The 115,343-nt window shown below is 68.3% G+C and carries 91 protein-coding genes, 1 tRNA gene and 1 riboswitch (2 of these 93 running past the window's edge); of the genes, 23 read left to right on the forward strand and 69 right to left on the reverse strand.

What is annotated here, in order from left to right:
• The 4 genes from PI990_RS22115 to PI990_RS22130 form a co-directional block, all read right to left on the reverse strand.
• Nucleotides 1-1,014, reverse strand: partial view of a DUF2167 domain-containing protein gene (locus PI990_RS22115; protein ID WP_021222716.1) — the 5' portion only. The gene continues 45 nt to the left of window position 1, outside the view; 1,014 of the gene's 1,059 nt are visible here — the first part of the coding sequence; its start codon is at nt 1,012-1,014; the stop codon falls past the left edge of the window.
• A gap of 136 nt (nt 1,015-1,150) precedes the next feature.
• Nucleotides 1,151-1,699, reverse strand: coding sequence for a glutathione peroxidase (locus PI990_RS22120; protein ID WP_021222715.1), 549 nt, complete (start codon nt 1,697-1,699; stop codon nt 1,151-1,153).
• Between the two features lie 177 nt (nt 1,700-1,876).
• On the reverse strand, nt 1,877-3,076 hold the full coding sequence (locus PI990_RS22125) for an MFS transporter (protein ID WP_271658479.1): 1,200 nt from the start codon (nt 3,074-3,076) through the stop codon (nt 1,877-1,879).
• A 43-nt stretch (nt 3,077-3,119) separates the two neighbouring features.
• Complete coding sequence (locus PI990_RS22130) at nt 3,120-3,533, reverse strand: MarR family winged helix-turn-helix transcriptional regulator (protein ID WP_271658480.1); 414 nt, start codon at nt 3,531-3,533, stop codon at nt 3,120-3,122.
• A gap of 162 nt (nt 3,534-3,695) precedes the next feature.
• Between PI990_RS22130 and PI990_RS22135 the strand changes: the two genes are divergently transcribed.
• Nucleotides 3,696-5,516 carry an acyl-CoA dehydrogenase C-terminal domain-containing protein gene (locus PI990_RS22135; RefSeq protein WP_271658481.1) on the forward strand — a complete coding sequence of 607 codons (1,821 nt, stop codon included), beginning with the start codon at nt 3,696-3,698 and terminating at the stop codon, nt 5,514-5,516.
• Nucleotides 5,517-5,700: 184 nt separating this feature from the next.
• Nucleotides 5,701-7,245 (forward strand): sphingomyelin phosphodiesterase, encoded by a 1,545-nt coding sequence (gene sph, locus PI990_RS22140; protein WP_271658482.1) that lies wholly within the window; start codon nt 5,701-5,703, stop codon nt 7,243-7,245.
• Nucleotides 7,246-7,279: 34 nt separating this feature from the next.
• Here the strand turns inward: sph and PI990_RS22145 are convergent, their stop codons facing one another.
• From PI990_RS22145 to btuB, 11 genes are read right to left on the reverse strand one after another with little or no spacing between them, the layout of a single operon-like run.
• Entirely contained in the window at nt 7,280-8,011 is a 732-nt protein-coding gene (locus PI990_RS22145; protein ID WP_271658483.1) for an adenosylcobinamide-GDP ribazoletransferase, read from the reverse strand.
• Nucleotides 8,008-8,556, reverse strand: coding sequence for an alpha-ribazole phosphatase family protein (gene cobC / locus PI990_RS22150; RefSeq protein WP_271658484.1), 549 nt, complete (start codon nt 8,554-8,556; stop codon nt 8,008-8,010). Before cobC ends, PI990_RS22145 begins: the two co-directional genes overlap by 4 nt.
• Nucleotides 8,553-9,611, reverse strand: coding sequence for a nicotinate-nucleotide--dimethylbenzimidazole phosphoribosyltransferase (cobT, locus tag PI990_RS22155; protein ID WP_043246193.1), 1,059 nt, complete (start codon nt 9,609-9,611; stop codon nt 8,553-8,555). Before cobT ends, cobC begins: the two co-directional genes overlap by 4 nt.
• Entirely contained in the window at nt 9,608-10,129 is a 522-nt protein-coding gene (gene cobU / locus PI990_RS22160) for a bifunctional adenosylcobinamide kinase/adenosylcobinamide-phosphate guanylyltransferase (protein ID WP_271658485.1), read from the reverse strand. Before cobU ends, cobT begins: the two co-directional genes overlap by 4 nt.
• Nucleotides 10,122-11,588 carry a cobyric acid synthase gene (locus PI990_RS22165; RefSeq protein WP_271658486.1) on the reverse strand — a complete coding sequence of 489 codons (1,467 nt, stop codon included), beginning with the start codon at nt 11,586-11,588 and terminating at the stop codon, nt 10,122-10,124. The genes cobU and PI990_RS22165 overlap by 8 nt, the downstream gene beginning before the upstream one ends.
• Nucleotides 11,585-12,577 carry a threonine-phosphate decarboxylase CobD gene (cobD, locus tag PI990_RS22170; RefSeq protein WP_271658487.1) on the reverse strand — a complete coding sequence of 331 codons (993 nt, stop codon included), beginning with the start codon at nt 12,575-12,577 and terminating at the stop codon, nt 11,585-11,587. The genes PI990_RS22165 and cobD overlap by 4 nt, the downstream gene beginning before the upstream one ends.
• Complete coding sequence (gene cbiB, locus PI990_RS22175) at nt 12,570-13,478, reverse strand: adenosylcobinamide-phosphate synthase CbiB (RefSeq protein ID WP_271658488.1); 909 nt, start codon at nt 13,476-13,478, stop codon at nt 12,570-12,572. Before cbiB ends, cobD begins: the two co-directional genes overlap by 8 nt.
• Entirely contained in the window at nt 13,475-14,125 is a 651-nt protein-coding gene (gene bluB, locus PI990_RS22180; protein WP_021222702.1) for a 5,6-dimethylbenzimidazole synthase, read from the reverse strand. Before bluB ends, cbiB begins: the two co-directional genes overlap by 4 nt.
• Entirely contained in the window at nt 14,122-15,420 is a 1,299-nt protein-coding gene (locus PI990_RS22185) for a cobyrinate a,c-diamide synthase (RefSeq protein WP_271661339.1), read from the reverse strand. Before PI990_RS22185 ends, bluB begins: the two co-directional genes overlap by 4 nt.
• Nucleotides 15,417-16,028 carry a cob(I)yrinic acid a,c-diamide adenosyltransferase gene (gene cobO, locus PI990_RS22190; RefSeq protein WP_021222700.1) on the reverse strand — a complete coding sequence of 204 codons (612 nt, stop codon included), beginning with the start codon at nt 16,026-16,028 and terminating at the stop codon, nt 15,417-15,419. Before cobO ends, PI990_RS22185 begins: the two co-directional genes overlap by 4 nt.
• 11 nt (nt 16,029-16,039) lie before the next feature.
• The gene (btuB, locus tag PI990_RS22195; RefSeq protein ID WP_442969290.1) at nt 16,040-17,908 is read right to left on the reverse strand and encodes a TonB-dependent vitamin B12 receptor; all 1,869 of its coding nucleotides are present in this window, start codon (nt 17,906-17,908) and stop codon (nt 16,040-16,042) included.
• Between the two features lie 56 nt (nt 17,909-17,964).
• Nucleotides 17,965-18,175: riboswitch (cobalamin riboswitch) on the reverse strand.
• Nucleotides 18,176-18,288: 113 nt separating this feature from the next.
• On the opposite strand from btuB, the gene PI990_RS22200 reads away from it, so the two are divergent.
• On the forward strand, nt 18,289-18,624 hold the full coding sequence (locus PI990_RS22200) for a four-helix bundle copper-binding protein (protein ID WP_043244950.1): 336 nt from the start codon (nt 18,289-18,291) through the stop codon (nt 18,622-18,624).
• Nucleotide 18,625: 1 nt separating this feature from the next.
• Here PI990_RS22200 and PI990_RS22205 read toward each other — a convergent pair whose 3' ends face one another.
• From PI990_RS22205 to ttcA, 13 genes are all read right to left on the reverse strand, one after another.
• Nucleotides 18,626-18,814, reverse strand: coding sequence for a hypothetical protein (locus PI990_RS22205; protein WP_271658489.1), 189 nt, complete (start codon nt 18,812-18,814; stop codon nt 18,626-18,628).
• A 51-nt stretch (nt 18,815-18,865) separates the two neighbouring features.
• Complete coding sequence (locus PI990_RS22210; protein WP_271658490.1) at nt 18,866-19,309, reverse strand: DNA-binding protein; 444 nt, start codon at nt 19,307-19,309, stop codon at nt 18,866-18,868.
• Nucleotides 19,257-19,874 (reverse strand): MarR family transcriptional regulator, encoded by a 618-nt coding sequence (locus PI990_RS22215; protein WP_271658491.1) that lies wholly within the window; start codon nt 19,872-19,874, stop codon nt 19,257-19,259. The genes PI990_RS22210 and PI990_RS22215 overlap by 53 nt, the downstream gene beginning before the upstream one ends.
• 181 nt (nt 19,875-20,055) lie before the next feature.
• The gene (locus PI990_RS22220) at nt 20,056-20,475 is read right to left on the reverse strand and encodes a PaaI family thioesterase (RefSeq protein ID WP_271658492.1); all 420 of its coding nucleotides are present in this window, start codon (nt 20,473-20,475) and stop codon (nt 20,056-20,058) included.
• A 116-nt stretch (nt 20,476-20,591) separates the two neighbouring features.
• Nucleotides 20,592-20,942, reverse strand: a complete 351-nt coding sequence (locus PI990_RS22225; protein WP_271658493.1) for a type II toxin-antitoxin system VapC family toxin — start codon at nt 20,940-20,942, stop codon at nt 20,592-20,594.
• On the reverse strand, nt 20,942-21,178 hold the full coding sequence (locus tag PI990_RS22230) for an AbrB/MazE/SpoVT family DNA-binding domain-containing protein (protein ID WP_271658494.1): 237 nt from the start codon (nt 21,176-21,178) through the stop codon (nt 20,942-20,944). The genes PI990_RS22225 and PI990_RS22230 overlap by 1 nt, the downstream gene beginning before the upstream one ends.
• A gap of 69 nt (nt 21,179-21,247) precedes the next feature.
• Nucleotides 21,248-21,568: a hypothetical protein gene (locus tag PI990_RS22235; protein ID WP_184487955.1), complete on the reverse strand. Its 321-nt coding sequence runs from the start codon at nt 21,566-21,568 to the stop codon at nt 21,248-21,250.
• Nucleotides 21,569-21,572: 4 nt separating this feature from the next.
• The gene (locus tag PI990_RS22240; protein ID WP_271658495.1) at nt 21,573-22,235 is read right to left on the reverse strand and encodes a class I SAM-dependent methyltransferase; all 663 of its coding nucleotides are present in this window, start codon (nt 22,233-22,235) and stop codon (nt 21,573-21,575) included.
• Nucleotides 22,236-22,243: 8 nt separating this feature from the next.
• Nucleotides 22,244-22,771 (reverse strand): C40 family peptidase, encoded by a 528-nt coding sequence (locus PI990_RS22245; protein WP_271658496.1) that lies wholly within the window; start codon nt 22,769-22,771, stop codon nt 22,244-22,246.
• Between the two features lie 174 nt (nt 22,772-22,945).
• Nucleotides 22,946-23,557, reverse strand: a complete 612-nt coding sequence (locus PI990_RS22250; protein WP_271658497.1) for a C40 family peptidase — start codon at nt 23,555-23,557, stop codon at nt 22,946-22,948.
• Nucleotides 23,558-23,623: 66 nt separating this feature from the next.
• The gene (locus tag PI990_RS22255) at nt 23,624-24,397 is read right to left on the reverse strand and encodes an NAD-dependent deacylase (RefSeq protein WP_271658498.1); all 774 of its coding nucleotides are present in this window, start codon (nt 24,395-24,397) and stop codon (nt 23,624-23,626) included.
• A 26-nt stretch (nt 24,398-24,423) separates the two neighbouring features.
• Nucleotides 24,424-25,095: a DNA-3-methyladenine glycosylase I gene (locus PI990_RS22260; RefSeq protein ID WP_021222690.1), complete on the reverse strand. Its 672-nt coding sequence runs from the start codon at nt 25,093-25,095 to the stop codon at nt 24,424-24,426.
• A 107-nt stretch (nt 25,096-25,202) separates the two neighbouring features.
• Nucleotides 25,203-26,027 (reverse strand): tRNA 2-thiocytidine(32) synthetase TtcA, encoded by an 825-nt coding sequence (ttcA, locus tag PI990_RS22265; RefSeq protein WP_021222637.1) that lies wholly within the window; start codon nt 26,025-26,027, stop codon nt 25,203-25,205.
• Between the two features lie 100 nt (nt 26,028-26,127).
• On the opposite strand from ttcA, the gene PI990_RS22270 reads away from it, so the two are divergent.
• From PI990_RS22270 to PI990_RS22285, 4 genes are all read left to right on the forward strand, one after another.
• Nucleotides 26,128-26,724: a DNA-J related domain-containing protein gene (locus PI990_RS22270; RefSeq protein ID WP_021222636.1), complete on the forward strand. Its 597-nt coding sequence runs from the start codon at nt 26,128-26,130 to the stop codon at nt 26,722-26,724.
• A 165-nt stretch (nt 26,725-26,889) separates the two neighbouring features.
• Nucleotides 26,890-27,489 (forward strand): Yip1 family protein, encoded by a 600-nt coding sequence (locus tag PI990_RS22275; protein ID WP_021222635.1) that lies wholly within the window; start codon nt 26,890-26,892, stop codon nt 27,487-27,489.
• A 29-nt stretch (nt 27,490-27,518) separates the two neighbouring features.
• Nucleotides 27,519-27,653, forward strand: a complete 135-nt coding sequence (locus PI990_RS22280) for a hypothetical protein (RefSeq protein WP_271658499.1) — start codon at nt 27,519-27,521, stop codon at nt 27,651-27,653.
• Nucleotides 27,654-27,740: 87 nt separating this feature from the next.
• Complete coding sequence (locus PI990_RS22285) at nt 27,741-28,235, forward strand: SprT family zinc-dependent metalloprotease (RefSeq protein ID WP_021222634.1); 495 nt, start codon at nt 27,741-27,743, stop codon at nt 28,233-28,235.
• A gap of 186 nt (nt 28,236-28,421) precedes the next feature.
• Here PI990_RS22285 and PI990_RS22290 read toward each other — a convergent pair whose 3' ends face one another.
• The 5 genes from PI990_RS22290 to PI990_RS22310 form a co-directional block, all read right to left on the reverse strand.
• Nucleotides 28,422-29,603: a CaiB/BaiF CoA transferase family protein gene (locus tag PI990_RS22290; RefSeq protein ID WP_271658500.1), complete on the reverse strand. Its 1,182-nt coding sequence runs from the start codon at nt 29,601-29,603 to the stop codon at nt 28,422-28,424.
• A gap of 22 nt (nt 29,604-29,625) precedes the next feature.
• On the reverse strand, nt 29,626-31,263 hold the full coding sequence (locus PI990_RS22295; RefSeq protein ID WP_271658501.1) for an AMP-binding protein: 1,638 nt from the start codon (nt 31,261-31,263) through the stop codon (nt 29,626-29,628).
• Nucleotides 31,264-31,362: 99 nt separating this feature from the next.
• Nucleotides 31,363-32,193: an amidohydrolase family protein gene (locus PI990_RS22300; protein WP_271658502.1), complete on the reverse strand. Its 831-nt coding sequence runs from the start codon at nt 32,191-32,193 to the stop codon at nt 31,363-31,365.
• 67 nt (nt 32,194-32,260) lie between these two features.
• Nucleotides 32,261-33,400: an acyl-CoA dehydrogenase family protein gene (locus PI990_RS22305; RefSeq protein ID WP_271658503.1), complete on the reverse strand. Its 1,140-nt coding sequence runs from the start codon at nt 33,398-33,400 to the stop codon at nt 32,261-32,263.
• 232 nt (nt 33,401-33,632) lie between these two features.
• The gene (locus PI990_RS22310) at nt 33,633-34,925 is read right to left on the reverse strand and encodes a dicarboxylate/amino acid:cation symporter (protein ID WP_021222629.1); all 1,293 of its coding nucleotides are present in this window, start codon (nt 34,923-34,925) and stop codon (nt 33,633-33,635) included.
• Between the two features lie 322 nt (nt 34,926-35,247).
• Between PI990_RS22310 and PI990_RS22315 the strand changes: the two genes are divergently transcribed.
• On the forward strand, nt 35,248-36,246 hold the full coding sequence (locus tag PI990_RS22315) for an AraC family transcriptional regulator (protein ID WP_021222628.1): 999 nt from the start codon (nt 35,248-35,250) through the stop codon (nt 36,244-36,246).
• Between the two features lie 76 nt (nt 36,247-36,322).
• On the opposite strand, the gene PI990_RS22320 is transcribed toward PI990_RS22315, so the two are convergent.
• A complete protein-coding gene (locus tag PI990_RS22320) occupies nt 36,323-36,643 on the reverse strand; it encodes a putative quinol monooxygenase (RefSeq protein ID WP_271658504.1) in 321 nt (106 codons plus the stop codon).
• Between the two features lie 161 nt (nt 36,644-36,804).
• Between PI990_RS22320 and PI990_RS22325 the strand changes: the two genes are divergently transcribed.
• Nucleotides 36,805-37,395 (forward strand): NAD(P)H-dependent oxidoreductase, encoded by a 591-nt coding sequence (locus PI990_RS22325; RefSeq protein ID WP_184487944.1) that lies wholly within the window; start codon nt 36,805-36,807, stop codon nt 37,393-37,395.
• 108 nt (nt 37,396-37,503) lie between these two features.
• On the opposite strand, the gene modC is transcribed toward PI990_RS22325, so the two are convergent.
• From modC to modA, 3 genes are read right to left on the reverse strand one after another with little or no spacing between them, the layout of a single operon-like run.
• Entirely contained in the window at nt 37,504-38,592 is a 1,089-nt protein-coding gene (modC, locus tag PI990_RS22330) for a molybdenum ABC transporter ATP-binding protein (RefSeq protein ID WP_271658505.1), read from the reverse strand.
• A gap of 19 nt (nt 38,593-38,611) precedes the next feature.
• Nucleotides 38,612-39,292, reverse strand: coding sequence for a molybdate ABC transporter permease subunit (gene modB / locus PI990_RS22335; protein WP_021222624.1), 681 nt, complete (start codon nt 39,290-39,292; stop codon nt 38,612-38,614).
• Nucleotides 39,293-39,313: 21 nt separating this feature from the next.
• Complete coding sequence (gene modA, locus PI990_RS22340) at nt 39,314-40,057, reverse strand: molybdate ABC transporter substrate-binding protein (protein ID WP_271661341.1); 744 nt, start codon at nt 40,055-40,057, stop codon at nt 39,314-39,316.
• 478 nt (nt 40,058-40,535) lie between these two features.
• On the opposite strand from modA, the gene PI990_RS22345 reads away from it, so the two are divergent.
• Nucleotides 40,536-41,330, forward strand: a complete 795-nt coding sequence (locus PI990_RS22345) for a substrate-binding periplasmic protein (RefSeq protein ID WP_271658506.1) — start codon at nt 40,536-40,538, stop codon at nt 41,328-41,330.
• A gap of 12 nt (nt 41,331-41,342) precedes the next feature.
• Here PI990_RS22345 and PI990_RS22350 read toward each other — a convergent pair whose 3' ends face one another.
• The 8 genes from PI990_RS22350 to pqqA all read right to left on the reverse strand — a co-directional run bounded on the left by PI990_RS22350 (nt 41,343) and on the right by pqqA (nt 49,412).
• A complete protein-coding gene (locus tag PI990_RS22350) occupies nt 41,343-43,022 on the reverse strand; it encodes a hybrid sensor histidine kinase/response regulator (protein WP_271658507.1) in 1,680 nt (559 codons plus the stop codon).
• Nucleotides 43,006-44,169 carry an alcohol dehydrogenase-like regulatory protein ErcA gene (gene ercA / locus PI990_RS22355; protein WP_271658508.1) on the reverse strand — a complete coding sequence of 388 codons (1,164 nt, stop codon included), beginning with the start codon at nt 44,167-44,169 and terminating at the stop codon, nt 43,006-43,008. Before ercA ends, PI990_RS22350 begins: the two co-directional genes overlap by 17 nt.
• Before the next feature lie 140 nt (nt 44,170-44,309).
• Nucleotides 44,310-46,166 carry a S9 family peptidase gene (locus PI990_RS22360; RefSeq protein ID WP_271658509.1) on the reverse strand — a complete coding sequence of 619 codons (1,857 nt, stop codon included), beginning with the start codon at nt 46,164-46,166 and terminating at the stop codon, nt 44,310-44,312.
• 24 nt (nt 46,167-46,190) lie between these two features.
• The gene (pqqE, locus tag PI990_RS22365) at nt 46,191-47,354 is read right to left on the reverse strand and encodes a pyrroloquinoline quinone biosynthesis protein PqqE (RefSeq protein ID WP_271658510.1); all 1,164 of its coding nucleotides are present in this window, start codon (nt 47,352-47,354) and stop codon (nt 46,191-46,193) included.
• Nucleotides 47,326-47,604 carry a pyrroloquinoline quinone biosynthesis peptide chaperone PqqD gene (gene pqqD / locus PI990_RS22370; protein WP_043241947.1) on the reverse strand — a complete coding sequence of 93 codons (279 nt, stop codon included), beginning with the start codon at nt 47,602-47,604 and terminating at the stop codon, nt 47,326-47,328. Before pqqD ends, pqqE begins: the two co-directional genes overlap by 29 nt.
• Complete coding sequence (pqqC, locus tag PI990_RS22375) at nt 47,601-48,353, reverse strand: pyrroloquinoline-quinone synthase PqqC (RefSeq protein WP_043241948.1); 753 nt, start codon at nt 48,351-48,353, stop codon at nt 47,601-47,603. Before pqqC ends, pqqD begins: the two co-directional genes overlap by 4 nt.
• Nucleotides 48,354-48,381: 28 nt before the next feature.
• Nucleotides 48,382-49,296 (reverse strand): pyrroloquinoline quinone biosynthesis protein PqqB, encoded by a 915-nt coding sequence (gene pqqB, locus PI990_RS22380; protein WP_271658511.1) that lies wholly within the window; start codon nt 49,294-49,296, stop codon nt 48,382-48,384.
• Nucleotides 49,297-49,340: 44 nt separating this feature from the next.
• Nucleotides 49,341-49,412 (reverse strand): pyrroloquinoline quinone precursor peptide PqqA, encoded by a 72-nt coding sequence (pqqA, locus tag PI990_RS22385; protein ID WP_003243383.1) that lies wholly within the window; start codon nt 49,410-49,412, stop codon nt 49,341-49,343.
• Nucleotides 49,413-49,820: 408 nt separating this feature from the next.
• Here pqqA and PI990_RS22390 point away from each other — a divergent pair, with 408 nt between their 5' ends.
• Nucleotides 49,821-51,773 carry a sigma-54-dependent Fis family transcriptional regulator gene (locus tag PI990_RS22390; protein WP_271658512.1) on the forward strand — a complete coding sequence of 651 codons (1,953 nt, stop codon included), beginning with the start codon at nt 49,821-49,823 and terminating at the stop codon, nt 51,771-51,773.
• Between the two features lie 63 nt (nt 51,774-51,836).
• Here the strand turns inward: PI990_RS22390 and aldA are convergent, their stop codons facing one another.
• From aldA to pedF, 14 genes are all read right to left on the reverse strand, one after another.
• Nucleotides 51,837-53,273: an aldehyde dehydrogenase gene (gene aldA, locus PI990_RS22395; RefSeq protein ID WP_271658513.1), complete on the reverse strand. Its 1,437-nt coding sequence runs from the start codon at nt 53,271-53,273 to the stop codon at nt 51,837-51,839.
• A 59-nt stretch (nt 53,274-53,332) separates the two neighbouring features.
• On the reverse strand, nt 53,333-55,501 hold the full coding sequence (locus tag PI990_RS22400; RefSeq protein WP_271658514.1) for a PQQ-dependent dehydrogenase, methanol/ethanol family: 2,169 nt from the start codon (nt 55,499-55,501) through the stop codon (nt 53,333-53,335).
• A 615-nt stretch (nt 55,502-56,116) separates the two neighbouring features.
• Nucleotides 56,117-57,637 carry an acetaldehyde dehydrogenase ExaC gene (exaC, locus tag PI990_RS22405; RefSeq protein ID WP_271658515.1) on the reverse strand — a complete coding sequence of 507 codons (1,521 nt, stop codon included), beginning with the start codon at nt 57,635-57,637 and terminating at the stop codon, nt 56,117-56,119.
• Between the two features lie 256 nt (nt 57,638-57,893).
• Nucleotides 57,894-59,450 (reverse strand): methyl-accepting chemotaxis protein, encoded by a 1,557-nt coding sequence (locus PI990_RS22410; RefSeq protein ID WP_271658516.1) that lies wholly within the window; start codon nt 59,448-59,450, stop codon nt 57,894-57,896.
• 268 nt (nt 59,451-59,718) lie between these two features.
• A complete protein-coding gene (locus PI990_RS22415; RefSeq protein ID WP_111264069.1) occupies nt 59,719-60,462 on the reverse strand; it encodes a SapC family protein in 744 nt (247 codons plus the stop codon).
• Nucleotides 60,463-60,491: 29 nt separating this feature from the next.
• The gene (locus tag PI990_RS22420) at nt 60,492-62,129 is read right to left on the reverse strand and encodes a ShlB/FhaC/HecB family hemolysin secretion/activation protein (protein ID WP_271658517.1); all 1,638 of its coding nucleotides are present in this window, start codon (nt 62,127-62,129) and stop codon (nt 60,492-60,494) included.
• Nucleotides 62,130-62,131: 2 nt separating this feature from the next.
• Nucleotides 62,132-81,334, reverse strand: a complete 19,203-nt coding sequence (locus tag PI990_RS22425) for a leukotoxin LktA family filamentous adhesin (protein ID WP_271658518.1) — start codon at nt 81,332-81,334, stop codon at nt 62,132-62,134.
• Between the two features lie 113 nt (nt 81,335-81,447).
• Nucleotides 81,448-82,176 (reverse strand): response regulator transcription factor, encoded by a 729-nt coding sequence (locus PI990_RS22430; RefSeq protein WP_271658519.1) that lies wholly within the window; start codon nt 82,174-82,176, stop codon nt 81,448-81,450.
• Between the two features lie 64 nt (nt 82,177-82,240).
• The gene (locus tag PI990_RS22435) at nt 82,241-84,952 is read right to left on the reverse strand and encodes an ATP-binding protein (RefSeq protein ID WP_271658520.1); all 2,712 of its coding nucleotides are present in this window, start codon (nt 84,950-84,952) and stop codon (nt 82,241-82,243) included.
• A gap of 143 nt (nt 84,953-85,095) precedes the next feature.
• Entirely contained in the window at nt 85,096-86,874 is a 1,779-nt protein-coding gene (locus PI990_RS22440; protein WP_271658521.1) for a methanol/ethanol family PQQ-dependent dehydrogenase, read from the reverse strand.
• 954 nt (nt 86,875-87,828) lie between these two features.
• Nucleotides 87,829-88,755 carry a quinoprotein relay system zinc metallohydrolase 1 gene (locus PI990_RS22445; protein ID WP_271658522.1) on the reverse strand — a complete coding sequence of 309 codons (927 nt, stop codon included), beginning with the start codon at nt 88,753-88,755 and terminating at the stop codon, nt 87,829-87,831.
• Nucleotides 88,756-88,757: 2 nt separating this feature from the next.
• Nucleotides 88,758-89,513: a quinoprotein dehydrogenase-associated SoxYZ-like carrier gene (locus PI990_RS22450; RefSeq protein ID WP_271658523.1), complete on the reverse strand. Its 756-nt coding sequence runs from the start codon at nt 89,511-89,513 to the stop codon at nt 88,758-88,760.
• Between the two features lie 31 nt (nt 89,514-89,544).
• Nucleotides 89,545-90,423 carry a substrate-binding periplasmic protein gene (locus PI990_RS22455; RefSeq protein WP_271658524.1) on the reverse strand — a complete coding sequence of 293 codons (879 nt, stop codon included), beginning with the start codon at nt 90,421-90,423 and terminating at the stop codon, nt 89,545-89,547.
• 5 nt (nt 90,424-90,428) lie between these two features.
• Complete coding sequence (gene pedF / locus PI990_RS22460; RefSeq protein ID WP_271658525.1) at nt 90,429-90,866, reverse strand: cytochrome c-550 PedF; 438 nt, start codon at nt 90,864-90,866, stop codon at nt 90,429-90,431.
• A 309-nt stretch (nt 90,867-91,175) separates the two neighbouring features.
• Between pedF and exaA the strand changes: the two genes are divergently transcribed.
• From exaA to PI990_RS22475, 3 genes are all read left to right on the forward strand, one after another.
• Nucleotides 91,176-93,047 carry a quinoprotein ethanol dehydrogenase gene (gene exaA / locus PI990_RS22465; RefSeq protein WP_271658526.1) on the forward strand — a complete coding sequence of 624 codons (1,872 nt, stop codon included), beginning with the start codon at nt 91,176-91,178 and terminating at the stop codon, nt 93,045-93,047.
• A gap of 57 nt (nt 93,048-93,104) precedes the next feature.
• Nucleotides 93,105-93,785 carry a pentapeptide repeat-containing protein gene (locus PI990_RS22470; protein WP_271658527.1) on the forward strand — a complete coding sequence of 227 codons (681 nt, stop codon included), beginning with the start codon at nt 93,105-93,107 and terminating at the stop codon, nt 93,783-93,785.
• Between the two features lie 136 nt (nt 93,786-93,921).
• A complete protein-coding gene (locus tag PI990_RS22475; protein ID WP_271658528.1) occupies nt 93,922-95,238 on the forward strand; it encodes a methyl-accepting chemotaxis protein in 1,317 nt (438 codons plus the stop codon).
• A gap of 267 nt (nt 95,239-95,505) precedes the next feature.
• Here PI990_RS22475 and PI990_RS22480 read toward each other — a convergent pair whose 3' ends face one another.
• From PI990_RS22480 to PI990_RS22490, 3 genes are read right to left on the reverse strand one after another with little or no spacing between them, the layout of a single operon-like run.
• Nucleotides 95,506-96,141, reverse strand: a complete 636-nt coding sequence (locus PI990_RS22480; RefSeq protein WP_043241974.1) for a response regulator — start codon at nt 96,139-96,141, stop codon at nt 95,506-95,508.
• A 19-nt stretch (nt 96,142-96,160) separates the two neighbouring features.
• A complete protein-coding gene (locus tag PI990_RS22485) occupies nt 96,161-97,411 on the reverse strand; it encodes a HAMP domain-containing sensor histidine kinase (RefSeq protein WP_271658529.1) in 1,251 nt (416 codons plus the stop codon).
• Entirely contained in the window at nt 97,408-97,530 is a 123-nt protein-coding gene (locus PI990_RS22490) for a hypothetical protein (protein ID WP_021218535.1), read from the reverse strand. Before PI990_RS22490 ends, PI990_RS22485 begins: the two co-directional genes overlap by 4 nt.
• 156 nt (nt 97,531-97,686) lie before the next feature.
• Here PI990_RS22490 and PI990_RS22495 point away from each other — a divergent pair, with 156 nt between their 5' ends.
• The 6 genes from PI990_RS22495 (at nt 97,687) to agmR (ending at nt 102,783) form a co-directional block, all read left to right on the forward strand.
• Nucleotides 97,687-98,901, forward strand: a complete 1,215-nt coding sequence (locus tag PI990_RS22495; RefSeq protein WP_271658530.1) for an ABC transporter substrate-binding protein — start codon at nt 97,687-97,689, stop codon at nt 98,899-98,901.
• A gap of 23 nt (nt 98,902-98,924) precedes the next feature.
• A complete protein-coding gene (locus PI990_RS22500; RefSeq protein WP_271658531.1) occupies nt 98,925-99,893 on the forward strand; it encodes a YVTN family beta-propeller repeat protein in 969 nt (322 codons plus the stop codon).
• On the forward strand, nt 99,890-100,621 hold the full coding sequence (locus PI990_RS22505) for an ABC transporter ATP-binding protein (RefSeq protein ID WP_271658532.1): 732 nt from the start codon (nt 99,890-99,892) through the stop codon (nt 100,619-100,621). Before PI990_RS22500 ends, PI990_RS22505 begins: the two co-directional genes overlap by 4 nt.
• Nucleotides 100,618-101,415, forward strand: a complete 798-nt coding sequence (locus PI990_RS22510) for an ABC transporter permease (protein ID WP_021218531.1) — start codon at nt 100,618-100,620, stop codon at nt 101,413-101,415. Before PI990_RS22505 ends, PI990_RS22510 begins: the two co-directional genes overlap by 4 nt.
• A gap of 107 nt (nt 101,416-101,522) precedes the next feature.
• On the forward strand, nt 101,523-102,068 hold the full coding sequence (locus PI990_RS22515; protein ID WP_442969291.1) for a PQQ-dependent catabolism-associated CXXCW motif protein: 546 nt from the start codon (nt 101,523-101,525) through the stop codon (nt 102,066-102,068).
• Nucleotides 102,069-102,117: 49 nt separating this feature from the next.
• Nucleotides 102,118-102,783, forward strand: coding sequence for a response regulator AgmR (gene agmR / locus PI990_RS22520; RefSeq protein WP_031287401.1), 666 nt, complete (start codon nt 102,118-102,120; stop codon nt 102,781-102,783).
• Between the two features lie 111 nt (nt 102,784-102,894).
• Here the strand turns inward: agmR and nahK are convergent, their stop codons facing one another.
• The 4 genes from nahK to pqqF all read right to left on the reverse strand — a co-directional run bounded on the left by nahK (nt 102,895) and on the right by pqqF (nt 111,044).
• Entirely contained in the window at nt 102,895-105,531 is a 2,637-nt protein-coding gene (gene nahK, locus PI990_RS22525) for a hybrid sensor histidine kinase/response regulator NahK/ErcS' (protein ID WP_271658534.1), read from the reverse strand.
• Nucleotides 105,461-106,624 (reverse strand): nitric oxide-sensing protein NosP, encoded by a 1,164-nt coding sequence (nosP, locus tag PI990_RS22530; protein WP_271658535.1) that lies wholly within the window; start codon nt 106,622-106,624, stop codon nt 105,461-105,463. Before nosP ends, nahK begins: the two co-directional genes overlap by 71 nt.
• Nucleotides 106,625-107,109: 485 nt before the next feature.
• Nucleotides 107,110-108,291, reverse strand: a complete 1,182-nt coding sequence (locus tag PI990_RS22535; protein WP_021218526.1) for a porin — start codon at nt 108,289-108,291, stop codon at nt 107,110-107,112.
• A gap of 278 nt (nt 108,292-108,569) precedes the next feature.
• Nucleotides 108,570-111,044, reverse strand: a complete 2,475-nt coding sequence (pqqF, locus tag PI990_RS22540; protein ID WP_271658536.1) for a pyrroloquinoline quinone biosynthesis protein PqqF — start codon at nt 111,042-111,044, stop codon at nt 108,570-108,572.
• A 367-nt stretch (nt 111,045-111,411) separates the two neighbouring features.
• Here pqqF and PI990_RS22545 point away from each other — a divergent pair, with 367 nt between their 5' ends.
• Nucleotides 111,412-111,921: a DUF2165 family protein gene (locus PI990_RS22545; RefSeq protein ID WP_271658537.1), complete on the forward strand. Its 510-nt coding sequence runs from the start codon at nt 111,412-111,414 to the stop codon at nt 111,919-111,921.
• Between the two features lie 103 nt (nt 111,922-112,024).
• On the forward strand, nt 112,025-112,330 hold the full coding sequence (locus PI990_RS22550) for a putative quinol monooxygenase (RefSeq protein WP_271658538.1): 306 nt from the start codon (nt 112,025-112,027) through the stop codon (nt 112,328-112,330).
• A gap of 56 nt (nt 112,331-112,386) precedes the next feature.
• Here PI990_RS22550 and PI990_RS22555 read toward each other — a convergent pair.
• Nucleotides 112,387-112,463, reverse strand: a tRNA-Arg gene (locus PI990_RS22555).
• Between the two features lie 101 nt (nt 112,464-112,564).
• Here PI990_RS22555 and PI990_RS22560 point away from each other — a divergent pair.
• Nucleotides 112,565-113,059, forward strand: coding sequence for a GNAT family N-acetyltransferase (locus PI990_RS22560; protein ID WP_442969350.1), 495 nt, complete (start codon nt 112,565-112,567; stop codon nt 113,057-113,059).
• A gap of 51 nt (nt 113,060-113,110) precedes the next feature.
• Here PI990_RS22560 and PI990_RS22565 read toward each other — a convergent pair whose 3' ends face one another.
• Together PI990_RS22565 and PI990_RS22570 are read right to left on the reverse strand one after the other, a co-directional pair.
• Nucleotides 113,111-114,166, reverse strand: coding sequence for a Glu/Leu/Phe/Val family dehydrogenase (locus PI990_RS22565; RefSeq protein WP_271658540.1), 1,056 nt, complete (start codon nt 114,164-114,166; stop codon nt 113,111-113,113).
• Nucleotides 114,167-114,239: 73 nt separating this feature from the next.
• Nucleotides 114,240-115,343, reverse strand: partial view of an indolepyruvate ferredoxin oxidoreductase family protein gene (locus PI990_RS22570; RefSeq protein WP_021218511.1) — the 3' portion only. 2,364 nt of this gene lie beyond the right edge of the window; 1,104 of the gene's 3,468 nt are visible here — the last part of the coding sequence; the start codon falls outside the window, past its right edge; the stop codon is at nt 114,240-114,242.

Consider the following 115,343-nt stretch of genomic DNA (forward strand, 5'->3'; position numbering starts at 1 on the left):
CGTCGCCGCCGGCTCGCTCACCACCACGGGCTGCGGCTCGGGGGTCGGTTGCGGCTGGGCCTCGGCTGGTGCTTCCTTCTTCTTGCCGCGGATGCGGTTGATGATCCAGGCGCCGATGGCCAGGGGCACGAAGAAGAACTTCTTCAGGAACACCAGCAGGATGGCGAACAGGCCGGCCTTGGCGGCGACCTTGCCGGCGATCAGGGCGCCCAGGCCATAGGCCGCGACCTTGTCCAGCTCGGGGTTGAAGTCGGCGTAGCGGTTGCCCGGGTTGAACTCGGTCATGGCCAGCACCGCCGGCAGGTTCTGCTCGATGGTCGGCAGCTGGTCCATGTTGGCGATGAAGTTCAGCACCAGCACGCCCTTACGGCCCAGCACGCGGATGTTGTAGTTCAGGGTGTGGGTCTCGGCATCACCGAACTTCAGCTCCTTGGCCCAGTGCAGCTTGCGGCCTTCGGCGTCGTAGCGCGGCTGGGCGGCCCAGCCGATCAGTTGCACCGGCTCGTAGCCGTTCTCGGCACGCCACTTGTTGTCGGCCTTGGCCTCTTCCTTCATGTCCTTGAGCATGTCGCCGTAGTCGATGTCAGCGGCATCTTCGTCGGAGACGTAGCCGTTCTCTTCGTACTCAACCGTCACCGCCCAGGACTCGTCGGCCAGTGGCGAGATGCCCTTGGGCAGGATCATGCCCAGCGGCAGGACTTCATCCGGCGGGTTGCCCCAGGCGTCGGTCAGCACGCGCTCGGCGTCTTCACCGGCGAGGAAGACGAACTGCTCGGGGACGTCGAGGGTGGCGAGGTTGTCGCCAATCACCACCTTGCCCTGCTGGAAGTTCAGGCTGGCGAGGAACTCTTCCTCGGACATCGTCTGGCCATCTTCCTCGATGGTGGCCTCGCCCTCCTCTTCCGCCTGGGTGGCGGCAACGGGTTCTTCGGCGGGGGCTTCGGGTTTGGCGGCGAATGCGGAAGGAATGGCGGCGGCGATGAGGCCGGCCAGGATCAGTTCCTTGATCGACATGGGTAACTCCATGGATGGGCAAAAAGACAGGCGCGGGACGTTACCACGGGCCGGGCCGGGAAAACGGAACCAGCCGAAATATTCGGAAATATTTATCCCGCGCTACGGAACTTTTTGCAAAACATTGGCAATGCGATCAGGGGGTACTGGCCAAAGCCTGCTCCACTGCCTTCACCAGATCCTCGTCATCGGGCTTGGTGAGGCTGGAGAAGTGCGCGATCACCTTGCCCTGGCGATCCACCACGTACTTGTAGAAGTTCCAGCGCGGGCTCTGCCCGGACTGGGCGATGAGGTCGCGGTAGAGCGGCGTCGCCTCGTCCCCGGTGACGTGCTGCGGCTGGGTCATGGCGAAGGTCACCCCGTAGTTCACGTAGCAGACCTTGGCGGTCTCGGCGTTGTCGTCGGCCTCCTGCTTGAAGTCGTCGGAGGGCACGCCCAGCACTTCCAGCCCCTGGTCCTTGTAGCGCTGGTAGAGCGCCTCCAGGCCCTTGAACTGCGGGGTGAAGCCGCAGTGGCTGGCGGTGTTGACCACCACCAGCGGCTTGCCGGCGAAGCGCTGGCAGAGGTCGATGGTTTCCTTGGAACGCAGCTGCTGCATCGAGTGCTGCAGCAACGGCACGCACTCGGTGGCCAGGGCGGGCCCGGCGACAGAGGCCAGCAGAGGGAGAAGGAAGAGACGTTTCATCGGGCGCTCCACGCGGCAGGGGCAATGCTCGAAGGCTACCCCCGCCCTGCGGAAGCGGCAATCAGCACAGGCTCATGTTCAGTTGCAGCAACGCCAGGCCGCCGCGCTGCCAGCCCCACCAGGCCAGCGCCAGCAGCAGGGTCGCCCCCACGCCGAGCGCCAGCCCCAGGCGCAGGCTCATGCCAGTGCCTGCAGGCGCGCCACAGGCCGCTCGCGCACCGGCCAGTTCAGTGCCGCCGCCATCAGGCTGAGGAGGATGGAAATCTGCCAGACCATGTCGTAGCTGCCCGTGTGGTCATAGAGGTAGCCGCCCAGCCAGCCGCCGAGGAAGGCGCCGAGCTGGTGGAAGAGGAAGACGATACCACCGAGCATCGACAGGTTGCGCACACCGAACAGGGTGGCGACGGTGCCGTTGGTCAAAGGCACGGTGGAGAGCCACAGCAGCCCCATGGCGATGCCGAAAGCGTAGGCGCTCCAGATGCTCAGGGGCGAGTATACGAAGGCGACGATCACCACCGCGCGCAGCAGGTAGAGCACCGTGAGCAGGCGCGGCTTGGACAGGCGCCCGCCGAGCCAGCCGGCTATATAGGTGCCGAACACGTTGAACAGCCCCACCAGCGCCAGCACCGTGGTACCCACCTGGGCCGGCAGGTGCTGGTCCACCAGGTAGGCCGGCAGGTGCACGCCGATGAACACCACCTGGAAGCCGCAGACGAAGAAGCCCAGCGCCAGCAGCCAGAAGCCGGAATGGCCGCACGCCTCGCGCAGTGCCTCGCCCAGGGTCTGCTCATGGGCGGCCACCGGCAGCGGCTGGTCCTTGAGCATTCCCGCCAGGGGCACGATCAGCGCCACCAGCAGCCCCAGTGCCAGCAATGCAGACGACCAGCCCAGCCAGCCGATCAACCCGAGGGTGCCGGGCAGCATGGCGAACTGGCCGAAGGAGCCGGCGGCGGCGGCGATGCCCATGGCCATGCTGCGCTTCTCCGGCGGCACTGCGCGGCCGACCACGCCGAGGATCACCGAGAACGAAGTGCCCGACAGGCCGATGCCGATCAGCAGCCCCGCGCTCAGCGAGAGCCCCATGGGCGAGTGGGAATACCCCATCAGCACCAGGCCGACGGCGTAGAGCACCCCGCCGATCACCACCGTCTTCATCGCCCCGAAGCGGTCGGCGATGGCCCCGGTCACCGGCTGCGCCAGGCCCCAGATCAGGTTCTGCAGGGCGATGGCGAAAGCGAACACCTCGCGCCCCCAGCCGAACTCGGCACTCATGGGCGCCAGGAACAGGCCGAAGCCGTGGCGGATCCCCAGGGACAGGGCCAGGATCAGCGACGCCCCCAGAAGGATCCAGCCACTCGTGCGCCATACGGAAGTCATAGAAGGTCCTCTACGGGTATATACCCGCGTTATCGCGAAAAAATCAGTCCAGGGTTTCCAGTTCGCCCAGCAGCGACATCAGCGCATCGCGCCGCTCGTCACCCATGCGCTCGACCATCCGCTCCTGCACGCTTTCCCAGGCCTGCAGCGCCTGTTCGACACAGGCCTTGCCGCTGGCGGTCAGGGCCACCAGGCGGTTGCGCTGGTCCTCGCCCTCGCCCATCCGCACCAGGCCCCGGCCCTCCAGCACCCGCAGGTTGCGGCCCAAGGTGCTGCGGTCCAGCCCCAGGGCCTCGGCCAGGTCGGTGATGCTCGGCTGGTCAAGGCGCTGCAGGTTCTTCAGTAGCGAGTACTGGGCGACGTTGATCCCGACATGCTCCAGGGCGTCGTCGTAGATGCGGGTCAGGTTGCGGCTGGCGCGGCGCAGCCGCGTGCACAGGCATTGGGTCGTCATCATGGATGCGTGTATATACCCGCATCCAATCATCGTCAATGGAAATCAGCCGGGTGGCCGGCATTGTCCGAACTGCCAGAGGCCTCCGTTACGGCTGCCAAGGCCGCGCCGGCACGGGCGCCGTATAAATCGGCACGTCTGCCACCTGCGTTCCGAGGTTCACCGATGCCCAGCTACAAGGCGCCCCTGCGCGACACCCGTTTCCTGCTCAACGAGGTCTTCGACTTCCCCGCCCACTATCGTGCCCTGGCCAATGGCGGCGAAGCCACGCCGGACATGGTCGACGCCATCCTCGGCGAGTGCGCGAAGCTTTGCGAAGAGGTCATCGCCCCGCTCTACCACAGCGGCGACGAGGAAGGCTGCCACCTGGAGAACGGCGAGGTGCGCACGCCCAAGGGCTACAAGGAAGCCTACGACGCCTATGTCGCCGGCGGCTGGCAGGGGCTCTCGCACCCGGTCGAGTACGGCGGCCAGGGCCTGCCCATGAGCCTGGGCGCCCTCAAGCAGGAGATGCTCGGCACCGCCAACTGGCCCTTCTCCATGTACCCGGGCCTGTCCCTGGGTGCCATGAACACCCTGATGCAGCACGGCACCGAGGAGCAGAAACGCACCTACCTGACGCCCCTCACCGAAGGCCGCTGGGCCGGCACCATGTGCCTCACCGAGCCACAGTGCGGCACCGACCTGGGCCAGGTGAAGACCCGTGCCGACGCCAACGCCGACGGCAGCTACGCCCTCACCGGCACGAAGATATTCATCTCCTCCGGCGACCACGACCTTACCGAGAACATCATCCACATCGTCCTCGCCCGCCTGCCCGACGCGCCCAAGGGCACCCGTGGCATCTCCCTGTTCATCGTGCCCAAGTTCCTCCCGGGCGATGACGGCGGCCTCGGCCCGCGCAACGGCGTGAGCTGCGGCGCGCTGGAGAAGAAGATGGGGATCAAGGCCTCGGCCACCTGCGTGATGAACTTCGACAGCGCCACCGGCTACCTCATCGGCCCGCCGAACAAGGGCCTCGAATGCATGTTCACCTTCATGAACAGCGCACGCATCGGCACCGCCATCCAGGGCGTGGCCACCGCCGAACTGGCCTACCAGGGCGCCCTCGCCTACGCCCGTGAGCGCCGCTCCATGCGCGCCCTCTCCGGCACCAAGGAGCCGGGCGAGGTGGCCGACGTGCTGATGCACCACGGCGACGTGCGCCGCATGCTGCTGACCCAGAAGGCCGTGGCCGAGGGCGGCCGCGCGCTGGTCTACCTGGCCACCCAGTACGCCGACCGCATGATCGAAGGCATCCTGCAGAATGACACCGCCAAGTACGAGCACTGGGACGACAAGCTCGGCTTCCTCACCCCCATCCTCAAGGGCTGCCTCACCGAGCTGGGTCTGGAAAGCGCCAACCTCGGCATGCAGGTGTTCGGCGGCCATGGCTACATCCGCGAGCACGGTATGGAGCAGATCGTCCGCGACGCGCGCATCGCCACCCTCTACGAGGGCACCACCGGCATCCAGGCCCTCGACCTGCTCGGCCGCAAGGTGCTGTTGATGACCCAGGGCAAGGCGGTGCGCGACTTCAGCGGCCAGGTGGCGCGCTTCGCCCTCGACCTGCTGAAGACCGAGCCGGCCATGCGCGGCCGCGCCCTGACCCTACTCAAGCTCGCCGGGCAGTGGAACGTCCTGACCCTGCGCATCGCCCTGCGCGCGCGCAAGGACCGCGACCTGGTGGGCACCGCCAGCCATGACTTCCTCATGTACTCCGGCTACGCCGCCCTCGCCTACGCCTGGGCCCTGCAGGAAGCCGCCGCGCGCCGCCTGCTCCGTGATGGCGGCACCGAGTCGGAGGACTTCTACCGCGCCAAGCTGGCCACCAGCGCTTTCTACTTCGACCGCCTGCTGCCCCGCGCCAAAGGCCACGCCAGCGCGATGCTCAAGCCGACGAAATCGGTGATGGGCCTGCCGGGGGAGCACTTCATCTTCGACTGAGCCCCATCCCGGGTCTCCCCTGGGAGGCCCGGGATTGGCACGGCCTGGGCTAAAGCAGGCCCGTGGAAATGTCGCCGTCATACACCTGATGTTTCCTACAGCCGAACCCATGGATGAGGGCGCAACCGCTCTGCCCACCGGTGGTAGCGTCGCGCCGCCCTGAGCCCCCAACACGGACACGCCGATGACCACCACCCGAATCGCCTGGGCGATGCTCGCCCTGCTCGCCACCCCGGCCCTTGCCACACCCGAACCCCGGCCCGACGCCTACAACCTGCTGACCCACAACGCCTTCTTCCTCACGCCCCTGCCATTCAAGTTCAGCTGGAACAACCAGGAGCGCGCGCGCCTGATGACCCGCGCCGCGTACCTGGAGGATCGCGACCTGGTGATCTTCAACGAACTGTTCGACAACGCCGCCTCCGACATCCTGCTGAACGGCCTGAAGGACCGCTACCCGCACCAGACCCCGGTATTGGGCCGCTCCACCAGCGGCTGGGACGAGAGCACCGGCAACCCCGCCGCCAAGCTCGAGGACGGCGGCGTCGCCATCGTCAGCCGCTGGCCCATCGTGCGCCGGGTCCAGTACCTCTACCGCGACGCCTGTGGCGCCGACGGGCTGGCCAACAAGGGCTTCGTCTACGTCAAGGTGCTGCGCGGCGAGCGCCCCTTCCACGTCATCGCCACCCACACCCAGGCCGCCGACGCCGCCTGCCCCGATGGCGGGCAAGCGGTGCGGGAAAGCCAGTTCCGGGAAATGCGCGCCTTCATCGACCGGCAGAACATACCGGCGAACGAAGTGCTGTTCGTCGGTGGCGACCTCAACGTCGTGCGCGGCAGCGCCGAGTACCCGCGCATGCTGGCCCAGCTGGACCTACGCGCGCCTGATAGCTACGCCGGCGCCCCCGCCACCTGGGACACCCGGCGCAACGGTGTGACCGGCTACCAGTACCCCTACAAGGACAACGGCCCCGGCAAGGCGCCGACCAACCCGCCGGAATACCTCGACTACATCCTGGTTTCCAACCGCCACGGCCAGGTGTCCTACTGGCACAACCAGGCGCTGGACATGCCCTCCCCGCGCTGGAGCGCCAGCGACGGCGTCAACACCTGGCACTACCAGGACTACTCCGACCACTACCCGGTCGCTGCCTTCACCTACGCCGACCCGCAGCGCACGCCGCAGCAGGCCTTCAAGCCCACCGACAACCGCTACGCCCGCGTGGTGCTGCGCAGTGTCGACAACGGCAACGCCCTGCGCACCGGGGAGAAGGCCACCAACTGGGTCACCGTCACCGGCAACGGCCGCGACGACGCCAGCACCTTCAGCCTCAATGACTGGGACCACTTCGCCAGCTTCTGCGTGCGCAATGGCGACTATGTGACCCTGGAATCCCGCGCCTACCCGGGCTACTTCCTCACTTGGTACGAACACGGCGCCGGCAAGTATGGCTACTACCCGGCAGCCGGGAAGCCCTCGCGGCACCTGCGCGTGCAGATCGACAACGACCAGGGGCAATGCCTGAAGGACGGCGACCAGGTGGCGTTCATCGACTACAGCGGCCAGCGCCCGCTGCCCGGCCGCGACTACTACCTGAAGATCTGGCCCGACGGCGCCTGGAAGGACCACCTGTTCCTCTGGGGCGAGAGTTACGACGCCAGCCGCTTCCGCGTGGAGGTGGCGCCGACCGCGGTCTACGAGAACTGGTACGACAGGCTGCGTTTCTGAGCCCTGACAGCGCCGGGGCCTTGCGCCCCGGCGTTCACCCCAGCAGCGCCAGCGCCACCAGCACGGCCACCTCGGCCAGCTCCACCAGCGCCCCGGCCGTGTCGCCGGTGGTGCCGCCCAGCCGCCGCAGCAAGCCGCGTCGCCACCAGGCGAATACGGCCAGGGCGGCCGCCAGGGACACCAGCGCCACCCAGCCGAATACCAACCCGAGCAGCACATGGACGCCCAGTACCCAGGGCAGCTCCCGGCGAGGCAGGTGCTCGGCCAGGGCCTGCCCCAGCCCGCCCGGACGAACGTAAGGCGTGGTCATGAACAACAGCGGCAGCAGCCCCCGCGCCAGCCAGGGCGCCAGCAACAGCGCGGCGATGGGGCCCTGCTCCAGCAGGGCGACCAGGGCAGAAAACTTCAGCAGCAGGACCAGCCCCAATACGACCACGGCGATGGGGCCGCTGCGCGGATCCTTCATGATGGTCAGGGTGCGCTCGCGGTCGCCGTAGCCGCCCACCCAGGCGTCCGCCGTATCGGCTAGCCCGTCCAGGTGCAGGCCACCGCTCAAGGCCACCCAGGCGGCGAGCAGCAGCGCGGCCTTGAGCAGCACCGAGGTGTCACCCAGCAGCCATTCCAGCGCCAGCAGCGCCAGGCCGAGCAGCCCCCCCACCAGCGGGTAGAACAGCAGCGAGCGCCCCACCTGCACCGGCTCGGGCATGCCCGGCAGGCGCACCGGCAGGCGGGTGAGGAATTGCAGGGCGATCAGCAGCGGGATCATGGCAAAACGATCCGGTGCAGCGTGGCGTGGGGCACCTCCACCTGCATCAACTGGGCTCGGGGCAGGCCCCTCGCACGGGCCAGCAACAGGCGGATCACCCCGCCGTGGCTGACCACCAGCAGGCGCTGACCGGCGAAGCCTTCCTGCAGCCGAGCAGCCGCAGCGTGGACGCGGGCCTCGAAGTCCAGCAGCGTTTCGCCCCCGGGCGGGGTGAAGCTGTAGGGGTCGTTCCAGAACAGGCCCAGCCCGGCTTCGTCGGTGGCCATCAACTGGGCGGCAGTGCGGCCCTCCCAGGCGCCGAAATGCAGTTCGCGCAGGTCGGCATCGAAGCGCAGCGGCAGGTCCAGGCGCCCGGCCAGCTCCTCGGCGAAGCGCGCGCAGCGTTGCAGTGGCGAGGCGACGATGGCGTCCCAGGGGCCGGCCCCCTCCACCGCGCCGCGCATCTGCGCCCAGCCGGTTTCGGTCAGGGCGTCGTCCAGGCTGCCACGGAAGCCGGCACCCAGCTCGGTCTCGCCATGGCGCAGCAGGTCGATTACCAGGCTCATGCCGGACGGTCCGAGACAGCGGCTTCGGCGAAGGTGGCCATGCCGTTGTGCAGGTCGCAGGCCAGGCGCAGCAGCGGCAAGGCGATGGCGGCGCCGCTGCCCTCGCCCAGGCGCAGGCCGAGGTCGAGCAGGGTTTGCGCCTGCAGCTCCGCCAGCACCGCCTGGTGGCCCGGCTCGGCGGAACGGTGGGAGAACAGCAGCCAGTCGCGGCAGGCCGGGTTCATGCGCACCGCGCACAGGGCGGCCACGCTGCAGATGAAGCCATCCACCAGCACCGGGATGCCCCGCTGGGCGCAGCCGAGGTACGCGCCGGCCAGGGCGGCGACCTCGAAGCCGCCGAGGCGGCGCAGGCTTTCCAGCGGGCCATGGCAATGGGGGCTGTGCAGGGCCAAGGCGCGCTCGATCACCTCGGCCTTGTGCTGCACGCCCTTGTCGTCCAGCCCGGTGCCGGGGCCGACCAGTTGCGCCGCCGGGGTGCCCAGCAGCGCGCAGGCCAGGGCGCTGGCGGCGGTGGTGTTGCCGATGCCCATCTCGCCGCCGAGGTAGATGTCCGCGCCCGACTCCACCGCGCGCACGGCGCTGGCGCGGCCGGCCTCCAGGGCGGCCAGGCACTGGGCATCGCTCATCGCCGGCTCGCGGGCGAAGTTGGCGGTGCCGGCGCCCAGGCCCAGGTGCAGCACGCCGGGCAGTTTTTCCAGGGGCACGGCGGTGCCCAGGTCGACCAGTTCCAGGGTGGCGCCGAGGCTGTGGGCCAGCACGCTGATGGCCGCGCCGCCGCGCACGAAGTTGCGCAGCATCTCGCCGGTCACCGCCTGCGGGTAGGCGGAAACGCCCTCCGCCACCACGCCGTGGTCGCCGGCGAACACGGCGAACCAGGGGCGCGCCACCTCGGGGCGATCGCTGCCCTGCATGGCGGCCAGGGTGATAGCCAGGCCTTCCAGCTGGCCCAGGGCGCCTCGCGGCTTGGTCAACTGGTCCTGGCGGGCCTGGGCCCGGGTGCGGGCGACATGGTCCTGGGGCTGGCACTCGGCCAACCACCACGCGAGGGTGTTCATAGGGGCTCTCCCTTTAACAGCATGGGCAGGCCGGCGACGGTGAAGGTCACGCGGGTGCAGCACTCGGCCAGGGCCTGGTGCAGCCAACCGGCTTCATCGACGTAGCGGCGGGTCAGTTCGCCCAGGGGCACCACCCCGAGGCCGGTTTCATTACTCACCAACAGCACCCGCCCCGGTAGCTCGCCGATGCAGGCCAGCAGGGCATCGCGCTCGGCGACGAGGCGCGCCTCGTCCTCCAGCATCAGCAGGTTGGTCAGCCACAGGGTCAGGCAATCCACCAGCAGGCAGGTGCCGGGGGCGGCATGCTCGCGCAGCACCCGGGCCAGTTCGACGGGCTCTTCCACCAGGCCCCAGTGGTCGGGGCGGCGGGCGCGGTGGCTGGCCACGCGCTGGCTCATTTCGCCGTCCAGGGGCTGGCTGGTGGCGATGTAGGTGACGGCCAGGCCGGATTCAGTGGCGAGGCGTTCGGCCAGACGGCTCTTGCCCGAGCGGGCGCCGCCGAGGATGAGTTCAGCCATGGACGGGCTCCAGGCCGCAGAGGCGGCGCAGCAGGTCGGTATCCAGGTGGCGCTCGACCTGGTCGGCCAGGCGCTCGATGTCGCGCTCGCGCAGCGCCGGGTAGTCCACCGCCTGCACCTCGGCGAGGCCGGCCCAGCGCAGCAGCGCATCGCGGGCCTCGGCGCCTTCGAACAGGCCGTGCAGGTAGGTGCCGAGCACCTGGCCGTCGACGCTCATGGCACCGTCGGCGCGGCCATCGTCCAGCCACACCGCCGGTTGCTCCAGGGCAGCGCCGCGGCTGACCCCGGCGTGGATCTCGTAACCGGTCACTGGCGCGTTCTCCAGGCCCAGGTAGCCGCGCACGTTGCGCAGCTGCTTCTCCGGCTCCAGCACCGTGTCGAAGGCCAGCAGGCCGAGGCCGGCGCTGCTGCCGGCGGGCCCTTCCAGGCCATGGGGGTCGTCGATGCGCTCGCCGAGCATCTGCAGGCCGCCGCAGATGCCCAGCAGCTTGCCGCCGTAGCGCAGGTGGCGGGCGATGGCCAGATCCCAGCCCTGCTGGCGGAGGAAGGCCAGGTCGGCGCGCACGCTCTTGGAGCCGGGCAGCACGATCAGGTCCGCCGGCGGCAGCGCCTGGCCGGGGCCGACCAGGGTCAGCTGCACCTGGGGGTGCAGGCGCAGCGGGTCGAAATCGGTGTGGTTGCTGATGCGTGGCAGCACCGGCACCACCACCTTCAGCGCCTCGCGGGGCTTGGCGTCCTGGCGCCGGTCGATGGCGTCCTCCGCCTCCAGGTGGAAGTCGGTGAGGTACGGCAGCACGCCGAGCACCGGCTTGCCGGTGCGTTGTTCCAGCCAGTCGAGGCCCGGCTGCAGCAAGGCGATGTCGCCGCGGAAACGGTTGATCACGAAGCCTTTCACCCGCGCCTGCTCGCTTTCCGAAAGCAGCGCCAGGGTGCCCACCAGGTGGGCGAAGACGCCGCCCCGGTCGATGTCGGCGATGAGGATCACCGGGCAGTCCACCGCCTCGGCGAAGCCCATGTTGGCGATGTCGTTGGCGCGCAGGTTGATCTCCGCCGGCGAGCCCGCCCCTTCCACCATCACCACCTGGTAACCGGCTTCGAGGCGCTGGTGGGAGGCCAGCACCGCCTGCATCGCCACCTTCTTGTAGTCGTGGTAGGCGACCGCGTTCATCGAGGTGACGGCGCGGCCGTGGATGATCACCTGGGCGCCGGTGTCGGTATTGGGCTTGAGCAGCACCGGGTTCATGTCGGTGTGCGGCGCCAGGCCACAGGCCTGGGCCTGCACCGCCTGGGCGCGGCCGATCTCGCCGCCGTCGGCGGTCACCGCGCTGTTCAGCGCCATGTTCTGCGGTTTGAACGGCACCACCGCCACGCCCTGGCGCTTGAGCCAGCGGCACAGCGCGGTCACCAGGGTGCTCTTGCCGGCGTCGGAGGTGGTGCCCTGCACCATCAGCGTGGTCATGCGAGCTCCCGGGCGAAGCCGCTCAGGGCCTGGTCCAGGCGCCGCCAGCCGGCTTCGTCCGGTGGCAGGCCGAAGCGCAGGCTCGACGGCGTGAGGAACAGGCGAGTGAGGATGCCGTGGGCGGCGAGGTAGTCGTGCATCACCCCGGCGTGGGGCATGGCCACCCACTGGAACAGGGCGCAGCCACCGGTGGGCTGCAGGCCGTTGTCGGTGAGCAGGCGCGCCAGGCGCTGGCCGTCCACCAGCAGGCGTTCACGCTGCCGGGCCTGGCCGTCAACATCCTGCAGCAGGGTCTTGGCGATGAAACGGGCAGGGCCGCTCACGGCCCAGGGGCCGAGCAGCTCCTCCATTTCGTCGAGCAGCTCCTGGGCGGCACAGACGAACCCCAGGCGCAGCCCGGCGAGGCCGAAGAACTTGCCGAAGGAGCGCAGCACGATGAGCCCCGGCAGGTGGCTGATGCGCGCCAGGCTCTGGTCCGGGGTGCAATCCATGAAGGCTTCGTCCACCACCAGCCAGCCGCCGCGCTCGGCCAGGCGCGCATGCCAGTCCAGCAGCAGCTCCGGCGAGTAGCGCTGGCCGGTGGGGTTGTTGGGGTTGACCACCACCAGCACGTCCAGGCGGTCGATGGCGCGACGGGCACCGGCCTCGCTGATCTCTTCCAGGCGATGGCCGACCCGGCGCCAGGCGGCGGCATGCTCGGCGTAACAGGGCGAGAGGATGCCCACCTGGGAGGTACGGCGAATGCGCGGCAGTGCCTGGATGGCGGCCTGGGAGCCGGCCACCGGCAACAGGGTCGGGGCCTTGTAATAGCGGCGGGCGGCCTCTTCCAGGCCGTCGTCCTGCTCGGGCAGGCGGGCCCAGGCGGCGCCGGGCACCTCCGGCAGGGTCCAGTCGTAGGGCGCCAGGCCGGTGGAGAGGTCGAGCCAATCGGCCTCGGGGATGCGATAACGCTGCGCGGCGGCGCGCAGCCTGCCTCCATGCTCAAGCAAAGAGCCACCCTCCGATGATCAGCACGCCCACCCAGAGCATCACGCCCTGGCGCACCAGGTCCATGCCGCGGCCGATGTCTTCGGCCCGCGCGGGCTCGCCCAGCCCCAGGTGCGGGCGCTCGTGCAGCTCGCCGTGGTAGACGGCCGGGCCACCCAGTTGCACGCCCAGCGCACCGGCGCCGGCGGCCATCACCGGCCCCGCGTTGGGGCTGTCCCAGAGCGGTGCCTGCTTGCGCCAGCAGTGCAGCGCCACGGCCGTCTTGCCGAGCAGCGCGTAGGTCAGCGCCACCAGGCGCGCGGGAATGTAGTTGAGGACATCGTCGATGCGCGCGGCGGCCCAGCCGAAGCGTTCGAAGCGCGCATTGCGGTAGCCCCACATGGCGTCGAGGGTGTTGCTCAGGCGGTACAGCACCACGCCCGGCGCACCGGCCACGGCGAACCAGAACAGCGCGGCGAACACCGCGTCGCTGCCGTTCTCCAGTACCGACTCGGTGGCAGCACGGGCCACGGCGCCTTCGTCCAGCTCGCGGGTTTCGCGGCTGACCATGTAGCCGACGCGCTGGCGTGCCTGCTCCAGGTCGCCGGCCTCCAGGGCGCGGGCCACCGGCTCGGCGTGCTCGTTGAGGCTGCGCAGGCCGATGGCAGCGTAGAGGGCGATGACGCCCACCAGGGTGCCGATCCAGGGCAGCTCGGCCAGCCACCAGGCGGCCAGGGTCAGCGGCAGCACGGCGATCACCCAGGCGCTGACGCCATGGCTGCGCCAGCCACGGCCACCGGGGTTGAAGCGTTGCTCGAGGCGCTTGGCCCAGTTGCCGAAGGCCACCAGCGGGTGCCAGCGCCGTGGCTCGCCAAAGACGGCATCCAGCACCACGGCGGCCAATGTCAGCATGCCCAGGCTCATTCCTTGTTTCCCCACTGGTTCTCGAACAGTAATTCGGACAACGGGCGCGGCTGCGCCCAGCCCTCCAGCGCCAGCATCGGCGCCGGGTAGAAGGCCTCCACCGGGCCCAGGCAGAGCACCGCCAGGGGCTTGCTGCCGGGCGGCATGCCGAGCAGCTCGGCCAGGGCCTGCGGGTCGAACAGCGAGACCCAGCCCAGGCCCAGCCCTTCGGCACGGGCGGCGAGCCAGAGATTCTGAATCGCGCAGGCCAGGGACGCCATATCCATTTCCGGCAGGGTGCGTCGGCCGAAGACATGGGCCTCGCGCCCGTCCATCAGCGCGGCCACCAGCAGCTCGGCGCAGTCGCGGATGCCTTCGACCTTGAGCCGCATGAATTCGTCGGAGCGCTCGCCCAGCGCCTCGGCGGTGCGCACCCGCTCCGCCTCCACCAGGCCGTGGATGTCCTCACGCAGCGCCGGCTCGGTGACGCGGATGAAGCGCCAGGGCTGCATCAGGCCGACGCTGGGCGCCTGGTGCGCCGCCTCCAGCAGCCGTGCGAGCAGCTCGGGCGCCACCTCGCCGCCGCTGAAGTGGCGCATGTCGCGACGCTCGGCGATGGCGCGGTATACGGCGGCGCGTTCCTCGGGGCTGAAGGCGTTGTCGGTCATGGGCGCAGGAGCTCCGCCGCCGCAGCGGGATTGGAAGGCAGGTAGAAGTGGATATAGGACGCGGTGATGCGGCCGATGCGGAACACCGCCTCGGCCACCGGCTTGTCGTTCGGGCAGGTGCCGCGCGCCAGGGGCTGCAGCGACGAGTCGAGGCGCGAATGGTGGTAGGTGTGGCCACGCAAGGCACCGCCGGGCAGCTCGACTTCCTGCAAGGCCAGGGCCACCAGGCGCTTCTGCATCACCGCGCTACCGGGCAGCAGGCCCACCAGTTCGGCGCGCGCGCCTTCGGCGTCGGTCAGTGCATCCAGCAGGTAGAGCATGCCGCCGCACTCGGCGAGCATCGGCTTGCCAGCGTCGCAGTGGGCACGGATCGCCGCCGCCATGGCGCGGTTCTCCGCCAGCGGCGCCAGGTGCAGCTCGGGGTAGCCACCGGGCAGGTAGAGGCTGTCCACCTCGGGCAGCGCGGCGTCGGTCAGCGGCGAGAAGAACTGCAGCTCGGCACCCAGGGCGCGCAGCAGGTCGAGGTTGGCCTGGTAGGTGAAGGCGAAGGAGGTGTCGCGGGCGACGCCGATGCGCACGCCTTCGAGCAGCGGTTGCAGCTCATGGGCCGGCGGCGCCTCGAAGGCCACCGCCGGCGGCAGTTCCACCGAGGCGCTGGCGGCCAGGGCATCGGCGGCGGCGTCCAGACGTGCGTCCAGGTCGGCCAGCTCCTCGGCCTGCACCAGCCCCAAGTGGCGGCTGGGCAGCTCGACCTCGGCGCTGCGCGGCAGGGAGCCGTACCAGCGGATCCAGTCCGGCAGGCTGTCGCGGATCAGGTCGCTGTGACGCTGGCTGCCGACGCGGTTGCCGAGCACGCCGGAGAACGGCAGGCCCGGCTGGTAGGTGGCCAGGCCCACGGCCAGGGCGCCGAAGGTCTGGGCCATGGCGGCGCCATTGATCACCGCCATCACCGGCACGCCGAAGCAGCGCGCCAGGTCGGCAGCCGAAGGGGAGCCGTCGAACAGGCCCATCACCCCTTCGATAAGGATCAGGTCCGCTTCGGCAGCGGCCTCCCAGAGCAGGCGGCGGCTTTCCGCCTCGCCGATCATCCACAGGTCCAGCTGGTACACCGGTGCGCCGGAGGCACGGGCGAGGATCATCGGGTCGAGGAAGTCCGGCCCGCACTTGAACACCCGCACGCGCTTGCCCTGGCGGGTGTGCAGGCGCGCCAGGGCGGCGGTGACGGTGGTCTTGCCCTGGCCGGACGCCGGGGCGGCGATCAGCAGGGCCGGGCAATGGCGCGTGGAGGTGCTCAGAATTCCACCCCTTTCTGCGCCTTCACCCCGGACTTGAAGGCGTGCTTGACCAGGCTCATCTCGGTGACGGTGTCGGCGGCGTCGATCAGACCCTGGGGCGCGCCACGGCCGGTGGCGACCACGTGCTGCAGCTCGGGGCGCGATTCGATATCGCGGAGCACGGTCTCCAGGTCGAGGTAGCCGTGCTTGAGGGCGATGTTCAGCTCATCCAGTACCACCAGGCCCACCTGCGGGTCATTGAGCAGCTGCGCCGCGACGGCCCAGGCCTGCTGCGCCTTGTCGATGTCGCGCTGGCGGTCCTGGGTGTCCCAGGTGTAGCCCTCGCCCATCACGTGGTAGGCGACCTCGTCCGGGAAGCGGCGGAAGAAGGCTTCCTCGCCGGTGGACATGCCGCCCTTGATGAACTGCACCACGCCCACCTTCACCCCATGCCCGAGGGCGCGGGCGACCATGCCGAAGGCCGAGCTGCTCTTGCCCTTGCCATTGCCGGTGTGCACCAGCAACAGGCCGTACTCGTCCTGGGCTTGGGCGATCTTCTCGTCGATCAGGGCTTTCTTGCGCTGCATGCGCGCCTTGTGGCGGGCATCGCGTTCGATGGATTCGGTCATGGGGGCTCCTGTCAGAGGGCTTGGTAGCGGACGCTGAAGAACACTGCCTGCCCGGGCTGGTTGTAGTCCAGCGCGGTTTCGTAGTCGCCATCCAGCAGGTTGGTGACCTTGGCCTGCAAGCGCCACTCCTCGTTCAGCCAGTACTCGCCGCGCAGGTCGAGGGTGGCATAGCCGGCCACCTTGTTGCGGTTGGCCAGGTCGTTGTAGCTGCGGCCTTCGGCGTGCAGCGTGGCGCCCAGGCCGAAGCGGCCGATGCGCCGGTCCAGGTCGAGGTTGAAGCTCTGTTGCGGACGGCGCGGCAGCTCGTTGCCGGCGTTGCTGCCGTGGTCGCGGTTCTCGGCGTCGAGGAAGGTGGCGTTGGCGTTCCAGTCCCAACCCAGCCACTGGCTGCCGAGCACCAGCTCGAGGCCGTCGATACGGGCCTTGCCGATGTTGTTGGGGCCGCCGTACGGGCCGAGGGTGGAGTCGTAGGCGATCAGGTCGTCGACATGGGTGCGGTAGGCGTTAAGCGACCAGTGGCCCCAGTCGTGCTGCCCGGTGAGCGCGGCCTCGAAGCTCTCGGAGGTTTCCGCGTCCAGGCCCGGGTTGCCATAGCCGGGGTAGTAAAGCTCGTTGAAGCTGGGCGCCTTGAAGGCGGTGCCGTAGCTGAGGCTGAAGCGCAATTCATCGGTGAACGCATAGCCCCAGGCGGCGCTGCCGGTGTCGTGGGTGCCGAACTGCTCGTTGTCGTCACGGCGCAGCGACAGCTGCCAGTCCTGCTGGCCAGCTTGCCCCAGGTACTGGGCGAACCACCCCTGGTTGCGGCGCGAGTCCTGCTCGAAGGCCGTGGAGCTGCTGACCTGGTCACGCTGCCAGTCGTAGCCGAGGGTCAGCACGTGGCCTTCGGAGAGGGTCAGGTCGTTGAGCCAGGAGGCGCTGTCGCGCGTGGAGTCGAAGCGGGCATCGAACAGGCCATCGGTGTGGCTGGTGGACTTGTCCTCGCTGCGACCAGCCCGGAGGGTGATGTTCCAGATGTCCTGGGGGCTGAAGCGGGCGCGGCCGCCGATCACCTCCTGGCGGTTGTCGGCGTTGGCGCCGTGGCCGCCGAGGGGATGCAGGTAGCCACTGCTGTCGATGTCGTCGTAGTCGTTGTGGGCCTTGGCGCGCATCAGCGTGCCATCCAGCGCCAGGCCGCCGAGCTGCACACCGGCATTCAGGGTACCGGACAGGTTGCGGTAGCCGTCGGCGTCGGGCTCGTAGTAGTTGCTGCCCTGGCGGCGGGAGTTGATGCCGTCGGTGTCCTGGCTGCTGACGCCGAGGTTGTACCAGGCCTGCTCATCGCCACCGGCCACCCCGGCGCTGCCCTGGTAGCTGTCATGGGTGCCGTAGCCGGCGGAGAACCAGGGCTTCGCCGCGCCCTCGCCGTGCCCCTTGCGGGTGAAGATCTGGATCACCCCGCCTATGGCTTCGGAACCGTAGAGGCTGGAGCGCGGGCCACGGACCACTTCGATGCGCTCGATCAGTTCCACCGGCAGGTCCTGGAAGGCCGTGAGCCCGGCGCTGACGGAGCCGACCTTGACGCCGTCGATCAGCACCAGCACGTGGTCGGACTCGCTGCCGCGCATGAACAGCGTGGTGTTCTTGCCGGGGCCGCCGTTGTTGCTGAGGGTCACGCCCGGCACCTTGCGCAGCAGCTCGGGCACGGAGCTCGCCTGGCTACGCTCGATGGCCTCGCGGTCGATCACGGTGGTGGCGGCCAGGCTGGCGCGCACGGGCTGCTCGCTGCGGGTGGCGGTGACCACCTGCTCGTCGAGTTCGAGGGGGGCGGCGGCCAGCGGGGAAATGCACGAAATGCCGAGAACAGCCAGCAGCGCCGGCCTCGGGGAAGCGTATCGGTTCAAGATCGGTCTCCGTCGCGCCACCCGCGCGACCTTCTGGGGTGATGCATGGGCGATCCCATGCGCAGTCACACCAGGCCGGTCTCCGGGCTTGCGAGTGGAACCGTCGGTTCCCTTCCGCGCCTTCCCATGCCTGGGCACAGTGGCTGTTGCGGAGTCTGATTCGCCTACCGTTGCGGGGGCAGCGCCGGATTCTTCGGGAGAATGGACCGGCTTCCCTGTTTCACCCCGGCGGCATGGCCACGGGGCACCTGATGCAAGGCGCGCAGCTTAGTGGCCGGGGTGGCCAGGGTCAATCGACGGGCGGCGGGCGGGAAATAGGTCGAACCGACGGGGGCGGAGCCACGTCCACTCAACAGGACCCACTCCATGAGGAGACCTCCATGATCCGCGACCGCTATGCCTCCTGCATCCAGGCCTGCAACGCCTGCGCCATCGCCTGTGAACACTGCGCCGCCTCCTGCCTGCGCGAGGAAGACGCCGGGCACATGGCGCTGTGCATCCGCACCGACCGCGACTGCGCCGACCTGTGCCGCCTGGCCGCCCTGCTGATGGCCCGCGACAGCCCGCTGGCCGACGAGATCTGCCGCCTCTGCGCCATCGCCTGCCAGGCCTGCGCCGAGGCATGCGCCAAGCATGACCACGACCACTGCCAGGAATGTGCGCAGGCCTGCCAGCGCTGCGTGGTGGAATGCGAGGCGATGGCGAAGGCGGCTTGAGTCAAGCCACCCGCGCGCCCGCCTTGACCCGCTCCAGCACCGCCACCCGTTCGTCGACCTGCTCGGTACTGAACAGCCCGTCCGGCCCCGCCGGAGTCAGGTCGGTGAAGGGGGACTCGTAGAGCCTTCGGTAATGACGCTCGGCGATGGCCGGGGCGATGCTTGCCTCACCCAGCGAAAGTGCCAGCACGGCTCACATCACCAATGAGTCAAAGCCTGATGCAAAAGCACCACGTGTGCCTTAATCGACCAGCTCGGGATGGTGTTCGCGTAGCCAGCCAAGGGTGTGCTCGAGCAGGCTACGGGCCTCTTCCAGGCAGGTGGCCAGCATCGCCTCGGAGACCGGCTCACCGTCGTAGTCACTGAGATTGCGCTTGCGCCGCAAGGTATCGAGCACCACCAAGCGCTCGGGCTCGATGCCCATGCTCTTGGGCAGCGCCTGCAGAGCGGTCTGGTGATGGCCCGGCTGGCTGGTGGAGGTGCGGTAACCGTTGGCCAGCAACCCCACCATGGCGCATTGCAGCAGGCACTTGTAGGCGGCATCGAAGCGATTGTCCGCACTCAGGGCCTGCAACTGCGCATCGGCCAGGTTGCGGCTAGCGGCAGCGACCAGCCGAGCAACGGCAGCCTTGTCAGGGGTTACTTGCTGCAGACGCTGCAAGGCGAGCAAATTTTCCAAAGTCATCTTCTACTCCCTGTATGAACAGCCGCGGTCGACTCACCAGCTCGCGGATGAAGGGCTCGCCTTCGGCCAGCTTGCGCTGGAACTCCTCCCCCCCGTACAGCACCGGATTCACCTCACGACCCAGTTGCGCCTGGCAAGGGTTCAACGCCCGTACCAGGTCGACGAAGCCCGCCGAGCCTATCACCATCACATCCACATCACTGTGGGCCTGCTCCTCGCCTCGGGCCACGGAGCCGAACACGAAGGCGTACTCGATGGAGGCAGACAGAGGCGCCAAGGCTGCCCGCAGTACATCGACAACACCCGAAGTCTTGCGGAACAGCCCGGCCAGTTCCTCGAACACCGGGCACTGCCGATTGGCCTGGTAAAGCACCTGGTTGCCTTGCTGTGAACGCAACAAAAGGCCTGCCTCTGCCAAACGTGCCAGCTCCCGGTGCAGGGAGCCGGGGTGGGTATCGGTGATGCGCGCCAGCTCGCGCACATGCAGGGCCTGCTCGGGGTGTAGCAGCAACCAGCTCAGCACGCGCTGGCGTTGCAGGCCGAAAAGCGTATCCAGAAGGTTCATCTTGTAGCCGTTTTAGCTTCATTCGTAGCCGATTTGGCTACATTAAACCTCAGCGTGCCGCTCAACAAGATGACGAATGCAGATGTCAGATACCTGCAACATGAGCGTGCCAGCTCCAGTAGCCCGGACTTCAGTCCGGGGAATAGCCCAGCTCCCGGGCTGAAGCCCGGGCTACGGGGTGTCATGCCCGGCTCACCAGCGCGGTGGCGGTTGCGGTGGCCACCACCTTGCCGGCCTGCTCCAGCTCGGCGGAGAGGAAGCACACCTGACCGCCGCGCCGCTCCACACGCCCCCGACCGAGCAGCGTGCCGACCCGGGCGGGCCGGTGGAAGCTGACGTTGAGGTTCAGCGTAGGGGCGAACTCCCCCTCTCCCAGGGTCGAGGCCAGTGCCGGGCCCATGGTGTCGTCCAGCATGGCAGCGAGAAAACCGCCCTGTACGTTGCCCACCGGGTTGGTGAAGGCCTCGCCGGCCTCGAACGAGACCTCGATGGTTCCGGCTTCGCCATCCACCTTTAGAATACGAATGCCCAGGGTCGCGGCGGCCTTGGGGGGCGGTAGCTGGCCGTTCTGCACCTGCCAGAAAAACGCCTTCTCGTTCATTGCCTACTCCTTGTGGCTGCCGGAGCAGCATCGACGACCGGGCCGTAGCCCAGGATAAAAGGGGAATGGGAAGCGCGGCAGGGATTGCGCGGTAGACCCGTGAAGCGCAGTCCACCCTACGCCAGTGCGCCGGGACTGCCGATAGCCCGGACTTCAGTCCGGGGACTCGAACAGTCCGCCAACACGCCCTCCTTCACGCCTCCCACCCGGCGATAGCGGGCAAAAGCCTTTCCCGCGAGGAAGAGCGCCGGGCGTGGGATTTCCAGCATCCGCAGCTGCAATTGCTCGATCGTCTCGTCGAGGGCTTCGAAGCGATCGAAGGTGAGGACCAACTCGGCGTAGACCACCGCGTTGATCGCCAGTGCGTGCACCCGGGACTGAGCGCGCAACTGGTGGATCGACCAGTCGGCCCAGCGGGGATCATCGGCCAGGACGTCGATCAGCACATGGGTATCGACCAGCACCATCAGTCGTCGCCGCGCAGCAGGGCCATCAGCTCGTCGGTGCGCCACTGGCGCCCGGCCTTGCCGCGAGCGGCCTCGAAACGGTCCGCCGCCTGGGGCTCGGGGTCGACACGGTTGAGCACCACCTCGCCCTGCTGGTTGACGCTGAATTCCACGGACATGCCCGGGTGCAGACCGAGCGCATCGCGGATCGGCTTGGGGATCGTGACCTGGCCTTTGCGGGTGGCTGTGGTCGGCATGGCGGCATCCTCGGTATTACCAGAGGGATGACGGTAATACCTGGGCACGGGCGGGGCAACCGTGTGCCTTCAATGCCTCGGCTCGAACCCCGCCGGCTTGCCCGCCAGCCAGTCGACGAAGGTGCGCAGGCGTTCGTCGGCCATCAGCGCGTCGCGGCTGTTATAGGTCAGCGCCAGCTCCTTTTCGCTGAACAGGCGGTGGATCTGGTTGTGGCAGGGGCGGCAGACCCAGAGGGTGGCGGTAATGCGCTCGCTGCGGGCGAAGCGCTTCTGCACGTAGGTCTTGCCGTGCAGGGCCTTGGGGATCAGGTGATGGCGGGTCAAAGGCGCGGCGCGCTTGCAGAGTTCGCAGGCGTCCGGCTGGGGCGGCAGACGGATGGGCTCGGCCACGGACTCAGCGCTTGCGGCAGAGGGTCAGCCCGTCGCCGATGGGCAGCAGCGAGAGATCGACGCGGGCATCGGTCTTGAGCGCGCGGTTCAGGGCCTTGATGGCGCGGGTGTCGGCGCTGTCGGGGCTGGCTTCCAGCACGCGGCCGCTCCACAGCACGTTATCGAACAGCACCAGGCCACCGCTGCGCACCAGGGCCAGGGCGTGTTCCAGGTAGGCGGGGTAGTTGGCCTTGTCGGCGTCGATGAAGATCAGGTCGAAGCTGCCGGCCTGCCCTTCCCGCTCCAGGCGCCCGAGGGTTTCCAGGGCCGGGGCCAGTTGCAGGTCGATGCGGGCTTCGACGCCGGCTTCCTGCCAGTAGCGCCGGGCGACGGCGTTGTAGTCGCCGGGCAGGTCGCAGCAGAGGATACGGCCATCCGCCGGCATGGCCTCGGCCATCACCAAGGCGCTGTAGCCGGTGAAGGTGCCGATCTCGAGGATGCGTCGCGCGCCGGTGAGGCGCACCAGCATGGCCATGAACTGACCCTGCTCGGGGGCGATCTGCCAGCGCGCCGTGGGCAGTCGCGCGGTCTCTTCGCGCAGGCGCGCCAGCAACGGCGTCTCGCGCAGGGAAACGTCGAGCAGGTAGCGGTAGAGGTCGTCGTCGAGGTTGAGCGTCCGGGTGGTCATGCAGCCTCTCAGGGCGTGCTTGCCAGGTGCGAGTCGAGCAGCACGCGCTTGGCGTTCAGGTAGCTTTTCTGCCAGTAGCTGTTGGACAGGCTGTCGAGGCGCACCGTTCCGCCGCTGGAAGGCGCATGGACGAAGCGCCCCTCACCGACGTAGATGCCGGCGTGGCTGACCTGGCCGCCGCCATTGGTGGCGAAGAACACCAAGTCGCCGCTCTGCAGGGCGTTCATGCCGATGGTCGGCACGCGCATGGCGATGAGCTCGCGGGTGGAGCGCGGCAGGCTGATGCCGGCGGCGTCGCGGTACACGTAGCCGATCAGGCCGCTGCAATCGAAGCCGCTGTCCGGCGTGTTGCCGCCGTAGCGGTAGGGCGTCCCCACCAGACCAAGGGCGCGGAACAGCACGTCATCGGCCGCCGGCGAGGACGGCGCCTGGACCACGGGCGGGGTGTAGGTCGGAGCGGGAGCCGGCGCATGGCTGGAGCAGGCACCGAGCAGGGCGAGCAGCGCGATGAGGGTGAGACGGTGCAATGCGGGCATGGCAAGTCAGTCCTGACTTGAGGTTTGCACGCTAATGTGCTGATACCGCTCGAATAATGCAAGCAAAAAGCCATCGCCGCTGCGCTTGGGCGGCAACCCGTACCTATATAAAGGGAGGCGGAAACGACTCGGCCCGGAACAGAGTCCGGGCCGATGGGTGCATCTGGATCGCTATCAGCGGTGCATCGAACCCTGCGCCGAGGCGTTCATCGACGGGGAGACCTGCGCCAGGACGCGCTTGGCTTCCATGTAGCTGGCGTTCCAGTAGCGATCATCCAGGCTGTCGACCCGCACACCGCCGCTGCGGTGGCTGGAGGAATGGATGAACTGGTCGTCGCCGATGTAAATGCCGGCGTGGCTGACGCGACCACGGCCACGGTTGTTGAAGAAGACGATATCGCCCGGCTTCAGCTCGTTGCGCGCAATGACCGGCGCATCGAGGTTGATCATTTCACGGGTGGAGCGCGGCAGCTGGATGCCCGCTTCTTCCTTGAACAGGTAGCCGACGAAACCGCTGCAATCGAAGCCGGTCTTCAGCGAGCGACCACCGAAGCGGTAGGGAGTCCCCACCAGCTCGAAGCCACGCTCGAGAACGTTGTCAGCGAGGGACGGCAGCTGGTAGGGCTCGTCGTCCATCATGTCCGCCATGTCCTGGACGCTCGGCTCTTCGATGACGGCCTGAGGTTCCGGAGTGACGGCTACTTGCGGCTTTGGCGAGACACCGGCGCAAGCGGTAAGAAACAGTGCAAACGCAATGGGCACGAGGGGTGCGAAGCGACTGAGCATGGGCACGACCGTGTCGAAAATTATAAGAAGGCGCGAATATGCCCTCTATCGATCTAATTTGCAAATTTAATCGATCGAAATGTGACCCAGTAGTTCCTGCAAAACATCTAAGGCTTTTCCCTTCAGATGTACGTCGACTGAGCGTGCGAGGTCGGTGCTGGCGGGGTTGATTTCCGCCGTGAAGCCGCCTTGCTGGCGGGTGCGCATCACCGGTTCGATGATGTAGGGGAAGCTCGCCGTGGTGCCTACAGCCAGCACCGCATCGAAGCCCTTGCGCAGTTGCGTGTAGAGGGTGTCGATGGCCTTTTCGGGGAGCATTTCCTCGAACAGGACGACGGGAGGCCGGAGGATACCACCGCACACAGTGCATTTGGGAGGCAAAGGCCGTTCCAGGTGCTGCGACAGTTGGTCACTCTCGGCACCGCACGACTGGCAGAACAGCGGCGACAGCTCGCCGTGGATCTCGATCAGCCGCTCCGGCGGCGACCCCGCCTGGCGGTGATAGCCGTCGATGTTCTGCGTCAGCACCCAGCATTCCGGCTTGAGCCGCTGCAATTGCGCGATGGCTTCGTGCCCGGCATTGGGGCGCGCGGCCAGGCAGGCGCTGCCGAGTTGGGCGAGGTATTTCCAGCACAGCGCCGGGTCGCGCCGCAGCATGGGCCCGGAGATGGCCTCCTCGATCGGAATGCCCTCCTCCGTCATGCCGTTATAGAGGCCGCCAAGCCCCCGGTAGGTGGGCAGGCCGGAATCCGCAGAAAGCCCGGCACCGGTGATGACCAGGATGCGCTCGGCGCGCTTGAGCTCCGCAGCGACGCGGGCGATAGCCGACGAATGATCCATGCAAGCCTCCTGCTCGATGAAACGGGTCAGTGATTGACGGTGTAGGCCAGCATCGCCGACAGGTGGCACAGCGGCCGGCCGCTTTCCTCGTGCCAACGGTTGAAGGCGGCCTGCACCAGCGCCAGGTCGCGCAGGCTGGTGGGCACCTTGTCGATGATGTCCTGGGCCTTGAGCGCCGCGACCATGTCATTGGACGGGACGAAGGTGTCCTTGCCGACCATGCGCAGGAAACGCGGCGCCGAAAGTCCGCCCATCTGGCTGCCGTGCTTGGCCAGGTACTTCCACAGCCCGACGATGTCGGACGTCGGCCAATCGGCGATCAGCGCACCGAAGCTGCCCTTCTCGCGACGCACGTCGAGGATGAACTGGGCGTTGCGCGGCACGCTCTTGAGCTTGCCCAGGTGGCGAATCAGCCGCGCGTCCTGCATCAGCCGCTCCAGGTGCTCGGCGCCCATCAGCACCACCTTCTCCGGGTCGAAACCGAAGAACACTTCCTCGAAGGCCGGCCACTTGGCGTCCACCAGGCTGTGCTTGAGCCCGGCACGGAACACCCGCAGGGCCAGCAGCGACAGGTAGCGGTCATCGCTCAGCTCGCGCAGCTCGGCATCGCTGCGCGGCTGCGGCAGGCGCGCTTCCAGGGCCTCGGCCGAACCGAAGCGGTTGAGGCAGTACTCGTGAAGCCAGCGGTAATCACGCATAAAAAGGGCCTTGGCTAGAAAGCTTGAAGCTTGAAGCTTGAAGCTTGAAGCTTGAAGCTTGAAGCTTGAAACCTTCCGGCTTCAGGCTCTCGGCTTCCAGCTCCACTTCAGATATTGACGACGTCCAGGGTACGCGGCGCGGCGCTTTCGTCGATGCGCAGGTTGGTGAAGTCGAACAGGTTGCGGTCGGCCAGTTGCGAGGGCACCACGTTCTGCAGGGCGCGGAACATGATCTCGGTGCGGCCCGGCGACTTGCGCTCCCAGTCCTGGAGCATCTCCTTGACCACCTGGCGCTGCAGGTTCTCCTGGGAGCCACAGAGGTTGCACGGGATGATCGGGAATTCCTTGAGCTGCGAGTAGGCCTCGATATCGGCCTCGTTGCAGTACGCCAGCGGGCGGATCACCACGTTGCGGCCGTCGTCGGCACGCAGCTTCGGCGGCATGGCCTTGAGGGTGCCGCCGTAGAACATGTTGAGGAAGAAGGTTTCCAGGATGTCGTCGCGGTGGTGACCGAGGGCCATCTTGGTCGCGCCGATCTCGTCGGCGAAGGTGTAGAGCGTGCCCCGGCGCAGGCGCGAGCACAGCGAGCAGGTGGTCTTGCCTTCCGGGATCTTCTCCTTGACCACCGAATAGGTGTCCTTCTCGACGATGTGGTACTCGACGCCGATGGAGTCCAGGTAGGCCGGCAGCACGTGCTCAGGGAAGCCGGGCTGCTTCTGGTCCATGTTCACGGCGACGATCTCGAACTTGATCGGCGCGACCTTCTGCAGGTACAGCAGGACGTCGAGCATGGTGTAGCTGTCCTTGCCGCCGGACAGGCAGACCATGACCTTGTCGCCCTCCTCGATCATGTTGAAGTCGGCGATGGCTTCGCCAGCGAGGCGACGGATGCGTTTCTGCAGTTTGTTCTGGTTGACCGAAAGGGTGCCCATGGTGCTCTGGAATCCGGGGAGGGGTGCGAAAAGCTGGCTATTTTACGCACAAAGCGCGCGCCGCCCCAGCCCTCTGTTTCGCTGTGCTAGCCTGCGCCCGATGAACGACGAACTAGACCCCTCCCTCGACCTCGCCGACCAGCTCCTGGTGCTGCTCCGCCAGCAACCGGACGGCATCGGCGAATTCGACCTGATCCAGCGCCTGAAGGCCGGCCACTCCACCCACATCCCCAACCTGGGCCTCGGTGATCGCCTGGTGCTGTTCCGCACCCACTTCCTGCTGTTCAACGCCCTCTATCTATTACGCGACCGGCTCTGGGCCGAAGGAACCGCCTTTCTCGCCATCAGCCCGCTGAGCATCCAGCTGCTGCCTTACGCAGCGGGAAGTGATGCCCTCACCGAACACGACCCGCTGCGCACCTACTACCTGGACACCCGTCACCTGCGCGACACCACCGAGCGGGATGTCGAGAAACTGCTCTCGAGCTTCTGGACGCGCATGCAGGGCGGGGACGAGAAGCTCGCCGCCCTCGAGCTGTTCGAACTGGTGAACAGCGAGGAAGCGCTCAACCTCGGGGTGATCAAGCATCGCTACCGCCAACTGGTGAGCCAGCATCACCCCGATCGCGGCGGCAGCACCGAGCGCATCCAGTCGATCAACAAGGCGATGGAAATACTTCAGCGCTATTACAGCTGAGCACTAAGTCTGATTTGCTCTAAAGCCACGGCAGACGCGGACTCCAGCCTGTACCTATACTGCGACACAAGGTCGCATGCGTCGGCCGGGCACCGGGCGGCGCTGGCTATGCGTCCCAGGCGCTTCGCTGGGGGGCGACCTCATAATAATGAGGAGGTGTTCAGAATGATCCACCACGTTTGGGGGCTCTTCACCCATCCCGATCAGGAATGGCAGGAAATCCGTGGCGAAGAAGAAAGCATCAGCCACATGTACCTCACCCATATCCTGGTACTCGCAGCCATACCCGTTGTCTCTGCCTATATAGGAACCACCCAGGTCGGCTGGGCCATCGGCAAGGGCGATCCGGTCATGCTCACGCAGTCCAGCGCGATGCAGATGACCATCCTCTCCTACCTCGCCATGCTCGCCGGTGTCGCCGTCATGGGCGCCTTCATCCACTGGATGGCGCGCACCTACGACGCCTCGCCAAGCTTCACCGAATGCGTCGTGTTCGCCGCGTACTGCGCCACGCCGCTATTCATCGGCGGGCTCGCGGCGCTCTACCCGCACCTGTGGCTGGGCATGATGATCGGCACCGCCGCCATCTGCTACACGGTCTACCTGCTCTACGTGGGCATACCGACCTTCATGAACATTCCATCCGACGAGGGCTTCCTGTTCTCCAGCTCGGTGCTGGCCGTGGGCCTGGTGGTGCTGGTGGCGATGATCGCCGCCTCCGTCATCTTCTGGGGCATGGGCGTAGGCCCGGTCTACATCCGCTGACCCCTTCACCCGTAGCACGAAGGCCGCCCATGGGCGGCCTCTTCGTTTGCCGCCCGCTCGACCAAAACTCGGCAATCTGGCGCGTGGCCTTGCGGGGCATGGTCAACGTGCGGGCCTCGGTGATCCTGCACGGGCACCTCTACCTGATGCCGGAATGCGTCTAGAACGGCGCACCACGACCGCTCGGCAGGAGAACGATTCGGCCGGTGGCGGCTTTGCGGCATAATTGCGGGCTCTGGAGAGCCCCCTTTATGCCCGAGCTGCTACACGCCCGCGTCGAAGCCTGCTACCAGCAGGCGGAAGCTTTTTTCCAACGCCGGTTCACCCGCCCCGAAGTGAGCTTCAAGCTGCGGGGCCAGAAGGCCGGTGTCGCTCACCTGGATGAGAACAAGCTGCGCTTCAACCCCCAGCTGTATCGCGAGAACCAGGACGATTTCCTCAAGCAGACCGTTGCCCACGAAGTGGCGCACCTGGTCGCCCACCAACTGTTCGGCCACCGCATCCAGCCCCATGGCGAGGAATGGCAGCTGATCATGCGGGGCGTCTACGAGCTACCGCCCAACCGCTGCCACAGCTACGACGTCAAACGGCGTAAGGTCACCCGCTACCTGTACCGCTGCGCCTGCCCGGACGGCGACTACCCCTTCTCCTCCCAGCGCCACGCCCTGGTGGCGCGCGGGCGTCGCTACTACTGCCGGCGCTGCAAGGTGACCCTGGTGTTCAGTGGGGAACAGCGGCAAGAGTAAGGGCGGAACCTCGGGCAGGAGCCCGTAGGGCGGGTGCAACCCGCCGATGCACAGGTCCGCTGAAGCTTGAAGCTTGAAGCTTGAAGCAACGAGTGTGGGAGCGAATTTATTCGCGAAGCTGGGGCCCGATTGGTGGGCTGAAGCGCACCCTACGCCTGTCTCTATCCACATCCGCCGAACACACGCCTATCCCGTCACCTTGCCGGCTTTCAGCGAGCTGATCTGCTCGGCGGTGTAGCCCAGCTCGGCCAGCACTTCGGCGGTGTGGGCGCCTACGGCTGCGCCGACATGGCGCGGTGCGGGCAGGCCGCTGGAGAACTTGATCGGGCAGGCGATCTGCCGTTGCGCCGGCAGCCCGTCGCGGGGCACCTCGGTGACCAGGCCGCGCGCCTCGATCTGCGGGTGCCGCACCGCTTCGGAGAGCGGCAGCATCGGCTCGACGCAGGCATCCAGGGCGGCGAACACCTCGCTCCATTCGGCGAAGTCGCGCTTCTCGAACTCGATCTCGATGGCGCGCTTGAGCTCGCGCTGGTCCTCCGGTTTGGGCGATAGCCCGCGCGCGGCCAGGTCCGGTCGGCCGATGGCGGCGCAGAACGGCTGCATGAACTGCGGTTCCAGGCTGCCCACCGAGAACCAGCGGCCGTCACGGGTGCGGTAGTAGTCGTAGAAGCTGCCGCCGTTCAGCGCCTGGTTCTCCATGTCCGGCTCCACGCCAGCACCGAGATAGCCCGCACCGGCCATGCCGTGCAGGCTGAAGGCGCAGTCGGTCATGCTCACGTCCACGTGCTGCCCCTCCCCCGTCACCTGGCGCTGGATCACCGCCGCCAGCAGGCCCATCACCCCGTGCAGCGAGCCGCCGGCGATATCCGCCAGTTGCACGCCCAGGGGCAGCGGGCCGCTTTCCTGGCGCCCGGTGTAGCTGGCGATGCCGGCCACGGCCAGGTAGTTGATGTCGTGGCCGGCGCGGTCACGGAAGGGGCCGCTCTGGCCATAGCCGGTGATGGAGACGTAGATCAGCCTGGGGTTGATCGCCTTCAGCGCCTCGTAGCCCACGCCCAGCTTGTCCATCACCCCGGGGCGGAACTGCTCCAGCACGATGTCGTACTCGGCCACCAGCTGGCGCACCACCTCCACCGCCTCGGGGCGCTTGAGGTCGAGGGCGATGCTGCGCTTGTTGCGGTTCAGGTAGGCGTGGCTGGTGGAGGTGCCACCATCATGGGGCGGCAACACGCGCACCAGGTCCATGCGGCTGGGGGATTCGACGCGCAGCACCTCAGCGCCCATGTCGGCCAGCAGCAGCGAGGCGAAGGGCCCCGGCAGCAGGGTAGAGAAATCGAGGATCTTCAGCGAAGCGAGCGGGCCTGTCATGGCGACTCCATAGCGGTTCGGTTCATTCCCAATGCAGCGGCTGGTGCCTGTCCAGGCACGCGGCCACTGCGGCGAAGCGTTGTTCCAGCACGTTGCGGCGGATCTTCATGGTCGGCGTCATGCAGCCGTTATCCACCGTCCAGGGCTCGCGCACCAGCACGAAATGGCTGATGCGCTCATGGGCCAGGAGGCGCTCGTTGAGGGCCTGCATGCTGGCCGCCAGCTCGGCCTCGATCTGCCCGCGCGCCTGCGCCCGGGCCGCCGGGCTGAGTTCGATCAGCGCCAGTGGCTGGTCCAGGCCGCTGCCCATCAGGCACACCTGCTCCACCCAGAGGTTCTTGGCGATCTCGCCCTCGATGGGTGCCGGCGCCACATACTTGCCCTTGCTGGTCTTGAAGATGTCCTTCACCCGCCCGGTGATGCGCAGGTAGCCATCGGCGTCGATCTCGCCCTTGTCGCCGGTGTGCAACCAGCCCACCTGCAGCGTATCGGCGGTCTTCTCCGGCTCCAGGTAGTAGCCGGCCATCAGCGCGCGGCTGCGGTAGAGGATCTCGCCGTTCTCGGCGATGCGCACCTCGTTGTCCGGCATCACCCGGCCGACGCTGCCGAAGCGCACCTGGCCCGGGCGGTTGAAGTTGCCGTAGGCGAAGTTCTCGGTCATGCCATAGCCCTCGCAAATGGTCAGGCCGATGCGCCGGTACCACTCCAGCAGCGCCACCGGGATCGGCGCTGCGCCGCTGACCAGCACCCGCGCACGGTCCAGCCCCAGCCCCTGGCGTACCTTGCGTGCCACCAGCGCGCCCAGCAGCGGGATGCGCAGCAGGCGATCCAGCTTGGCCTGGGGCAGCTTCTCCAGCACGCCCTGCTGGAAGCGCGTCCACAACCGCGGCACGGAGAAGAACACCGTCGGCCGCACCCGCTTGAGGTCGGCGGCGAAGGTCTCCAGGGATTCGACGAAGGCGATGGCCCCCCCGCAATACAGGCTGTTGGTCTCCACCAGGAAGCGCTCCGCCGCGTGGGACAGCGGTAGGTAGGAGAAGAACTGCTCGCGCTCGTTGAGCCCCATCTCCGCCACCGAGCGGCTGGAGGCGAAAGCGAAGGCCTCGGCCCGCTGCATCACGCCCTTGGGTTGGCCCGTGGTGCCGGAGGTGTAGAGGATGCTGAGAAGGTCATCGGGCCGCTGCACATGCCCATCGCGCAGCGGCTCATGGGCAGCGAGCAGCGCGTGCCACTGGTGCGGCGCGCTCAGGGTCGGGTAGGGCATGGCGACGCGGATGACCTCGGCGGGGATGCCGGCCGCGAACCTCTCCGCCTCGTCCAGCTTGCCGAGGATGATCACCTTGCACGCCGAGTGGCGCAGCACGTAGTCGATGCTCTCGGCGGATTGCAGCGGGTAGAGCGGCACGCTGACCAGCCCGGCGAGCATCATCGCCAGGTCGCTGATGATCCACTCGGCGCAGTTCTTCGCCAGGATCGCCACCCGGTCGCCCGGCGCGCAGCCCAGCGCCTGCAGCGCACTGGCCAGGCGCCGCGCCTGGTCGTCGGCCTGGCGCCAGGTCAGGTCATGCCACTGGCGCTCCACCGGCTGGCTGAGCCAGACGCGGTCCGGCGTGGTGCCCACCCAATGGGCGAGCCGCTGCAACGGCAGTTGATCGGTCATTGCTGAACCCTCCTTGTTGTTCTTGTAATGGTCGGAGCCTGTCACGTTATTCGCCGCCTATCCGCCCTCCTCCCGGGCACGGCGGCTCGCCGGATGGCCTCACAGCCGGAACACCTGGCGGGCGTTGCCCTGGAGGAACTTCGCCTCGATCTCCGCCGGCAGCGCCAGCTCCTTCACCTGGGTCATGCAGCGCTCCAGGGACAGCTGCGGGAAGTTGCTGCCGAACAGCACCTTGTCCTGGCCGTAGCTGCGCATGAACTGCAGCAGCGCCTGGGGGTAGTAGCGCGGCAGGTAGGCGGAGGTGTCGATGTAGATGTTGTCGTGCTTCCAGGCCAGGCCGATCATCTCCTCGGTCCAGGGATGGCCGATGTGCCCGGCGACAATGCGCAGCTCGGGGAAATCCAGCGCCACCTCGTCCAGGTAAGGCACCGGGCGCCCGGTCTCCGACGGCATCAGCGGGCCGGTGTGGCCCACCTGGGTGCAGAAGGGAATGTCCAGCTCGATGCATTTCACGTAGAGCGGGTAATAAAGCCGGTGGTTAGGCGGCAGCTTCCATAGCCAGGGCACGACACGCAGTGCCTTGCAGCCCAGCTCCAGCACCGCCCGCTCCAGCTCGCGCACCGCCGCCAGGGGTTTGCTCAGGTCCACCGTGGCGACCCCGACGAAACGGTCGGGGAAGGCGCGGGTGTACTCGGCCACCAGGTCGTTGTCGAACACCCAGCGCTCCGGCCGGCACCAGGCGGCGAGCATGAGTTTGTCCACGCCCGCGCGGTCCATCTCCGCCACCGTCTGCTCGGGTGTCAACGGCTGGTCGAGCAAGTGCGCGGAACCGGATTTCTCGAACAGCCGGACCACCTCCGGCAACAGCTCGCGGGCGCGGCCGTTGGCGGGTTGGGCCCAGGCGTCGATGGCGCCCAGCGGTGCATTCATGGCGATGGCCTCCTGGCGTCTACACAGTGGCTGAACTCTAGCCCGGCCCGGGGCGCCGGGCTGGGGTTCAGAGCTTCATGCCGCGGCTGATGATCTCCTTCATGATCTCCGAGGTGCCGGCGAAGATGCGCTGGATGCGCGCGTTCGCGTACATCTTGCAGATCGGGTACTCCCACATGTAGCCCCAGCCGCCGTGCAGCTGCACGCCCTCGTCCACCACCTTGCATAGCAGCTCGGTGGTGAACAGCTTGGCCTCGGCGGCCACCTCGGGGGTCAGCTTGCGCTGGTTATGGTCCATCACGCAGCGGTCGGTGAAGACCTGGGCGACGTCTATCTGGGTGCGCATCTCGGCCAGCTTGAAGCGGGTGTTCTGGAAGTGCGAAACGGGCCGGTCGAAGGCCTTGCGCTCCTTCACGTAGTCGATGGTGGTCTGCAGCGCCGCCTCGGCACCGGCCACCGCGCCGCAGGCGTTGGTCAGGCGTTCCTGGGCGAGCATGTTCATCAGGTAGAAGAAGCCGCCCTTGGCATCGCCCAGCAGGTTCTCCTTGGGCACCTTGACGTTGTTGAAGAACAGCTCGGCGGTGTCCTGGCTCTTCATGCCCAACTTCTTCAGGTTGCGCCCGCGCTCGAAGCCGATCATGTCGCGCTCCACCAGGAACAGGCCCATGGCGTGCTTGTTGGCCGGGTCGGTCTTGGCCGCGACTATCACCAGGTCGGCCAGCAGGCCGTTGGAGATGAACACCTTGGAACCGTTCAGCTCGTAGTGGTCGCCCTTGTCCACCGCGGTGGTGCGCATGCCGGCCAGGTCGGAACCGGCCGCGGGCTCGGTCATGGCCACCGCGAGGATGATCTCGCCGCTGATGATCCCCGGCAGGAAGCGCGCCTTCTGCTCGGCGTTGCCGTACTCGGCGATGTAGGGGCCGCACAGCGCCGAGTGCAGCGGGATCATGAAGCCCGGTTCGTTGATGTGGGCCAGCTCCTCGCACATGATCTGCTCGTAGCGGAAGTCCTTCAGCCCGGCGCCGCCGTACTCCTCGTCCGCCCAGGGCAGCAGGAAGCCCATCTCGCCAGCCTTGCGCCACACCGCACGATCCACCACGCCCGCCTCTTCCCAGGCTTCCTGGTGCGGCACCACTTCCTTCTGCAGGAAGGCACGGAACGAGTCGCGGAACATGTTGTGTTCGGTTTCGAAATGGATGCGCTGCATGCGAAGGGTCTCCCTGGAAAAAATCGTTCCGCAGGGTAGGCGGCGCCCGCCCAAGCGCTCAATGACACAAGCGCTCAGGGTCGATTGACCCATGTGCTCATAGGCTCCCGCGCACGCCAGGCAAGGGGATCGGCGCGCTACGTCCCACTTTCCTGCGCCCATAAAAAAGCCCGTCACGAGACGGGCCTGGAAAATCTCCTCCCCGTGGGGAGGGAGGAGAGAATTACGCGGTTCAGACGCGCTGGGCTTCTGCCTGCGGCGCGGCATTGCCATTGCCGGCCAGTTCGCGGTCCAGCGTGTCGGTGTCCAGCTGCTTGCACCACTTGGCGACGACGAGGGTCGCCACGCCGTTGCCCACCAGGTTGGTCAGGGCGCGGGCTTCGGACATGAAGCGGTCGATGCCGAGGATCAGCGCCAGGCCCGCAACCGGCAGGTGGCCAACGGCGGAGATGGTGGCGGCGAGGACGATGAAGCCGCTACCGGTGACGCCGGCGGCGCCCTTGGAAGCGATCAGCAGCACCAGCAGCAGGGTGATCTGGTGGGTGATATCCATCGGCGTGTCGGTGGCCTGGGCGATGAACACCGCGGCCATGGTCAGGTAAATGGAGGTGCCGTCGAGGTTGAAGGAGTAACCGGTGGGGATCACCAGGCCGACGACCGACTTGTTGGCACCGAGTTTTTCCATCTTGGCGATCATGCGCGGCAGGGCCGACTCGGAGGACGAGGTGCCCAGCACGATCAGCAGTTCTTCGCGGATGTACTTGATGAACTTGAGGATGCTGAAGCCGTGGGCGCGGGCGATGCTGCCCAGGACCACCAGCACGAACAGCAGGCAGGTGATGTAGAAGCACAGCATCAGCTGGCCGAGCTGCACCAGCGAACCCACGCCGTACTGGCCGATGGTGAAGGCCATGGCACCGAAGGCACCGATGGGCGCGACCTTCATGATCACGTTGATGATGTTGAACATCACCTGGGAGATGCGCTCGATGAACTCGAACACCGGGCGGCCGTAGTCGCCCATGCGGTGCAGCGCATAACCGAACAGCACGGAGAAGAACAGCACCTGAAGAATGTCGCCGTTGGCGAAGGCGCCGACCACGGTCCCGGGGATGACGTTCATCAGGAAGTCGATGGTGGACTGCTTCTCACCGGCAGCGGCGTAGGCCGCGATGCCCTTGATATCCAGGGTGGTCGGGTCGACATGCATGCCGGCGCCGGGCTGGAATACGTTCACCACGATCAGGCCGATCACCAGGGCCAGGGTGGAAACGATCTCGAAATACAGCAGCGCGTAGCCGCCGGTCTTGCCGACGGCCTTCATGCTTTGCATGCCGGCGATGCCGGTCACCACGGTGCAGAAGATGATCGGCGCGATGGCCATTTTGATCAGCTTGACGAAGCTGTCGCCCAGGGGCTTCAGGGCAACGCCGGTCTGCGGGAAGAAATGGCCGATCAGGATGCCGATGGCGATGGCCACCAGAACCTGGAAATAAAGGCTTTTGTAGAGGGGTTGACGGGTCATGGCAGATCCTCTCGGGTGGTGCGGGGCCTGATTCCGTACAGGGGCGCACCACCGGTCTCAATCACCTCCCTTGCTGGGAGACTTTGTTGTTCTGCGATCCAAACCAATGGATGGCGCAGCTCCTATCGCAAGGGCTGTGCCAACCCGTCTTGCCGGCGCAATGCCTAGTGCGCCGTGGCCTACAGAAAATGGCCGGGCGCTGTAGGACAATCCCTCGGGCGGATTCCCGCCAGCGAAGCAGGGGGATTCCCGCCACATCCGCCCCTTGTCGCCTGCTTCTGCCACGACCTACCATCGGTCACCCCGAGCCAGGAAGCCGCCCATGCGCGAGCGCACCATCGCCAGCCACTTCGTCCGAGCCGCCTTGCGCGGCCCCGCACGCCAGGGCGTGGATTGCACCGCCATCCTGCGCAACGCCGGCATCCAGGCCGCGCTGCTGGACGAGCCACGAGCACGCATCGCCCCCGAGCAGTTCAGCCGCTTGATGCAGTTGTTGTGGGAGGCGCTGGACGACGAGTACATGGGCTTCGGTCGTCAGCGCAGCAAGCGCGGCACCTTCGCCATGATGTGCCACGCCATCATCCACTGCCGCAGCCTGGAGAAAGCCCTGGGGCGAGGCGCGATGTTCTACGGCCTGTTCCCCGAGGCGCCGCGCATCCTGCTGGAGCGCGAGGGCGAATCGGTGCGCCTGACGGTGGACGACGCCACGCTCTGGGACCCGGACCACTTCCTGGTGGAAAGCCTGCTGGTGATCTGGCACCGCCTCGGCAGCTGGCTGATCGGCCAGCGCATCCGCCTGGAGGAAGCCACCTTCGCCTACGCCGAGCCCGAGCACGTGGGCGAATACGAGCTGCTGTTCCCCACCACCCGCCGCTTCGACGCGCCCTGCACCAGCCTACTGTTCCAGGCGCGCTACCTGGCCATGCCGCTGCTGCAGGACGAGCGCACCCTCAAGCACTTCCTCGAACACTCGCCGGCCGACCTGCTGGCCCGCCCCGACGGCGGCGACAGCCTGAACAGCCAGATCCGCCGCCTGCTGGGCCGCGACTGCCGCGACTGGCCGGACCTGGAAAAGGTCGCCCAGCACCTGCACATCAGCCCGCAGACCCTGCGCCGCCACCTGCGCGAAGAAGGCACCAGCTTCCAGGAACTGAAGGACCACCTGCGCCGCGACCTGGCCATCTACCACCTGGGCCGCGACGAACTGGCCATCCAGGACATCGCCGAACAGCTCGGCTTCTCCGAGCCCTCGGCCTTCCACCGCGCGTTCAAGAAATGGACCGGCCTCACCCCCGGCGCCTACCGCGCCCAGGAAGCCTGAGCGGCAAGACGTAGCCCCGGTCGTAGCCTGGGCTTCAGCCCAGGGGATACCCGGAACACCCGATGAGCGACACGGCTCACCCCGTCTTCACCATCGCCGCCGCGCTGAGCATCTCGATCTCGCGGATCTCGAAATCCCGCACCAGGAATTCCATGCGCCGCTCGTGGAAGGCCTGCATGTGCGGCAGGGCCGAATGGCGCTCCAGGTCCGCCCGCGAGCGCCACACCTCGAAGAAGATGAACAGCGTCGGGTCCCGGGCGTCGCGCAGCATGTGGTATTCGATGCAGCCCGCCTCCGCGCGGCTCGGCTCGACATAGGCGCGGAACAGCGCCTCGAACGCGTCGGCGCGCTCCGGGCGCAGCTGGGCATGGAGGATGAAGGCACAGGTATCGCTCATGGCATGGGGCTCCGCTGACTGAAAGGCGCCGCAGCCTATCGCAACAGTTCAACACTCATTCGTGCTTTTCACGCAAAGACGATTTGTCTGGAAGGCGGTTTTTCCGGGCCGGTTCACTGGGTAGTCTGCCGGCCATCGAGAACCTCACGAGGCCACCAGCCATGAAAAAGATCCTCCTGCTCAACGGCGGCAAGCAGTTCGCCCACTCCGACGGCCGCTACAACCGCACCCTGCACGAAGCCGCCCTGGCCTTCCTCGACCGCTCGGGCTTCGACGTGAAGGAGACCTTCATCGACGGCGGCTACGACACCGCCGAAGAAGTGCAGAAATTCCTCTGGGCCGACGTCATCGTCTGGCAGATGCCCGGCTGGTGGATGGGCGCGCCCTGGACCGTGAAGAAGTACATCGACGACGTCTTCACCGCCGGCCACGGCAGCCTCTACGCCAACGATGGCCGCACCCGTTCCGACGCCTCGCAGAAGTACGGCAGCGGCGGCCTGCTGCACGGCAAGCAATACATGATCTCCGCCACCTGGAACGCCCCGCAGCAAGCCTTCGACGACCCCAGCGACTTCTTCGAGGCCAAGGGCGTGGACGCGGTCTACTTCCCCTTCCACAAGGCCAACCAGTTCCTCGGCATGACCGGCCTGCCCACCTTCCTCGCCGTCGACGTGATGAAGCGCCCGGATATCGCAGGCGACATCGCCCGCTACGAAGCCCACCTGGCCAAGGTATTCGGCGCCAGCGCCTGATGCCCTAGGTCGAAACGCAACTTGTAGGATGGGTAGAGCGAAGCGAAACCCATCATCCGCGAGGTTCCGCCGGGCTCTCGGAACACCGCCCTCCCCCTGCGAAGCACCTCAGGCCAGCAGCGCCACCGACTTGATCTGCGCCCACAGCTGCTGGCCCGGGTGCAGGCCGAGCTGGTCGCGGGAATAGCGGGTGATGCGGGCCAGCATCGCCGTGCCGTCCACATCCAGGCGCACCAGCACATGGGCGGCGTTGTCCGCAGGAATCTCCTCGCGCACCGTCGCCGGCAGCAGGTTGAGGATGCTGCTGTCCGCCTGGCGCTGCAGGCTCAGGCTCACATCCCGGGCGCGCACCTTGAAGCGCACGCGCCGGCCGTGCTCCGCCGGGGCGTGGGCCACGCGCATGCTCAGGCCGCTGTCCGGCAGGCCGAGGCTGAGCAGGTCGTACTCCGGGTCATGGCCGATCACCCGCCCTTCCACCACCACGCCAGCGTCATCATCCAACGCGGTGGGCAGGTCCAGCCGTGCCAGGGTTTCGCCCAGGGGCCCGCTGGCCAGCACCCGGCCCTCATCCATCAGCACCAGGTGGTCGGCCAGCCGCGCCACCTCGTCCGGCGAGTGGCTGACATAGAGCACCGGGATATCCAGTTCGTCATGCAGGCGCTCCAGGTACGGCAGGATCTCCGCCTTGCGCTTGCCATCCAGCGCTGCCAGGGGCTCGTCCATCAGCAGCAGGCGGGGGCTGGTCAGCAGCGCCCGGGCCATGCCCACGCGCTGGCGTTCGCCACCGGACAGGCGCGCCGGCATGCGTTCCAGCAAATGGCCGATGCCCAGCAACTCCACGGCCTGCTCCAGCTTCACCCGCCGCTCGGCGACGGGGATGCGCTTCTCGCCGTAGGCCAGGTTGCGCCGCACCGACAGGTGCTCGAACAGGCTCGCCTCCTGGAACACGTAGCCCAGGGCGCGCTTGTGGGTGGGCACGAAAAGCCCGCGCTCGCTGTCCTGCCAGGTCTCGCCGTTGATCTCCAGGCGCCCGCGGGCGTTGCGTTCGAGCCCGGCGATGCAGCGCAGCAGGCTGGTCTTGCCGGAACCGGAATGGCCGAACAGCGCGGTGACGCCACGCCCGGGCAGGGCGAGGTCCACGTCCAGCTCGAAGCCGGGCCAGGCCAGGTAGAGGCGCGCACGTATGTCGTGACTCATGCCGCGAGGGTCCTTGGGGTCAGGTCCAGCCCGGCCGCATGCGCCGGCTGGAATACAGGGCCAGCAGTATGAGGAAGGAGAACACCACCATGCCACCGGCCAGCCAGTGGGCCTGGGCGTACTCCATGGCCTCGACGTGATCGAAGATCTGCACCGACACCACCCGGGTCTTCTCCGGGATGTTGCCACCGATCATCAGCACCACGCCGAACTCCCCCACCGTATGGGCGAAGCCGAGGATGGAGGCGGTAACGAAGCCCGGTCGGGCCAGTGGCAGCACCACGGTGACGAAGCTGTCCCAGGGGCTGGCGCGCAGGGTGGCCGCCACTTCCAGCGGGCGCGGGCCCATGGCCTCGAAGGCGTTCTGCAGGGGCTGCACCACGAAGGGCAGCGAATAGAAGACCGACCCCACCACCAGCCCGGCGAAGGTGAAGGGCAAGGTACCCAGGCCGATGGACTGGGTGAACTGGCCGATGAAACCGTGGGGGCCCATGCTCACCAGCAGGTAGAAGCCAATCACCGTGGGCGGCAGCACCAGCGGCAATGCCACCACCGCCCCCACGGGACCTTTCAGCCAGGAGTCGGTGCGTGCCAGCCACCAGGCAATGGGCGTTCCCACCAGCAGCAACAGGGCCGTGGTCAGGGTCGCCAGCTCCAGGGTCAGCCAGATCGCCGCCCAGTCGTCACCACTCAGTGGCATCGCACCGCTCCCTCATTCAACTCAAAGCGCGTAGCCGTAGGACTTGATCACCGCTGCGGCCTTGTCGCCCTTCAGGTAGTCGACCAGCGCCTTGGCGGCGGCGTTGTCCTTGCCCTTGGCGAGGATCACCGCGTCCTGCTTGATCGGGTCATGCAGCTCGGCCGGCACTATCCAGGCAGAGCCGCCGGTCACCTTGCCATCCTTGTAGATCTGCGACAACGCGACGAAGCCCAGCTCGGCGTTGCCGCTGGAGATGAACTGCTGCGCCTGGGTGATGTTCTGGCCTTCCACCAGCTTGCCCTTGACCTGGGCGGTCAGGCCCAGCTTCTCCAGCACCTGGGTAGCGGCCAGGCCGTAGGGCGCGGCTTTCGGGTTGGCGATGGACAGGTACTTGTATTCGTTCTTCTTCAGCACCTCGCCCTTGGCGTCGACGTAACCGTCCTTGGCCGACCACAGGGCCAGGGTGCCGACGGCGTAGGTGAAGCGGGTGCCGGCAACGGTGTCGCCTTCCTTCTCCAGCTTGGCCGGGGTGCTGTCGTCGGCAGCGAGGAAGACTTCGAATGGCGCGCCGTTCTTGATCTGCGCATAGAACTGGCCGGTGGCACCGGTGGCGATCACCAGCTTGTGGCCGGTGTCTTTCTCGAAGTCCTTGGCGATGGCCTGGATCGGTGCGGTGAAGTTGGCGGCGACCGCGACCTGGACGTCCTGGGCCATAGCCAGGTTGGCGGTGGTGCAGGCAGCAAGCGCGATGAACAGACGGGACATGTGACCCATGGAGCACTCCTTTGTTTTTGTGTGAGGTTGAGCAGCGCGTGAAGCGGGAGCCGACTCTACCCCTTCGCTATGTATAAAACTATACAGCGAATAAAATTTTCTTCGCGCCCGTCACAGGCCTGCAACACGGGCCGGCGACACTGGCTGCGGCTGAGGGACCAGCCCCCATCTGACGCCGCACGCGGCTCACATGGCCATGACGGAAAAGTCCGGCGCCGCCCCGCCCTCCCCGCGCCGCTATCGCCTCCGCCTCCCCTGCCGCGGAAACCTCATGGCCGCCCCTTGCGGCCATTTTTGTACCCGCCCCGCCCCCGTTCATCCGCCTCCCCCGTCCCGATCCTGACCGGGTTCTCAAGTTCACCCGAGGAGCAGAGACGGCGCTTTGCCATCATGCTAGAAATGCGCCCGCCAGCGGACGGCCACGGTGGCCTGACTACACTTCCCTGGCGCCTGCCCGGAAAGAGCCACCATGTCACCGATCAAGCCCATCACCTTAATCCTCGCCTGCTTCCTCGCCCTTCAGGCCCAGGCAGCCGAACCCGCGAAGCTGGTGTTCTGCTACGAGGACCAGGACTCCTGGCCCTGGGTGATGCTCGACGACAAAGGCCTCAACCAGGCGCTGTTCGACCGCGTGCAGAGCGCCCTGAAACTGACCATCGAACGCCAGCCGATGCCCTGGAAGCGCTGCCTCGACGGCCTCGCCCGGGGCCAGTACGACGGCGCCTTCGCCTCCTCCTTCAAGGCCGAGCGCCAGGTCATGGGCCACTACCCGTACCGCGCTGATGGTTCGCTGGATACCGACAAGCGCCTGCACAGCGCCTCCTACTCGCTGTACCGCCTGCGCGGCAGCCAGGCCGACTGGGACGGCAACACCTTCACGGGCATCCAGGGCCGGGTCGCGTCCCTCAGCGGCTTCTCCATCATCGACTTCCTCAAGGCCCACGGCCTGGACGTGGAAGAAACCAGCCGCGACCCACTGGCCCTGCTGCGCATGCTCCACGGCCACCGCTTCGAAGCCGCCGCCATGCAGACCCTGCGCGCCGATCAGCTCCTGGCCAGCCACCCGGACCTCGGCGAAGGCATCGAGAAACGCCCCGTGCCGCTGGAGCAGAAGGACTACTACCTGATGCTGTCCAACCGCTTGATGGACATGAACCCCACCCTCGCCCACGCCATCTGGGACGAGGTCGCCCGCCAGCGCGAATCGGCCGACTACCAGGCCCAGCTCAAGCAGGTCCTGGCCGCCACCCCGCACGGCAACTGACCCCACTCGGGGTCAGAGCAGCAACTGGCTCAACACCGCCCGCAGCTTGCCCGGCTTCACCGGCTTGTTCAGCAGCGGCGCGCCAAGGGCCTGCAGGTTGCGCCGGCACTCGTCACTGCGGTCGGCGGTGATCATCACCGCCGGAATGGCCCGGCCGAACTGCCCGCGCAGTGCCTGCACCACCTCGCAGCCGGTCACGCCGTGGTCCAGGTGGTAGTCGGCGAGGATCGCCTCCGGCGCGACGCCACCCAGGTTGCCCAGGGCGCTCTCCAGGTCGGGCGCGGTCACCACCTCACAACCCCACTGGCCTAGCAGCGCGGCCATGCTGTGGAGGATGCTCGCCTCGTTATCCAGCACCAGCAGGCGCCGGCCCGGCAGCGGGTCGCCGGTCTGCGGGCGCACGGGGGCATCCTCGCGGCGCGCCGGCAGCACCTCCGCCAACGGCACCTCGATGGAAAACACCGACCCCCGCCCCGGCTGCGAACGCACGCCGATGGGACAGCCGAGGATGCCGGCGATACGATCGACGATGGCCAGCCCCAGGCCCACGCCCTTGCGCTCGGCGGCGCGGCCACGGTCCAGCTGGTTGAACTCGAGGAAGATCGCCTGCAACTGGTCCGCCGGAATGCCCCGGCCGCTGTCCCACACCTCCAGCCGCACCTGGTCGCCCCGGCGGCGGCAGCCCAGCAGCACGCGGCCGCGCTCGGTGTAGCGGCAGGCATTGCTGAGGAAGTTGCGCAGGATGCGCGTCAGCAGGCGGATATCGGTGCTCACCGCCAGCCCCTTGGGAATGTGCACGCGCAGCTGCAACCCGGCGGACTGGGCAACGCTCTGGAACTCCGAGGCCAGCGGCGCCAGCAACTCGTCCAGGCGATAGGCGTCGATGTCCGGGCGGATCGCGCTCTGGTCCAGCTTGGAGATTTCCAGCAGGTCGGTGAGCAGGTCCTCGGCGCCTTCCAGGGCTAGGTGGGTGCGCTCCACCAGCAGTTGCTCGGCGCCGGGCAGGCTGCGCTCGCGCAGGGTCGAAACCAGCAGCCGCGCGGCGTTCAGCGGCTGCAGCAGGTCATGGCTGGCGGCGGCCAGGTACTTGTCCTTGCTCTGGTTGGCAGCCTCGGCGGCGTCCCGCGCCTCGCGCAGCTGGCCGTTGAGGGTCTGCAGCTCCAGGGTGCGCGCCGCCACCCGCTGCTCCAGTTCGTCGTTGAGGGTCTGCAGGCGCTGCTGGGCGAGGATGCGCTCGGTGATGTCGGCGACGAAGCCTTCGAACAGCCCCTCCTCGTCCGGCTTCAGCAGCAGGTTCATCAGCACGTCCACATGGCTGCCATCCTGGCGACGCAGGCGCGTCTCGTAGCCGATCAACCCCTGTTGGCGCTGCAGCTCGGCACGGATGTGCACCAGCTCCGCCTCACCGCCAACGAACAGGTGGCTGGCCAGGTCGGTCAGCGACCACAGCAGTTGCTCCGGCGAGTCGTAGCCGAGCATCCGCGCCAGCGCCGGGTTGGCCGCGCGCAGGCCCTCCTGCAGGCTGGCCTGGAAGATGCCGTGCACCGCGTGCTCGAACAGCCACTTGTAGCGGTTGCGCTCGGTCTCCAGCTCTTCCAGGCGGCTCAGCAGCTCGGGGTAATGGCTCTTGCGCGCCGAATGGCTACCCAGCCCGAGCAGCGCCTGGCGCTGCTCCTCAGAGGGCCTCGGCATACACCACCTCGACATCCCGCTGACTCGACTCGCGCGGGTTGGTGAGGATGCAGGGGTCCTCCATCGCATGGCGCGACAGGAAGGGGATATCGGAGGTGGAAACGCCGTGCAGCTTCAGCGTCTCGTGGAAGCCCACCGACTGCTTGAAGGCGATCAGGTGCTCCACCAGGCGCTGGCGGATCTGGTTGTGGTTGAGCCCGCGCGGGTCGATGCCCAGTGTCTCGGCCACCATGCGGAAGCGCTCCGGCGCGGCGCTGTAGTTGAAGGCCACCACATGCTCCACCAGCGCCGCGTTGCACATGCCATGGGGCAGGTCGAGGAAGCCGCCGAGGCTGTGGGACATGGCGTGCACCGCCCCGAGAATGGCGTTGGAGAAGGCCAGCCCCGCCTGCATGCTGCCGAGCATGATCTTCTCGCGCAGGGCGATGTCGTCGGGCGTCGCGATCATCTGCACCAGGTTGCCGTTGATCAGGCGCATGGCCTCCAGCGCGTGGGTGTCGGTGAGCGGCCCGCTGCCGGTGGACACGAACGCCTCGATGGCGTGCACCAGCGCATCGATGCCGGTACAGGCGGAGAGGAAGGGGTCCATGCTCAGCGTGGTTTCCGGGTCGATCAGCGACACGTCCGGCACCACCGCCTTGCTGACGATGGAGAACTTCATCCGCTCGGCCTGGTTGGAGATGATCACGAACTGCGACACGTCCGCCGAGGTGCCGGCGGTGGTGGGGATGAGGATCAGCGGCGGGCTCGGCACGCGGATGGTGTCCACCCCCTCGAACTCGAGGATGCAGCGGTTGTGGGCGACCATGATGCCGATGCCCTTGGCGCAATCCATCGGGCTGCCGCCGCCCACCGCAACTATCACGTTGCAGCCCTCGCTGCGGTAGAAATCCGCCCCCAGGCGCACCTCTTCAACACGCGGGTTGGGCGAGACCTGGGTGAACAGGCAGTAGTCGATGCCCTGGGCCTGCAGGCTGGCCTCCACATCGGCGACCCAGCCGGCGGCGAGCACACCGGGGTCGGACACCACCAGCACCTTGCGCGCACCGAAGGTGCTCGCGTAGTTGCCGACGTTATGCCGGCAGCCGGCGCCGAAGATGATTTCGGGGGACACGAATTTACGCAGTTGGCTGATGTCGTGGCGCATGATCCGCCTGATCGTTCTTGTTATGGGATGGGAAGCAGACTACTGGAATCAGGGACGTTTTCAATCCGACCAATGGGTGCCAGCCGATTGCGAGTCGCCCGCTTCAGTGCTTGTGAGCATCCCACCCCATCGCCATGCGATCAGAGCAACCTCCGGTAGAACCCGTACTCCGTCTCCAGCGCATGGGCGAGGTTGGCGGCCTGGCGGAAGCCGTGGCCTTCGTCGGGATAGAGGTGCACCTCCACCTCGCGGCCCAACTGGCGCAGGGCGTCGACCATGGCGTGGGTCTGCGCGGGGACGACCACGGCGTCGCGGCCACCCTGGAAGAAGATCAGCGGCGCCTCGATGTCCGCCAGGCGCTGCAACGGGGTGCGCTGGCGGTAGCGGTCGGCGTCGAGGTCGGGGTCGCCGATCAGCCAGTCGAGGTAGTCGGCCTCGAACTTGTGGGTGACCCGGCGCAGCGCCAGCGGGTCGCTGACGCCGTAGAGGCTGGCGCCGCCGCGGAAGTTGCGGCCCTCGGCCAGGGCCAGCAAGGCGCTGTAGCCACCGGCGCTGCCGCCACGGATGAAGGCCCGCGCGCCGTCGATGCGCCCGGCGGCGGCCAGGTGGGCGACCGCCGCGCAGGCGTCCTCCACCTCGATGCGCCCCCACTCCCCGCGCAGGCGCTGGCGGTAGGCGCGGCCGTAGCCGCTGCTGCCCCGGTAATTGAGGTCGAGCACGGCGAATCCGCGCTGGGTCCAGAACGGGATGCGCGGGTCGAACTGCGGGTAGCAGGCCGAGGTCGGCCCGCCATGCATGAACACCAGCAATGGCGGGCGCTCGTCGGCCGGGCCGCGCACCTCGGCATGGCGTGGCGGGTAGAAGAAGCCATGGGCGCGCTCGCCCTGGCCGCTGTCGAAGCCCAGGGGCTCGGGGCGTGACAGCTGCGCCTCGCCCAGCGGTTGCTCGCCGCCGGCCAGTATCTCGACGCGACCGCCCACGCGGTCGATGGCGATCACCGCCGGCAGCCGGTCCGGCGCCGTGGCGATGGCATAGAAATGGGCCTCGTCGGCTGCCAGGGCACGGAAGCGGCTGAAGGCGTCGGCCAGGCGTCGCTCCCCCGCACCGCCCTGCTCCGCCAGCACGCCGAAGCCCTGCTCGAAGCGGCTCGACAGCAGCCCACCTGACTCCAGCGGTAGCCAGGTGCAGGCGCCCAGTTGCCAGGGCGCGGCGGCGTGGTCGGCCTCGGCACACCCCACCACCGGGCGCCAGCCCCGGGTGGATTCCTCCCAGGGTTGCCAGCCGCCATGGCGGTCGCTCAGGCACAGCAAACGACCATCGGCGGCGAAGCGCGGCTGCTGCAGGGATTCCCCGCCTGCGGCACCGGCCAGCACGCGGTGCCCTTGCCAGTTGCCCCTGTCGTCGCGCTGCGCCTTGCACAGGCGGGTCTCGGTCCAGGGTTGCTCGGGGCGGTCCCATTCGATCCAGGCCAGGCGTTGGCCGGTGCCGTCCAGCACCGGGGTGGCGTAGAAGTCGGCGCCCTCGGCAATCACCGAGCGGGCGCCATCGGCCAGGGCGATGCTCACCAGGCGGTTGCGCACCGCCTCACCGCCGTGACGCTCTTCCACTGCCAGCAACGCTTCGCCCTGGGCGTCGAATTGCAGGTCGCCGAAGCGGCTGCCGGGCTGCCGCGTCAGTGGCCGAGGCGCGCCGTCGACGCGCTGGAGATAAAGCTGCTGGTCCGCCTCGTTGACGAAGGCGACACCCTCGGCGGTGGGGCAGAAGGCGCCGCCGCCGTACTCGTGCACCCGGCTGCGCAGGGAGAAGCCCGCCGGTGTCAGGCAGCGCGCCTCACCGTGGCGCCACAACCAGAGGGTGGTGCGCGCGTCCGCCGGGTCGAACTGGCTCCACAGCAGGCCGTGGGCGCAGCGTTTCAGCTCGGCGAAATCGCGGCTGGCCGCTGCCGCATCGAGGGCGCTGAAGGTGCTGGGCCAGGTGCCGTAGGGGGCGATGGGCATCGGGATTCCTCCTGCGGCGAAGGCTCAGGCCTTGGCGATCAGCTGCGCATTGCCCGGGTTGCGGAACACCAGCTCGCCCATCCCCCGTGGCGCCTCCTCGGCCTGGCGGCGGGCGTCGAGGATGATGCCGTGGTGCGCCGATTTGCTGCACACCGGGTCAGCGTTGGCGGCATCCCCGGTGAGCATGAAGGCCTGGCAGCGGCAGCCGCCGAAGTCGCGGTCCTTCTCGTCGCAGGAGCGGCACGGCTCGGGCATCCAGGCATCGCCACGGAAGCGGTTGAAACCGAAGGAGTCCTGCCAGATGTGGCGGATGCTGTGCTCGCGCACGCTGGGGAACTGCACCGGCAGCTGTCGCGCGCTGTGGCAGGGCAAGGCGGTGCCATCCGGGGTGATGTCGAGGAACAGGTTGCCCCAGCCGTTCATGCAGGCCTTGGGGCGCTCCTCGTAGTAGTCCGGGGTGACGAAGATCAGCTTGCAGGGGTGGTTCTGGGCCGCCAGCTTGTCCCGGTAGGTGTTGGTGATGGCCTCGGCGCGCTCCAACTGCTCGCGGGTCGGCAGCAGGCCGGCGCGGTTGAGCTCGGCCCAGCCGTAGAACTGGCAGGTGGCGAGTTCGACGAAGTCCGCCTCCAGCTCCAGGCACAGGTCGATGATGCGCTCGATGTTGTCGATGTTGTGCCGGTGGGTGACGAAGTTGAGCACCATCGGGTAGCCCGCCGCCTTCACCGCCCGGGCCATGGCCAGCTTCTGGGCGAAGGCTTTGCGCGAGCCGGCCAGCAGGTTGTTCACCTCCTCGTCGGCAGCCTGGAAGCTGATCTGGATATGGTCCAGCCCCGCCTCGGCGAACTCGGCGATACGCGCCTCGGTGAGGCCGATGCCGGAGGTGATCAGGTTGGTGTAATAGCCCATGCCGCGTGCCGCGCGGATCAGCTCGGCCAGGTCCTGGCGAACCAGCGGCTCGCCACCGGAAAATCCCAACTGCGCCGCCCCCAGCTCACGGGCCTGGCGGAACACCTCGATCCACTCGGCGGTGGACAGCTCCGCGCCCTGGCGGTCGAAATCCAGGGGGTTGGAGCAATACGGGCACTGCAGCGGGCAGCGATAGGTCAGTTCGGCCAGCAGCCATAAAGGTGGGCCGGGCTGGCGGGCCGGGCTAAGCGGTTCAACGCAACTCGATCCAGAACTGAGCACTGGCCACCTCCATGAACGCGAGGATGTCCTCGTCCACCCCCGGCACATCGGGGAAGCGCCCGGTGAGGTCATCGATGATGGCGGCGACGCTGCGCTGGCCGTCGATCAGCTTGAGGATTTCGCTAGCGCTCTCATTGAGCTTGATCATGCCTTCCGGGTAGAGCAGCACATGGCAGCCCTGGGCCGGTTCGAACTGGAAGCGGAAGCCCCGGCGCAGTTGCGGGGTCTTCGATTGCAGCACTTCGCTCATTGCCCCAGCCCCCGGTGCCAGACCCGCTCGCGGGTCACCGTGTGGTAGGGCGGGCGCTCCAGCTCGTAGGCCATGCTCATGGCGTCGAGCATGCTCCACAGCACGTCGAGCTTGAACTGCAGGATCTCCAGCATGCGCGCCTGCTGCTCCACCGTGCGGTAGTGCGCCAGGGTGATGCGCAGGCCGTGCTCCACATCGCGCCGGGCCTGGGACAGGCGCGAGCGGAAGTAGTCGTAGCCGGCCGGGTCGATCCAGGGGTAATGACTGGGCCAGGCATCCAGCCGCGACTGGTGGATCTGCGGCGCGAAGAGTTCGGTCAGCGAGCTGCTCGCCGCCTCCTGCCAGCTGGCCCGGCGGGCGAAGTTGACGTAGGCGTCCACGGCGAAGCGCACCCCCGGCAGCACCAGCTCCTGGGACAGCACCTGCTCGCGGTCCAGCCCCACCGCCTCGGCCAGGCGCAGCCAAGCCTCGATGCCACCCGCCTCGCCCGGCGCGCCGTCGTGGTCCTGGATGCGCTGGATCCATTCGCGGCGGGTGTCGCGGTCCGGGCAGTTGGCGAGGATCGCCGCATCCTTCAGCGGGATGCACACCTGGTAGTAGAAGCGGTTGGCCACCCACCCCTGGATCTGCTCGCGGCTGGCGCGGCCCTGGTACATGGCCACATGGAAGGGGTGGTGGATGTGGTAGTAGGCGCCCTTGGCGCGCAGTGCCTGTTCGAATTGCTCGGGACTCATGGCGGTCTGTTGCATGGACAGCTCCTTGTTATGCGCCACCGGCTCAGAGGCGGATGGCCATGCCATCGCGGGCCACTTCGATGCCGCGCGCGTCCAGTTCGGCGCGCTCGGCGGAATCGGCATCGAGGATGGGGTTGGTGTTGTTGATGTGGATGAGCACCCGGCGCTTGTCCTGCAGGCCATCGAGCACCTCGAGCATGCCGCCGGGGCCGCTCTGCGGCAGGTGGCCCATCTCGCTGCCGAGCTTGTCGCCCACCTCGCACAGGCGCATCTCGTCGTCGCGCCAGAGGGTGCCGTCCACCAGCAGGCAGTCGGCGCGGCGCATCCAGCCCAGCAGCGCCTCGTCCACCTGGCCCAGGCCCGGCGCGTAGAACAGCGAGCCGCCGGTGCGCAGGTCCTCGACGAACAGGCCGATGTTGTCACCCGGGTGCGGGTTGCCCCGGTGCGGCGAATAGGGCGGCGCGCTGCTGCGCAGGGCGATGGCGGTGAAGCGCAGCCCCGGGCAGGCGGGGATGGTGAAGGGCTCGCCGTCCAGGGCGATGGGGTTCCAGGCCAGGCCGCCGTTCCAGTGCTGCAGCATGGTGAACAGCGGGAAGCCGCTGGTCAGGTCCTGGTGGACCATCTCCGTGCACCACACCGAATGCGGGCAGCCCTCGCGCAGGGTCAGCAGGCCGGTGACGTGGTCGATCTGGCTGTCCATCAGCAGCACCGCGACGATGGCCGTGTCGCGCAGGCGCCGGGCCGGCTGCAACGCCGGGAAGGCCTCGATCTGTGCGCGGATGTCGGGGGAGGCGTTGCACAGCACCCAGTTGACCCCGTCATCGCTCAGGGCGATGGAGGACTGGGTGCGCGCCTCGGCGTTGAGGGTGCCGGCGCGCAGGCCGGCGCAGTTGCGGCAGTTGCAGTTCCACTGCGGAAAGCCCCCGCCAGCGGCGGAGCCGAGAATCTGGATATGCATGGGAACCCCTGTCGGGAAGCCCCGGCGGACCGGGGCAAGGACGATCAGCGGTTGGCGAAGTACATGGTCACTTCGAAGCCGATGCGCAGGTCGGTATAGGCGGGTTTAGTCCACATGGGTCGTTCCTCTTCTTATGGCGCCGGAGAATTCCGGCAGGTTTGAGTTAACCACCAGGCCCGATACCCCCGAATGCTACTTTCGAACGAGTTCCGGTCCTGATTTGGTAGCGTGCGTGCGACAGCTGTGCGCCCGCCCGCTACAGCTGTCGCATTTCTGCGACGGCTGCCCACGCGCCCCACACGGCACGGCCTGGCGACGAAGTGCCCTGGACCGGGCCTTGCGGCGGCGACTGAAGCTTTCGGCATGTGCCTTGCTGTATCCGTGCCATCTCCGACGGATGGATAACTGCAGGCAACTGCTCTGCGGTCTATGGTTGGAGCGTCCGGCCGGGCTGCCGGTTCGACCAAAACAACAAGACGCCGAGGCGCGCCCCCAGGGGCGACCATCGGCCAACGGGAGTGCCTATGACCTTGCATGCCTCGGAGACCAGCGCCAGCGAACTCGCGGCCTTCGTCGACCACCATTTCTCCGGGCGTGGCATCCGCCCCGACGGGCTCATCGCCCAGTCCTGGTACCGCAGCGTCACCCAGCACCGCCTCAACCCACGCGGGCGCGGCGAGAAGAACATCCTCACCGCCGCCGAGATCCGCCAGCACCAGGCCCAGCACCAGGAATACCTGGCCATCGCCAGTCAGGGCGTCACCGGCCTCGCCCGCCGTGTGGTGCAGGCCGGCTTCGCGGTGCTGCTCAGCGACGAGGACGGCATCACCCTGGATGCGCGCCTGCCCGCCGAGCGCGACCTCTACACCCAGTCCGGCCTGATCGTCGGCGCCCGCTGGGATGAATCCGTGGCCGGCACCAACGGCATCGGCACCGCCCTGGCGGCCGGCCAGGCGCTGACCATCCACCGCCAGGAACACTTCCTCACCTCCAATGCGCGGCTGAGCTGCTCGGTGTCGCCGATCTTCGATGCCCAGGGCCACCTGCGCGGCTGCCTCAACGCCACCTGCCTGAACAGCGACGGGCCCAAGGAGGCGCAGTACCTGACCCTGCAACTGGTGATCATGTACGCCCGATTGATCGAGAACGCCCACTTCCGCCAGAGCTACCGCGACCGCCTGACCCTGGCCATCAAGCCCCGTGACGACATCACCGACCTGGCCAACGAACAGCTGCTGGCCCTCGATGAACAGGGCCGGGTGATCGGTGCCAACCGCGCCGCCTTCGTCGCCTACGAAGAGACCCAGGGCAGCGCCCTGCTCGGCCGGCGCATCGACAGCCTGCTGCCGGCCGACGTCGATGAGCTGCTCAGCCTCACCAGCGGCGGCGCCCGTGGCGTGCGCCTGCGCGCCCTGCAGGGCGAGGCGCTGGTGGACGTCGGCCTGCGCATTCCCGCCGGGCACCTGCGCCCCGCCACGCCCGCTCCGCAGGTGCGCACACCGGCCAGCGAGCACCCCAATCTGGAACGCCTGGGCGGCGGCGACCCGCAGTTGCAACAGGGCGTGCGGCGCATCCGCAAGGTGATCGACAAGGGCATCCCCATCCTCATCACCGGCGAGACCGGCACCGGCAAGGAGGCCTTCGCCCGCGCCATCCACCAGGCCAGCGCCCGGCGTGCCGGGCCCTTCGTGGCGCTCAACTGCGCGGCGATCCCGGAGACGCTGATCGAGAGCGAACTGTTCGGCTACCGCGGCGGCAGCTTCACCGGCGCCAGCAAGAAAGGCATGAAGGGCAAGCTGGAGCTGGCCAACGGCGGCACCCTGTTCCTCGACGAGATCGGCGACATGCCCGCCCACCTGCAGACACGCCTGCTGCGCGTGCTGGCCGAGCGCGAGATCTTCCCCCTGGGCGCCGAAGCACCGGTGCCGCTGGATGTGCAGGTGGTCTCCGCCACCCACCAGGACCTGGCCGGGATGATCCAGGCCAAGCTGTTCCGCGAGGACCTGTTCTACCGCCTCAGCGGCATGACCCTTTCCCTGCCGGCCCTGCGCGAACGCAGCGACCGCGCCGAGCTGATCGAGGCCCTGCTCGCCGCCCAACCCGGCGCCGAGGGGCTGCGCCTGGACGAAGCGGCCCGCCAGCGCCTGCTCGCCCATCCCTGGCCGGGCAATATCCGCCAGTTGCTCAATGCCCTCCGCTACGCGGTGGCCCTGGCCGAGGATGGCGTGATCGACTGCGACTGCCTGCCCGCCGAACTGCATCAGGCCGCCCTCCCCGCCACGCTCGCGCCCCGCGCCGAAGCGCCCGCCAGCCTCGCCGACCAGTTGGGCGACGACGAAGCCCGCCACCTGCTGGCCACCCTGCGCCAGCACCGCTGGAACATCAGCGCCGCGGCCGAGGCCTCGGGCATTTCCCGCTCCACGCTGTACCGCAAGATGAAGAAGCACGGCATCGTCCAGCCCAATGAGATGTTCTGATCCGTAGGGGCGAATTCATTCGCGATCAGGCGTGGCGGCGAACACCGCCGCCACGCCCGCCCCTCACTCCTGGATGTACACCACGTGGGTGTGGGTGAACTCGTACAGCCCGTGCTTGCCGTCCGCGCCACCGATGCCGGATTTGCGCGTGCCGGCGTGGTAGCCCTGCATGGCCTCGAAGTTCTCGCGGTTGACGTAGGTCTCGCCGAAGTCGATCTCGCGGCTGGCCTTCAGCGCCGCGCCGAGGCTGCGGGTGTAGATGGATGAGGTCAGGCCGTACTCGCTGTCGTTGGCCAGGGCGATGGCTTCGTCGAGGTCGTCGACGATCTGGATCGGCAGCACCGGGCCGAAGATCTCCTTGCGCATGATCTCCATGTCCGCCTTGCAGCCGGCCAGCACCGTGGGCTGGTAGTGGAAGCCCTTGCCCTTGTCCGCCACCGCGCCGCCGGTCACCACCTGGGCGCCCTGGCCCTGGGCGGTGCGCACCATCTGCGCGACCTTGTCGAGGCCGGCCTGGTTGATCAGCGGGCCCATGTCCAGCTCGGCATTTTCGGAGGGGTCGCCATAGCGGGTGGCGGCCATGGCCGAGGCGATCTTGTCGATGAAGGCGTCGGCCACCTTGCGCTCGACGTAGACGCGCTCGGCGCAGTTGCACACCTGCCCGGTGTTGATCACCCGCGAGGCGGTGATGGCGGTCACCGCCAGGTCCAGGTCGGCGTCGGCGAGGACGATGGCCGGGGCCTTGCCGCCCAGCTCCAGGTTGAGCTTGGTGATGTTCGGCGCGGCGGCGGCCATGATCCGCGCGCCGGTGCCGACGCTGCCGGTGAAGCTGATCAGGTCCACCCCGGCGTGGCTGGTGAGGCTGTGGCCGACGCTGGCGCCGCGCCCGCCAACGACGTTGAACACGCCGCTGGGCAGGTCGGTCTCGGCCACCAGGCGGGCGAATTCGTAGCAGTTGATCGGCGTCTCTTCGCTGGGCTTGATGACGATGGTGTTGCCGGTCAGCAGGGCCGGCGCCATCTTCCGGGCGATGAGGAAGAACGGGAAGTTCCACGGCAGGATGCCGGCCACCACGCCCAGCGGCTTGCGCAGCAGGAACACGTGTTCGTTGACCCGGTCGCTGGTCAGCACCTCGCCTTCCAGGCGCCGTGCCCACTCGGCCATGTAGTCCAGGTAATCGGCGGTGAAGTCGACTTCCACCCGCGCCAGCGCCGGGACCTTGCCCTGCTCGCGGGTGATGATCCGCGCCAGGCGTTCGGCATTGGCACGCACCTTGGTGGCGATCTGGCGCAGGTAGCCGGCGCGCTCGATGGCCGGTTTGGCGGCCCAGGCCTTCTGCGCGCCACGGGCGGCGGCGATGGCGCGCTCCACCTGTTCGATGGGGGATTCCGGCACCCGCGCCAGCAGCTCGGCGTTGGCCGGGTTGTGCACCTCGATGTGCTGGTCGCTGCCGACGAAGGCGTTGGCGATGTAGTTCTGGTAGAGGGGGGTCTCGGTCATGGTCGCTCTCGCTTGCTTTCAGGGAGTGGAACGGGCGGGCATCCGGCCCGCCCGGCGGATCACTTGGCGCTGAAGCGCGTCCAGGCGTCGCCTTCCTGCTTCAGGTCATGGGCGCGCTTGATCAGGTACTGGTGGATCTGCTCGACCTCGGCGGCGTTGAACGCCTCGGCGAAGGACGGCATGCCGTCGGGCACGCGACCGCCGTAGAGGATGCCGAGGAACATCTGGTGCTTCTCGCTCGTCAGCTTGCGCAGGTCCGGCAGCACGCCGCCGCTCACCGCATGGATGCCGTGGCACTGCGAGCAGTGGCCGTCGTAGAGCTTGGCGCCGGCCTCCACATCCGCAGCGCTGGCGGTCAGCGGCGGCGGCTCCGGGGCGTCGGCCGGCGGGGCCGGTTCCTGCAGCTTGGCGGTGCCGCCGAGCTTGTAGGTCAGCACCTGGGAGAACGGCTGCACGCCGGCACGCAGGGACAGGGCCCCGGCGAAGGTGGAGAAGGCGCCGCCCCAGCCGGCCATGAAGGTCACGTACTGCTCGCCGTCGACGCTGTAGGTCACCGGTGCCGCCATCACGCCGCTGGCAGCGGGCTGCTCCCAGAGCTTCTTGCCGCTGTCGGCGGCGTAGGCGATCACCCGGCCATCGGCGCTGCCCTCGAACACCAGGTTGCCCGCGGTGCTCAGGGTGCCGCCGTTGAAGATGGTGACGTAGGGCACTTCCCAGGCCGGCTCCTGCTTCACCGGGTCCCAGGCGATCAGCTTGCCGGACCAGGTCTTGGCCATCTCCAGCAGGCCGTCCGGGCCCTCGGGCATCATCCCGGTCTTCAAACCCAGCTGGTACATGCTCTTGAACGGGTTGCGCCTGGGCGCATCCGGGATGTGCTCGTAGTAGGCCGACATGATGTGCGCCGGGATGTACACCAGCCCGGTGTCGGGGTTGTAGGACATCGGGTGCCAGTCATGGGCGCCCCAGAAGGCCGGCGTCACCAGGTTGCGCTTGCCGTTCTTCCAGTAGGCGGCGTTCTCCTCGTCGACGATGGGCCGGCCGGTCTTCATGTCCATGCCCTTGGTCCAGTTCTGCGGCACGATGCCCTTGGCCGAGAGCAGCTCGCCGGTGGCGCGGTCGATGACGTAGAAGAAGCCGTTCTTCGGCGCCTGCATCAGCACCTTGCGCGGCTTACCCTCGATGGGCAGCTCGGCCAGGATCATGTGCTGGGTGGCGGTGAAGTCCCAGGCATCGCCGGGGGTGGTCTGGTAGTGCCAGGCGTATTCGCCGGTGTCGGCATTGACCGCGACTATGGAGGACAGGAACAGGTTGTCGCCCTTGGCCTGGCTGCGCCATCTCGGGTCCCACAGCGAACCATTGCCGACGCCGATGTAGAGCAGGTTCAGCTCCGGGTCGAAGGCGAACGAGTCCCAGGCGGTGCCGCCGCCACCCTGCTCGACGAAGGCGTCGCCGTGCCAGGTCTTGCGGGCGATCTCCATGGCCTTGTCTTCGGGCGGCAGCTTGGGGTCGCCCGGTACGGTGAAGAAGCGCCAGGCCTGCTTGCCGGTCTCGGCGTCGTAGGCGGTGACGTAGCCGCGCACGCCGAACTCGGCGCCGCCGTTGCCGATGATCACCTTGCCGTTCACCACGCGCGGCGCGCCGGTGATGGTGTAGCTGCGCGCCTTGTCGTTGCGCGTGTCCACCGACCAGACGCGCTTGCCGGTCTTGGCGTCGATGGCCTCCAGGCGACCGTCGAGCACGCCGACGTAGACCTTGTCCTTCCACACCGCCACGCCACGGTTCACCGCGTCGCAGCAGGCCTCGCCGGCGCGGTTGCGGTCCGATTGCGGGTCGTACTTCCACAGCAGCTTGCCGTTACGCGCATCCAGCGCGTAGACCACCGAGAAGGGGCCGGTGGTGTACATCACCCCGTCGACCACGATGGGGGTCGCCTCCACGCCGCGGTCCAGGTCGAGCTTGTAGCTCCAGGCCAGGCCGAGCTTGCCGACGTTGCCGTCGTTGATGGTCTTCAACGGGCTGTAGCGCTGCTCGTCGTAGGTGCGCCCGTGGCTCATCCAGTTACCGGGCTCCTGGTCGGCGGCGATGATGCGCTTGCCGTCCACGTCCGCCGCCCACGCGGCCGAGGAACAGGCCACGCCCAGGGCGATGGCGGCGATCAGGTGCTTGAGGGTCGAGGCGGCGGGCGGCGGCTCCCAGCCTCCGCTGCATTGCAGGCCAATGTGCTTCATCAGTGGGTCTCCGATTCTTATTAGGGCCGCAGCCTCGCGCCACGGCCCCAGCCCTATCGCAATGGCTGTGCCAGCGTTGCGCTGGATGGCTGCAGGGCCCGTGGCAGAAGGGTTTGACGGTTTTATCGGAGAGGCACCGCGAACCTCGCCAGGCGGGCACATGTCGCAGGTGCGGGACAGGCGCAACGAGAGGTGGAACAGCTGTGTCAGGGCCGTGGGAGCAACCCGTGGCGTAGGGTGGATGACGCTTCATCCATCCACCATTGCGGCGTCCAGCCCCACATAGTGGTTGCCGGCCTACACGCAACCGTAGGTTGGCGCCGAGCGCAGCGAGGCCCAACGGAGCGATGCCCGGCCTTGCGACGTTGGGCTTCGTACCTCAGCCCAACCTACGGGGACTCCGTGTTTAACGACCAACACCGCTGGTGGATGAAAAGAGCGTCATCCACCCTACGAATCGTGCATGCGATGGGGTGATCTGGCGGGCAAAAAAAACGGCCCCGAAGGGCCGTGGCTCGACACTCATCCGCCCGCCGGAGTGTGCAGCTTGCGCGGGGGTTGATGGTCGACAAGGGGATTCGGCCCGCAGGCGGCGGGCCGTTCCAGGCTCGGGGATCAGAAGAAGCCCAGGGGGTTGATGTCGTAGCTGATCAGCAGGTTCTTGGTCTGCTGGTAGTGGTCGAGCATCATCTTGTGGGTCTCGCGGCCGACGCCGGACTTCTTGTAGCCACCGAACGCGGCGTGGGCCGGGTACAGGTGGTAGCAGTTGGTCCACACGCGGCCAGCCTTGATGCCACGGCCCATGCGGTAGGCGCGGTTGATGTCGCGGGTCCACAGGCCGGCGCCGAGGCCGAACTCGGTGTCGTTGGCGATGGCCAGGGCTTCCGCCTCGTCCTTGAAGGTGGTGACGCCCACCACCGGGCCGAAGATCTCCTCCTGGAACACGCGCATCTTGTTGTGGCCCTTCAGCAGGGTCGGCTGGATGTAGTAGCCGCTGGCGAGGTCACCGCCCAGGCGCTCGGAAGCGCCACCGGCGAGCAGCTCGGCACCTTCCTGCTGGGCGATGTCGAGGTAGCTGAGGATCTTGTCGTACTGCTGCTCGGAGGCCTGGGCGCCGACCATGGTGTCGGTGTCCAGCGGGTCGCCGCGCTTGATCGCCTTGATCTTCTTCATCACCTCGACCATGAAGGGCTCGAAGATCGACTCCTGCACCAGCGCCCGCGACGGGCAGGTGCACACCTCTCCCTGGTTGAAGAAGGCCAGCACCAGGCCCTCGGCGGCCTTCTCGATGAAGGCCGGCTCGGCCTGCATGATGTCTGCGAAGAAGATGTTCGGGCTCTTGCCGCCCAGCTCGACGGTGGACGGAATGATGTTCTCCGCCGCGCAATGCATGATGTGCGCGCCCACCGGAGTGGAGCCGGTGAAGGCGATCTTGGCGATGCGCTTGCTGGTGGCCAGGGCCTGCCCCGCTTCCTTGCCGAAGCCCTGGACGATGTTGAGCACGCCCGGCGGCAGCAGGTCGCCGATGATCTCGGCCAGCACCATGATCGACAGCGGGGTCTGCTCGGCGGGCTTGAGCACCACGCAGTTGCCGGCGGCCAGGGCCGGGGCCAGCTTCCAGGCGGCCATCAGCAGCGGGAAATTCCACGGGATGATCTGCCCCACCACGCCCAGCGGCTCGTGGAAGTGGTAGGCGGCGGTGTGTTCGTTGATCTCGGCGGCGGAGCCTTCCTGGGCACGGATGCAGCCGGCGAAGTAGCGGAAGTGGTCGGCGGCCAGGGGCACGTCGGCGTTCAGCGTTTCACGCACGGCCTTGCCGTTGTCCCAGGTCTCGGTGACGGCGAGCACTTCCAGGTTGGCTTCGATGCGGTCGGCGATCTTCAGCAGGATCAGCGCGCGGTCCTGCACCGAGGTCTTGCCCCAGGCGTCGGCGGCGGCGTGGGCGGCGTCCAGCGCACGGTCGATGTCGGCGGCGTCGGAGCGGGGGAATTCGGCGATCACCTCGCCATTCACAGGCGAGGTGTTGGTGAAGTACTGCCCGGCCAGCGGCGCGACGAACTCGCCGTTGATGAAGTTGCCGTAGCGCGGCTTGAAGGTGACGACGGCGCCAGGGGTACCCGGTTGCGCATAGATCATGACGATGGCCTCTCTTGTCGGAGCCTGGCGCTGGGGTGGCCAGGTGATGGGCCGATCTTAGTCAGCGCCCCGGAGCCCCCGGAATGCCCCCATGGAAGCGATGCCTTACTCATTTGGTAGTAGATGCGGCGGACGGTTCGAGGCCTCTGCCATCGGCCTTGCGGCGGGTTCACCGAGAACGGGACGCGTAGGTCGGGTGCAACCCGACACCCCCGCGCACGGGCCATCGCGGGTTTCACCCGCCCTGCATCAAGGCTCAGCCCTGCTCGGGGCGGTAGCCCAGGCGCAGGCCGCCCCAGTGGCGGCCACGGATGAAGATCGGTACCGAGAGGTCGTGCATCAGCTCGCCGGTGTCGCGGGTGTAGGTCTGCAGCAGCAGCGGCTTCTGGTGGCTGCCGCAGCGGATGCCGGTGCGATCGCTGAACTTGCGCTTGCTGCGGCTGCGCAGCATGTCCACCTGCGGATCGCCGACGGGCGGGTGGGCGAAGGCCTGGTTGTGGGTGGGCACGTAGCCTTCGGGGGTGCAGGCGATGGCGAAGACCAGGCCCTCGTGGCGCTTGAGCAAAGGCTCCTGGATCGCCGGCAGCACCTGGTCGGCGTAGCTGTCGAAGCGGGTGCGGAACTTGGGCGGCGCCGTGTTGGGCACCGCCTGGTAGTGGCGGTCGAAGAGATCCTCCAGCCCCACCCTGCCCTGCTCGATGTCCGCCTCGAAGCGCCGGGCGATCTGCTCGGCGCCTTCGCGCGCCAGGTCGTAGACGCGCTGGTGGTAGTCATCCAGGCCGACTTCGGCGAGGCGCTCGCTGATGGTCTCCGCCTGGCCCTCCAGTTGCACCGCCGCCTCGGCCAGGCGCTGGGTCTGCTGGTCGCTGATGCCCAGGTCGCTGCGCACCTGGTCGACGGCGGCGAACAGGCTGGTGAGCTGCTCGCGGTTGGTCTCGGCACCGCTGGCGATGACGCCGATCTGCGCCTCCACGCCCACCGCGAGGCCGGCGATGCTTTCCAGGTGCTGGCCGGTCAGTTCCACCTGGGCCACGCCCTCGTCCAGCTCGGTGGAGAGGTGTTCGATCTGCGCCACCACCTCGGCGGTCTGGCGCTGGATGTCGGCGACCATCTGCCCCACTTCCTCGGTGGCGCTGGCGGTGCGCCCGGCCAGGCCGCGCACCTCGTCGGCGACCACGGCGAAGCCGCGCCCGTGCTCCCCGGCCCGCGCCGCCTCGATGGCGGCATTGAGGGCCAGCAGGTTGGTCTGGCTGGCGACCGACTGGATCACCGAGGTCACCCGCTGGATCTCCTCGCTGCGCTGGCTGAGGGTGGCGATCAGCTCGCGGCTGTCACGGGCGCGGGTGTTGAGGGCATGCATGCGCGTGATGGCGCTGCGCAACACCTCGCGCCCGGCCTCGCTGCTCTGCCGCGCCTCGCGGGCGGAAGCCTGGGCCTCGTGGCTGAGGCGGGTGGTGGTCTCTTCGGTATCGATCATCACCTCGGCACTGGCGACGATGCGCGCGGCGGCGTCCAGTTGCGACTCCAGGCGCTCGCCCAGCTGCTTCACCGAATAGGCCACGCCGGCGGCGGACAGCGCATTGTGGCTGGTGGTGAAGGACAGCTCGCGGGTCAGTCGGGCGATGTCCGTGCCCATCTGCTGCGGCGCCTCGACAGGCGCCCGGCGCCACAACAACGGCAGCCAACAGGCCGCGACCAGACCCAGGAGCGCGACGGGCCAGGGCAACCCGGCCAGGTGAACGGCCAGCAGCAGGGCGGTGGCGAGCAGGGATTGAGCGCAAGCGAGCGCGATGGGCAGGCGGGACGACGACATCGGAGCACCTCGTGCAGCACCGGCCGATGACGCCTCCCCGGCAGGGGTGGAGGCCGGCAGTGTCTTTTGATAAGTGCCCGCATTAAATCCCTCCACCGCGGGGCTGCACAGCCTGGCCGCCTAGCCATTTAGTCTTAGTACGACCTGGCGAAAGGCGTGGCATGGACCTGGCCATGGGGAGTAGCGCGGCGTTGCTCCGCGCAGGTGCAACGGCCGCTCCGGCCTGGCGGGACGGCCGGCCGCCAGGCCAGGCGGCCGGCCGACACCATCAGTGGGTCACGACCTCGGCGGGCTCGCGGCGCTTCAGGTAGTTGTCGAAGAGCTGGTTGGCATTGCCCAGGGACATCAGGTGCGCGTAGATCCAGCCGAGGAAGCCGCTGTGGTGCAGGTCCAGCACCTGCTCATCCGCCAGCGCCAGGAACTTCTCCTCATCCACCGCCAGGAAATCGCTGAGCACGAAGCTCTCGCCGCTGGTATGGGACAGCTTGATGGCACGTGGACTGAGCAGGTCGAGGGCGTGCAGCTTCTCGACGAAGGTGCGGGTCCGCTCCATCTCTGCGGTGAAGTTCTGCAGGAACTGGATCATCTCGTCGAGGTAGTCGCTGTTCTGCCCCTGCGCGTCGAACAGGTCCTTGCCCTGCTCTTCGCTCCAGCCGCTGAACGCCGCGTCAAAGCAGACGGTGAAGTGGCTGGCTTCGTCCTGGGCCAGCACAAAGGGATAGCGGCGGATGAACGCCGGGATGTAGGTGTTGGCCTGCCAGCGCTGCTCGGCGTCGAGGTAGCCGTTGTGCCCCTCCTTCAGCCCCAGCAGCGCGATCGGCGTGGCCTGGCTGCCCTCGCCGATGAACACCAGCGGGTAATGGCGCGCCGCCTGGAAGAACTCCAGGCCGGCGACCGGCACCAGGTGGGTGGACGCGGCGAAGTCGCAGTTCTCCGACTGCTGCAGCTTGAGCGCCTGGTGCTGCTCGCGGTTGAGGGCCTGGATATCCTTGTAAAGCAACAGCGTGGTCATCTTGGTTCTCCGTTCTATCGATTGAGGGGTCAACGCAGGACAATCTGGGCCAGCACCTGTCCGCTGTCCTGGTCCGGCACCACATCCTTGAGCGTGTTCGCCGCGACCAGGCTCAGGCTCAGGTGCCGGCCCCAGTTGAAGTTGAGGCCGACACCCACGCTCTGCAGGTCGATGTCGGCGATGCCGAGCTCCATGGCCCGGCCGTAGTCGAAGAAGACGAAGGGCTGCCAGCGTTCGCTTGGCCGCCACCAGGCCTCCAGGTTCAGCGTCGCCCCCTGGGGCGAGGAGATCACCCCGGGATCGTAGCCCCGGACGCTGCTGATGCCGCCGAACTGGTAGAACAGCGACGCCGGCAGCGCCTGGGTGTCACTGGCGAACTGCCAGCCGAACCGCCCCACCAGCTCGTACTGCTCGCCCAGCGCGCGCGACAGGTAGCCCTGCCCGTTGAGCAGGCCATAGCTGCCGCCGTCGCCGCTCACGGCGTTATCCACCTGCGCCTGGCGCACGCGCTGTTCGTAGCGCAGGTACCAGGGCGCGGAGCGGTACTCCACCTGGCCGCGCAGGAAGCCTTCCCGGGTATCCACCTCGCTCAGGGTGAAGCCCTCGATGGTGTTCTCGGAGCGCTGCTGGTTGTAGCCGACGCCCCCCTGCAGGACCCAGTGCTCGTCCAGCCACCAGGGCTGGTCGAAGCCCAGCGTCCAGGTCCTGGACTCACCCTCGATGTTCAGCGACGCCAGCGGGCCTTCCTCGACCGTCATGCTGTTGCCGCCGACCTCGCCATAGGCGACACCGTTCCAGCGATTGACCGGGCGGCTGTAGCGCACGCTGCCGTACTGCGACCCGGAGGTCGCCACCAGCAACAGGTTGAGGGCGTCGGCGGCCCCGGTCGGCGAGAACCAGGTCAGGCTGCCGCCGTACTGCTCGCGGCCGGTGCCCTCGTTCCCGTAGTTGTTGGCGAACAGGCTCCATTGCAGGCTGTCGGGCTCGAAGGCCTCCAGCTCGACTGCTGTGGTGCCGAACCGTGCGCCCGGCGCCAGGCTTGCCGTCACCTGGGGGCCGGGCGTGGTCGCGTTGAAGCGCTGGATGGCATTCATCAGGGCCGGGCTGTCCAGGGTCGTGCCCGGTTCGACGTGCAGGCGCCGATCATAGAATGCATCGTCCACCCGGCGCGGGCCGCCCTTCCAGGAAACCTGGTCGACCTTGGCCTCCACCAGCACGATGCGCAGTTGGCCGCCCTCCAGGTCCTGCGCAGGGATCAAGGCGCGGGCCGTCAGTTGTCCGCGCGCCTCGTACAGCTCGTTGATCTCCCTGAGCAGGCGGTTCAGGTCCTCGAAGCCGATCTCGCGCCCGACATAGTGCCGCGCCATGGCCTCCAGTTGCTCGCGCGGCAGGTACTCGGAGGCGTTGAAGCCGATGCCGGAGAGGACAAAGCGTTCCCCACCCTCCGGCAGCCGCTGGTCCTCCGGCTCTTCGCCCCGCAACGCCGGCACCTGGGTGCGCCGTGCGCGCTCCTCGATACGCCGTTGCTGCTGGATCTGCTCGATCTGCTCGCGCTGCAGGTTGGGGTTCACCAACCCCGGCACCTGCGGCGCGATGGTTTCGGCCAGGGCCGGCAGCGGCCCGGCGGCCAGGCTCGTCAGCACCAGCCAGGAACAGCGACGGGTCATGCTTACAACGCCCAATGTGCCACCTCATTTCCTTCCAGCCGCTCATCGGCTACATCGATGTTGATACGGGTATCCAGGGGGACCTGGCTCCAGCTCGGCGCCCAGGCGGTGACCACCGCGCCCCGCAGGCGGGCAGCTTCCAGCAGGGACGCGAGGCGTACCAGGGTGAGCCCGGACGACAGGTGCTGCTCGGCATAGCGGGCCGCCGTGATGCCCTCGTAGGGCACCCCTTCGCCCTCATGGCTCGCGCTGAAGTTGGGGACGACCACCTGGTGGGTCAGCTTGCGGTGCAGGACATAGGCATTGGTGCTCGACAGCAGGCTGTCCTGCTTCAGGCTGAACGCCTTGTCCAGTTCGTACAGCTGGATATCGGCGTCCGCCATGTAGCTCGGGCTGGCGTTGTCCATGCGTACCCGGGCCAGGGGCGTGCGCAGCTCCAGGCGCTCGACGCCGCGTGCATCGCGCAAATCGACCCGGGCCGCCGTGGTGTCGATCAGCGCATCGGCCACATGCAGCCGCGGCGCCACGATGTCGGCGGCCTCCAGGCGCAATGCCAGCGTCTGCGCCACCTGGCCATCGCCGCTGCCCTCGGCCCAGAGGTCGAGCTGGCCGCTCCCGGTATGCCGCCCATAGAGCTGGCTGTCCCGTGCATGCAGATCCAGTCGCTGGCCGATCCCCGCGTCCGCCACGCGAACGAGGTCGCCGGCCCACAGGCTGAGGCTCGGTGCCTCGGCCCGCTGCAGATGGATGCTGGAGGCGACTACCGCGCCGCCTCTCACCCCGGCGCGCAGCACGGCCCCCTGTTCGGCGACCAGTTGGGTGCCGCGGATGTCCAGCAGGCCGTCCAGCAGGGCCTGCCCCTTGGCCAGCAGATGCTCGAAGGCGATGCCCGCGTCAGCCGACCAGCGCTGGTCGCCGCCACTGCGGCTGGTGGCCACACGGATCAGGCCACGGGACAGCAGGTCCACGGAGCGGGCCGCCACCAGGTCGCCCAGCAGCAGGCTCGCGCCTTCGGCCTGGATGCGCCCGTTGTGGCTTTCCACCTCGGCCACCGCGATGTCGCCAGCCGCCGCCAGGACGATGTCGCCCGCGATCGAGCGGCCTTCATGCAGGCCGGTGGAGGTGATGCGACTGACGCGTACGTCGCCCTTGTCCGCCTTGAGCAGGACGTTGCCGCCCGCCTCGACGAACTGGTCGATATGGATCGCCCCGCCCGAGTTGATGGTGACGTCGCGCCCCGCCCGCACGCCCTGCAGCGCGACCGTACCGGCAATGTCGAAGCGCAGGTCGCGACCGGCTTCGGCGACGCCGTTGAGGTCAAGGTCACCACCCACGCCAACCACCAGGTCGCGCCCGGCCTTCAGCGAGTAGGTGCCGCCGAACAGCACGGTGGGCAGGGTCAGGTCACCGCCGGCGATGACGCCGATGTCCCGCTTCGCCTCCACCACAAGCCCGAACACGTTGCCGTGGCCCTGGCGGGCGTCGCCGCTGGCCTGCAGGAAGACGTCCTCCCCGAGGCTCGCGACCCGGCCGAAGCGCAGGTTGCGGCCCAGCATGCGCAGCTCCAGTTGCGCCTCGGCGTTGCCGCCGAGCACATCGCCGTCCGCCTGCACCAGCAGGTTGCCGCCGCTCGCGAGGTGAGTCGCGACCAGGCTTTGCGGATCGCTCGGGTCCACGCCCTGGCCGAACCGCACGTTGCCCAGGCTGCCGGCCGCAGTCACCAGGCTCATGTCGCCGCCGCTGCGCCCCTGGTTCAGCACCAGGTCGCCACGGGTGGAAACCCTGAACAGGCCGGCTGCGCTGGCGCGCCCGAGTTCCGCGCTGGCGGCGCTCAGCTCCAACCCCTGCTGCCGGCTGTGCAGGTCATCCACGGCGAGGTGACGCGCCGCCTCCAGGCGGATCGCGCCGGTGGCGCTCTCCAGCCGGCCGAAATCGCCGCTGCCGATAGCGGCCGTCAGGTCGCCCTGCACCTCGGCAACATCGCCCTGCCAGTCGCCCAGGCCCTCGAGTTGCAGGGTGCGCGCCACGGCCAGCGAGCCGAAGCGCAGGCTGCCCGCGCTGCCGCCGTGCAGCAGCGCGGCATGGCCGGCGACACGGGCCTGCTCCAGCAGCAGGTCGTGGTCGACGCGCACCTGGAGGTCACCCTCGATGTCCATCTCGCCAAGCCGCGATGCATTGCCGGCCTGCACTCGCGCCCCCTTGGCCTGCAACCGCTGCAGGGCCAGGTCGCCAGTCAGTTCGATGGCGGTGTCCTCGCCGGTACTGAGGTTGCCGAGCCGTGCAGAGGTGCCGCGCAGTTGCAGACGCCCGCCGGCATCCAGGTCGCCGAGCAGCAGTGCGTCGCGCAGCGTCATGTCCACGGCACCGCCGACCTTGGCGCTGCCGATCTCGCTGCGGCCCGCATCCAGGGTCCAGCCGCCGGTGGCGTCCAGGCGTTCGAGGTCGAGGGCGCCGGCCAGGGTCTGCCTGACCTGCCCGTTGACGCTGGCGCTGCCGAGACGCGCCGAGGCGGCCTCCAGCGTCCAGCCGCCGCCGGCCAGCAGCGCCTGTTGGTCCAGCATGCCGCTCAGCACCTGCTGCAGCGCGCCCTGCACCTCCGCACGGGTGACCTGGGCGTCGGTGCCACGCAGGTTCCAGCCCTGCCCTGCCTCCAGGCTGCCGAGTCGCAGGCCGTCACGCAGGGTCATGTCCACCGCTCCGCCGACCTTGGCGGCGCCGATCTCGCTGCGGCCCGCATCCAGGGTCCAGCCGCCGGTGGCATCCAGGCGTTCGAGGTCGAGGGCGCCGGCCAGGGTCTGCCTGACCTGCCCGATGACGCTGGCGCTGCCGAGCCGCGCCGAGGCGGCCTGCAGCGTCCAGTCGCCGCCGGCCAGCAGCGCCTGTTGGTCCAGCATGCCGCTCAGCACCTGCTGCACCGCGCCCTGCACCTCCGCACGGGTGACCTGGGCGTCGGTGCCACGCAGGTTCCAGCCTTGCCCCGCCTCCAGGCTGCCGAGTCGCAGGCCGTCGCGCAGGGTCATGTCCACCGCTCCGCCGACCTTGGCGCTGCCAATCTCGCTGCGGCCTGCAGCCAGGGTCCATCCGCCAGTGGCGTCCAGGCGTTCTAGGTCAAGGGCGCCGGCCAGGGTCTGCCTGACCTGCCCGTTGACGCTGGCGCTGCCGAGCCGCGCCGAGGCGGCCTGCAGCGTCCAGCCGCCGCCGACGTACAACGCGTCTGCCTGCAGGTCGCCATCATGGGACTGCACCAGCGCACCACCGAACTTCGCGGTCCCGAGGGTCGCGGACGCACTGTGCAGGTCGCCGGTGCCGGCGACGTCCAGTTCGTCGACGCGCAGCTGCCCGGCCAGCTGGGCCCGGAGGCCGCCGAGGTGGCTGCGCAGGGTGTCGATGCCAAGCGCGTCGCCCGCCAGGTCCAGGTCCCGCTGGGCGCTCAGCGCACCCAGTTCGACCCGGCCATTGCCGCGCAGCTGGACGCCGTCGCCACTGCTCACCCGATCGAGCTTCAGGTTGCCCAGGGAACGCAGCCACTGACCTGCACCGCTGTCCAGGCTGCCGCCCTGGATGCCGGCCGCCAGGGCCAGGTACAGCGCCCCGGTGGCGCTGTCCACCTCGAGGCGCCGGGCCGCCAGCTCGATGCCCTGGGCCTGCGAGCCGATGTCGCCAAGGGCGGAGAGCCGCAGCACGCCGTCGGCTTGCCAGCGGCTGCCAGCGGCGAGCCCGGCCAGGCTGGCGGCCTGGATATTCAGGTCGCCGCTTGCGATGGTCACATCGCCCAGCCGCACGTCGCCACCACTGGTGAGGCTCATGCCGTGTCGGGCCTGCAGGCTGGCACCATCGACCGTCGACCAGCCACCGGCGATGTCCGCCACCAGGCCGCCGAGTTGCCAATGGCCACCCTGGTGCAACTCGCCGACCTGAGCCAGGTCGAGCGTGCCGTCCACGCTCAGGGTGCCCAGGCGCAATACGCCCGGTTGACTGGCGAGGCCCTGCAAGCCACCGATCCAGGCGTCGCCGCCCAGGTCCAGGTTGATCTGCTGCGAGGCGGAACCGGTGCCCAGTTGCAGCCGCTGCCCGACTGCACCGGTGGTGCCGCTGACCTTGAGATCGATCTGGCCGCCCAACAGGTTCTCGCCCATCTGGCTGGCCGAACGCAGGTTGCCCAGCACCTGCAGCGACAGGCGCTCGACGCCGGTCAGGCGATCGAGGCTGAGGTCGCCGTGCTGGACCAGGTCCAGCAACCGTGCCCGGGCGGTGAGGTCTCCGGTGACCGCCAGGTTCAGTGCCTGCTTGCCACCGATGGCGCCGCCGGTCGCCTCCAGGGTCACGTCGTGGCCACGGATCACTACCTTGTCGCCATTGGCGCTTTCGATGCTGCCATCGGTCTTCAGGCTGATGCTGCGGCCGTCGAGGGCGAAGACGTTGAAGTCCTGGTCGCCGCCGAGGAACAGGTCGCTCTGGGCCGTGGCGGTCAGGGTGCCACTGGCCTTGACGTTGACATCGTCGCGTTGCGCGACCCGGATCAGCAGCGGGTTGCCGGCATCGAACTCGATGTCGTCGCGCTCGGCGGACGCCAGGGCGGCACGCTGCTCGTTGGTGAGCGAGGCGGTCTTGCTCAGGTCGATGACGATCGCATCCGCCTTGAGGCGACCGATGCGCGACGCCTCCAGGGTGACATTGCGCCCTTCGATGTTATTGGCCTCGCGTACCACCGAGCCGCCGTCGTCCCGCCGCAGCAGGCTGGCGGCGATGGAGTAGCGCAACTGGTCCTCGCTCCACGTGGCCGTCTGCTCGAGGCTCCTGAGCTCGGCATCCTGCAGCTGATAGGTGAAGTTCGGGTCGTAGGTGGTTCCGCCGTAGGTGGCATGCAGCGCCTGGTAGTCGGCCATGCGCCGGGCCTCCTCGCCGGCGATCCGCTGCTCGCTCCAGCCCAGGCCTGCCAGTTGCTCTCGCTGGCCGGCGCTGAAGGCGGCCTGGCTCGCGTCGAACGCCACCTCGCCCCCCTGGCGCAGGCGCCAGTACTGGGCATAGCGTTGCTGCCCGGCCTTGATCAGGGCGCCGCGCTGCTGCGCCATGGCCTCCTCGGCCGCGCTTCCGGTCAGCCCCATGCTCGTCCAGAGCCGCTGCAGCTCATCGAGCGCGCGGTCGTCGTAGCCCAGCTCGCTGTTGCCGTCATAGAGGTTGCCCGAGGCCACCTTGACCCAGACATCGCCACCGGCCTTGAGCTGATCCAGCCAGAGATCCCCACCCACTTCCTCGAGCTGGATGTCCCCCACCGCGCTGGCGCGCACCAGGCCCTTGGCGCCGTTGCCGGAGTCCAGGCGCAGTGCATGACCGGCGCTGCCGACGCTGCCATGGGTGGAAACCAGCTCGATGGCGTTGCCGGTGACGGTCATCGCGCCGATGCCGAGGATGTCGCCCTGGGCGCTGAGGCCGATGTGCTCGCCACCCGCGCTCAGGCGGCTGAGGTTGACCCCGCCGTTGAGCGCCTTGAGGTCGATGCTGCCGTTGCGACTGGAGGCGCCCAGGCTGCGGGTCGCTTCGACACGCAGGGCCTGCTCGCGGCTGCCGATCGACTGCCCGGCGTCCAGGTCGAGGTCGCGCGCCGCGATCACCAGGTTGTCGCTGTTCTGCTCCAGGGCACCGTCGACCTTGATCGAGGTGCTGCCGCTGAGGTTGTACATCGAGCCGCGCAGGGTGACCGAGCCCTTGGAGATGAGGTCGATCAGCCCGCTTTCGCTGCCGATGAAGCTGATGTCGATGGGCCGGTCGGCCTGCACCGCATAGCGGTTGATCTCCTTGCTGCCAGAGCTGTAGACGCTGGTCTTGGTGGTCCGGTAGATCTGGCACCAGATGAAGTGCGCCTGGCAGTAGCCACCGCTGTATTCGTTGATCTTGACCGGGTCCTTGGTGGTGTAGGTCTCGTTGACGCGGGCGATCTCGCCCTGGCCGATGCCCACCCGGAAGGCCGCCAGCGCCGAGTTGTCCGGATCCTGGTCCGCCAACTGCAATGCGTAGCCCTGCATGATCGCGTTGAGCTGGGCGTCATCGACGAAGCGGTAATTGCGGATCAGGTTCTTGTCGATCCTGTACAGCCCGCTGGTGGAGCCCATGTACTCCGCACCCGGGATCGCCGTGCTCTGCCCCTTGACCGTGTTCTCCCAGGCCAGGGTGCCGTCCCCGGTGGGGATGAAGCCCCAGAAGGCATCCCAGTATTCCTGGCGAGTGGTGGTGGTGCTGTCGTCGCGCCCCGTCAACCAGACATAGGAACGCCCCGCCGTGGTGGTGTAGGTCGCATCGCGTCCGGCGCTGCTGCCCTTGAGGGTCAACGGGCCGTTGCTCCAGCCTTCGTAGCGCTGCACCTGGTCGCCCACGCGGGTATAGACGGTGGACCAGAGGCGCTCGCCACCGATCTGCTGGCCGTTCTCGCCACGCCCCAGGTCGTTGATGCGCAGGGTGCCTTCGACGCCGTTGCCCAGGTCGAGCCCGGCGATTTCCAGGCGACGACTGGTGTTGTTGGTGATGTGCACCTGGCTGAAGCCGTCGAGCACCTTGAGCTGGCCCTTGCCCGTGCTGAGGATGTGCCCGGTCAGCTCCATGTAGCCCCCGCCCACCTGCACCTGGTCCAGCACGATGCTGTTGCTGTCGAAGTCCCAGGCATAGCCGAGCGTGCCGGTGCGCGCGTCGGTCTGCACCAGTTGCAGCCGGTTGCCGACCGCCTGCGAGCGCAGGCTGTCGATATTGGCGAAGCGCGACTCGTCGATGGTCACGCGCCAATCCGCCACGCCACTCTGGATCAGGCCGTTGATGTTCAGGTAGAGCGCGTTGATCACCACGTTCTGCCCGGCGACCGTGGCGGAACCGTTGCTGGAGATGGTGTTCTTGTCGTTGTTGCTGGCCGGGTCCCCGCCGATGTGCACGAAGGCATTGGGATTGTTGAGGACGAAGTCCTGCCCGGCGCTCAGGCTGAGCTTCTGCGCACGGATATCGGCATTGGCGTAGATGCTGCCGTACTTGGCGCTGAGCTCGATCTCGCCACGCTTGTTCAGCAGGCTGCCGTTCACGTAGATGTCGGCCGCCGGCATGCTCAGGCCGGAGACGTCCTTGGGATTGTCGGCGGGGTTGCGCAGGTTCTGCACCAGGATGCGCGGCGCGGCCGAGTTCTCGGCGACCGTGATGCTGGCGAACGACACCGTGCCGGTGCCGGGCTTGTTGGCACTGCGGATGCTGGTATTGCCGGACATCCTGGCGCCGTTGAACAGCAGCTGGCCGCCGACATGGTCGGGAATCTCCAGGCCCTTCAGGCTGAGGAAGGCCTCGCTGTTGTTGATGATCTCGATCTTCGCGTCGCCCGGTGCATTGAGCTTGCCGCTACCGATCAGGGCATCGCCCTGGACCAGGATGTTGCCCGGCTTGGCCAGCACCGGGTCGATCTCCAGCAGCCAGATCTTCAGGCCCTGGGGCAGCGTGCCCTCGCCCGAGATGGCACCGGGCTTGTCCACCACCTTGCCGCCGATCTGCTCGTAGAGCCGGGCCAGGGTCTTGTTCAGCAGCGTGCGCTCGGCCTCGAAGGCCGCACGCTCGACGGCGGAGATACCGTAGTTGGACAGGCGATCGTTCAACTCCTGCAAACGCCGGGTGAGCAGTTGCGAGTACTCGCCCTGGCTCAGGGTCCAGGTGATGCCGTCGCTGGCCTCCTGCATCACCGGCACCACGGTCAGGGTGCCCTGCGTGGAGGCATTGAGGCTGGCCGGGTCCACTTCCTTGCCATCGAGCAGATACTTCAGCCCGCTGATCACCAGCTTGCGCTGGCTGTAGACGCCGGCGTCGAGCTGGCCGTCGATGCGCACCAGGCCCTGCGCCTCGTTGCGCGTGCCGCCACCGGTGATGTCCAGCGATACCTGGCCGACGATCGCCCCCAGCAGGTCCGCTGCGGCCTGTCGATAGAGGTCCCTGCCCACGCCCTTGCCAGAGAGCACGCCCTGGCCCTGGCCGGCATACGCATGGATGTCACCCACGCTGCGCAGGCCGCTGCCGGCCTCCACCTGCAGGTTGCTGCTGCGGATGTATTCCGCCGCCGCTGCGGGGTCCGTCACCACCGGGAAGGCGGTGTTGTTCCACAGGTCGGTGCGTGCGGTGAGTTCGGCACGGTTGACCGCGCCGTCCAGGCCATGGCCGGCCAGCAGGCGCAGGTCGCCGTAGGCGAACAACGCCGCGTTGCCACGCACCTGGGCCAGGTAGTCGGCCTTCACCCGGGCCAGGCTGCTGCCGCTGGCCGCGCCTGCGGCCCCGTAGGTCTTGGCATTGGCGTTGCTGTCGATGGCATAGGCGCCACTGGCGGCGAGCACCAGGTCGCCCACGCTGTAGAGGTCCGACCGCTCACCGATCCGGGCCTCGGCGTTGCTCTTGAGCACATCGATCGACGACTCGGCCCGGGCGATGCTGATCGCGCCGCCGCTGTCGAGTTTCACCCGGTCATAGGCATCGACCCGGTTGAACGCCTGGATCTCCAGCTTCTGCGGATTGCGCCAGTCGCCCTCCACGCGAAGCCGCACATCGTTGCCGACCAGGCTGCGGGTATCCAGGGCAATGGAGGTGAGGCTGCGCGCCGCCGCCGCATCCAGCACGCCGCCGGAGCCGGACTGCACGTTGTAGGCCGTCGCCTGGGGCTTGCTCACCAGCGCGCGTGCGCTCTGGCTGTAGCCCTGGCTCTCGATCCGGGCGCCGTTCAGCAGCAGCGCGCTGGTGGCCAGGTCGAGGTCGTTCTGTGCATGAGCGCCGCTCACCCCGAGCAGTGCCGCGCTGGTGCTGTCGACGAAGCTGTTGAAGCGCGACTGCTGCAGCGCACTGAGCGCCAGGCTGCCGACCTTCATCACGCCGTCCTGGGTACCGCGTGCCCACAGGCTGGCGAGGGTGCGGCTGCTGTCGGCGGTCTTGCCGACGGCGGCGGCGCCACTGACCAGGCCGCCCTGCCCGGCCCGGGCCTCGGCCTGGTTGTCCTGGCTGCCCAGGGCGCTGACCTTGAGGTTGCCCAGGGCGCTTTCGAAATGCCCGGCCACCTCGGCCAGGGTCTGCGACTGGGACAGGGCCTGCGCCACCGTGGCCCCCAGGGCGAGCAGGCCGCCGAGCTTGCCATCGGCATAGGCACGCTGGCGAACGTCGGTCTCGGCAAGGAAGGTCCAGTTGCCGCCCGCCGCGCCACCGAAACGACTGCTCGCATCGGTATGCAGCAATGCCTTGCTCAGGGAACGGGCCGTGGCCACGGCGGCATTGGCCGAGAGGCCCACGCCACCCGCCAGGCTTTGCGCCTTGACGTTGGAGCTGTCGGTATCGCCATCACGCAGCACCCGGCTGCGCAGCTGTCCCTGGGTTGCGGCGAGCTGCACATCGCTGCCCACGCCCAGCTCCGCGACCGCGCTGTTGAGGCTATCCACCAGGCTGCCGCCCGCCGACAGCAGGCCGCCCAGTGCATAACCCTCGCTGCTGGCCTGCAGGCGGCTGCGCACCTGGGCATCCAGGTCGAGCGCCTGCGTGGCGATCAGCGCCGCACCGCGCCCCACCATCAGCTTCGCCTGGGAGGCATCGCGCGCCAGCAGCACCACGGCGTTCAAGCCGCCCAGGATGCCGCCGCTGCTCCCCCAGCCCTGCACCTTGACCGGCCCCGCCGCCAGGGCGGAAAGCAGGACATTGCCGGCGCGCAGCGCGGCATTCGCTGCCACGTCGAGGCTGACGCGGCTGTCATGGGCCGCCACCCCGAGCACCAGGCCGGCCCCCGCCAGGCCGCCCACCGCCAGGCCGGAAGCCTGGACATCCAGCGCCTGCGTATCGACGGCCCGGCCCTCGATGTCGCCGCTGACCTGTACCGCCCCACCCAAGGACGCACTCACGCCGTTGTTGAGCACCGCGGCCGCCACGGCGCCGCCCACCGCGCCCAGCGCGGCGGCCTGGCCGCTCAAGGCGTGGACGAACATCGCGTGGGTGTAATCGCCATCCTGCCCGGCGATGGCCTTGTCGCTGGCGGCAGCCCGGATCGCCAGGCTGGCGGCCTTGAGGTTGCCGTTCAACAGCTCCGCGACCACCTGGGCATTGGAGAGGCTGAACGCCATGGCCGCACCGTAGGCACCGCCGGCGAGGCCGGCACTGCCGGCCTGGTTGCGACTGGCGAGTCGGTCTTCGGCCGTCACCCGCGCAGCGCCGCTGAGGCTGACCTGGCTGTCGCTGACACGCGCCACGGTTTCGTGGGTGCGCGGGGTGTTGCCCCGCAACCGGTCACTGACGGTGACGGTGGAGCTGGCATTGACGCGGGCCAGGTCCTGGTCGTCCTTCACGCTGACGCGGACATAGCCCTGGCTTGCAGCGTCCCAGACCACCTCCTCGTGGCTCAGCTCCGCGACCTGTCCCTTGCCGGTGATCGTGTCGAGGCTGGCGAGCGTGCCCTTGCCGTCCTTGTCCAGATAGCTCAGCGGGTCCACGGCCGCGTCGCCGGTGCCGACCTGGGTGGCGCCACTGCCCAGTAGCAGCAGGCCGATGCTGCCGCTGAGGCTGGCGAAACCAAGGCCGCCCGAGGTCGTCAACAGCTCGGCATACCCTTCACGTAGCGCGTCCACCGCCAGCGAGGCGGCCTGCACGCTGCTGCGATCGAGCAGCGCACGGGTGGCGCTGTTGGCCACTACCACGTTGGCCGAGGCCCCCAGTGCGGCCGCACCGACCACGCCCGAGCCGACGTTGCCGGTCACCCGCAGGTTGTCATGGGCGACGATGTTCAGGTCCCCCAACGGGTTGGCCGCGGTACCGAACTGAGCCTGGCCCGCTCCCGCCTCCGTGGTGGTTTCAACGACCTGCACCAGGGCCGAACCGGCAACGGCGCCACCGCCTGCCGCCGCCCCCACCAGGTTGCTATGGAGTTCGCTCGTGCCAGTGGCCAGCACGCTGGCCGACCCGGCACGTACCCGGGTGTCGGCCAGGCTGTCCGGCGCACCGGGAGCCTCGCCGACCCAGGCACGGGTCAGCGCCTGGTCGAGCACCAGGCCGAAGTTGGCGCCCACGCCCACCAGGCCGCCCGCCAGGGCCAGTGCATTGACACTGAACTGCTGCAGCGCATCGGCGCTCACCCGCAGGCTGCCAACGTCCAGGTCACTGCCCTTGTCCACCCGCGCCTCGGTGGTGCCCTTGGCGATGATCAGTGCCACGTTGCCGGCACCGCCCACGATGGCGCCCGCCGCGCTGGCCAGGACGGTGCTGGCGAACTGGGTGGAGCCCGCACGCACCTCGGTCGCTCCGCGACTCGATACCCGCGCGCTGCTGATGACGGCCTGGGTCTGGCGCTGGATGACGGTGCTGTCCAGCGCACCGGCCACCGCCGCAACCCCGAGGCTTAGAGCCCCGCTGGCCAGGTAGCCTGAGCTCAGCACATGGCTGGCGGCACCCACCAGCACCTGCTGGGCGGCATCGGCGCCGTCGGCCTGGTTGATCTGGGCGGACTCGATGCTGGCGCGGGTGACCCCGCCGATCACGTTGCTGTTACCCAGTGCCGCGACCGAAGCGCTGTACAGCGGCACGAAGGAAACCGACCCCGCCGCCGCCAGTTGGCCCACCTGCTGGACGGAGCTGGCTTGCACGGCCAGCCCGCGGAACTGCCGGGACCCCAGGGCGAGGCCGGGAATGGGGTTGAACTGTTCGGCGTTGCTCCACAGGCGCGCATCCTTGCTGGGCCCGTTGAGCAGCACACCGTTGTCGATCGTCGCGGCAGCGCCCAACGCGAGGGCGCTGACGCGGGTTTCCGCGCCGGTTATCCCGGCGGTGGTGCTGCTCTCGATGACGTTGACCGTGGCGGAGCCGCCGACAGACGCGGTGCCGCTGCCCATGAAGGCACCGGCCGCGCCGCTGATCTGATCGGTGGTGCGGGCCGATACGCCGACGTTGTTGCGGGCCAGGACCCAGGCGCCCTGTTCGATGAAGGCCCGTGCGGAACTCTGGATGACGTTGGTGGCGGCCGAACCGCCGACCGAAGCGGTGGAGGACACCGCACCACTGATGGATGCCGAGCGGATGGTGGCGGCGGAGTGCGCGTCCAGGCTCAGGTCGCTCAGGCTCCAGCCCTGGGTGCCGTTGTGCCCGAGCAACCGGGCCTCTACCTGGCTGGCCACGCGGTTGACCGAGGTCGCCACGCCCACGGCAGCCGTGCCGGCACCGGCTGCGCCGCCGGACAGCGCCGCGATGCTGGAGCGATCCTCTGCCTTGACCTTGAGCACACCGGCCACGCCGGCGCTGCCGTCGATTTGCGCGCGCGTCACCGCGCCAATGTTGTTGCTGGCGTTGGAGAGCGCAACAGCTCCCGTGCCGCCGACGCTGCCGCTGACCGCCAGCGTACGGATGCTGCCATCGGTGACGGCCGAGACCTCCACCGACGAGGTGCCGGCATCCACCGTGCTGGCGCGGACCCGCGCGATGCGTTGCTGCTCGATGGTGCTGATGGCGACCGCTCCGGCGCCCGCACCGCTGCCGCCGACCTGCAGGTTGCCGGCCCCGGTGTAGATATCGGCCGCCCCCTCGCTGACGCTGATCTTCACCCCGCTGGCGCCGGACACCGTGCTGTCGTCCAGGCTGGCCCGCTCCTCGCCCTTGATCACGTTGATCGCCAGGGACGCGCCCACCGCCGCCGAGCCGGCACCGGCGCCACCAATGGCCAGGGAGCGGATTCCCGAAGAGCCGCCGCTGAGCAGGCTCAGCTTGCCACCGAGCTTCAGGGTGCTGTCGCTGACCTGGGCGATGCGTTGCGCCAGGATCACGTTGTTGGCGTTGGCCACGCCGACCGAGACGTTGCCGGCGCCGCCGACCGAGCCGGCCAGGCTCCAGATCTCGCGGTTGCCGCGGCTCGCATTCAACTCCAGGCTGCCCACCTCCAGGTGGCTGGCGCTGATACCGGCCTTCTCGCCCCCTTCGATCACGTTGCTGGTGGAGGAGCCGGAGATCGCCGCCGTGCTGGCTCCGGCACCGGACACCGCAGCGGCGTAGATGGCCTGGTCGAGGCTGGCGCTCAGCGCCGCGCTGGAGAAGCCGTTGATAGTGCCCTTGTCGATGGCTGCGCTGCGCTGGGTACCGATGCGGTTCACGGAGAACGCCCCGCCCACGCCGGTATTGCCCGAGCCGGTCACCTGGCCGGAGAGCGAGGCGATCAACATCCCCTGGCCCTGGGCCGCGTCCAGTACGAGGGCCTTGCCGCTGCCGCTGGTGCTCAGGGAGCCCCCGGAGATCGTGACGCTGTCGCTGCCGTCGATGTTGTTGACCACCACGGAGCCGCCGACGCCAGCCGTGCTGCCCCCAACGGCGTTGACGCCGACGCCCCAGATCTGGCCATCGAGCCCCGACGACAGCTTCGCCGAGCCGGTGAGTTCGACATCGCTGTCACTCAGCGACGCCTGGCGCGTCGCCTCGATGAGGTTGATGGCGATGGCCGAGCCGACCCCGGTATTGCTGCCGCTGGCCGCCAGATTGAAGGCCAGCGAGCCGATCAGCGCGCCCTGCCCGGCCTGGCTCGTGCGGATGACCAGGTCGTCGGCGCCCACCCGGGCGTTGCGCAGCAGGGCCTGGGTGGAGTCGGCGATGCGGTTGAAGGTCAGCGCGCCGCCCACCGCGACATTGCCCGAGGTGACCGCCGCCGAGATCGCGGCGCTGATGATGCGGCTCTGCTGCGCCGCGTCCAGGGTCAGGTCGCCCCCCAGCTGGTAGCGCCCTTTCTCCAGCAGGGCCTCGACCCGCTGTTGCATGTCGCTGATGCCCACGGCGCCGCCGACGGCGGTCGAGCCGCTGCTGCCGGTGATGTTGCCGGCCAGGGAGTACTGGCCACCGCTGCGCTCGGCGCTGATGCCGAGGTTCCTCGCCTTGAGGGTGCGGTCGCCCATGTCCAGCCCGGCGAGCACGGTGCCGCGCCCGATCAGCGCGGTGGCCGAACCGGACACGCCAGCCTCGGCGCTGCCGGCCCCGGATACCGCGGCGGCCAGCACATCGGCGCTGTGCCGGGCGGCGATGGTCAGGTCGCCACTGAGATCGACCTGGCTGTTGGCCAGCTTCGCGGTGTAGCCACTGCCGGCGTAGACCAGCGCGAGGGAGCCCCCCACGCCAGCCTTGCCACCCGACGCCCCGAGGCTGCCGGCCACGGCCAGCACCGCCTCGCCGGCGATATCGCCGTCGAACAGGTCACCGGGGCCCTGCTTGCCGTTGAGCAGGTCCTTGTCCACATCGCCCTTGACCTGGATGGCGGAGACGGTCGTGCCGCCGCCCAGGTCCAGGCCGCTGTCCAGCAGCGTCGCATCCGCTGCGCCGGCGAACCGGGCGTCCAGCGCGGAAGCGCCGGAAACGCTCTGTGCGGTCAGGTTCAACGCGCCGCCCTGCAACGACGACAGCACGGGGCTGCCGCCCCCCGTGGGCGAATAGGCGTCGATGCGCGCCTTGACCTGGTTGGCCAGCACCAGCGCCAGCAACGATCCCGCCCCCGCGCCGCTGTCACTGCCGGTGCTGACGGCACCGGCCAGGGCACCGGCCAGCACCCGCGAGGCGCTGGCGGCGGCGACATCCATGCGCGCGAAGTGACTGGCGCTGCTGCCCAGCCATTCGGCGGCCAGCTCATTGGCCAGCACGCCCACCACCAGCGAGCCGCCGGCGCTGCCGCCGTTGCCCTTGCTGCCGGCGAAGGCGCCGCCGCCGAGCATGACCCGGGCCCGGTCGTAGGCGCTCACCTCGATGCTGCCAGGCGCCGCCTCGCGTTGCTCCACCTGGCTGTTCTCCACCCGTGCACGGGTGCGGTTGCCCATGTAGGCCGCCGAGCCGGAGAGCGCCACCGCCACGTTGGTCTCGCTGCCCGCCGTGGCTGCGGCCAGGCCCAGGCCCATGGCGATCTGGTCCCCGGCGCTGAGGGCCTGGACCTGGAGCAGGTCGTTGCCACGCAGCAGGACGTTGCCGACCCGGGCATCGGTCTCGTTCATCAGGTGGTTGTAGGCCAGCGCACCCGAGAGTGCGGAGCTCGACTCGCTCTTCTGCTTGCCGGCGAGGGTCAGCGCCCCGGCACCGGAGCCGCTGAACTGATGGGTCTGGTTGAGCGCCAGGACCTGGACCTTGCTGCCGCCCTGGGCCGGGTCACGCGGGTCGAGGACGATGTCACCGAGGTCGGCCCGGCTGCGCTGGCGGGAAACGTTGATGCTGCTCGAGCCGGCAGCGGCGATGGAGAAGCCCTTGCCCTGCCCGCCGGAATCGCTGCCGCCACCATCGGGGCCGGAGCCGGCATCCTGCTTGCCGAACATCTTTTTAATACTGTCCCAGCCGCTGGCGATCTTCGAGGGCGCCTCGCTGACAGCGTCCTTGACCTTGCCAGCCGTACTGGCCAGGGAGCTGAGGGCCGGGGTGACGTTGACCACGCCCAGGGTGATGGATTGCAACAGCGCCTGGCCGAAGCTGTCCGCCAGCTCCACCGTGGGCTTGCCGATGTCCCCCGCCTTCTGGGTGGCGTCCTCCTGCTGCTTCTTCTCTTCCTTGCCCTTGACCACGGCCCCGGCGATGGCGAAGGCACCGCTCTGCCCGGAACTGAGTGCCTGCACGTCCAGCAGGTTGGCCTTCCAGATGCCCTTGCCGCTGGCGTCGAGCCCCTGGCCCATCACCGAGGGGCGCCAGTTGCGGTTGTTGCCCACCAGCGCATCGACGTCGGTGGTCAGCACATTGAGCGCCAGCCCGCCGCCGACGCCAGCCCCCGCGCCAAAGGCCACGGCCCCGGATGCGGTCCACAGGCCCAGGCGGTGCTCGGCCTGCACACCGACACGCCCCGCCTCCACGCTGGCGGTGTTGTGGATGGAGGCGTTGACGGTGGAGGTCAGGGTATTGGCCACCGCCGCGCCGTTGGCCGCGGCGCTGACGCCGGACCCCGCCGAGGGGCTGATGGCGAGGATCAGGTCGTCCTGCAGCGCCTGGACCTGGACGCCGCCGGCCTTGACCACGGACTGCGCACCGATGCCCGCCACCGCCTTGCTGGAAACGGTCTGCACGTTGAGTGCTCCGCCCAGGGCCGTGGGCTTGCCGTCCGAAGGGGACGCCGCCTCGCCGCCGACGTTGGTGCCGAACAGGAACATGCCGATATTGCCGGCGATCGCCAGTTGCCCGAGCTGGTTGCCGGCGGCCAGGGTAATGGGCTGCGCCCAGTCCCAGCGGCGGTCGCTGGCCATGGCGCTGAGCGGGATGAGCTGGCCCTTGCCGTCACGGCGCTCCGCCAGTTGGGCCAGCGGGCTGCTCTGCCAGGGCTGCTCACCGGTTGCCAGCGCATCCAGGCGCACCTTGTCGCCGACCCAGGCGCGGGTGTCCACCAGGTTGGTGAGCACCGAGACGGAGCCGGTGATCGCCAGCTCGTCGGAGGTGCCCTGGGAATTGGCGTATTGCGTCGAGAACCCACCCGCCAGGTCGTTGGGCCAGCCCTTGAGGCTGATCATCCGCTTGCCGATGTCGCTCAGCGAACTCCAGCGGTCAAAACCGTTGAGGCTGAGCGGCTGGATGTAGTTGGCGCCGATGCCGATGCGCTGCGCGGCGATCTGCGCGCCGTCCCCCACCAGGGCGCGGGTGCCCTGGTTGAGGGTGGCGATGGCCACCGCCATGCTCAGGGAGTAGTCGTTCTGGTCCGAGCCGTTCTTCGAGCCGTTGACCGTGCTGTTGGACAGGTTGTGCAGGTCGCGGATTTCCTGCAGCGCGGTCTGGCTGAGGTCGCCGCTGAGGCTCAGCTGGCTGCCCTTGCCGATGCTGGCCTCGGCCTGCTGGTCGCTGACGACCAGGGCGAGGGAGGCGGCGAGGCGGAACTTGCTATCGCTGGGCTGGGTCGGGTTGACCTCCTTGAACTTGCTGAGGACGAAGTTCTTGATCGGGTCGACCGTGCCCATGGCGCGGAACTTGATGAAGTCGGCCAGGCTCTTGCCGGCCTGCGAGGAGGCTTCGTTGTGCTGGCGGGATACCAGGTTGGTGGCGCTGACGTTGAGGTTGCGCGCACCGCTGAGGTTGGCATCGAAGGCCGCCCGGGTGTCGCTGTCGAGCACGCTGAGGGCGAGCACCGCGCCGCCTGCGGCACCGTTGCCGATGGATTTGAAACTGGCCGTGTTGCTGATGTCCTGTTCGCTGAGCGCCAGCACGCTGACGTCGCCACGGGAGTTCAGCGAGGCGCCGGCATTCACCTGCGCGGTGGTGGTCAGTGCCGTATTGGCCATGGCGGCGGCGAAGCCGGTGGTGGTCACCGGCTTGCCCTCGGCGTCATGGCCATTGGAGGCCTCGGCCTTCACGTCCAGCCTGTTCTCGCTGTGGGCCTGCACGGCGATGCCCTGCCCGCCCTTGAGCACGGCCCCCGACTTGATCTCGACGCGGGTCGCCCCGCTGATGCGCCCGAAGGCGACACCGGCGTTGAACGGGATCAGGCTCTGCACCACGGGAATGGAAAAGCTTTCGGTTCCCACGTTGCGGGTGCTGTCGGCCTTGACCAGCAGGGAGCGGCTGGCCTGCAGGCTGGCGCCATCGAGCACCTCGACCGTGGAGTCGGCCTGGGCGATGGAGACCGCCAGGAAGGGGATGAGCGCCGTCAGCTCGCTGAAGTCGGCCGGATCGGCGCCAAGGGCCTTGAGCTGGTCGGGATCGTTCAGCGAACCGATGCCGGTGATCGGCTTGATGAGGTCGCCGATCACCTTGCCCCAGGCCGCCTCGTCGGACCAGCCGTTCTCATTCTTGATACGCAGCACGTCCGCCTTGATCGCGGCGCTGTCGAACAGCGTGCCGAGCAGCGACGGGTCGACCACGGCCACGGCATTGCTGGCCAGGCTGATGTCGTTGCCCTTGAGGGTGCCCGCCACCTTCACGCTGGCATCGGCGGCGGAATAGCCCCCCAGTTGCCGGCTGATCGCCGTGGCGCTGACCTTGATGTCGCCCTGCCTGGATTCCTCGGCATGGCTGGCATCGAGCACCGCACCCTTCTCGATGTTGACGCTGGCCACGCCCCGCTCCGGCGCCAGCAAGGAGTTGGGCTGTTTGCTCAGCCTGTCGGTGAGCTCGGCGACCGTCTGCACCTGGTCGCCTTCGCAAAAGGTGCAACCGCCATCGCTGACGGCGCTGACCTGGATGTCCCCCGAGCGGCCGGCACCGCTGGCGCGGGTGCTCAGGGTCGAGCCCGTGCGCAAATTCACGGTGCTGGCTTCAAGGGCGATCTTGCCGCCGTTCTTGCCGGCAGCGCCCTGGGTGGAGATGTTGGCGGTCGCGGTGAGCTCCAGGCTCTGGCCGCCGGACACCGAAACGTTGGCGCCGCTGCCGTCCGCCATCAGGGCCGCGAGTTCGCCGGATACCGTCGCCGAATCGCGTCCGACGATGCGCACGGCGCCATCGGCGCGCGCCACGGCCTGCCCCACCGCCAGGCCCTCGGTGTTTACCGTGCCGCGGAACACCGCGTCGGCGATGTCCTTGCCACCTTCGATGCGGGCACCCTTGGCCACCACGGCGGCGGCGCCGAAGATGTTGACCGCTCCCACGGCGTTGACCCGGCCCTTGATCTCCACCTTGCCGCGCTCGGTGCCGGTGTAGTCGGTGAGCGAACCGGCGTCGTTGTAGAGGCCGTTGCGCAGGTCGTCCACCAGGCGCGCGGTACCGTCCGCCGACAGGGTGCCGACGGCGCCGGAGAGTTGCTGCATCTGCTGGGTGGACGGCGTGGTGATGGTCAGGCTGCCGACGTTGACCACGCCACTGGCGCCCACCACCAGCCCATGGGGGTCGGCGAAGATGATATGGCCGCCGATGCGGTTGCCATCGGCGAGCACGCCATTGAGGGTGCCATTGATGACGACGCGCGAGTCGTGCACCAGGTTCACCAGGTTGCTGGCGCCACCGGGCACGTAGAGGTTGACGGTATTGCCGCTGCCCACCTGGAAGTGGCTGAAGGAGTTGAAGCCTGTCTGGCCACGCACCGTTTCGGTGGTGATGTCCGTCACCGAGCCCTTGGTGGCGATATTGGTCGCCGTGCCGGCGTAGTGGATGACGGTGTCGCCGACCAGGTAGGAGCCCCCCGCCGCGACGATGTTGTTCGATTCGGCCCAGGCCGACGGCACGCCCATGCCGACAAGGATGGCGGCAGCGATGCGGCTTGGCTGGAAGCGCTGGACCGGAAGAACGCGGGGTGTGGTTCGGGGGGAGAAGCGCTCGACCGGCATGTTGGACCTCACTGTCACGAAAGGAAATTTCACGGATGGTGAATTTTCTCTATTCGCTATAAGCGAGGGCTAGGAGACGCCGTTCATGCTTGTGAACGGCCATTCATACCCGCCTAGTGAGCGGGGCCGCCGCCGATCTCGTCGTCGGTCGCCAGCCTGTAACCCTTGCCGTAGACAGTCAGGATCAGTTGCGGCCGATTGGCGTTGAGCTCCAGTTTGCGACGCAGACGTACCACCAGCGCATCCACGGTGCGCACATCGACCTGCTCGTCGGCGTCCTGGCCACGGCGCACGCAGTGGAGCAGATCATGGCGGCTGATGGCGCTGCCGCGCCGCTCGATCAAGCCGATCAGCAGGGCGAACTCGCCGGGCGTGAGGTTAACGTCCTGGCCCTGCGGGTCGTAGATGCGCCGGCGCAGCAGGTCCACGCGAAAACGCCCCAGGCGCAGGTTGAAGTCGCCGACCCGCTCTCCCCCGCCACAGCGGCGCAGCAGGCTGCGCACCTGGGCCTGGAGGATGTTCAGGTTCAGCGGCTTGGTGAGGTAGCCATCGGCACCGGCATCGAGGCCCACGACCCGGTCGTAGTCCTCGTCGCGCACCGTCACCAGGATGATGCCGAGCTGCGGGTGGCGGCGCCGCAGCTGCGCCGTGACGGTCAGCCCGTCCAGGTCGGGAAGGCCGATGTCCAGCAGCACCAGCGCCGGATTCTGGGCCTGCACCAGTTCCAGGCATTGCCACCCCGAATCGGTGGCGTGCACCTCGTACCCCGCGTTCTGCAGGTAGAGCACCATCATGTCGCGGATCTCGGGAGCATCCTCCACCACCACCAGCTTGTCGGCCATCACTGCATTTTCCCTGTTTCGGACCGGCGCGGATTCTGACTCAAAGCGCTGGCGGGTTGCCACCTCATGCGTCAGTTCGCCTCAGGGCAGCTTCGGCTAGGAGCTGCTCTTCGAGCAGCGCCAGGTGGCGGTCGAGCATCGCCAGCAGGGCCGGTATCTGCTCCGGACGGCGCGTACGCTCCGCCGCCTGGGCCAGTTGGTCGAGCCCGAAGTTGAGCGTGCTGCCGCGCAGGCGGTGGCACAGCGCCTCCAGTTGCTCGGCGCCCCGTTCACCGCCGGGCAGCGAGGCCAGCGACGCGCGTATCTCGCGCAAGGAGGTGCACAGGGTCGGCAGCAGGCGGTCGAACAGCGCCGCGCCGAGCCAGCCGCGCAGTTTCACGATGCGCTCCTGGGAGATTTCCTCGATCGGCGACCCGGCCAGCGGGGCCGGCTGCTCCCAGCGCTCCAGCAACGCGAGCAAGGCTTCGCGATGCAGGGGCTTGGCCAGCACGCCGGCCAGGCCGGCCTCGCGGCACTGCTGCAGGTCCAGGTCACCGGCGTTGGCGGTCAGGGCCAGGAGCAGCGGCCTGGGCCCGCCAGCGGCCCCTTCGAGGATCCTGCGGCTGGCGGCGAGCCCGTCGATGTCGGGCAGGCGCATGTCCATCAGCACCAGGTCGTAGGGCGTGGCCAGGCAGGCGGCGACCGCTTCGAGGCCGGAGCTGGCCGTGCCGACCTGGCAGCCCCAGCTCTGCAGCAACTCGGCGGTCACCAGGCGGCTGACCTCCACGTCCTCCACCAGCAGCACGCGCATGCCCTGCAGCTGGGCGACCTCGTCCGCGCCCGGCTCGGGCTCGTCGACCTCCGGCCAGGGCAGCGCCAGGCGCAGGGTGGTGCCGCGCCCGGGCGCACTGTCCAGGGTCAGCTGCCCGCCGATCAGGGCGGCCAGCCGCGCGCTGATGTACAGGCCCAGGCCGATGCCGGGGCGGTCGGATAGCGGGTCCCGCACGAAGGCGTCGAAGATGCTGGCCTGCAGCTCGGGGCGGATACCGGGGCCGGTGTCCCGAACCTCGATGAGGAGGCCGTCGCCGTCCCTGTCCAGGCGGATGACCACCTCCCCGCTCTCGGTGAACTTCAGGGCATTGCCCAGCAGGTTGAAGAGGATCTGCCGCAGCGGCTTCGGGTTGCCCAGCACGAAGGCCGGTAGGCCGGCCGCGCAGGCGGTCGACAGCCGCAGGGCGCGCGCCTCGGCCTGGGGCTGGAAGATCGCAGCGCACTCCTCGGCCAGGCGCACGGGGGAGAAGGCCTGGGCCGGAGGCAGCTCCAACTTCTCGGCGCGGCTGAGCAGCATCAGGCCGTCGAGCACGTCGGTGAGGCTCTGCGCCGCGCTCTGTACGGTCTCGATGCGCTGCTGCTGGCGACCATCCAGCCCGCCCTGATCGAGGAGTTGGAGGTGCCCCTGGATGGCCACCAAGGGCGTGCGCAGTTCGTGGCTGAGCATCGCCTGGCGCTCCAGCGACTGTTGCGCCTCGTGCAGCGCCTGGTCACGGGCCACTGCCAGCGCCCGGGTGCGCTCGTCGACCCTGGCCTCCAGCGAGGCGTTGAGGCGCTGGAGATCGTCGCGCAACTGGTTGCTGTGCTGCAGCGCGGCGATGACGCGACTGCCCACCACCAGGCCGTGGGAGAGGAGGAAGAACAGCACCCCCACCGGGATGAGATTGAGCGTCGAAACGCTGAAGGAGTACATCAGCAGGTCGTTGACGATGGTGGCGTCCATCACCACCATCCCCAGCAGCACCCACAGGGCACCCGCCCGGCGACGCCTGGCAGCCAGCAGCAGGGCGCCGAGGAAGTACAGCTCGCTGAGCAGCAGCCACAGGGCACAGGGGTCGCGCAGCAGGGTGAAGAAGTGCGCGGGCAGCAGCAGCGTCAGGGCGGCACCGAGCACACCCACGCCGGCCAGCAGCACCACGAGCCGGCGCGACAGCTCCCTCGGGAACAGGCGCAGCAGGAGGAAGCCGTAGGCCGGCGCGAACAGGTGCCCGGACAGGTACTCGATGCGGTAGATCCAGAGCGCTGGCCATTGGAGGTAGTGGTCCAGCAACTCGCCGCTGGAGGCCGCGCGCATCCCGGCCAGCACCAGCATGGCGGCCAGCGGCGCACCGCCCAGGGAGCGCGCCGCGCTGCGGTCGAGCAGGCCCATGAACAGCGCCATCATGAAGGCCGCACCGACGGTCAGCAGGTACAGGGCGCGCTGCCGGCTCGCGTCCATCTGCAGCGTCTGCAGGGTGCCGGCCCTGACGGCCATGTCGATGCCGCCCTCATGGTGGAAGTGGTTGGACAGCTCGATGCGGATGTCCACCTGCGTGTGCCCCAATGGCAGGGGCACGATGGCCGATTGCAGGCGCGGCACCTCGTCCTCCGCATCGCCCGGCCGCCCGCGCTCCAGCACCAGGGCACCGTCGACCCAGACCCGCGCCGCCGACTTGAAGTCATCGAAGTACAGCGCCAGCTGGCTGGCATGGGCGGGCAGCATCAGTTGGCTGCGCAGTTCCACCCGGCCGAACCCCACCTCCCCCCAGAAGGTCGGGGTGCCCTTGCCCCAGGTGAAGGGGATGCGCACCTGCTGCTCGGCGCGCTCCGGCTCGATCCAGGTCAGCCGCCAGTCGCCGTCCAGCGCGTGCATGGGCTGCAGCTCGGGGTTCCAGTCACGCAGGTCGATGGGGGCGGCGGCCTGCGACGGTGCGGCGAGCAGCCACGACAGCAGGACGAGACAGGGAAGCAGGCTGAGACGGATCACGAGCGAGGCGCTCCTCGGGACGAGAGGCCGGCACGCAACGCTGACGGCGGGGAGCGCAGTCTAGGGGATGAGGAGGCAGGCTGTGAATCCACCCCGCCGGAGTGGGCAGAGCGCGGCGGCACCGGGCCGCCGCGCCCGCTCCGTCAGCGCTTGGCCACCAGGTCCTTGGGCAGCTTGAAGGTCCAGATCATGCCGCCCTGGTCCAGGTCCTTGATGCGCTTGGCCACCTCGCCGCCCCACAGCGGCACGGCGCCGCCCCAGCCGGAGACCACGGTGACGTACTGCTCGCCGTCCATCTCCCAGGTGACCGGGGAGGCGATCACGCCGGAGCCGGTGTTGAACTCGTAGAGTTTCTTGCCGGTCCTGGCGTCGAAGGCCATGAGGAAGCCTTCCGGGTTGCCGGTGAACACCAGGTTGCCCTTGGTGGCCAGCACGCCGCCCCACAGCGGCGCGTAGTTTTCATAGCGCCAGACTTGCTTGCCGGTCTTCGGGTCGATGGCGCGCAGCACGCCGATGTAGTCCTCGTTCAGCGGCTTGATGGTGAAGCCCGCGCCCAGGTAGGCCGCGCCCTTCTTGTAGGTCACGCCCTCGTTCCACATGTCCATGCCCCACTCGTTGGAGGGCACGTAGAACAGGCCGGTGTCCTGGCTGTAGGCCATGGGCATCCAGTTCTTGCCGCCGAGGAAGGACGGCGCGACGAACACCGAGGTGCCCTTCTTCGCATCCCCCGGCGCACCGGGGCGGTGGGCGTCGTCGTAGATGGGCCGGCCGTTCTTGTCCAGGCCCTTGGCCCAGGTGACCTTGTCGACGAAGGGGAAGCCGCGGATGAATTTGCCGTTGGTGCGGTCGAGCACATAGAAGAAGCCGTTGCGGTCGGCGGTGCCGGCAGCCTTGATGGTCTTGCCGCCGTCCTGGTAGTCGAAGGACACCAGCTCGTTGACGCCGTCGTAGTCCCAGCCGTCGTGCGGGGTGGTCTGGAAGTGCCACTTGATCGAGCCGTCCTCCGGGTTCAGCGCCAGGCGCGAGGAGGAGAACAGGTTGTCGCCGGGGCGCAGGTGGGAGTTCCACGGCGAGGGGTTGCCGGTGCCGATGAACAGCGAGTCGGTGCTCGGGTCGTAATAGCCACCCAGCCAGGGCGCGGCGCCGCCGGTCTTCCACAGGTCGCCCGGCCAGGTCTTGCCCGCTTCGCCGCCGGAGATGCCGTTCTCGATCGCCTTGCCGTCCTTGTAGACGTAGCCCATGTGGCCTTCCACGGTGGGGCGGCTCCACAGCAGGTTGCCGGTGGCGGGGTCATAGGCCTCGATCTTGCCGACCACGCCGAACTCGCCGCCGGCGACGCCGGTGATCAGCTTGCCCTTGGCGATCAGCGGTGCGGCGGAGATGGAGTAGCCGGCCTTGTAGTCGGCCACGGTCTTCTTCCACACCACCTTGCCGGTGTCCTTGTTCAGCGCCACCAGCTTGGCGTCGAGGGTGCCGAAGATCACCAGGTCGCCGTACAGGGCCACGCCCCGGTTGATCACGTCGCAGCAAGGCATGATGCCGTCGGGCAGGCGCGCGTCGTACTGCCAGAGCTTCTTGCCGGTGCGCGCGTCGGCGGCGAACACCCGCGAGTAGGAGGCGGTGACGTACATCACGCCGTCCTTGATCAGCGGCTGCGCCTGCTGGCCGCGCTGCTTCTCGCCGCCGAAGGACAGCGCCCAGACCGGGCGGAGTTCCTTGACGTTGTCGGTGTTGAGCGTGTCCAGCGTGCTGTAGCGCTGGCCCTGCTGGTTGAGGCCGTTGACCACGATCTGGTCGTTGCGCTTGCCGGCATCGCTGATGTCCTGGTCGGTGACGCCCGCCCAGGCCGACAGGCTGGCAAGGGTCATGGCGGCGAACAGCGCCGTGCGGACGAAAGGCTGGGTGAAACCGGTGGGGTTCATTGCGGCTACCTCTGCGGGCTTGTTGTTGTCATCCGGGAAAATTTCCCGGTCTGCCGCGAATTCTTGGTTCGCCCGCCCTCCCCGCCAATTCACCTCAGTGCGGAGATTCGTAGTTCCTTGGTAGCAATACCGGCCCACCCGGTTCCAGGGGCGCTGGGTGGGCACAGGATCGGCGTAGGTGGGCTTGGGCGTGGGTCGGCGGGTGGGCGGGTGGGCGGGTGGGCGTAGGGTGAGCTTCAGCCCACTGCTCCCGCTCCCAGTCCCGCTCCCAGGCCCAGGCAACGAACGATCGGGCATGACGGCGTGCCCCACCCGACTCCGCCTGGTGGAGGTAAAGAGCGACCTCCACCCTACGCAGCGGTGATCCCCGTGCATCGGCGATGTGCTTCTTGTAGGGGCGACTTCAGTCGCCAAGCGGTGCGTAGCGCCGCCCCGCTTTTGTGTGCGAATTCATTGGCTCTGTCTGCGTTAAGTGTTGCTAGAGGATTTGAGTCCAGCTTGTTGCCGAGCTCTGGTGATGTTTCTGGTTTCGCCCCCCCCGGGCGAGTCCCTTTTCCAATCGTTGAAAAGGAACCAAAAAACTTGCCCCATCATCCGGCCCGACTGCGTCGGGTTCCCTCACTCCATCGCCGCTCTGGGGGCCGGCGCGATGGGCCATCCATGGCCTGGCGCGCCTCTCGCGGCATCCATGCCGCTCGTCCCCCGGCGCAACGACTGCGTTCGGCCTCCTGGAGGGGCGTTGGCGGCTGCTCCAACTTTCTTCGTCCAGCGCATCGCCACGTGGTGCGCACGGGCTTTCGTAGGATGGTGTAGAGCGAAGCGAAACCCATGCGGTGGAGGCGGCACGAACCCTTGGGCGCCCGGAAAGGACCGAGCTTGAGCGCTTGCATTAAAACCACAACAGCTAACGCAGACAGAGCCAATTCATTCGCGAAATGGTTTCCGGCAAATGAGTCACTCCGCCCGGGGCAGGCGTTCGCGCTCGTAGCGCGGGTAAAGGTGGCTGACGCTGCGCACCAGCTCGTAGCGGGTCAGGCTGATGCCGGCGAAGCGCTCGGGGATGGGCGCGCGGATCAGCTCGTTCATCTCCGCGCCGCGTTTCGCGCCGTCACGCAGCAGGCCGTCGAGCCAGCCGAGGTAGTCGCGCATCTGGGTGAAGATCGCGTCATCGTGGGCCACCGGGCCGTGGCCGGGCACCAGCAGTTTCCAGGGCAGCGCCTGGAGCTGGTCGAGGTCGGCGAGCCAAACGTCCAGCCCCGGGCTGTTGGGGGTGGTCAGGGCGCGCTGGTAGAACAGCAAATCGCCGCCGAAGAGCACGCCGGTGCGCTCGTCGAGGATCGCCAGGTCCGCCCCTGTGTGGCCGCGCAGGGCCAGCAGGCGCAGCGGGTGCCCACCGATGCTGAAGGTGCCTGGGGTGACCGCCTCGGTGGGCAGCAGCACCTCGGTGCCTCGCATCCAGTCGCCCACCAGGCGGTACATGTTCTCGGCCATAGCGTCGCCCTGCTGGCGCAGCAGTTCGGTGGTGCCGGGCAGCGCGGCGATGGGCACGTCGGCGAAGGCCTGGTTGCCCAGCGCGTGGTCCGGGTGGTGGTGGGTGATCAGCAGCCGCTTCACCGGTTGCGAAGTCACCGTGGCGATGGCCCGGCGCAGGGCTTCGCCGTAGCGTTTGGAGGGGCCGCTGTCGATCACCACCACGCCGTCGTCGGTGACGATGAAGGCGGTGTTGACCACGTTGCCGCCGTTGCCCGCCGCGAAGTTGTCGGTGCTGCCTTCCAGCAGCCAGGTGCCTTCGGCGATCTGCCGGGGTTGCAGGGTGTAGTCCAGCTCCGCGCGGGACAGCAGCGGCAGCACGACGAGGAACACCAGCACGAGCAGGCGCATGCCTAGAGCCCCCCTTCGAATTCGTTGCCGTTGTTGTCGCGCAGCCACAGGCGCGCGCCTGCGTGGCCCTTCACGTCCAGGCTGAGGGTGGGGTTTTCGGCCACGGCCGGGAACAGCTCCAGGGTCGCCAGGGGCTTGCCGGCGGCGTCGCGCAGTTCGGCCTGGTTGAGGAAGAACTCGGGGATGCCGCCCACCAGGCCGTTGTCCATCGGGTGGTCGACGCGCAGGCGCAGGCGTTCGTCGTCCCCCAATGGAAAGCGCGCGGCGTGGATCTGCCCCAGGCGGTCCTCCCAGCCCGGTTGCGCGCGCACCACGCTGGGCGCGGTGCAGCCGCCGCCGGCGGCGTCGATCCAGGCCGAGCCGATGTGCCACACACCGTCCTCGGTCAGCGCCGCCGCGCGGATCGGCGTGGCCTGCTCGATGCGGATGCGGATCGCCACCACCGGCAATACGGCATCGCCGGGGCGGAAGTCGAACACCCGGGGAATGGGGTTGAGCTCGGCCCAGGCCATGAGTCGCGTCACCTTGCCCGGCAGCGCCCGGGCGTCCACCTGGATCGGCACCTGGCGGGCGTCCTCGGCGAAGGGCGGCGCCAGCAGCTGCACGCGGTCGTCGAAGACGTAGGGCGCGCCGTCGAGGATGCGCTGGTGGTGGAAGTCCCACATCACCGAGGGCATCGGGTCCTTGCCCGGGTCGGGCGCGGCCAGGGCCTGGGCACCCAGGCACAAGCCCAGCAGCAGCGTGTTCAGGTGGCGCATGGTGGTTCTCCCTGGCAGGCCGGGGCCCGCCTCATTGCACGTCCTGGTAGAGGCCGGGCAGCTCGTAGGTCAGCCCGTAGCGGGCGTATATAGCGGCCAGCCGGCCATCGCGGACCATCGCCTCCACCTCCATGTCCAGCGCGTTGGAAAGCTGGCGGTTGGACTCGTGCACCGCCATGCCGATGTCCCACAGGGGCTGGCCGAGGTTGGGGTAGGTGTTGTCGGAGGATTGCAGCGCCGGGTCGGCGGCCTGGTGCAGCAGCCACTGCAGCTCGCCGCGCAGGGCCATCACCGCGTCCACCTCGGCGCCCCGCATGGCGGTGAAGGCGGCGGCCGGGCTCGGGTAGTGGCGGGTGTTGGCACTGAGCTGGCCGTTGAACACCGAGGTCAGGTAGAAGGACGGCACGCTCTCCAACTCGACGCCGATGGGGTGCAGGCGGAACACGCCGATGCTGTCCACCACCGGCAGGCGCCGGGTGTCGTGCACCAGGTGCCAGCGCTCGCGCTGGTAGGGGGCGAAGATCACCACCTGTTCGTTGACCAGCTCGCCCACGTCGTTGCGCCGCGCGGTGTAGTCACGGTCGTAGGGCACGCGCAGCATCAGGTCCGCGAGCAATTTGGGGCGCAGGTAGTGGCCCTTCCAGATGTAGTTGCGCAGGTCGTCGTCGAGCTTCTCGCCGGGGGTCACCCAGATCAGCTCGGCCTTCAGCCCTAGCGCTGCGGCCAGGGCATTGGCCAGGTCGACGTCGACGCCACGGGCCTGGCCGTCCTGCTGGAAGCTGTAGGGCGGGAAGTTCTCGTAGACCGCGACCTTGAGCACCCCCGAGGCGAGGATGTCGTCATAGGGGCGGACCTGCGCCTGCGCCAGCGGCAGGCACAGCAACCAGCACAGCAGGGCGAGCAGGCGCATGGCGATCACTCTTCGACGTGGACGCTTTCCAGGTAGGAGCGGATGGCCCAGAGCGCTTCCTGGCTGAGGAAGTCGGCCATCTTCGGCATGTACACCGCGCCGTCGCGCACCGCGCCGTTGATCACCCGTTCCTTGAACCACTCGTCGCCGTCGGCGCTGATTTCGAGCAGGCGCAGGTCGGGGGCGATGCCACCGGACTTGGCTTCCAGGCCGTGGCAACGGGCGCAGTTCTGGTTGTAGGCCGAGGAACCGATCTCCACCGCCAGGGCGTTCTTCTCATAGGGCGCGCGGTAGGGGTTGGTGTCGCGCCATTCCTTGCCCAGGGGCTCCAGGCCATCGGTATTGACGGCCTGCGGCACGACATCACCGTGGGCCAGGGCAAGACCGGTGAGACTCAGACCGGCAAGGAACATCAGGCCACGCAGGGCGTTGTGCTTATTCATGACTTCCATCCTCTTCGAGATGCTGGGCAAGGCAAACGCTCGGCAGGAGCGTGGTGACGAGGATGGTAAGGAGCCGTCGATAACGGCCGAATGCTGCTTTGGTGGCCGCGCCCTACTCCCTTGGTAGCAGGCCGGGCGGAGGTGTATCGAGGCGCTTTGGCAGCACTTCCAAGTCATGCCCGCACTGGGAAGTTTTCCCGGCAAGCGCGGGAGTTTTTCCGTATCCCGCAGGCGGTGGCGCTTCCAGTATTCGAAGCGCCAGGACGCCAGGTGGCGCACTGGTCCACAACGACCACGGGAACCGCACACATGACAACAAGATCGCACCCCCAACCTGCCAGCCCGCTCAGCCTCGCCATCAAGGGCCTCCTGCTCGCCGGTGGCCTCGCCGCCAGCGCCGGGGCCTTCGCCGCCAACGTGACCTGGGAAGACATCGCCAACGACCATGTCTCGGTCAAGGACGTGCTGCAATACGGCATGGGCACCAACGCCCAGCGCTGGAGCCCCCTGGCCCAGGTCAACGACCAGAACGTGTTCAAGCTGGTGCCGGCCTGGTCCTACTCCTTCGGCGACGAGAAGCAGCGCGGCCAGGAATCCCAGGCGATCGTGCGCGACGGTGTGGTCTACGTCACCGGCTCCTATTCCCGCGTGTTCGCCCTCGACGCCAAGACCGGCAAGCGCCTGTGGGTCTACAACCACCGCCTGCCCGACGACATCCGCCCCTGCTGCGACGTGGTCAACCGCGGCGCCGCCATCTACGGCGACAAGATCTTCTTCGGCACCCTGGACGGCCGCCTGGTGGCGCTGAACAAGGACACCGGCAAGGTGGTGTGGAACAAGAAGTTCGGCGATCACACCGCCGGCTACACCATGACCGGCGCCCCGACCCTGATCAAGGACCAGAAGACCGGCAAGACGCTGCTGATCCACGGCAGCTCCGGTGACGAATTCGGCGTGGTCGGCCAGCTCTACGCCCGCGACCCGGACACTGGCGAAGAAGTCTGGATGCGCCCCTTCGTCGAGGGCCACATGGGCCGCCTCAACGGCAAGGACAGCACCCCCACGGGCGATGTGAAGGCGCCCTCCTGGCCGGACGACAAGAACTCCCCCACCGGCAAGGTCGAGGCCTGGAGCCACGGCGGCGGCGCCCCCTGGCAGAGCGCCAGCTTCGATGCCGAGACCAACACCATCATCGTCGGCGCCGGCAACCCCGGCCCGTGGAACACCTGGGCGCGCACCGCCAAGGGCGGCAACCCCCACGACTACGACAGCCTGTACACCTCCGGCCAGGTGGGCGTGGACCCGAGCACCGGCGAGGTGAAGTGGTTCTACCAGCACACCCCGAACGACGCCTGGGACTTCTCCGGCAACAACGAGCTGGTGCTGTTCGACTACAAGGGCAAGGACGGCAAGACGGTGAAGGCCACTGCCCACGCCGACCGCAACGGCTTCTTCTATGTGGTGGACCGCACCAACGGCAAGCTGCAGAACGCCTTCCCCTTCGTCGACAACATCACCTGGGCCAGCCACATCGACCTGAAGACCGGCCGCCCGGTGGAGAACGAAGGCCAGCGCCCGCCCCTGCCCGAGCCGGGCCAGAAGCACGGCAAGGCGGTGGAGGTCTCCCCGCCCTTCCTCGGCGGCAAGAACTGGAACCCCATGGCCTACAGCCAGGACACCGGCCTGTTCTACGTGCCGGCCAACAACTGGAAGGAGGACTACTGGACCGAGGAGGTCAACTACAAGAAAGGCTCCGCCTACCTGGGCATGGGCTTCCGCATCAAGCGCATGTACGACGACCACGTCGGCAGCCTGCGCGCCATGGACCCGACCACCGGCAAGGTGGTGTGGGAGCACAACGAGCACCTGCCGCTCTGGGCCGGCGTACTCGCCACCAAGGGCAACCTGGTGTTCACCGGCACCGGCGACGGCTTCTTCAAGGCCTTCGACGCGAAAACCGGCAAGGAGCTGTGGAAGTTCCAGACCGGCAGCGGCATCGTCTCCCCGCCCATCACCTGGGAACAGGACGGCGAGCAGTACATCGGCGTGACCGTCGGCTACGGCGGCGCCGTGCCGCTGTGGGGCGGCGACATGGCCGAGCTGACCAAGCCGGTGGCCCAGGGCGGCTCGTTCTGGGTGTTCAAGCTGCCGAGCTGGGACAACAAGACCGCCAGCCGCTGACCCTCCCCGGCGCGCCTGCGGGCGCGCCGACTCCCCTGCCACGCACCAGGAGCCGTCATGAACTACCTGCCCATGTTCCTTCCCCTGCTGATGCTGGTCGTCGGGCTCGCCTGGGCCCAGGCCCCCGCCCCGCAAGCCGAGGCCGCCACCGAGGACGCCGTCCGGGTAATCGGCGGCTGCCGCCTGGAGCCGGAAAGCCAATGCCCGGGCGCCGACCTGCGCAATGCCGACCTGCGCAACCTCGACCTGCACAAGATCAACCTGGCCGGGGCCGACCTCTCCGGCGCCGACCTGCGCCACGCCAACCTCGACCTGGCCAACCTGGAGAAAGCCCAGCTGGTGGGCAGCAACCTGACCCGCGCCAGCCTGCAGCAGAGCAACCTGCGCGTGGCCAACCTCAGCGGCGCCCGCCTGGTGGCGGTGCAGGGCTGGGGCCTGTTCGGCCAGGGCGCGCAGTTCAAGGGCGCCGACCTGACCGCCGCCTACCTGGAGTTCGCCCGCCTCTCCGGCGCCAAGCTGCACGACGCCAACCTCAGCGCCGCCGACCTGGAAATGACCTGGCTCAGCCGCGCCGACCTCAAGGGCGCCCACCTCAACGACGCCAACCTGCAGGAAGCCAAGCTGGGCGACGCCAACCTGGAGAACGCCGACCTCAGCGGCGCCCGCCGCCACTACGCGTCGTTCCAGGGGGTGAACATGGAAGGCTGCCGGGAATGCCCCGTCGATTGGGAAAAATGAAGACCAGGCGGAGCGCGTCTACACTTTTTCGTAGCCGCGCCCCGTCGAATTTCTCGTTTGTCGAGCTTAAGAAAGTACCGACAGGGCCGATGCGCTGACCAAGTGGTTCAATACTCTCAGCCAACGGGTTCCGACCATGTTCAACACACGCTTGAAAAAGGAGCTGGAACTGCTTCGGGAGGAAAACGCCCGGGCCCAGCAGATCAAGGAATCCATCTTCCAGGAAATGCTGGTGATGGAGATCGACCTCCAGGGTCGCATCCTGTTCGTCAACGATAACTTCCTCAATGTGCTGCAGTACCGCACTGAGAATGTCATCGGCCGCACGCTCGAAGAGCTCATCCCACAGACCTTCAACCGCGACCCCAACTACCAGAAGATGCGCCAGGGCCTGGCCAACGGCGAGCACTTCACCGGCGCGTACCGGCTGCTCCGCGGCGACGGCCGCGAGGCCTGGCTGCACTGCATCTGGCAACCGATCCGCAAAGGGACCGGGCAGATCGAGAGTGTCGTGATCTGCGCCAACGACTACACCCGTGCCATCGAGACGGCCAAGGAGCACGAGGGCCTGATCAATGCCCTGCTGCGCTCCACCGCGGTGATCGAGTTCAACCTCAAGGGCGAGGTGCTCAACGCCAACCAGCGCTTCCTCGATGCCATGGGCTACCGCCTGGAGCAGATCAAGGGCAAGCACCACAGCGTCTTCTGCGATCCGGAGGAATCCAGCTCACCCGCGTACCGGGAGTTCTGGGCCAAGCTGCTGCGCGGCGAGTTCGTGGTCGGGCGCTTCAAGCGTATCGACGCCCACGGTCGCGAAGTGTGGCTGGAGGCCTCCTACAACCCGGTGCACGACACCAACGACCAGCTCTACAAGGTGGTGAAATTCGCCACCGTGATCACCGACCAGGTGAACCAGGAGCAGGCCGTCGCCGAGGCGGCGAACATCGCCTACAGCACCTCCCAGCAGACCGACGCCACGGCGCAGAAAGGCGCCTCGGTGGTCAGCCAGACGGTCAACGTCATGCGCCTGATCACCAGCCAGGTGCAGGACGCGGCCGAGGGCATCGAGGCGCTGGACAAGCAGTCGCAACTGATCAGCTCGATCATCAAGACCATCAGCGGCATCGCCTCGCAGACCAACCTGCTGGCCCTCAACGCCGCCATCGAGGCGGCCCGCGCGGGCGAACAGGGCCGCGGATTCGCCGTGGTCGCCGACGAAGTGCGCCAGCTCGCCGGGCGCACCAGCCAGGCGGCCGAGGAAATCGTCGAGGTCGTGCAGCAGAACCAGAGCCTGGCCCAGGCGGCGGTGGACAGCATGTCCAGCAGCCGCCACCACGCCGAGCAGGGGCTGAACCTGGCCAACGAAGCCGGCTCGGTAATCGTCGAAATCCAGGACGGCGCCCAGCGCGTGGTCAGCGCCGTGGGGCAGTTCGCCAGCCAGCTGAAGACCTGAGGTGGAATGACCTGGCGGGGGTCTGTGGGAGTGGTTGCAGCCGCGATGTCCGCGCGAGTAAACATCCACGCTCCTGGATCATGTTTTGGCCCCCATCTGGCCTCGGAACATGCAACCGTCGCTCACTTCGGACGTAGGGTGTGCTGCGCGCACCGGGAGCTCGCCGGAGGCACCGTGCGGCGGTGCGCACGGCACACCCTACGGCACGCACTCATCCTGTCGAGTCCTCAGCTCAAGTCGTCACAGTAGAGCCGATGCCCTGCCCTATCACCCCAGCCGCAATACCCCGGTATCGATGGCCAGGTGCACCAGCTCCGCCTGGGAGCTGACCTGCAGCTTGTTCTTCAGCATCGTCAGGTAGTTGGAAACCGTCTTGGCGCTGATGCACAGGTGCTCGGCGATGCTGCGTGCGGGCATGCCGCGGGCGAGCATGGTGAAGATTTCCAGCTCGCGCTGGGTCATGCCGGAGAGGCGCGGGTCGCCGGCCTGGTGCGCCGGGTGGCAGGCGAGCTGGGTGGCCAGGGGCTGCTCGATGTAGGCGTGCCCGGCGAGGATGCGCCGCACCGCTTCCACCAGCACCTCGGGCGCGGAGTTCTTGGTGATGTAGCCGGCGGCACCGGCGTCCAGGGCCTGGCGCACCAGGGGCAGCTCGTCGTGCATGCTGAAGAACAGCACGCGCAACTGCGGCAGGCGTTGGCGCAGCCGGCGGGTGGTTTCCAGACCGCTGATGCCCGGCAGCGAGAGGTCCATCACCACCAGGTTGGGAATGCTGTCCTGCACCAGTTGCAGGGCCTGCTCGCCGCTGGCCGCTTCGCTCACCTCCACCTCGGGCAGCAGGCCGCGCAGCAGGCTGGCATAGCCCTGGCGCACCACGGAATGGTCGTCCACCAGCAGAATCTTCATCGCAGGTTCTCCAGGTTGTTCAGGCTTCGCCCAGGGGAATGCTCAAGCGCACCAGCCAGCCGCCGCCGGCGCGGGTGCGCAGGCGCAGATCGCCGCCCAGGCAGCGCGCCCGCTCCAGCATGGAACGCAGGCCGATGCCGGGCCGTGGCGGCTGCAAGGCGCCCCGGCCGTTGTCGCCCACCAGCAGGCGCAAGCGCCGGCCGCGGCGCTCCAGGCGCACGCTCACCGCACTGGCGTCAGCGTGGCGGGCGATGTTGGTCAGGGCTTCCTGCAGCAGGCGGTAGAGATGGGCCTGGTCGGCGGTGGGCAGCACCGGCAGGTCCTCGCCCAGGCGCAACTGGCAATCGACGCCCTGGGCGCTGCGCCACTGCTCGGTGAGCAGCTCGATGGCCTCGCCCAGGTGCAGGCGCTCCAGCACCACGGGGTAAAGGTCACGCACCAGCGCGCGGAAGCTGTCCTGCATGCGCTGGCAGTTGTCCTCCAGGCTGCGCAGGGTGGCACCGGCGCCCGGCGTCTGGCCGGTCATGGAGCGCAACAGCAGCAGCTGCGCGCGGATGCCGGCGAGGTACTGGCCGATGTCGTCGTGCAGGGCCAGGGCCAGGTGCTTGCGCTCGTGCTCCTGCAGCGCCAGCAGGGCGCGGGTCAGCTCGGCGTTGTCATTGCGCACCTGCTCCAGGGTGCTGGCCATCTCGTTGAAGTGGCCGGCCAGCAGGCGTGCCTCGTGCAGCGAAGGCTGGTTGAGGCGTACCGCCAGGCGGCCCCGGGCGATCTCGTCGAAGCCGGCGCGCAGCTCGTCGAGCACCCGCAGGCCCCGGCGTACCGCGACGCGGATGGCCAGCAGGCTGAGGCCCAGGGCCAGGCCGAACAGCACCAGCAACTGGATGAGGGAGTCCTCCACCTCGTCCATCTCGTCCGCCGGGTCGACGCTGATCAGCACGCGGCGGCCATCGTCCAGTTGCAGCGGCTCGCCGTACTGCTCGGCGGGCGGGAACAGCCGCGCACCGAGCCAGGCGTCCAGGCCGCGTGGTTGTGAGGGCGTCTCGCCCTGCCAGTGGATGCGCACATGGCGCAGGCCCCGCGCCAGGGCCGACTCCAGGGCCTTGGGATCGCGCCGGGCGGCCTCGTGCAGGTACTCGACCACCGCGCGCGCGGCCACCATCTCGCGTTGCACGTCCTGGCTGGCCTGGCGCAGCAGCACCCCGGTACAGACCAGTGCCACTGCGGCGAAGAACAGCACCACCAGCAGGTTGATGCGGCCGAGGGTGCTCATCGCCCGAGGCCCGATGAAAACGCCGCGGGGGGCGCAGCGGGGGACGCACGGAAGCCATCCACGCCGATCAGGCTGAGGATCAGCAGCACAGGCAGCAACAGGGTCTTGAGCACACGCATGGCCGGGCCTCCCGGTCTCGTTCTTGTGCCTCCATGCTAGGGCCTTGGGCGAGCGGCCGGGCTACTACCTTGGTACTGCCCCGGCGCTACTTTCTGCATATTTCCCCAGGCCCGGGGCGGCCCTAGGCTGGCGCTACAAGAACGGGAGCCCCCGCCATGCGCCACCTTGCGCCCTATGCCCTGACCTACCTGCTGGCCCTGGCCGCCGCCGCTCTGGTGGCCAACCACGCCGTCGCCGCCGAGGCGCGCCAGCCGCTGGAGGTGCGCATCGGCTACCTCGGCTACAGCCCCGACCCAGGGCCGCTGCTGTCCAACGTCATCCCCGAGCCCCGCGACACCGGCTTGCGCGGCGCCGAGCTGGCGACCACCGACAACAACAGCACCGGGCGCTTCCTCAAGCAGCGCTACCAGTTGCTGGCGGCCAATGCCGAGAGCGAAGCCGAACTGCTGGACGCGGCGCGCCAACAGCATGACCAGGGCCTGCGCCTGTTCGTGGTCAACGCACCGGCGCCCCTGCTGCGCCAGCTGTCGGCGGCGCTGCCGGACAGCCTGCTGTTCAACGCCGGCGCCGCCGACGATGCGCTGCGCACCGACGCCTGCCTGCCCAACGTGCTGCACAGCCTGCCCAGCCGCGCCATGCTCGCCGACGCCCTGGTGCAGTTCCTCGCCCTGCGCCAGTGGAAGCGCTGGCTGCTGGTGGTCGGCCCGCGCCCCGAGGACCAGGCCTACGCCGCCGCCCTGCGCCGCGCCGCCGGGCGCTTCGGCCTGAAGATCATCGGCGAGAAGCCCTGGACCTTCGACAACGAACAGCGCCGCAGCGCCCAGGCCGACATGCCGCTGTTCACCCAGGCCGACGACTATGACGGCGTACTGGTGGCCGACGAGCGCGGCGATTTCGGCGAATACCTGCCCTACAACACCTGGCTGCCACGCCCGGTGGCCGGCACCCAGGGCCTGGTGCCCACGGGCTGGCACAAGACGGTGGAAACCTACGGCGCGGCGCAATTGCAGAAGCGCTTCGAGGCCCTCACCGGGCGCTGGATGAACGACCGCGACTTCGCCGCCTGGGTGGCCGTGCGCAGCATCGCCAGCGCAGTGACCCGCCTGGGCGCCACCGACGCTGCCGCGATCCGCACCCTGGAGCTGTCGCCGGACCTGCCGCTGGACGGCTTCAAGGGCCGCAAGCTGAGCTACCGCCCCTGGGACGGCCAGTTGCGCCAGCCCATCGAGCTGATCCAGCCACGCGCGCTGATCAGCACCTCGCCCCAGGACGGATTCCTCCACCCCTTCAGCGAACTCGACACCCTCGGCCACGACGCGCCGGAGAGCCGCTGCCGCCTGGCCGAGGCTGCCCTGGAAGCCACGCCATGAACGCCAAGAACAAGGACCCCGCCATGCCCCGCCTCCCCCTCACCCTGCTCGGCGTCGCGCTGCTGCTGGCCAGCGGCGCCACCCTCGCCGCCACCGCCTACGTCTCCAACGAGAAGGACAACGCCGTCAGCGTGATCGACATGGACAGCCTGACGGTCACCGCCAGCCTGCCGGTGGGCAAGCGCCCGCGCGGCCTGGCGCTGTCCAGCGACAACCGGCTGCTGTACATCTGCGCCAGCGATTCGGACACCGTGCAGGTGATGGACCTGGCCACGCGGCAGATCATCAAGGAGCTGCCCTCCGGCGCCGACCCCGAGCAGTTCGCCCTGCACCCCAACGACCGCTGGCTGTACATCTCCAACGAGGACGATGCGCTGGTCACGGTGGTCGACACCCAGAGCAGCCAGGTGCTGGCGCAGATCGACGTCGGCGTGGAGCCCGAGGGCATGGCGGTGAGCCCGGACGGCAAGTGGGCGATCAACACCAGCGAGACCACCAACATGCTGCACTGGATCGACACCTCGACCCAGACGCTGGTGGACAACACCCTGGTGGACCAGCGCCCGCGCCATGTGGAGTTCGACCACGACGGCAAGCGCCTGTGGGCTTCGGCTGAGATCGGCGGCACCGTCACCGTGGTCGACGTGGCCACGCGCAGCATCCAGAAGACCCTGCGCTTCCAGATCAAGGGCGTGCACCCGGACAAGGTGCAACCGGTGGGGGTCAAGCTGACCCGCGACGGCCGCTACGCCTTCGTCGCCCTGGGTCCGGCCAACCATGTGGCGGTGGTGGATGCGAAAACCCTGGAGGTGCTCGACTACCTGCTGGTGGGCCGGCGCGTCTGGCACCTGGCCTTCAGCCCCGACGAGAAGACCCTGCTGGCCACCAACGGCATCAGCGGCGACGTCTCGGTGATCGACGTCGACAGCCTCAAGGTGACCCGGTCGATCAAGGTCGGCCGCTACCCCTGGGGCGTGGTGGTGGCGCCATGAACGCACTGGAGGTGGAGGGCGTTGGCTTCGACTACGGCCCGCGCCGCGCACTGGATGAGGTGAGTTTCGCCCTGGAGCCGGGCCGCTTCACCGCGCTGCTGGGGCCCAACGGCGCCGGCAAGTCCACCCTGGTGGCGCTGCTCAGCCGCCTTTACGACCTGCAGCGCGGCGATATCCGCGTCGCCGGCCATTCCCTGCGCCGGCAGCCGCGCCTGGCCCTGCGCCAGCTCGGCGTGGTGTTCCAGCAGAGCACCCTGGACCTCGACCTCTCGGTGGAGCAGAACCTGCGCTACCACGCTGCCCTGCACGGCATGCCACGCCAGCTGGCGACCGCGCGCATCGACCAGGAGCTGGCGCGCCAGGGCCTGGGCGAACGCCGCCGCGACAGCGTGCGCGCGCTCAATGGCGGCCACCGCCGGCGCGTGGAAATCGCCCGTGCCCTGCTCCACCGCCCACGCCTGCTGCTGCTCGACGAGGCCAGCGTCGGCCTCGACCCGGCCAGCCGCCAGGCCCTCAACCACCATGTGCGCCAACTGTGCGACGACGAAGGCCTGGGCGTGCTGTGGACCACTCACCTGCTGGACGAAGTACGCGGCGAGGACGCCCTGCTGGTGCTCGACCAGGGCCACCTGGTGGCCTCCGGCACCGCCGGCGAGCTGAGTGCGGCCCATGGCGGCGGCCTGGCCGGTGCCTTCGGCGAGCTCACCCGGCCGAGGGCGCGGGCATGAACGCCGGTGCTTATTGGCAATGCCTGCGCGGTATCGTCGGGCGCGAGTGGCTGCGCTTCGTGCTGCAGCGCTCGCGCTTTCTCAGCGCCCTGGTGCGGCCGCTGCTGTGGCTGCTGGTGTTCGCCGCCGGCTTCCGCGCGGCGCTGGGCATCGCCATCATCGACCCCTACGCCACCTACATCACCTACGAGACCTACATCGTCCCGGGGCTGGCCTGCATGATCCTGCTGTTCAACGGCATGCAGGGCTCGCTGTCGATGGTCTACGACCGCGAGATGGGCAGCATGCGCGTGCTGCTCACCAGCCCGCTGCCGCGCCCCTTCCTGCTCGGCGCCAAGCTGCTGGCCACCGCGCTGGTGTCGCTGCTGCAGGTGTATGCCTTCCTCGCCATCGCCTGGCTCTATGGCGTGCAACCACCGGCCTGGGGCCTGCTCGCCGCCCTGCCCGCGCTGCTGCTGGCGGCGCTGCTGCTCAGTGCCCTGGGGCTGCTGCTGTCGAACTTCATCCGCCAGTTGGAGAACTTCGCCGGGGTGATGAATTTCGTGATCTTCCCGCTGTTCTTCCTCTCCTCGGCGCTCTACCCCCTGTGGAAGATGCGCGAGGCCAGCGAGTGGCTGTACTGGCTGTGCGCGGCCAATCCCTTCAGCCACGCGGTGGAGCTGGTGCGCTTCGCCCTGTACGAGCGGCTCAACCCGCTGGCGCTCGGCGTGTGCCTGGGCCTGACGCTGGTCTTCGCGGTGGCGGCGGTGGCCAGCTTCAACCCGCAGCACGCGGCGCTGCGCCGGGCCGGCTGAGGCGGGAAAACTACTACTTTGGTACGGGTTTCCCTCTCCAACGTAGGATTTCCAAAGGCGCGCGGCTGGCTTGTAATGCGGGCCATAAGAATAAAGAGATGCCTGCCATGCGAGTCCTCATCGCCTCACTGCTGTGCCTGTCCCTCCTGTTTTCGGCCGCCGCCCGGGCCGACGCCGAGCCATCGCTGTTCTCCGCGGACGGCTACCGCACCGACCGCTACCGCAGCCCCACGCCCGCCGAGGCCGACCACGCCCGCACCCTGGACACCCCCGGCCTGCGCCAGCTGCTGGAACGCGACCCGCGCACGCAACTCATCGACGTCTACCGCCGCCAGTTCCTCGAAGGCCGCTTCATCGCCGACGAGCCCCACGCCAACCTGCCCGGCAGCCTGTGGCTGGCCAACACCGGCAACGGCGAGCTGGACGCGCGCTGGCAGGCCTACTTCGCCGAAAACCTGAAGAAGGCGAGCCAGGACGACCTGCACTGGCCGCTGGTGTTCTACTGCCGTTCCGACTGCTGGTTGAGCTGGAACGCGCAACGGCGCGCCCATGCACTGGGCTACCGCAATCTCTACTGGTACCGTGACGGCATCGACGCCTGGGAACAGGCCGGCCTGCCGCTGCAACCCGCCGAGCCCGTGCCCCTGCCCTGAATCCGCGCCCGACAGCCCCTCCATAATCAGAACAATGAGGTGAATGGCCATGTACAAGATCCTGATCGCCGACGATCACCCGCTGTTCCGCGAGGCCATCCACAACGTCATCAGCGACGGCTTCCCCGACAGCGAAGTGATGGAGACCGCCGACCTCGACAGCGCCCTGGGCCTGACCCAGGAACACGAAGACCTCGACCTCATCCTGCTCGACCTGAACATGCCCGGCATGCACGGCCTCAACGGCCTGATCAACCTTCGCAACGAGGCGCCGACCATCCCGGTGGTGATCGTCTCCGCCGAGCAGGACAAGCAGATCGTGCTGCAGGCGATCACCTACGGCGCGGTGGGCTTCATCACCAAGTCCTCGCCACGGGCGCAGATGACTGACGCCATCGAGCAGATCCTCAACGGCAACGTCTACCTGCCCTCGGACATCATCCGCACCCAGAAGAGCTCGCCCCGGCGCAGCCACCAGGACGAACACGGCATCCCCCCGGAACTGCTCCAGGCGCTGACCCGCAAGCAACTGCTGGTGCTCGAGCGCATGACCAAGGGCGAATCGAACAAGCAGATCGCCTACAACCTCGACATCGCCGAAACCACGGTCAAGGCCCACGTCTCCGCCATCCTGCGCAAGCTCAACGTGCACAACCGTGTGCAGGCGATCCTCTGCGCGGGGGATATCGACTTCGCGGCGTACCTGCGGCGTTGAGGGCGGTGGAGGTAAAAAGCGACCTCCACCCTACACATGCCCGGACTTCCTGGTGGCTGGCAGACCGTAGGGCGGGTGCAACCCGCGACGCCCAAGCTCCCCCGCCTCGACTCACCCGCCCCGCTCGATCAGGTGGTTCATCGCGGCCTTGAGCTTCATCGGGCGAACGGGTTTGTGCATCAGGGTGTGGCCGAGTTCGCGCATCTGCTGGCGGAGTTCGTTGCTGTAGTTGGCGGTGATCATCAGGGCGGGCAAGGCGGTGCCGCGGCGGGCGTTGATGCTGGCGACGGCGTCGACGCCGTTGTGGCCGTTGTCGAGGTGGTAGTCGGCGATCAGCAGGTCGGCGTCGGCGTGGTAGTTGTCCACCTGGCGGGCCAGGTCCTCTTCCGAGAGCGCGGTGACTACCTGGCAGCCCCAGCCTTCGAGCAGGGTGCGCATGCCGGCGCAGATGGCTGCGTCGTTATCCAGCACCCACACCCGCGAGCCGCGCAGGCGCTCCACCAGCATTTCCGGGGTGCTCGCCTCGACCCGCGCCCGGGGCGCGCGCTTGGCCAGGGGCACCTCGACGCAGAAGCGTGAGCCGTGGCCAAGGCGCGAGCGCACCTGGATGCGGTGGCCGAGCATGCCGGCGATCTTGTCGACAATGGCCAGGCCCAGACCCAGGCCCCGGTCCTGCTTGGGCCGCTGCGAGTCGCCGCGCTTGAACTCCTGGAAGATCTCCTTGAGCTTGTCGTCGGCGATGCCGATGCCGCTGTCCCAGACCTCGATGGACAGGCTCTGCCGATGCCGCCGGCAGCCCAGCAGCACGCGGCCGCTGGGGGTGTAGCGGATGGCGTTGCTGAGCAGGTTGCGCAGGATGCGCGCCAGCAATTGGATGTCACTGCGCACCAGCGCCGAGCTGGGCACGAAGTGCAGGCTGAGCCCTTCGCTGGCGGCCGCCTGGCGGAACTCCACGGCGAGGTTGTCGAGCAACTCGGCGACGGCGAAGGGCGCGATGTCGGGCTTGATCACCCCGGCGTCGAGCTTGGAGATGTCCACCAGGGTGCCCAGCAGGCTTTCCACGTCATCCAGCGAGTTGCTGATGTTGCGCACCAGCGCCGTGCTCACCGCCTGCTCGCGTTGCTCCTGCAGGGCGCTGGTGAACAGCCGCGCAGCGTTCAGCGGTTGCAGCAGGTCGTGGCTGACCGCAGCGAGGAACTTGGTTTTCGACAGGTTGGCCTGCTCGGCCTCGCGCTTGGCCTCGCGCAGGCGCAGTTCCACCTGGCTGCGCTCGCCGATCTCGCGCAGCAGTTGCTCGTTGAGCTGGGTGAGCTCGGCAGTGCGCTCGCGCACCCGCTGCTCCAGGTTCTGGTAGGCCAGGTGCAGGGCCTCGGCGGTGCGCCGGCGCTCGGTGATGTCACGGATCAGCACGAAGATGCCGACCACCTCGCCGCTTGCCAGGCGGTTGGGCACGTAGGAGCGCAGCATGTAGCGCTCCTGGCCGTTGAGGTTGGTCTCGGCCACCTCGAAGGTGACGCTCTCGCCGGACAGCGCCCGCTCCACATAGGGCTCCAGGCGCCGCCAGTGCTCCTCGCTGTGCACCTCGCGCAGGCGCTGGCCGAGCATGCCGCCGCGCGGCCAGCGGTACCACTCCTCGTAGACCTTGTTGGTGAACTCGTAGACCAGGTCGGCGTTGAGGTAGGCGATCAGCGCCGGCACGTGGTCGGTGATCAGGCGGATCCAGCGTTCGCTCTCGGCCAGCGTCTCGGCGTGGCGGTAGCGCTCGGTGATGTCGGTGAAGGTGTTGACGAAGCCGCCGGTGGGCAGCGCGTGGGTGCGCACTTCGAGCATGCGGCCATCGAACAGGCGCTGCTCCAGTTCGCGCACCGGGCGGCCTTCGGCGTCGCGGGTCTGCGGGGTGAGCAGCGCCAGCTCGCTGTCGGCCATGACTTCGGCGAAGGGCCGGTGCGCCTGGATCGGCGCCAGCCCGCAGAGTTCGAGGAAGCGGTGGTTCCACAGCTCCAGGGTGCCTTCGGCGCCGACCATGGCCATGCCCTGGGAGAGGTTGTCCACGGCGCGCTGGAGCAGGCGCGATTTCTGCGCCAGGGCCTGCTCGCGGCGCATGGTTTCGCTGATCTTCAGGTCGGTGATGTCGGTGTAGAGGATCACCAGCCCGCCCTCGCGGGTGGGCCGCTCGCTGACCTGCACCCAGCGCCCGTCCTGCAGGCGGTAGAGGCTGTGTTCGTTGTCGCTGCTGCGCTGTTCTTCGACGATCAGCCCGGTGCTTTCGGCCAGGCGCTTGATCTCCGAGAGCCGGGTGCCGCTGATGATGCGCGCGCGGCTGTTGGCCCAGAAGGACTTGAAGCGGCTGTTGAACAGGACGATGCGCTGCTCCTTGTCGAACAGCACGAAGGCGTCGGAGATGCTTTCGATGGCATCCACCAAGTGCTGGTGGGCCGTTTCGGCGCGCAGCCGGGCGTCGCTGAGCAATTGGTTGCTGGCCTTGAGTTCGGACATGGCCTGGTTCAGCGCGTCGGTGCGTTCGCGCACCTGTTCGGCCAGGACCACCGAGTGCTGGAAGGCGGCGTAGGCATCGTCGCGGCGGGCGGCGCTGGATTCAACCCGCTCGATCAGCGCGGCGTTGATGCGCTTGAGCTTGTGGTTGTCGCTTTCCAGCTGGGCGATGCGCGCTTCGTAGTCAGCGACTTGCATTGCCGGGGCGACGCCCGATGGCGACACCGGTGAAGGTCTGGTTGATGTGCATGCCATTGAACTGTTCCCCGTAGGTGTTGAAGCCGATGACGCGTTGGCGACGGAGGAATTCGCCGGTCTGCTCGACGCCGCCATCGCTCTCGATCTCCAGGCGGCGCAGGAAGCAGTCGCAGCCGATGGTGAGCAGCGGCGGGCCGAGGCGTTGCTCCAGGCGCTGGAACAGGGCCTGCAGGTTGGGCAGCAGCGGCCCCGGGCGCATGCCGGTGAGGACGATGCCGTTCTCCACGGCGCAGTAGAAGCTGAGGCTGAGGTCGTCGTTGACCCGCTGGATGGAGCGCACGTAGTACTGGTCGTTGACCCGCACCGCCAGCGGGTGGGCGGCGAACAGGCGGTGGTCCAGTGCCGCCAGCGGCACGCCGATCCACTGGGCGTATTCCTGGGCGGCGGGCTCGGCGTTGAGTTCGAAGACGCGGCGGCTGGCGCTGTCGGCGCGGGTGACCACCAGCTTCTCGTCGCTGGGCAGGATGTGGTGGGTGCTGAAGACTTCGAAATCCAGCTGGGTATTGACCAGCACCACCACCGCCGCGCCGGTGTGGAACTGGCCGCCGTGGTAGACGTGGGTGTGGGTGAGGTGGTTGTCGTCGCCGGCCGAGCCGCCGAAATGCGGGATGCTGCCGAAGGCCGCGCTGAGGGCGGCGAGCACCACTTCCTCGCGGCTGGAGAGGCCGTCGAGCAGGGTCAGGGCGAAGCTGTGGTCCTTGATCGGCGCCAGGGAGTTGCTGCGGCAGTCGCTGACCAGGCGCTCCACCAGCTGCTGGGCATCGATCAGGCTGAAGCGCTCCATCTCGTCGATCAGCGCACTGCCGATGGAGAAGCTGCGGTAGTCGAAACCCACCGCGCTGACGCAGCCGCGCCCGTAGCCGTTGGGGGTGATTTCGCCGGCGCTGGTGCAACCCACCAGCTCGATGCCGCCGAAATACTGCTCCAGCGCCGCGCCCAGGGCCGGCAGGTCGTACTCCGCCGAGCAGAAGAACAGCACGAAGCCCAGGTGCGGGTGGATCAGCTGGCGCGCCAGGTCCTGGGCCACGGCTTCGGCCTCGGTGGCGCTGGTCATGGCGGTGACCACGCCCTCGTCCTGGTGCTGTTGCATGGGGCGCCTCTCGCGAATGGGCCTGCAGATGCTGTGGATTCTACGGAGCGCCCCGGGGCCGCCCCATCCTTCTTGGGTAGCGACGGGCTCGTTCGAAGGGATGAGGCGGCACTGACGACTGCGTTCGGCCTCGGGGAGCGGCCCGGCCACTCATTCGTTCCTGGATGGGTGTGCGCGGGATCTTCGAGGTGCGCGCGGCACACCCCACGCGGAGCTGCGAGCTCTTCGCAGGATGGGCGCCTTCGATGGGGGCATCAGGCATCACGATGTGCCACGACCCGGCTCCGCCTGGTGGAGGTAGAAAGCGACCTCCACCCTACGCAGCGGTCGCGCCCATCGGTGGCATGACGCTTTGTAGGGGCGACTTCAGTCGCCAGCCAGGACAGGAGCGAATTCATTGGCGAAACCACTCCCCATAGAACGCAAAAAAGGCGGGAGGCATGCGCCATCCCGCCAAACACAAGGGAGCATTGCAGGGTGGAGCCTTACCAGTTGAGCACCAGGCCGAGGGCGACGGTGTCGGTGTCTTCGTTCTGCGCGGAGCCGGCGTGGCCGTCGATTTCGAACTGGTTGTATTCGGCCACCAGCTTGAGGTTGTCGTTGACGTCGTGGAACAGGGCGATGCCGCGGGTTTCGTAGTCGGCGCCGGTGTTCACCGCGCCGTTGCCGTCGTCCTTGGTCTTGCCGTAGGAGAGCGCCAGGCGGTTCTTGCCGAAGCGGTAGGAGCCCTGCAACAGGTAGCCGTCGCTGTCCACTTCACGCAGGGTCGCCTCGCCGGCGTTGTTGGTGAAGAAGGGGTTGATGCCCTTGGCCTGGAAGCCGGAGCCCACCACCGAGAAGTCGCCCATCTTCGCCTGCACGCCATAGCCCAGGCCCTTGGAGGTGACGCTGTCCACGGCCGGGTCGGTGTTGTCGGAGGTCTGGTAGCCGCCGTTGACCCAGGAGTAAATCTGCGCGCCGCCCAGTTCGAACTCGTAGGTGAGCTCGGATTCGAAGCGCGGGTTCTCCTGGTAGGCCTTGCCGGTGGGGCTGTCGTCGTTGGTGTCCACCGGGTCCATGATGCCCACGGCCAGGCGCAAGCCGTCGCTCTTGGGGCTGCGGTAGGTGATCTGCGAGGTGGGGAACGGATAGGGGTAGCCGCTGCCGATGTTGCCGAAGGAGACGCCACCGCCGTCCACCAGGCCCAGGGTGTCGCTGACCTGGCCGTAACCGGCGAGCATTTCGTCGAGGAGAATGTTGGAGCGGGCGAACAGGCCGAAGTCCTTGCCCACCAGCACCTCGCCCCAGTCGCTGCCAACGGTGCCGTAGAACTGGCGGACGTCGATGGCGGTGTCGGTGCCGTTGGTTTCGCTGTCGTTGATGGTCACCCAGAAGGAGGCGCGGGCGCCGAGCTTGAGGTCATCCACCTGCTTGCCCATGTTGAAGCCGATCCAGTTGGGCAGGAAGCCCATCTTCACCCGCGACTGGCGACGGTCGAACTGTTCGCCGTCGCGGTCGACGTCGCTGTTGACGTAGAAGGCGTTGACGTAGCCGTCGGTGGAGAAGGTGGTGTCGTCCTTGTCGTAGAGGACGATCTCGGCCTTGGCCTGTTCCATGGCAGCCAGGGCCAGGCCGGTGGTGAGGGCGAGGGGCAGGAATCCGATGGTGACGTTCTTGTTGTTGTACATGGCGCTCTCCGCTGGGTGGGACGACTCGCTCGAGCCGTGACGGAGGCGATTATCGAAACGCCGGAACACCCGCCATATGCGGCCTTGGCGCCGTTTCGCCGGTGCTTTGGCGCGCCCTGTACGGCCCTGGCGGAAAGACCCGGGCCGCCTCGCCGAGGGTAGCGGCGCGCAAGTCGCAACGGGCGGACGATGCCGTCGGCACGACCTGGGGAGGGGGTCGTACCGCTGCCTTGGTAGGGGATGAGGGGGGTGTGGCGTCGGGGCGAAGGGAGTAGGCGTCAGTGCCAGCGCGGGCCGGGGCGCTCGTCGTTGGCCAGCACCAGCCAGCCGCCACGGCCCTGTTGCAGGGCCTGCAGCGCGGCCAGCAAGTCATCGCGGGTGGCGTGTTCGAGGGCATCGGCGACACGGCGCGGCCAATCGGGGGAGTGGCCAGCCAGGTGCAGGTTCCAGGCGCGCTCGGCGTCGTCCTCGCCCCCCTCGCGCAATTGCGCCAGCAGGGCCTGGCGCGCGGCCTCGCCATCGCCCAGGGCCTGGTCCAGGCCGGCAAGGAAGGTTTCGATATGCCCGAGCACCTGCGCCACCGTGGCGCTGGGCGATTGCACCCCGAACAGCAACCCGGCCTGGCCATTGATCAGGCGGAAGCCGGAGAACACCGCGTAGCCCAGTTGCAGCTCGCTGCGCAGGCGCTGGTAGAAATCCGCCTCCAGGCAACGCGCCAACCATTGCCAGCTGGCTTCGGTGAGGGCGTGCCGGTCCGGCAGCGGGCAGAACAGCAGCAGCGCGGCCTCGCCCTCCACCGCGTCCGGGCGGTGCCAGCGGTAGCTGGGCGCCAGCACCGCCGGGGCGTGTTCGCGGGGGAGCCGCTGGCCCGGCAACCGCCGCAGCAGGACATGCAGGAGTTCCCGCTGCCCGGCGTCGAGGCCGACGGTCATGACATCCCAGGCGGCATGCGCCCAGTGCCCGGCCAGGCGGGCGGGCGTTACCGCCCGGGCCACCTCGGTGCGAGGCACGGCGGCGTCCAGCACATCCGGCAGGTGCTGCAACAACTGGCGGATGGGCAATTCGGCGGCCTGGCGCTTAAGCCAGGCCCGGTGCAGGCGCAACCCCTGGTCACAGGCGGCCAGGGGCGGTTCGAGCAGCACCCTGAACGTCGCGTCGAGCACCGCCGGCAGCATTTCAGCGGCACCGCGCAGGGCCAGCCGCCAATCCCGCCCCTGCTCGATGAAGTCGAGGCTGATGCCCTGCTGCTGCGCCCGGCTCTGGGTCGAGCGCAACGCCCGTTGCAGGGCCGGGTAGAAGCCCGCCGTGGACAGCCCGGCAGGCAGGCGCCAGCGCAGGAACAGCGCCGCGCGTTCGGCGTCCCCCGGGTGCTGGATCAACGGCACTTCGCCCAACGCACCCAAGGCAGCCGGGACCGCAAAGGGGCTGAAGACCGGTACGCCGGCGAAACGCCAGCGCGCGTCGATCACCGGCCAGGCCGGGACGCCGGCTTCTTCCAGTTCGAGCTGGAACCCGGCCACCTCCACCCGCCCTTGCAAGGGCTCCCCGCTGGCGAACAGCCGAACAAGCCGGGGCGGCGCCAACTGGGCCAGCAGCCGATGCAGGCTGCGCGCGTCCAGCGGCGCTTGCCCGGGGTCACGCTCCATCAGGCTGCGTGCCTGCTCCAGCGGCGCCGGTCGGGAATGGCCGGTGCGCATCGGGTGGCGCGCGAGCAGGTCCTGCCAGGGCTCCTGCTCGCGCAGGGCCGCGAGCCAGTGAAACAGCGCCGCTTCCAGGCGAGCACGGCTGTCGAGATGAGCGTCGGCCAGGGCGATGTCCAGCACCAGCAACGCCTGGCCCTGGTCGAGATGGGGCACCGATAGCTGCAAGCCGTCGCACAGCCCCTGCTCGCCGAGCCAGGCCTGCAGGCTGCCATCGGCTTCGTCCTGCAGCAGCTCACGCAACAGGTCCACCGCCTGGGGCAGCGTGGCGGGCTGCCCTTCCAGGGCGAAGGCCAACCAGTAACGGGGTGCGCCGGGCAGGCACAGGCGCAAGCTGTGGCTGAACAAGGGCAACAGGGGCGGTACTTGGCGCTCACCGGCCGGTGCCCCCGCAGGCAACAGGGCGCCGTGTCGCCGCGCCAGCTCGGCCAGCTCATCGAGAGGCTGGGGGCCCAGCAATACCAGGCGCATGCGCGCGCCCTGGTAGTGACTGCGATGGAACAGCGCCAACGCGCCCTGGAATACCGGGTCTTCCACCGCCAGGCTGGCGCGGTTGCCGGCATGGAAATCCGCCAGCGGGTGCCCCGGCGCCAGCGCCGCAGCCAGGGCGGATTGGGCCAGGGTCGAAGCATCGGCGGCGCGCGCCTGGTACTCGGCCTGCAACACCTCGCGCTCGCGCAGTTGCGCCTCGACCTCCAGCCGGGGCGTGGCGAGCATGTCCAGCAGGCGCGCCAGGCCGTCGTCCAGCGCGGCCGGCGGCAGCTCGAAGAAGTAGTCGGTGTGGTGGGCCTGGGTGCTGGCATTGAGGCGCCCACCGCAGGCCTGGATGAACGGCATCAGCCGCTGGTCGCCCGGGTAGCGATGGCCCCCGAGAAACAGCAGGTGCTCGATGAAATGCGCCAGCCCGGGCCAGGCTGCGGGCTCGTCGTGGCTGCCGGCCGCCACCCGCACCACTGCCGCGGCCTGACGCGCGCTGGGCACATGGCGCAGCAGCACGGTGAGGCCGTTGTCGAGCACCAGGGAGCGGCTCGTGGGATCGGGAGCGGAGGTCATCCGGGCACCTTGGAAAATTTCGCTCAGCATCCTCAAGACCGGCCGACAGGGCAATGGTTCTTTCGGCGAGTGGTGCCGAGCGCCAGGTGAATTGACGCGCCACGCTGCCTGCGTCCAGAATCCGCGCTCCTTCCCGTGCGGGCTCCATCCAGCCGGGCGGCCACGCTTCCCGGCGTGGCGCCGGCCTCAGGTCCTCCAGTCCCGATTTCCGCACGCTGCGCCTCGCGCACCCGAATACCTGGCTTGCCCAGGACACTCTCAGAACCGAGCCCGTCGCCGCGAGCGGCCCGGCCTTCCCCTGCCCGCTGCTTGCGTGGGCGGGGCGGACGCCTGCGCGATGCCGTTCCCCCTTTCAGGAAACCGAGCAATGACAATGATCCGCCTCTCGAAAGCCGTCATGGTACTGGCCATGGCCTTCTTCGCCTCGCTGGTGGCGTTCAACAACGTCACCGACTACGCCACCAACTTCGCCTTCGTCCACCACGTGTTCCTCATGGACACCACCTTCCCCGGCAACCAGCTGATGTACCGCGCCATCGAGGCGCCCTGGCTGCACCACGCCGGCTACATGGGCATCATCGCCCTGGAAACCGCCACCGCCCTGCTCTGCTGGCTCGGCGGCCTGCACCTGCTGCGCGCACTGCGGGCCAGCGACGCCGGCTTCCGCGCGGCCAAGCGCTGGGCCATCGCCGGCCTGACCCTGGGCTTCCTCACCTGGCAGGTGGCATTCATGTCGGTGGGCGGGGAATGGTTCGGCATGTGGATGTCCGAACAATGGAACGGCGTGCCGGACGCCTTCCGCTTCTTCATCACCCTGCTGGCGGTGCTGATCTACCTGACGCTGCCCAACGACGGCGGCGAGGCTCGCAACGCCTGAGTGAACGGCCGGCCCGCGAAGCGCGGGCCGGCCCCTGGCGTTTGTCGGTGGCCGCGTGACGGCGCTAACCTGCGCCCTCCCAAGACCGGCCAAGGAGCGCCCGATGCTGAAAGTGATCGCCCAGGACTTTATCCACCCCGAGCACATCGACCACGTGCTGCCGCTGTACCGCGAACTGGTGGAGAAGACCCGCCAGGAACCGGGCTGCATCGCCTACGAACTGTTCACCGACCAGCGCGACCCGGGGCACTTCATCTTCATCGAGGAATGGCCGGACCGCGCCGCCCTGGACCGGCACTGCCAGACCGAGCACTTCCGCCGGCTGGTGCCGCTGATCGACTCGTACCAGCGGCAGAAAGGCACCTTTCTGTTCATGGATGGGGTCGAGCAGGCCCTCCTGCCGGCCTGAGCGGACCGCCATGAAAAAGCCCCGCCAGCGTGAGCTGTGCGGGGCTTCGTTATTCATGGTGTCCCAGAGTGGGCTCGAACCACCAACCTTCCCCTTAGGAGGGGGATGCTCTATCCAATTGAGCTACTGAGACAGCGTCCCTGGCAGAGGCCGCCGGGGAACGGGCGGCATGTTAACGGCGCTTGCGCGTTTTGTCATGCCACTGCCACGGCACTGCACCATACTTCTGCAAAAATCAGAGGGACCTTCGTCATGCCCCAGTCGCTCCCGCAGAACCTGCCCGATTCCCCATTCACCACCGTGACCCTGCGCGCCGCCAGCCCGGCGGATGCACCGGCGCTGGCTGCCCTGCTGCACCAGCTGGGTGAGGACGAATCGCGCCCCGACCCTGCGCTGCTGGCCTTGCGCCTGAGCGAGTTGCCGAGTGGCCGCGAGGTGGTGGTGGCGGAGCGTGATGGGCGCCTGCTGGGCACTTGCACGGTGATTCTGGTGGAGCACCTGGCGCACAACTTCGCGCGCTCGGCAATCGTTGAAGACGTGGTGGTGGACAAGGGCGCGCGCAGCCTGGGCATCGGCCAGGCGTTGATGGACAAGGCCGCCGAACGCGGCCGTGCCTGGGGCTGCTACAAGCTGGTGCTGTCCAGCGGGCAGAGCCGCGAGGCGGCCCATCGCTTCTATGAGTCCCTGGGCTACAAGCCCCACGGGATCAGCCTGTACCTCGATATCTGACGCTGCTCACGGGAATGGCGGCGTGTTTCGGCCGCCCTTCCCGCCGCCTGGTCAGACGCGACCGAAGCGCTTTTCGGCGAGGCGGTCGGCGACCTCGGTGGTGGTGCGGCCTTCCTCGTCGGCGCGGATGAAGATCTGCCGCAGGGTGTTGCCGATGCCTTCGATATGGGCCTTCAGCTCTGCCGCGCTGCCGCCGCTGCGCTCGAAGTAGACGTCGATGATGCCGCCGGCGTTGATGGCGTAGTCGGGCGCGTAGAGGCAGCCGTTGCGCTTGAGCTCCTCGGCCAGTTGCGCGTCGGCCAGCTGGTTGTTGGCCCCCCCGGCGATGATCGGCACGCGCAGCGCTTCCAGGCTTTGCGGGTTGATGATGCCGCCCATGGCACAGGGCGCGAAGACGTCGACATTGAGCCCGTAGATTTCATGTTGCAGCACGGCCTTGGCGCCCAGTTGCTCGACGGCGCGGCGCACGTTGGCGTCGACGATGTCGGTCACCCAGAGCTCGGCACCGGCGTCACGCAAAAGGCGGGCGAGGTGGAAACCGACCTGGCCGACGCCCTGGATGGCGACGCGCAGGCCCTTGAGGTCGTCACGACGCAGGCGGTGCTTGACCGCGACCTGGATGCCGATGAATACGCCATAGGCGGTGGACGGTGACGGGTCGCCGCTGCGCACGCCGCCGTCGAAGGCTTCGCGCTGGTTGGCGCCGGCCACGTGGCGGCTGCGCTCGGCCATGATCTGCATTTCCGCCGGGCCGGTGCCGGAGTCGGCAGCGGTGATGTAGCGCCCGCCGAGGGTGTCGACGAAATCGCCCATGGCCTGGAACAGCGCTTCGCTCTTGCCATTGTGGGGGTCGCCGATGATCACCGCCTTGCCGCCGCCCAGGGGCAGGTTGGCGAGGGCGGATTTGTAGGTCATGCCACGGGACAGGCGCAGCACATCACGCAGGGCTTGTTCGTCGTTGGCGTAGTTCCACATGCGGCAACCGCCGAGTGCGGGACCGAGGTTGGTGTTGTGGATGGCGATGATGGCCTTGAGGCCGGATGCCTTGTCGTGCCCGAAGACGACCTGTTCGTGGCCATCGAATTCGACGTGAGAGAAGACGGACATGGTGTACCTCTGTGTGCATTTGTCTGGGTGAACGCCGGCCCTCCCCCATGGGAAGGCCGGTGCTGGGAGGGCGTCAGGCAGCCGAATCGAACAGCCTCACCACGTTGATCTGGGTGGCCAGGAGCTGGGCGCGCAGTTGCGCCTCGTGCTCGCGGGCCTTGGCCAGGCCGGCTTCCTTGACGTGGCCATAGCCACGGATCTGCTCCGGCAGTTCGGCGATGGCCACCGCGACGCGGTAGTTGTCGCCCCGCAGGTGGGCGAGCACGGCTTCGAGGTTGTCTTCGTAGCGGCCGATCAGCTCGCGTTCCAGGCGCCGCTCTTCGCTGTAGCCGAAGGGGTCCAGCGCACTGCCACGGAGGAATTTGAAGGTCGCCAGCAGGCCGAAGGCCTTGAGCATCCAGGGCCCGAAGCTGCGTTTGCGGGGCTGCCCGGTGCTCGGGTCGCGCTTGGCCAGCCAGGACGGCGCCAGGTGGAACTGTAGGCGGTAGTCGCCGCTGAACTGGGCCTCGAGCTGCTTGCGGAAGTCATCGGCGCTGTAGAGCCGCGCCACTTCGTATTCGTCCTTGTAGGCGAGGACCTTGAAGTAGTAGCGGGCGACGGCCTCGGTGAGTTCCTGGCCGGCACTGCTGTCGACCAGGCGCACGCGCGCCACCAGGTCGCTGTAGCGCTTGGCATAGGCGGCGTCCTGGTAGGCGGTGAGGTAGTCGACGCGGAAGCGGATGATCTCGTCGAGGGTTTCGCAAGGCTTGGCCTGGGCCACTTCCGGTGCGGCGAGCTTCTCCACGGCGGGCAGGTCATGGGCGGCACGACGGCCCCAGAGGAAGGCTTCGCAGTTGAGTTTCACCGCCACGCCATTGAGCTGGATGGCCTTCTCGATGGCTTCGGCGGAGACCGGCACCAGCCCACGCTGGTAGGCATAGCCGAGCATGAACAGGTTGGTGGCGATGCTGTCGCCGAGCAGCCGCGTGGCCAGGCGGGTGGCGTCGATGAAGTGGGTTTTCTCCGCGCCGACGGCCTCAATCAGCGCCTGCTGCATGGCCTCGCCGGGTACCTGGGCATCCGGGTTGCGGGTGAACTCGGCAGTGGCGGCCTCATGGCTGTTGACCACGGCGGTGGCGATGCGCTCGTTGAGCTTGGCCAGGGCCTCCTCGCTGGCGGCGACCACCAGGTCGCAGCC

The organism is Pseudomonas sp. TUM22785, assembly GCF_028198105.1.
GTDB lineage: Bacteria > Pseudomonadota > Gammaproteobacteria > Pseudomonadales > Pseudomonadaceae > Metapseudomonas > Metapseudomonas solani.

Bases quoted from the DNA above. Each gene is read 5' to 3' on its own strand.
- nosP (WP_271658535.1), bottom strand. From the start codon at position 106,624: ATGCAACAGCACCAGGACGAGGGCGTGGTCACCGCCATGACCAGCGCC.
- PI990_RS22300 (WP_271658502.1), bottom strand. From the start codon at position 32,193: ATGAATGCACCGCTGGGCGCCATCGACGCCTGGGCCCAACCCGCCAAC.
- cobU (WP_271658485.1), bottom strand. From the start codon at position 10,129: ATGGCTGAACTCATCCTCGGCGGCGCCCGCTCGGGCAAGAGCCGTCTG.
- PI990_RS22470 (WP_271658527.1), top strand. From the start codon at position 93,105: ATGAACTACCTGCCCATGTTCCTTCCCCTGCTGATGCTGGTCGTCGGG.
- PI990_RS22450 (WP_271658523.1), bottom strand. From the start codon at position 89,513: ATGCGCCACCTGAACACGCTGCTGCTGGGCTTGTGCCTGGGTGCCCAG.
- bluB (WP_021222702.1), bottom strand. From the start codon at position 14,125: ATGACCGACAACGCCTTCAGCCCCGAGGAACGCGCCGCCGTATACCGC.
- PI990_RS22305 (WP_271658503.1), bottom strand. From the start codon at position 33,400: ATGCAGCGCATCCATTTCGAAACCGAACACAACATGTTCCGCGACTCG.
- PI990_RS22490 (WP_021218535.1), bottom strand. From the start codon at position 97,530: ATGCGTGTGCTCAAGACCCTGTTGCTGCCTGTGCTGCTGATCCTCAGC.
- ttcA (WP_021222637.1), bottom strand. From the start codon at position 26,027: ATGGGCACCCTTTCGGTCAACCAGAACAAACTGCAGAAACGCATCCGT.
- modB (WP_021222624.1), bottom strand. From the start codon at position 39,292: ATGCCACTGAGTGGTGACGACTGGGCGGCGATCTGGCTGACCCTGGAG.
- PI990_RS22240 (WP_271658495.1), bottom strand. From the start codon at position 22,235: ATGACCACCCGGACGCTCAACCTCGACGACGACCTCTACCGCTACCTG.
- PI990_RS22455 (WP_271658524.1), bottom strand. From the start codon at position 90,423: ATGCGCCTGCTCGCCCTGCTGTGCTGGTTGCTGTGCCTGCCGCTGGCG.
- PI990_RS22345 (WP_271658506.1), top strand. From the start codon at position 40,536: ATGTCACCGATCAAGCCCATCACCTTAATCCTCGCCTGCTTCCTCGCC.
- PI990_RS22320 (WP_271658504.1), bottom strand. From the start codon at position 36,643: ATGAGCGATACCTGTGCCTTCATCCTCCATGCCCAGCTGCGCCCGGAG.
- PI990_RS22480 (WP_043241974.1), bottom strand. From the start codon at position 96,141: ATGAAGATTCTGCTGGTGGACGACCATTCCGTGGTGCGCCAGGGCTAT.
- PI990_RS22445 (WP_271658522.1), bottom strand. From the start codon at position 88,755: ATGCGCCTGCTCGTGCTGGTGTTCCTCGTCGTGCTGCCGCTGCTGTCC.
- aldA (WP_271658513.1), bottom strand. From the start codon at position 53,273: ATGACCGAGACCCCCCTCTACCAGAACTACATCGCCAACGCCTTCGTC.
- PI990_RS22510 (WP_021218531.1), top strand. From the start codon at position 100,618: ATGAACGCCGGTGCTTATTGGCAATGCCTGCGCGGTATCGTCGGGCGC.
- PI990_RS22260 (WP_021222690.1), bottom strand. From the start codon at position 25,095: ATGCGTGATTACCGCTGGCTTCACGAGTACTGCCTCAACCGCTTCGGT.
- cbiB (WP_271658488.1), bottom strand. From the start codon at position 13,478: ATGAGCCTGGGCATGCTGACATTGGCCGCCGTGGTGCTGGATGCCGTC.
- PI990_RS22495 (WP_271658530.1), top strand. From the start codon at position 97,687: ATGCGCCACCTTGCGCCCTATGCCCTGACCTACCTGCTGGCCCTGGCC.
- PI990_RS22250 (WP_271658497.1), bottom strand. From the start codon at position 23,557: ATGCTCAGTCGCTTCGCACCCCTCGTGCCCATTGCGTTTGCACTGTTT.
- PI990_RS22535 (WP_021218526.1), bottom strand. From the start codon at position 108,291: ATGTACAACAACAAGAACGTCACCATCGGATTCCTGCCCCTCGCCCTC.
- PI990_RS22310 (WP_021222629.1), bottom strand. From the start codon at position 34,925: ATGACCCGTCAACCCCTCTACAAAAGCCTTTATTTCCAGGTTCTGGTG.
- exaC (WP_271658515.1), bottom strand. From the start codon at position 57,637: ATGATCTATGCGCAACCGGGTACCCCTGGCGCCGTCGTCACCTTCAAG.
- pqqF (WP_271658536.1), bottom strand. From the start codon at position 111,044: ATGACCTCCGCTCCCGATCCCACGAGCCGCTCCCTGGTGCTCGACAAC.
- PI990_RS22415 (WP_111264069.1), bottom strand. From the start codon at position 60,462: ATGACCACGCTGTTGCTTTACAAGGATATCCAGGCCCTCAACCGCGAG.
- PI990_RS22200 (WP_043244950.1), top strand. From the start codon at position 18,289: ATGATCCGCGACCGCTATGCCTCCTGCATCCAGGCCTGCAACGCCTGC.
- PI990_RS22550 (WP_271658538.1), top strand. From the start codon at position 112,025: ATGCTGAAAGTGATCGCCCAGGACTTTATCCACCCCGAGCACATCGAC.
- PI990_RS22145 (WP_271658483.1), bottom strand. From the start codon at position 8,011: ATGATCCCGCTGCTGATCGCCCTGCAATTCCTCACCCGCCTGCCGGTG.
- cobT (WP_043246193.1), bottom strand. From the start codon at position 9,611: ATGAACACCCTCGCGTGGTGGTTGGCCGAGTGCCAGCCCCAGGACCAT.
- PI990_RS22285 (WP_021222634.1), top strand. From the start codon at position 27,741: ATGCCCGAGCTGCTACACGCCCGCGTCGAAGCCTGCTACCAGCAGGCG.
- PI990_RS22505 (WP_271658532.1), top strand. From the start codon at position 99,890: ATGAACGCACTGGAGGTGGAGGGCGTTGGCTTCGACTACGGCCCGCGC.
- ercA (WP_271658508.1), bottom strand. From the start codon at position 44,169: ATGCGCCACGACATCAGCCAACTGCGTAAATTCGTGTCCCCCGAAATC.
- PI990_RS22120 (WP_021222715.1), bottom strand. From the start codon at position 1,699: ATGAAACGTCTCTTCCTTCTCCCTCTGCTGGCCTCTGTCGCCGGGCCC.
- PI990_RS22225 (WP_271658493.1), bottom strand. From the start codon at position 20,942: ATGGTGCTGGTCGATACCCATGTGCTGATCGACGTCCTGGCCGATGAT.
- PI990_RS22210 (WP_271658490.1), bottom strand. From the start codon at position 19,309: ATGACTTTGGAAAATTTGCTCGCCTTGCAGCGTCTGCAGCAAGTAACC.
- modA (WP_271661341.1), bottom strand. From the start codon at position 40,057: ATGTCCCGTCTGTTCATCGCGCTTGCTGCCTGCACCACCGCCAACCTG.
- PI990_RS22215 (WP_271658491.1), bottom strand. From the start codon at position 19,874: ATGAACCTTCTGGATACGCTTTTCGGCCTGCAACGCCAGCGCGTGCTG.
- PI990_RS22315 (WP_021222628.1), top strand. From the start codon at position 35,248: ATGCGCGAGCGCACCATCGCCAGCCACTTCGTCCGAGCCGCCTTGCGC.
- PI990_RS22410 (WP_271658516.1), bottom strand. From the start codon at position 59,450: ATGTCGTCGTCCCGCCTGCCCATCGCGCTCGCTTGCGCTCAATCCCTG.
- cobC (WP_271658484.1), bottom strand. From the start codon at position 8,556: ATGAGCCTGGTAATCGACCTGCTGCGCCATGGCGAGACCGAGCTGGGT.
- PI990_RS22230 (WP_271658494.1), bottom strand. From the start codon at position 21,178: ATGCCGACCACAGCCACCCGCAAAGGCCAGGTCACGATCCCCAAGCCG.
- PI990_RS22280 (WP_271658499.1), top strand. From the start codon at position 27,519: ATGGGCGGCCTCTTCGTTTGCCGCCCGCTCGACCAAAACTCGGCAATC.
- PI990_RS22430 (WP_271658519.1), bottom strand. From the start codon at position 82,176: ATGGCCGACAAGCTGGTGGTGGTGGAGGATGCTCCCGAGATCCGCGAC.
- PI990_RS22420 (WP_271658517.1), bottom strand. From the start codon at position 62,129: ATGACCCGTCGCTGTTCCTGGCTGGTGCTGACGAGCCTGGCCGCCGGG.
- PI990_RS22295 (WP_271658501.1), bottom strand. From the start codon at position 31,263: ATGACCGATCAACTGCCGTTGCAGCGGCTCGCCCATTGGGTGGGCACC.
- exaA (WP_271658526.1), top strand. From the start codon at position 91,176: ATGACAACAAGATCGCACCCCCAACCTGCCAGCCCGCTCAGCCTCGCC.
- PI990_RS22350 (WP_271658507.1), bottom strand. From the start codon at position 43,022: ATGCCGAGGCCCTCTGAGGAGCAGCGCCAGGCGCTGCTCGGGCTGGGT.
- PI990_RS22125 (WP_271658479.1), bottom strand. From the start codon at position 3,076: ATGACTTCCGTATGGCGCACGAGTGGCTGGATCCTTCTGGGGGCGTCG.
- pqqD (WP_043241947.1), bottom strand. From the start codon at position 47,604: ATGAGCGAAGTGCTGCAATCGAAGACCCCGCAACTGCGCCGGGGCTTC.
- PI990_RS22475 (WP_271658528.1), top strand. From the start codon at position 93,922: ATGTTCAACACACGCTTGAAAAAGGAGCTGGAACTGCTTCGGGAGGAA.
- PI990_RS22255 (WP_271658498.1), bottom strand. From the start codon at position 24,397: ATGGATCATTCGTCGGCTATCGCCCGCGTCGCTGCGGAGCTCAAGCGC.
- PI990_RS22245 (WP_271658496.1), bottom strand. From the start codon at position 22,771: ATGCCCGCATTGCACCGTCTCACCCTCATCGCGCTGCTCGCCCTGCTC.
- sph (WP_271658482.1), top strand. From the start codon at position 5,701: ATGACCACCACCCGAATCGCCTGGGCGATGCTCGCCCTGCTCGCCACC.
- PI990_RS22545 (WP_271658537.1), top strand. From the start codon at position 111,412: ATGACAATGATCCGCCTCTCGAAAGCCGTCATGGTACTGGCCATGGCC.
- PI990_RS22135 (WP_271658481.1), top strand. From the start codon at position 3,696: ATGCCCAGCTACAAGGCGCCCCTGCGCGACACCCGTTTCCTGCTCAAC.
- PI990_RS22325 (WP_184487944.1), top strand. From the start codon at position 36,805: ATGAAAAAGATCCTCCTGCTCAACGGCGGCAAGCAGTTCGCCCACTCC.
- PI990_RS22440 (WP_271658521.1), bottom strand. From the start codon at position 86,874: ATGAACCCCACCGGTTTCACCCAGCCTTTCGTCCGCACGGCGCTGTTC.
- PI990_RS22360 (WP_271658509.1), bottom strand. From the start codon at position 46,166: ATGCCCATCGCCCCCTACGGCACCTGGCCCAGCACCTTCAGCGCCCTC.
- PI990_RS22515 (WP_442969291.1), top strand. From the start codon at position 101,523: ATGCGAGTCCTCATCGCCTCACTGCTGTGCCTGTCCCTCCTGTTTTCG.
- PI990_RS22565 (WP_271658540.1), bottom strand. From the start codon at position 114,166: ATGTCCGTCTTCTCTCACGTCGAATTCGATGGCCACGAACAGGTCGTC.
- modC (WP_271658505.1), bottom strand. From the start codon at position 38,592: ATGAGTCACGACATACGTGCGCGCCTCTACCTGGCCTGGCCCGGCTTC.
- PI990_RS22500 (WP_271658531.1), top strand. From the start codon at position 98,925: ATGCCCCGCCTCCCCCTCACCCTGCTCGGCGTCGCGCTGCTGCTGGCC.
- PI990_RS22130 (WP_271658480.1), bottom strand. From the start codon at position 3,533: ATGATGACGACCCAATGCCTGTGCACGCGGCTGCGCCGCGCCAGCCGC.
- agmR (WP_031287401.1), top strand. From the start codon at position 102,118: ATGTACAAGATCCTGATCGCCGACGATCACCCGCTGTTCCGCGAGGCC.
- PI990_RS22220 (WP_271658492.1), bottom strand. From the start codon at position 20,475: ATGAACGAGAAGGCGTTTTTCTGGCAGGTGCAGAACGGCCAGCTACCG.
- PI990_RS22425 (WP_271658518.1), bottom strand. From the start codon at position 81,334: ATGCCGGTCGAGCGCTTCTCCCCCCGAACCACACCCCGCGTTCTTCCG.
- PI990_RS22275 (WP_021222635.1), top strand. From the start codon at position 26,890: ATGATCCACCACGTTTGGGGGCTCTTCACCCATCCCGATCAGGAATGG.
- pqqC (WP_043241948.1), bottom strand. From the start codon at position 48,353: ATGCAACAGACCGCCATGAGTCCCGAGCAATTCGAACAGGCACTGCGC.
- pqqB (WP_271658511.1), bottom strand. From the start codon at position 49,296: ATGCATATCCAGATTCTCGGCTCCGCCGCTGGCGGGGGCTTTCCGCAG.
- PI990_RS22400 (WP_271658514.1), bottom strand. From the start codon at position 55,501: ATGAAGCACATTGGCCTGCAATGCAGCGGAGGCTGGGAGCCGCCGCCC.
- cobO (WP_021222700.1), bottom strand. From the start codon at position 16,028: ATGACCGAATCCATCGAACGCGATGCCCGCCACAAGGCGCGCATGCAG.
- pedF (WP_271658525.1), bottom strand. From the start codon at position 90,866: ATGAATAAGCACAACGCCCTGCGTGGCCTGATGTTCCTTGCCGGTCTG.
- nahK (WP_271658534.1), bottom strand. From the start codon at position 105,531: ATGGCATGCACATCAACCAGACCTTCACCGGTGTCGCCATCGGGCGTC.
- PI990_RS22270 (WP_021222636.1), top strand. From the start codon at position 26,128: ATGAACGACGAACTAGACCCCTCCCTCGACCTCGCCGACCAGCTCCTG.
- PI990_RS22165 (WP_271658486.1), bottom strand. From the start codon at position 11,588: ATGACCACGCTGATGGTGCAGGGCACCACCTCCGACGCCGGCAAGAGC.
- PI990_RS22290 (WP_271658500.1), bottom strand. From the start codon at position 29,603: ATGACAGGCCCGCTCGCTTCGCTGAAGATCCTCGATTTCTCTACCCTG.
- PI990_RS22485 (WP_271658529.1), bottom strand. From the start codon at position 97,411: ATGAGCACCCTCGGCCGCATCAACCTGCTGGTGGTGCTGTTCTTCGCC.
- PI990_RS22390 (WP_271658512.1), top strand. From the start codon at position 49,821: ATGACCTTGCATGCCTCGGAGACCAGCGCCAGCGAACTCGCGGCCTTC.